Genomic DNA, 110,523 nt, shown 5'->3' on the forward strand with positions numbered 1-110,523 from the left:
GCCTGCTGCTCGACAACGACTGGGACGGCACGTTCCGGAAAGGTCTCGACATTCTGCTCGACGGTCTGTCGCGCCGCTGACGCTTATTGGTGTTCATCCGGGAAACACTGTGTTTCCCGGATGTGCATTTGCTGCTCCCGCGCGCGCCAACTATCTGTTGTGCAAACAGAAAAAGGACAGGCACATGGAACTCGGGCTTTACACATTCGCGGATGTCGATCCGAACGCCGATGACAAGGGCAGGGAAGGGCAGCGCCGCCTCAACAACCTTCTCGAAGAGATCGAGCTCGCCGATCAGGTCGGCCTCGACGTCTTCGGGCTCGGCGAACATCACCGCCCCGACTATGCGGCCTCGGCGCCGGCGGTCATCCTGGCAGCCGCAGCCGCGAGGACGAAGACCATCCGGCTGACGAGTGCCGTCACGGTGTTGAGCTCGGACGATCCCGTGCGCGTTTTCCAGCAGTTTTCGACGCTGGACCTGATCTCGGGCGGCCGTGCCGAAATCATGGCCGGCCGCGGGTCGTTCATCGAATCCTTCCCGCTCTTCGGCCAGTCGCTCGACGACTACGACCAGCTCTTTGCCGAGAAGCTCGATCTGCTGATGGCGCTGCGCGAGAGCGAGAAGGTCTCGTGGGCGGGTGAGATGCGACCGGCGATCCATGATCGCGGCGTCTATCCGCGGCCGCTGCAGCAGGAACTGCCGCTCTGGATCGCTGTCGGCGGCACGCCGCAATCGGTGGCGCGCGCCGGGGCGCTTGGCCTGCCGGTGGCGCTTGCCATCATCGGTGGCGAACCCCGCCGGTTTGCGCCGCTGTTCGATCTCTACCGCGAAGCGGCACGTCGCGCCGGCCAGGATGCGGGGAAGCTGAAGACCAGCATCAACGTGCACGGCTTCATCGCCGAAACGACCGATCTTGCTGCCGACCAGTTCTACGGGCCGCAGGCGGAGGTGATGAACCGCATCGGCCGTGAACGCGGCTGGGGGCCGACCAACCGGGCGCATTTCGACCAGGCGCGCAGCCCGAACGGCAACCTCTTCCTCGGCGACCCGGAAACGGTGGCCGAAAAGATCGTCGAGAACTGGAAGCTCTTCCGCAACGATCGCTTCTTGCTGCAGATGGCGATCGGTCCGATGCCGCACGATCAGATCATGCGCGGCATCGAGCTCTACGGCACGAAGGTGGCGCCGCTGGTGCGCAAGGCACTGGCCGAGGAAAAGGCGGCGGCGCCCGCCGCCGTCTGACCATTCGACGATGGGAACCGACGCTCGGCTCCCATCGTCTCGCCCGGTGCTGGCATAACGCGCGGCGACACGCTACATGTGAGCGCGAAAGCGAGATACGGATGACCCTCAACAACGAAGAAGATCTGCTGCGGCTGAAGGAAATCGGCCGCATCTGCGCCAACGCGCTGCAGGCGATGGGCGAGGCGCTCGAGCCCGGCATCACCACGGCGGAACTGGATGCGATCGGCCGCAAGGTGCTGGAAGAGGCCGGCGCACGCTCGGCGCCGGAGCTCTGCTACAATTTCCCCGGCGCCACCTGCATCAGCGTCAACGAGGAAATCGCCCACGGCATTCCCGGCGGCCGCGTCATCAAGGCGGGCGATCTCGTCAACATCGACGTATCAGCCGAAAAAGACGGCATCTTCGCAGACACCGGAGCCTCGTTCCCGGTACCGCCGGTCACCGCCGCGATCGACCGGCTGTGCCGCGACGGCAAGCGGGCGATGTGGGTCGGCCTCAAGCAGGTTCGCCCCGACCAGCCGCTCGCCGCCATCGGCAACGCCATCGGCGACTTCGCCCGCAAGAACCGCTATTCGCTCGTCACCAATCTCGCCAGCCACGGCATCGGTCGCTCGCTGCATGAAGAGCCGACCGAGATCGCCACATGGCCCGACCCGCGCGAGCGCCGCCGCATGACCGACGGCATGGTCTTCACCGTCGAGCCCTTCCTGTCGATGGGCGCACAATGGGCCGAAGGCGGCAACGACGACTGGACGCTCTACAGCGATCCGCGCGCGCCGACGGTGCAGTACGAGCACACGGTCGTGGTCACCCGCGGCGGGCCGTTGGTGGTGACGCTGCCGGGCTGAACCAGGGATACGGCGGCGGCCTGCAGCCTCCGTCGTCCTCCAGACGATTTTTGCTCCATCGCTGCAATGCATTATGTGTCGCCGTGACTTCGCGCATTTCACCTTTTCGGCGACTGGTCTAAGCCATTGAAATCGGCGATCGTTCGATTTCTTCAATAGGTCCTTCAATTATTGTCGTTTGTGGTCTGCCGTGTTGCGGCGCAATAAACTGATATGACCACGCTCGACAGACCGCTGCAGACCAACATCGCCGCCACGGCAGCCGCCGGCGCCATCGCCATGGCCGTCGCCATGGGGTTTGGGCGCTTCTCCTACACGCCGATCCTGCCGTCGATGATGGCGGATCTCGGCCTGTCGCCGGGCGATGCCGGTTTGATCGCTTCGGCCAATTTCGTCGGCTACCTCGCCGGCGCCATTCTAGCCGCCTATGGCTGGGCGCATGGGCACGAGCGGCGGATCGGGCTTTTGTCGCTCGTCGCCACGACAGCGCTGCTGGCGGCTATGGGGCTGTCGTCCTCCGTCGTCGTACTGGCGCTGATCCGCTTTCTGGCCGGTCTTGCCAGTGCCTTTGCGATGATCTTCATCTCCGGCATCGTCCTTGGCCACGGCCTGCTTGCGCGGTCGGAAAACGTGCCCGCCGTCCACTTTGGCGGCGTCGGCCTCGGCATCGCGTTTTCATCGCTTTGCGTCTGGGCGAACCCGCTTGCGGGGCACGCTGGCCTGACGACCTCCATGGGCGACTGGTTCACTGGTGCGCTCGTCGGGCTGGTCGGGACTGTCGTCGTCGCCGCACTTCTGCCCGGGGTTCCTTCTTCCGGTTCAGGTCCGGTGCGCGAAAAGCCGCTACGCTGGACGCGGCCGCTGACCGTTGTGACCTTCACCTACGCGCTCTTCGGCTTTGGCTATGTGATCACCGCCACCTTCCTCGTCACCATGGCGCGCGATCCGAGCGGCGGCCACAGCATCGAATTTTTCGCCTGGCTGCTGACGGGGCTTGCCGCAGCGCTCTCCGTCTATCTCTGGCGCTTTGCCGTGCCGCGCTTCGGGCTTGCCGGTGTCTACGCGATCGGGCTTCTGGTCGAGGCGGTCGGGCTGGTGCTGACGGTCAGCCTGCCTTTGCCCTATGCCCCGCTTGCCGGCGGCCTGATGCTTGGCGCAACCTTCATGATGATCACTGCCTATGGCCTGCAGATCGGCCGGAAGCTGGCGCCCGAAAGTCCGCGCAAGGCTCTGGCCCTGATGACGGCCGCCTTCGGCATCGGCCAGATCATTGGCCCTCTGGTGGCCGGCCGGCTTGCTGAGCGCACGGGCAGCTTCGCCGCGCCGACCCTGATTGCGGCCGCCGTGCTCTTCCTCTGCGGCGGCGTCATTGTCGCCGAGCTGACGCGGATTTCCGCGGCGTTGAAGTCCTGAGCGGCGGCGAAAAACGGTGCTCGGGCGCCGGCGCTCGCCTGGATGAAATAACAGTAACGTTTACATTACCCGATTGTTGGCGGCGGCGCTTTGCCCTAGTTTCGGCGCTTCGGGAGGCGAGTTGTTCGTCTCCGCCGAAACGAGAGTGCCGCACTTGTTCCTATCCTTCTTTCCGAAGCCGAAGCTCTTCTTCATTTCCTTTGTCGTCTGGTCGCTGATTGCCATCGCCTTCTGGTATGGGGAAGGTGAGCAGCTGGGCGCAGTCTTCGGCATGCCGCCCTTGCCGTCCGACGCGCCGCCGATCGTCGGCATTTCCGCCTTCTGGTCTCCGGCCTTCCTCTGGTTCTACATCTACTTCGCGCTGGTCACGGGGTTATTTGCGGCGTTCTGGTACGTCTACTCACCGCATCGCTGGCAGAACTGGTCGATCCTCGGATCGGCCCTCATACTTTTCGTCACCTATTTTCAGGTGCAGGTCAGCGTCGCCATCAACAACTGGTATGGGCCGTTCTGGGACCTGATCCAGGCGGCGGTTTCCAAGTCAAAGGTCGTCACGGCAGAAGAGTTCTACGGCGAGATCGCGGTCTTCCTCGCGATCGCGCTTGTTGCCGTCGCCGTGGCCGTCATGACCCGCTTCTTCGTCAGCCACTATATCTTCCGTTGGCGCACGGCGATGAACGAATACTACATGGCCCACTGGGGCAAGCTGCGCCACATCGAAGGCGCCTCGCAGCGTGTGCAGGAAGACACGATGCGCTTTTCCACGACCGTGGAAGGTCTCGGTGTCAGCCTCATCGACAGCGTCATGACCCTGATCGCCTTCACGCCCGTGCTGATCCGGTTGTCCGCCAACGTCACCGAACTGCCGATCGTTGGCGCCATTCCCTATCCGCTGGTGACCGCCGCGGTGCTTTGGTCGCTGTTCGGCACCGTGTTTCTTGCCGTCGTCGGTATCAAACTGCCGGGGCTCGAATTCCGCAATCAGCGCGTCGAGGCGGCCTACCGCAAAGAGCTGGTGTACGGCGAAGATCATGCCGACCGAGCCCAGCCGCCGACCGTTGCCGACCTTTTCGAGAACGTGCGCCGTAACTATTTCCGGCTCTACTTCCACTATCTCTATTTCAATATTGCCCGCATCTTCTACCTGCAGATCAACAACATCTTCTCGCTGCTTATCCTGGCGCCGTCGATTATCGCCGGCAAGATCACGCTCGGCGCGTTGAACCAGATCTCCGGCGCCTTCGGCCAGGTTACCTCGTCATTCCAGTACCTGGTTTCTTCCTGGCCGACGATCGTCGAGCTCCTGTCGATCTACAAGCGCCTGCGCGCGTTCGAGGCGACGATCGACGACGAGCCACTGCCCGAAATCGACAAGAAGTTCGTCGAGGTCGGTGGCGAAGAGGAACTGGCCTGAACCAGACCAAAAGCTACGAAAATCAGAAGGCGGAGCGACCCGCCTTCTTTTTTGCCTGCTCGATCAGGGGCAACGCCTGGGCGTAGCTGACGCAGGCGACGTCGGCCTTGCCGCAGACTTCGCTCAGCAGGCGGTCAAGCGCGCGCCAGTAGGCGCCGCCGTTCATTTCGACGAAATGGAAACCGAGCTGCAGCGGGATGCGGTCGCCGGTATATTCGCGGTCGAAGGCTTTCTTGTAGGCCTCGTAGGTGCGTTCCTCGAAGCGGGCGCTGTCCTTCTTGTTCTCGACGCCCATGGAGTGGCGGACGAAGAGATTGTAGTCCATGCCGATGACCGGGCGCTGCGACGGTCCCTCGGGGATCAGCGGCAGGCCGAAGCGCGGCAGACCGTCCTTCTCCGACGGCCAGCCCGGGCCCTTGGTCACCAGGCTCGCGTCATAGGTGAAGCCCCACTCCTTCAGCGCCGGCACCAGGCCATCGCTCAGCGAAAGATAGGGCGCGCGGAAGCCCTTGACGCCGGCCTTGGCGAAATCCGCCCAGCCCTGAGGCTCGGCCTCGGGCGTGCCAGTCTTCTTCCAGGCGTCTTTGAGCGCCGTGTCGAACGTCGAAAACTCGCTTTCCCAGTCGGCCTTGCTCCAGCCCTTGCCGTCGAAGTGGCCGCAGGCGTGGCTGGCGATATCGTGACCGTCGAGATGGGCCTGCCAGATGTGACCGGCGCGCGCCGCGATCTCCTCGCGGCTCTGGGCGAAGCCGACATTCGAGCGGCCCGCCTTCTGGCCCGGCGGCTTGTAAAGCGTCTTGCCGTCAGCCCGGGTCATCAGGAAGGTGCAGGAGAGGAAATAGGTGAAATGCGCACCGGTGCGCTTGGCCATCGCCAGGCTCTTTTCCCAAAGCGCGTTGTCATGTGCGCCGTCGAACGAGACGATCACCAGCTGCTTGTCGCCGGCGGGCGTAGTGGCCGGCGACGCCGGCTCGGCCCTGGCAAGAGCGGGAAGAAGGGCGAGCGAGAGGGCAAGCGGAATACGGATCATGATCAACTGCACTGTTTTGGTTTTGTCGCAAATGGTTCGAAAATGCGGCAATCCTTTGATCGGTCTGGAAAAAACGCGCCATCAAGGCTACTCCATAGCAACCTGGGCGGAATCGGTCCGGGAACCGAAGACACTGGAAATCAACAGGCTTCAGCGGCCGGCTCCCGTCTTTTCCGACGCGCGGCGCTGAGTTTGCCCGATACTCGAACAAAGCGGTGGCCCCATGGCGATACTCGTTCTCGGCATCATTCTTTTTCTCGGCCTGCATCTCATCCGCGTCGTCGCGCCCGGTTTCCGCGCCGGCGTCATCGAGAGCCGCGGCAAGGGCACCTGGATGGGGATCTATGCAATCCTCAGCCTCATCGGCCTCTGTCTGATCATCTATGGCTTCGGCCAGGCCCGCAGCGAAACGGGCATGCTCTACGATCCGCCCGTATTCATGCGCCACATCGCGCTGCTGCTGATGCTCTTTGCGTTCATCTTCCTTGCTGCCGGCTTCCTCCCGGCCGGGCGCATCGCGGTTGCGGTCAAGCATCCGCAGGTGCTGTCGATCAAGATCTGGGCGCTGGCGCATCTGCTCGCCAATGGCGAGACGTCCTCCGTCCTGCTGTTCGGCTCGTTTCTCGCCTGGGCGGTGATTCTGCGCATCTCGCTGAAACGCCGCGAGCGGGCAGGCGAACGCGTGCTGCCGGTGTTCAAGTCGGCCTCCAACGACGTGCTCGCCGTCATCATCGGGCTTGTCGCCTACGTGCTCTTCGTCTGGAAGCTGCACGAATGGTTGATCGGCGTTGCGCCGGTCGTCATGGGCTGACGCAATTTCCGGCAAAAATGCGCAGCGCTTTGCGCCGGGAACTGCAGTAACAGAAAATTTAGAGCGACAGAGGCGGCCTCGTGGCGGCCATCGGCGCTCTAAATCGCGTCGGCCCCCTTACAAGCGCCGCAAAATCGGGTAGAAGGCGCAAAATCCATGAGAGTGCGGCGGGTGCGGCAAAGGACCCGTCGTGCATGCTCGAACAGTTTGAGAGTGTCCGTTCCGCCGATCGTCATCAGACCGTTGGCGCGGCGGGCCAGTGTGCAGGCAAAGCCGGGGCAATAGATGGCGAACCAAGACGACAGCTTTATCCGCGAGGTCAATGAGGAACTGCGTTCCGACCAGATGAAGAGCATCTGGGCCCGCTTCGGCGGCGTCATCGTGGCGATCGCCGTGCTCATCGTTCTCGGCACCATCGGCAAGGTCGGCTTCGACTACTGGCAGGATGGCGCCTCCTCGAAGTCGGGGGATGCGTTCTTGCAGGCGCTCAACCTCGCCAAGGAAAACAAGACGGACGAGGCGCTCACCGCCTTGAACACGCTGGAGAAGGACGGCTACGGCGCCTATCCGGTGCTGGCGCGTCTGCGCGCCGCCACGCTGCAGGCGCAGAAGGGCGAGGCCGACGCGGCTGCCAAGGCGTTCTCCGCCATCGGCAAGGACGGCAGCGTTCCGACGGCTATTCAGGAGGCAGCGCGCCTGCGTGCAGCCTACCTTCTGGTCGACACCGGCAGCTACGACCAGGTTTCGGCCGAGGTCGAGCAGCTTGCAACGCCGCAGAACAACATGCGCCACTCGGCGCGTGAGGCTCTTGGCCTCGCTGCCTACAAGTCCGGCGACTACGCCAAGGCGAAGACCTGGTTCCAGCAGATCGTCGACGATGCGCAGAGCCCGCGCAACGTCACCGGTCGCGCGCAGATGCTGCTCGACGTGATCGCCGCCAGCGGCAAGGCCTAAGACAACAGCAGCCTATCCCCGCCGCGATGGGCACAGGGTGCAAGACCCCTTCGAATCAGCGCATGATCCCAATGTCGGTCTCGACCTTGGGATTGTGCGCTAAAGCGTTTAAAGCAGTTCCAGCAAAAGTGCTTAAGCGGTTTTGCGTCCGGAACTGCGAAAGACAAGGCAGTTCCAGCAAAAGTGCTTAAGCGGTTTTGCGTTCGGGATTGCCGAGTACAATCGGAACAGTTCCGGCTGGAACTGTCGCTGCCGGATGCGGCAGAGAACGAATTATGAGCGCAGACGCCTTGTTGGCAGCGGCGCTCCAAGCGGAAACGGATAGATCCATGAGCTTCACCGTCGCCATCGTCGGGCGTCCCAATGTCGGCAAGTCCACCTTGTTCAACCGTCTGGTCGGCAAGAAGCTGGCGCTCGTCGACGACACGCCGGGTGTCACTCGCGACCGTCGCCCGGGCGATGCCAAGCTGATCGATCTGCGCTTCCGCATCATCGATACGGCCGGTCTCGAGCAATCTGGACCCGACACGCTGCAGGGGCGCATGTGGGCGCAGACCGAGGCCGCGATCGACGAAGCCGATCTTTCGCTGTTCCTGGTGGACGCCAAGGGCGGCCTGACGCCGGCCGACGAGACGCTTGCCGAAATGCTCCGCCGCCGCGGCAAGCCGGTGGTGCTGGTCGCCAACAAATCGGAAGCGCGCGGCTCGGACGGCGGCTTCTACGATGCGTTCACGCTCGGCCTTGGCGAGCCTTGCCCGATTTCGGCCGAGCACGGCCAGGGCATGCTCGATCTGCGCGACGCGATCGTCGCTGCGATCGGCGAAGACCGGGCCTACCCGCCGGAAGACGACGTGGCCGAAACCGATATCGATCTGCGCCCGACGTTCAAGGACGAAGATGGTGAAGAGGAAGAGGCCGAGGCCTATGACGAGACCAAGCCGCTGCGCGTGGCGATCGTCGGTCGTCCGAACGCCGGCAAGTCGACGCTGATCAATCGCTTCCTCGGCGAAGACCGCCTGTTGACCGGCCCGGAAGCCGGCATCACCCGCGATTCCATCTCGGTCGAATGGGACTGGCGCGGTCGCACCATCAAGATGTTCGACACCGCCGGCATGCGCCGCAAGGCCAAGGTGCAGGAGAAGCTCGAAAAGCTCTCCGTCGCAGACGCGCTGCGCGCCATCCGCTTTGCCGAAACGGTCGTCATCGTCTTCGATGCGACCATTCCCTTCGAGAAGCAGGACCTGCAGATCGTCGACCTCGTCCTGCGCGAAGGCCGGGCGGCGGTGCTCGCTTTCAACAAATGGGACCTCGTCGAGGACTGGCAGACGGTGCTTGCCGATCTTCGCGAAAAGACTGAGCGGCTGCTGCCGCAGGCGCGCGGCATCCGCGCCGTGCCGATCTCCGGCCACACCGGCTACGGTCTCGACCGGCTGATGCAGGCGATCATCGATACCGACAAGACCTGGAACCGCCGCATCTCGACCGCGCGGCTTAACCGCTGGCTGGAATCGCAGACGATCCAGCATCCGCCACCGGCCGTGTCCGGTCGCCGCCTGAAGCTCAAGTACATGACCCAGGTGAAGGCCCGCCCGCCGGGCTTCATGATCTCCTGCACGCGCCCCGACGCGCTGCCGGAATCCTACATCCGCTACCTGATTAACGGCCTGCGCAACGATTTCGACCTGCCGGGCGTGCCGATCCGCATGCATTTCCGCTCGGGCGACAACCCGTACGAATCCAAGGCGAAGAAGCGCCGCTAAAGAGAAATCGACCATGCCGCTCAGGCGGCAGGAAGACTGCCTGCAAACCTTGAATAAGGCTAAGGTTCTCTAGCGGGAGGGTAACCTCGTTCTCCCTCATCCTCGCCCTTGTGGCGGGGATCCAGCAACCCGACGTCCGTCGGGTCAGAAAAGCCTTTCAGCCCAAGGACTTGGGCTGGCTAGATTCCTGTGACAGGCACAGGAATGACGGAGATTTTGGCGGGCGCAAAGCTCTTTTCGGAAAACGCGGCGTCACTTAAGCCGCAGGCAGCTTTTCCCTGGGGACCAGCGCACCGTGATGGCCGATGACGCCGGCAGCGACGCTTGCCGCAAAGGCAGCTGCCTGGGCTGGTTTGTCGCCCGCCACCAGGCGGGAGACGAAGGCGCCGTTGAAGCTGTCGCCGGCGCTGGTGGTATCGACGACGCGCTCGACCGGGGTTGCCGGTACATGCTGAACTGCGGCATCGCCGAAGGCGAGCGTCACACCCTTTTCCCCGTCCTTGACCACGACATTGGCCGCGCCGAGGCTCTTGTAACGGGTAATCGTGGCTTCGATCGAAGCATCGCCGAAATGGGTGATCTCGTCGTCGAAGCTCGGCATGACCAGGGTGGCGGCGCGGGCACCGTCGGTCAGCGTGCGGCGCATGCGCTCGGCATCGTCCCAGAGACGCGGGCGAATGTTCGGGTCGAAGACCACCGTTTTGCCCGAGGCCTTGGCGCGGCGCAGTTCCGACAGCAGCGTTTCCACCGCATCGGGTGCAAGGATCGCCAGCGTGATGCCGGAGAAGAGGATGAGGTCGGAGCTTTCGATCGCGCGTCTGAGGTGCTCGGCATCGTCGGCAAGCAGCTTGGCTGCCGAGTGCGAGCGCCAGTAGGAGAAGCTGCGCTCGCCGTCCTTCAGATGGATCATGTAGAGGCCAGCCGAGCGGTTCTCAATGCGGCGGACGGCAGACGTGTCGATCTGTTTCTCCGCCATGAAGGCCAGCATCTCGTCGGAGACCGTGTCGGTGCCAACGGCGGAGCAATAGGCGACGGTCCAATCCGAGGGCATGAAGAGCCGTGCATAATAGGCGGCGTTGAAGGTATCGCCGGCGTAACCTTTGCGCAGCAGCCCGCCTTCTGCCTGCATGAGCTCGACCATGCATTCCCCGATCGCAAGCATCTTTCCGGCCAACGATTTTCCTCCTCACAAGATTTCGCCTGAGACGGGATAAGGGTCTCGACCGTTCTCGGCAAGAGATAGTTTCTGGTCGATTTGGCGGCGACCGGCGCGTGGCGGCGAACAGCGTTTACTCCGACGCCGGGCAACGCTACACCTTTGCGCGACAGACCGTCTTCAGGGGGCTTACATGGCGTCTCGGCAGGTATCGGGTGACGATTGGTGGCGCGGTGCGGTGATCTATCAGGTCTATCCGCGCTCGTTCCAGGATACCGACGACGACGGCATCGGCGATCTCAAAGGCGTTACCCGCAGGCTGCCGCATATCGCCTCGCTGGGCGTCGATGCGATCTGGCTGTCGCCGTTCTTCACCTCGCCGCAGGCTGACATGGGCTACGACGTGTCTGATTACTGCGACGTCGATCCGATGTTCGGAACGCTCGCCGATTTCGACGAGATGCTTGGCGCGGCCCATCGTCTCGGCCTGAAGGTGATCATCGACCAGGTGATCTCGCACACGGCCGATCGCCATCCCTGGTTTATCGAAAGCCGCTCCAGCCGAACCAACGCGAAAGCGGACTGGTATGTCTGGGCCGATCCGAAGCCGGACGGCACGGCGCCCAACAACTGGCTGTCGATCTTCGGCGGGCCGGCCTGGGAGTGGGACGGCGTGCGCAAGCAGTATTACATGCACAACTTCCTGGGCTCGCAGCCGGACCTCAACTTCCACAATCCTGAAGTTCAGGACGCGGTGCTCGATGCCGCCCGCTTCTGGCTCGACCGCGGTGTCGACGGCTTCCGCCTCGATACGGTGAACTTCTACTTCCACGACAAGCATCTGCGGGACAACCCGCCGCTCATTCCCGATCCGGATGCAACCAGCAACGATGCACCTGACGTGAACCCCTATGGCATGCAGGATCATCTCTACGACAAGAGCCAGGCGGAAAACATCGCCTTCCTTGCGCGGTTCCGGGCTTTGCTCGATCGCTACGAGGGCCGTATGACCGTCGGTGAAGTGGGCGACGGCGCCCGTTCGCTGAAGACCGTGGCCGCCTATACCAGCGGCGGCGACAAGCTCAACATGTGCTACACCTTTGACCTCCTGGGCCCGGACTTCACCGCGGCCCATATCCGCCGCTGCGTCGAGAACTTCCAGAAGGCGGTGACCGACGGCTGGGTCTGCTGGGCCTTTTCCAACCACGACGTGACACGCCATGTCAGCCGCTTTGCCCGCAACGAAGCAGAGAGGGAGAGCGTGGCGCGGCTGGCGATCACGCTGCTTTCCGCCTTGCGCGGCTCGATCTGCCTTTATCAGGGCGAGGAACTGGGGTTGCCGGAGGCCGAGCTGGCCTTCGAGGACCTGCGCGACCCCTATGGCATTCGTTTCTGGCCCTCCTACAAGGGCCGCGACGGATGCCGCACACCGATGGTTTGGGAAGAGAACGCTGTGAATGCCGGTTTCACCGGCGGCAAGCCGTGGCTGCCGGTGCCCGAGGACCATCGGCGCCTGTCGGTCGACGCCCAGCAAGCCGGTGACACGGTGCTCGATCACTATAGGGCGACGCTCGCCTTCCGCCGATCGCAGCCAGCGCTCAGCGATGGTACGATGCGGTTCCTCGACACCAACAGCGACCTGCTCGCCTTTGTACGCGAGAAGGCCGGCGAACGGCTGCTCTTTGTCTTCAACCTCACCCGGGAACCCCTGGAGTTTCCGGCGCCCGCTGCGGTCGAGCCCCTGGAATTGCCCGGATATCCGGCGCGGCTGGAAGCCGGTAGCATCAGGGTTGCCGGACTGTCGGCCTTCGCAGGGAAATACTGATGCGCGTATTGTTGATGGATGACGAGGCCATCGGCCGCTGGGTCGAGATGCGTGTGGCGCTCTGGCCGGATACCCCCGCCGCGGATCATCGCGCCGAGGTCGAATCCTGTCTTGCGGAGGGCGACCGCTATGCTTCGTTCCTGTGCGAGGACGAAGCCGGCGTTGCTGCCGGTTTCGCCGAAGCGTCGATCCGCCACGATTATGTCAACGGCTGCGAGACCGCGCCCGTCGGCTTCCTCGAAGGCATTTACGTGTTGCCAGCCTACCGCCGCCGCGGGGTGGCGCGCGCCCTGATCACCGCGGTCGAACGCTGGGCAACGAGCCGGGGCTGCCAGGAGCTTGCCTCCGACACGGCGACCGACAATCTCAGAAGCCAGAGCCTGCACATGGCGCTCGGCTTCGAGGAGACGGAGCGCGTCGTCTATTTCCGCAAGGAACTCTCGCCCGCCGTGGCCGACAACTGAGCACTGCGGCCAATCACCCGATCAGCATGAACTTGTCGACATCGACCAGCCCGCGATCCGAGATCTTCAGATGCGGGATGACCGGCAGCGGCAGGAAGGCGAGCTGCAGGAACGGCTCGTCCAGCGTCGCGCCGAGCGCGAAGGCGGCCTGCCTCAGATGGTGCAGCGTGTCGCGCACGCTCTCGTAGGGTTCGAGGCTCATCAGGCCTGCCACCGGCAGCGCGATCTCGCCGGTCACCTTGCCATCCTCGACGACGACGAAGCCGCCCTTGATTTCACCGAGCCTGTTGGCGGCAATCGCCATGTCCTCGTCGTTGACGCCGACGACGCAGATGTTGTGGCTGTCATGGCCGACGGTCGAGGCAATCGCACCCTTCTTCAGCCCGAAGCCTTGAACGAAGCCATTGGCATGGTTGCCGTTGACGCCGTGGCGCTCGATGACTGCGACCTTGATGATGTCGCGGCCGAGATCGACTCCCGTCTGGTTGCCGACGGCGGGCAGGCGATAGCGGCGGTGCTCGGTAATGATCTTGCCCGGCAGAACGCCGATGACCGAGGTGTCGCCGTCAGCGACCGGAATGCCGAAGGCGCTGGCGTGCACGTGGCCCGCCCTGACGCTGTCGAGCCCGACCGGGGCGACCGGATTGCGGGTGGCAAAGAGCGCGTCGGTGACGCGCCGGCCACCGGAAAACACCGTCTCGGCCTTGCAGTTTTCCAGGCTGTCGATGACCACGAGATCGGCGCGCCAGCCGGGGGCGACGAGGCCGCGGTCGCGTAGGCCGAAGGCGCGGGCGGCCGAAATCGATGCGGCGCGATAGATCGCCAGCGGCTCGACGCCAGCGGATATGGCCGTGCGGATCATGTGGTCGAGGTGACCCTGCTCGGCGATGTCAAGCGGATTGCGATCATCGGTGCAGAGCGCGAGGTGCGGCGATAGCCGCTCGGTGATGATCGGCATCAGCGCATGCAGGTCCTTGGAGACCGAACCCTCGCGCACGAGGATGTGCATGCCCTTGCGGATCTTCTCCATCGCTTCTTCAGCGCTGGTGCATTCATGGTCGGTGCGGATGCCGGCTGCGAGATAGCCGTTCAGGTCCTTGCCCGACAGCAGCGGCGCGTGGCCGTCGATATGCGCGCCCTGGAAGGCCTCGAGCTTGGCAAGGCAGACCGGATCCTTGTGAACCACGCCGGGGAAGTTCATGAACTCGGCAAGGCCGATGACTTTCGGATGGTGGCGGAAGGGCAGGAGCCTTTCGATCGGCAGGTCGGCGCCCGACGTTTCCAGATGGGTCGCCGGTACGCAGGAGGAAAGCTGGACGCGGATATCCATGATCGTTTCGAGCGCCGAATCCAGGAAATACTCGATGCCCTCGGTGCCGAGTACGTTGGCGATCTCGTGCGGGTCGCAGACGACGGTGGTGATGCCGAGCGGCAGGACGCAACGGTCGAACTCGTGCGGCGTGACCAGCGAGGATTCGATGTGCAGATGGGTGTCGATGAAGCCCGGCACGACGATGCGGCCGGTGATGTCGATTTCCTCGCGCCCCTCGTAGCTGCCGAAGGTGCCGACGATGCGGTCGCCCGAGATCGCGATGTCGGAGGCGACGAGTTCGCCGGTGACGAGATCGAAGAACCGCCCGCCCTTCAGGACGATGTCTGCGGGCTCGCGTCCGACGCCCTGATCGATATAGCGTTCCAGCCCTTCGGACATGAGGCAACTCCATTTCTTATACGCGCCCCGGATGTTCTCTCGGTGGGACGACGCCTGGTTTCATTGTTGCAGATAAGAGTAACCCTTCCCCCGTTGCCGGGGAAAGGGTTCTGATGGTCTCGGTGAGGCCCGCTTAGATATTGCTGTTGAGAACCGCGCGCAGCTTACCGAAGAGCTCGTCGATCTCGGCCTTGGAAATAATTAGCGGCGGCGACAGCGCAATGATGTCGCCGGTGGTGCGGATCAACAGACCGCTCTCATAGGCCTTGAGGAAGGCGGAGAAGGCGCGCTTCGTCGGCTCGCCGGCGATCGGCTGCAGCTCGATCGCGCCGATCAGGCCGAGATTGCGGACGTCGATGACATGCGGGCAGTCCCTCAGCGAGTGCAGGCCTTCCTCCCAATAGGGCGCGAGTTCGGCAGCGCGGGTGAGCAGGCCTTCTTCCTTGTAGGTGTCGAGCGTGCCAAGGGCGGCTGCCGACGCGATGGGGTTGCCGGAATAGGTGTAGCCGTGGAAGAACTCGATCATGTGCTCCGGGCCATTCATGAAGGCATCATGGATCTCGGAGGTGACGAAGACCGCGCCCATCGGGATGACGCCGTTGGTCAGGCCCTTGGCGGTGGTGATGATGTCCGGCTTGACGTCGAAATACTGCGCGGCAAACGGCGTGCCGAGGCGGCCGAAACCGGTGATGACTTCATCGAAAATCAGCAGGATGCCGTGCTTGGTGCAGATCTCGCGGAGCTTCTGCAGGTAGCCCTTCGGCGGGATCAGCACGCCGGTGGAGCCGGCCACCGGCTCGACGATGACGGCGGCGATGGTGGAGGCGTCATGCAGCGTAACGATACGCTCCAGTTCGGTAGCGATATCGCCGCCATGCTCCGGCTCGCCGCGGGTAAAGCCATTCTGGGCCGGCAGATGCGTATGCGGCATGTGGTCGACGCCGGTCAGAAGCGTGCCGAACATCTTGCGGTTGGAGACGATGCCGCCGACCGAGATACCGCCGAAATTGACGCCATGATAGCCGCGCTCGCGGCCGATCAGGCGGAAGCGCGAGCCGTCACCCTTGGCGCGGTGATAGGCGAGTGCCACCTTCAGCGCCGTATCCACCGATTCCGAGCCGGAGTTGGTGTAGAGAACGTGGTTCATGCCCTCGGGCGCGATGTCGACGAGGCGGTTTGCCAGTTCGAAGGCCTTGGGGTGGCCGAGCTGGAAGGCCGGCGCATAGTCGAGTTCGCCCGCCTGCGCACGGATCGCCTCGGTGATCTTCGGGCGACAATGGCCGGCGTTCACGCACCACAGACCCGCCGTGCCGTCCAGTACCGTGCGGCCGTCATGGGTCGTGTAGTGCATGTCCTTGGCGCCGACGAACATCCGCGGCTCCTTCTTGAACTGCCGGTTCGCAGTGAACGGCATCCAGAAGGCGCGCAGGTCGTTCGGCGTGTTAAGGCGGTTCGACATTCCAGTTCTCCTCGGTCTCTCTTGTCGTCCGGGCGGTGTTGCCGCCCATATTTTTACCCTTTGGTCAAACTATCAGGGCACCGGGGCGCGTCAAGCCTCGCGCCGGTCCGGCCGACGGGTCTTGGACGGGGCTTGGCAACAGCGAAATTTCGCCGCGCCGCCGGATCTTTTCTCAAGCTTAACTTGTTTGCGGCAACGCTCTGCTGCCATGGCTTGTCGGCTCCGTGGCACCTTTTGGATGACCGGCGAGTTCGGAGTTGGAAACGTGTCGAGGTTCGGGATAGCACACGCGGCGATTGCCGTGCTCTTCCTGCCGGGCCTGGCAAGGGGCGCCGAACTGATTGCTGACGGCCACTTTGACAAGGGACAGGACACGTTCTGGGCAAGCGACGGGCTAACGCTTGCGCGCGAAAGGGGCCGGCTTTGCGTTGAGGTTGCGCGGGGTGGCGAAGCCTGGAGCCAACTCATCGGCACCAACGGCCTGAAGCTCGAGCCCGGTCGGATCTACCGCCTGTCGATGAAGGTGCTCGCCGAGCCTGCGCGCAGCGTCCAGGCGAGGGTGCAGCGCGCTGCCGATCCCTGGACCACGGTGGACGAATTCACGGTGGAAGGCACGCCGGAGGGCAGCCTTTTTTCGGCGGAATTCGCAGGCCAGGAACCGGAAGAAGCGCAGCTCGTGTTTCCGCTTGGCGGCGGCGAGGGCGGCCGCGTCTGCCTCGACGACATCTCGCTGGTGGCGACCGGGGCTGCTTCGCCGGCGGCGCGGCGGGCGGCGGAAGGGCCGGCTATTCGCGTCAACCAGCTCGGCTACCTGACCGATGGCCCGAAGCGCGCGACCTTCGTCGCCGATGCGAAGCGCCCCATCGATTTTCAACTGCTGGATTCCAAAGACAAGATCGTCGGCAAGGGCAAGACGCAGCCCCACGGTTACGATCCGACCGCGGGGGTCGAGACGCAGGTTGCGGACTTCTCGGCGTTCAAGACGCCGGGGGACGGCTATCGTCTCGTGTCCGGCGACTGGGCGAGCGATCGCTTCTCGATCGGCGAGGATCTCTATACGCGGCTCCGGGTCGATGCGCTGTCCTGGTTCTACCCGCAAAGAAGCGGGATCGAGATCAAGGGCGCGGTCGCCGGCAAGGCCTATGCCCGGCCGGCCGGTCACGTCGGCGTCGCGCCGAACCAGGGCGACAAGGCGGTTCCGTGTCTTGGCGGCGCGCAGGCCGACGCGCTCTATGGCGGCTGGTCCTGTTCCTACCAACTGGACGTTACCGGCGGCTGGTATGACGCCGGCGACCACGGCAAATATGCGGTGACCGGCGCGCTGGCTGCCGCCCAACTGCTTGCGACCTATGAACGCGGCCTGACCTTTGCGCCGAAATCGGCGGTGACCCGCGACGGGCTGGCGCGCATTCCGGAAAACGGCAATGGCCTCCCGGACATTCTGGATGAGGCGCGTTGGGAGCTGGAGTTCCTGCTGCGGATGATGGTCCCGGATGGGGAGCCACTCGCCGGCATGGTGCACCACAAGATCCATGATACGGCCTGGACCGCCGCACCGATGCTGCCGGGCGACGACCCGCAGCCGCGCGCGCTCTACCGTCCCTCGACGGCGGCGACGCTCGATGTCGCGGCGGTTGCGGCCCAGGGCGCGCGGCTCTTTGCCGAGCACAACCCGACATTTTCCGCCCGGCTGCTTTCGGCGGCGCGCAAGGCGTGGGTGGCGGCCAATGCCAATCCCGCACTCCTTGCGCCAAAGTCCGACGGGTTCGGCGGCGGTGGCGACTACGACGACGACAGCATTTCCGACGAGCTCTTCTGGGCGGCGACTGAACTCTATCTGACGACCGGCAACGGCGAATATCTCAAGACCCTGCGGACCTCGCCGCTCTGGGAGGCGGATGTGTTTTCGCCCGGCGGCGCCTTCAACTGGCGCGATGTTGCCGGCTTTGCGCGGCTACAACTCGCCCTTTATGGCAAAGCCTTGCCGGCGGCGGACCGCGAAGCGATCGGCAGTTCGGTGGTGTCGGCGGCGCAGCGCCTCTTGTCTGCGCAGCAGGCCGAGAGCTTCGGCATTGTCTACCGACCGGAAAACAGGCGCTACGACTGGGGATCGAACCAGCTGATGCTGCAGAACATCGTCGTACTGTCGGCCGCCTATGATCTCTCCGGCGACAGGGTCTTTCTCGACGGCGCGCGCGAGGGCATGGACTACATCTTCGGGCGCAACGCGATGGGGCTTTCCTACATAACCGGCTATGGCAGCCGCTCGCCGCAGAACCAGCACAGCCGCTGGTATGCCCGTCAGCGCGATCCGCAGTTGCCAAATCCGCCCGTCGGCTCGCTTGCCGGCGGCCCGAACTCGACCTTTGTCGACGACATCGCCAGGGAGCGGCTGCGCGGCTGCGCGCCGCAGACCTGTTATGTCGACGATATCGAAGCCTATGGGTCCAACGAAATCGCCATCAACTGGAATGCGCCGCTCGTTTATGTCGCGTCGTTCCTGGCCGACGCGCGATAGGAGACTGAAAGCGTGACCGGGATTGCTTTTGTCGGAACCGGCTTCGTCGCCGACTATTACATGACGACGCTTGCCAACCATCCGGAGCTGCGGCTCGCCGGCGTCTGGGACCGCGACGCCGAGCGTCTCGACGCGTTTGCGCGCTACTGGAAGGTTTCGCCCTATGACTCGCTCGACGCCGTGCTTTCCGATCCGGCGGTGTCGATCGTCGTCAATCTGACCACTCCGGAGAGCCACTATACCGTAAATTGCAGAGCGCTTTCGGCCGGAAAGCACGTCTATTGCGAGAAGCCGCTGGCGATGACGGTGGAGGAGGCGAGTGAACTCGTCGACCTGGCGAAGGCCAAGGGGCTGCTCCTTGCCGGCGCGCCGGCCAATGGCCTCAGCGACGCACAGGCGCTCTGCGCCCGTCTGCTTGCGGACGGCGCCATCGGCACGCCGCGGCTTGTCTATGCCGAGATGGAAGATGGCCCGGTGTTCAAGGCCAACTGGCGCGCCTGGCGCAGCCGCTCGGGCGCCCGCTGGCCCGGCGTCCATGAATTCGAGGTCGGATGCACGCTCGAGCATGCCGGCTATGCGGCAAGCTGGCTGGTCTCGCTGTTCGGCCCGGTCGCCGAAGTCAGCGCCGTCTCGGCGCTCACCTTTCCGGACAAGGGGCCGGGAACCGAGACGCTGGCGCTCGGGCCCGATTTTTCCGTGGGTTGCCTGACGTTCCGTTCCGGTGTGACGGCGCGGGTCACCTGTGGCCTGGCGGCGCCGCGCGACCGCTCGCTGACGGTAATCGGCGACAAGGGCATGATCTCCGTTCGCGATCTCTGGGACAATCGTTCGCCGATCCATCTGGAGACCTTCGGGACGAAACGCCCGCTTCTTCACCGCGGGCTCGACTGGCTGGAGTGGAAACTTGGCCGCAAGCTTCCGCTTCGGCTCTATCCCGGAACGAAGATGCGTTATCCAACGGAGCTATCGGCAAGGGCGCTTCCGGCCTTTCCGTCACAGATCGATTTCGTACGCGGCATCGCGGTGCAGGCGCAGGCGATCGAGCGCGGCGAGACACCGTTCTTCTCCGGCGCAACGGCACGACATCTGACGGAAGTGGTGTTGGCGCTCAACGGCGGCTGGCGGGACTACCGTCCGCTCGATCTCTAAGCGGCGCAGCGCCGGCACTGCTTCCGTTCCATTTCGGCGCAGGCTTATTCGGCGTCAGGCGTCTTTGCGCGGATCGTCTCGATGATTTCCAGCGCCTTTATGCTGGCCGATAGCGGCATCGACGGATGTTGGCCGCGACCCTCGAGAATGGCTGAACTTGCCGCCTCGATCTCGAACTGCAGGCCGCTTCCGGGGAAGTGATGGTCGTGGCGGGTGAGGCCGGGCAGGGGGAGGTGCCGGGCCAGCCGGTAGGCTGCTTTTCCGTTGAAAGCCAGCAGTTTGCGCGCCGGTCCGCCGGTGGAAACGAGGAGGCGGCTTGCCTTCAGAAACGGCGCGTCGATCACCAGCGTGCCGCGCTCGCCCTCGATGACGAAGCGATTGTGGCCGTTTCGATCGAAGCCGCAGCCGAGCGCAGCGCTGAAGCCGTCATAGGCCAGATTGACCTCGCCCGAAGTGTCGACGCCGGTCGGCGCGCGCTGCCACGTGCCGTCGACGAACCGGGGGTCGCCAAACAGATTGAGGCAAAGGGCGATCGGATAGATGCCGAGGTCGAGCAGCGACCCGCCGCCGAGCGCCGGATCGAAGAACCGGCTGCCGGCGTCGAACGGTTTCTCATAGGCGAGTTCCGCCCGGACATGGCGGATCGCGCCGAGCGTTCCGGCCGCAAGCAACTCGCGAACCCTCGAAATCGCCGGAAGAAAACAGGTCCAGAGCGCCTCCATGGCAAAGGTGCCGGCGGCGGCGGCGTTTGCGAGCGCACGCGCGTCGGCCGACGACGTCGTCAGCGGCTTTTCGACCAGCACGGCCTTGCCGGCGGCGAGCGCCAGGGTGGCCTGTTGAAGGTGCTCGGCATTGGGTGAGGCGATATAGATCGCGTCGATATCGGGAGCGGCCGCCAGTGCCTCGATACCGTGATAGCTGCGCAGGCCGCCGAAACGCGCAGCGAAGCTCTCGGCCTTCTGCGCGCTGCGGGATGAGACGGCGACAAGGCTCGCATGGGGTGCGAAGCGGAAGTCTGCGGCAAAACTGTTTGCGATCGTGCCGGTTCCGGCAATGCCCCAGCGGACCTTGTCACGCATATCCCGATGTCCGCTTTCCGGCTTTTTCTGTCGCGGCGCATCGTGCCCCGGAAGTCTCAAGGCTCGGTAAATGCCGGCGAGTGCCGGCACCTTTCACGTGCAAATCGGGAAGACTATCCGCCAAAGAATAAGCCCCGCGCGATTTCTCGTGTGGGGCTGTTCGAACGGGTCCGCAGATGCGGTCCGAGTATCAGGCCGATTTGCGGACCGGAGTCTTTTCTGCAGTGGCGATCTGGTCGTCACCGTAGATTTGATTGAGCGTGCCTAGAATCCGCATGACCGCGTCGGATGAGCTAGAATAGTAAATCGTCTGCGCATCGCGACGGGTGCTGACGAGATTCTGAGCACGGAGCTTAGAAAGATGCTGGGAGAGAGCCGATTGGCTCAGCCCAACCTTGTTGGCCAATGCGCCGACCGCCATCTCTTCCTTGACGAGGGAATCGAGGATGAGTAGGCGCTTAGGGTTTGCCATGGCCGAGAGGAAACCGGCTGCTACCTCGGCTTCATCGTGTTTTTCAGGCGAAAGTGGCTGCATTGCGTGCTCCATGCGAAAATTACATCACACGTAGTTATGGTTGACGAAGCACGATAATTAGTCGTGATGCATAAAAGGGCAACCACCCACTGCAAGAAATGGGGGTACTTCTCCCGCGATTAACCGTTAAGTTCACGCAAAATTGCCCGTAAATTGGAACTTTCTTCGATAGGTGTCGGGAACTCAAGGCGTTTTAGCTGATCGCCATCTGCAAGATCGAGCCCTGCGGCGTCGATACCCACCACTTTCCAGCTGCCTTCCGGTGCTTTGCAAAGCGTCACCGCATAGCGCTGAACTGCGTCAGAATGATCCGTATTCATATGATCGATCGCGTTCGCCTCCATCGCGGCGAGCGAAGCGACGGCGGGCGTGTCGATGAGCAAGTCCCCGGCGGTCAGAACATAGGCGCGGCCGAAGCCGCCGTTGAGGCTGGCACGCAGCGGCGTCAGCCGGAAGAAGCCGAAATCGGGAAAATCGACGTAAAGCTTCGACTTGGGGTGGCGGCGAACGAATCGCTCGCGGATTCGGACATGCGCCTCGCTGTCGCGCGCCACCTGTTCGGCCGTGCATTGTACGGTCAGGCGAGGATGGGCGAGCGGATCGCCCTTGCCGGGCTCGCCCGTCAGAAGCGAGGCCCTGGCGTCGGCCAGCAACGCCTGGGTGTGGGTCGACAGTTTCGAGATCAGGATGACCGGCACCCCGTCGACATCCATGCCGACGAGCACGCGGCTGACGAAGGGGAAGCCGCCGCTGTCCGGCTCGATCACCGCAAGCGATGCGCTGCGCGCGCCGCGCAGAAGTGTGCGGGCCAGCGTGCGGGCTTCGTCGTCGGTGTCGCGCAAAACGTTCGGCTTGTCGCTCATGGTCTTTCCCTTTTCCTGCCATGCGGTCGTCGCCGGGACGAAAAAGCCCGGAACGACGCTCCGGGCTTTATTGGCTTGTTGAGGGGCGCCGTCAACTTTTGTTGCGGTGGCGCGTCAGCCCTTGCACGATATCCTGGGCGTCGATGGTGCCGACCACCGAACCGTTGTCGACGACTCCGATGCTGCCCGGCTGGCGGGACATGGCGTCGAGAATGTCGACGAGCGGTGTCGTCGGCTTGGCTGTCGCTGTCACGCCGGCAACCGTCACTCCGCGCTGGACGCCGGTCTGCATCACGTCTTTCGCCGTCAGCATGGTGATCGGGTTCATGTGCTGGACGAAATCGGCGACGTACTGGTTCGCCGGATTCTTGACGATATCCTGCGGCGTGCCGCACTGGATGATGCGCCCGCCCTCCATGATGGCGATGCGGTTGCCGATGCGAAAGGCCTCGTCGAGATCGTGGCTGACGAAGATGATCGTTTTCTTCAGCCGCCGCTGGAACTCCAGCAACTCGTCCTGCAGGCGGGTGCGGATCAACGGATCGAGGGCCGAGAACGGCTCGTCCATCAGAAGGATCGGTGCGCCGGTCGCAAAGGCGCGGGCAAGGCCGACCCGCTGCTGCATGCCGCCTGAGAGCTCATTGACCTTTCGGCCTGCCCATTTCGAGAGGTTGACGAGTTCGAGCTGCTCGCCGACGCGCGCCTTGCGCTCGGCATCCGGCATGCCGGCAAGCTCGAGCCCGAAGCCGACATTGTCGGCGACCGTGCGCCAGGGCAGAAGCGCGAACTGCTGAAACACCATCGAGACCGTGTGCATGCGGAAGTCGCGCAGCGACTTCGCATTGGTTCGATAAGGGTTGAGCGGCCCGTTCGCAGTCTTGACCTCGACGTCACCGCGAACGACGGGTGCGAGGCCGTTGACGGCGCGAAGCAGCGTCGACTTGCCCGACCCCGAAAGGCCCATCAGCACCAGGATCTCGCCCTCGGTGATTTCGAGCGAGGCGCCGGCGACGCCGAGCACGAGGCCGGTCGCAGCGCCGATCTCGTCGCGGGTCTTGCCCTGGTCGACCATCTGCAGCGCCGTCTGTGGGTTGTTGCCGAAGATGATGTCGACGTTCTTGAATACGACGGCGTTGGTCATGCGCCTTCTCCTTCGTCGGACGAGCGGAAAAGGCGGTCGAGAATGATCGCCAGGATGACGATGCAAAGGCCGGCTTCAAAGCCCTTGGCGATGTTGACCGTGTTCAAGGCTCTCACGACCGGAACGCCGAGGCCGCTGGCGCCGACCAGCGCGGCGATGACCACCATCGATAGCGACAGCATGATGGTCTGGGTCAGGCCAGCCATGATCTGCGGCATGGCAAAGGGCAGCTCCACTTTGCGCAGCACCTGGCCGGGCGTCGCGCCAAAGGCCTGTGCGGCTTCCACCAGCGACGGCGGCGTCGATATGATGCCGAGGCGGGTGAGGCGGATGGGTGCGGGGATGGCGAAGATGACCGTGGCGATCAGGCCCGGAACCATGCCGAGACCAAACAGGATCAGCGCCGGGATGAGGTAGACGAAGGTCGGGATCGTCTGCATCAGGTCGAGGATCGGTCGCATGACGGCATAGACCCAGGGGCGACGGGCGGCGGCGATGCCGAGCGGCACCCCGACGGCCATGCTCACGGCGGTGGCGGCGAGCACAAGCGCCAGCGTTTCCGTCGTTTCCTTCCAGTAGCCCTGGTTGATGATCAGGAGCAGGCCAAGGCCGGTGAACAGCGTTATGCCGATCGAGCGGCGGAACCACCAGGCGAGCCCGGTGATGACGGCCACGACGATCAGCGGGTGGGGGGCGTAAAGGACCCAAAGCAGCGTATCGGCGACGGCCTGAAGGAAGCGGGCGAGCTGGTCGAAGAAGAAATCGAAATTCGTCGTCAGCCAGTCGACGAATGCCTTGGCCCAGCCCCCGATGGGGATGCGGTTCTCGGTCAGATATTCCACGAAGGTAAATCCGTCTCGTCAGGTCAAAAAGGGGCGCATGACGCGGTGAAAAAAGGCGGGGATTTCCCCCGCCTTGATGCCGATCAGAGGCCGAGTGCGGCCTTGACTGCGGCCAGGCCGTCGCCGCCATCCTTGGCGGTCACGCCGGCAAGCCACGGATCGACGGCGGTCGGGTTGGCCTTAAGCCATTCCGCAGCTGCCTTGTCTGGCTCCTGGCCGTCGTTCAGGATCTTGCCCATGATCTCGTTTTCCATCTGGAGCGAGAACTTGAGGTTCGTCAAAAGCTTGCCGACGTTCGGGCATTCGGTGGTGTAACCGGCGCGCACGTTGGTGAACACTTCCGCGCCGCCGAAGTTGGCGCCGAAGATGTCGTCGCCACCCGAGAGGTAGGTGAGCTTGAAGTTGGCGTTCATCGGATGCGGTTCCCAGCCGAGGAAGACGACCGGCGCTCCGTCCTTTTCGGCACGGGCGACCTGCGCCAGCATGCCCTGTTCGGAGGATTCGACAACCTCGAAGCCCTTGAGGCCGAAGGTGTCCTTGTCGACCATGTCGATGATCAGGCGGTTGCCGTCATTGCCTGGCTCGATGCCATAGATCTTGCTGTCGAGTTCGGTCTTCTTGGCGGCGATGTCCTTGAAGTCCTTGATGCCGAGTTCGGCGCCCTTGGCGTTGGTCGCGAGCGTATATTTGGCACCGACCAGGTTCGGCCCGAAGGATTCGACCGACTTGTCGTCGAGGAAGGGACGTACATCGTTTTCCTGGGTCGGCATCCAGTTGCCGAGGAAGACGTCGATGTCCTTGTTCTTGAGCGAGGTGTAGGTGACCGGAACCGAGAGAACCTTGATGTCCGTCTGGTAGCCGAGGCCCTTGAGAACGGTGGAAACAGTGGCTGTGGTCGCGGTGATATCCGTCCATCCGACGTCGGAGAAACGGACGGTGCCACAGCTTTCCGGCTCGGCAGCTGCAGCCTGCTGAGCGGTGATGGCGACGACCGAAACGGCGCCTGCCAGCATCAGTTTGAGAGAGAGTCGTTTTTTCATCGTTGTCGTTCCCCTGCCTCGATTATTGTTTTAGCCAAACACCATTGGATAGCGAATTCAAGCGCTTTGATGTCGAAGGAAGTGTATTGCGTCAATATGCTGGCGGGGTGCACGATGCGACGCTCGATGTCGCAATGTCCACGAAATGGTCTAGTCCGCCGAAAAACTGTGGGTGCTGCAAACGGGCTCTGGCCTTCCCGGCCAAGCCTCGTCATTACCCGGAAAACGGAAAAACCGGACGCGGTGACAATGGCCAAACTCTATTTCAGCTATGCGACGATGAATGCGGGCAAGAGCACGATGCTGCTGCAGGCCTCCTACAACTACCAGGAGCGCGGCATGCGCGTGGTGATGCTGATCGCCGCCCATGACGACCGGGGAGGGGTCGGCCGCATTTCCTCGCGCATCGGTCTCGGCGCGGACGCCATTCCCTTTCACGGCGACGATGATCTCTTCGGGCTGATCGACCGGCTGCACCGGGATGGTGAAGGCGAGATCGCCTGTGTCTTCGTCGACGAGGCGCAGTTCCTCAACGAAGGGCAGGTCTGGCAGCTTGCCCGCGTGGCCGACCGCATCGGCATTCCGGTCATGGCCTATGGCCTGCGCACGGACTTCCAGGGCAAGCTCTTTCCGGGCTCGATGGCGCTGCTGGCGATTGCCGACGAACTGCGCGAGGTGCGCACCATCTGCCATTGCGGCCGCAAGGCGACAATGGTCGTGCGCCTGGACGGGCAGGGCAAGGTCGTGCGCGAAGGCGCCCAGGTCGAAGTTGGCGGCAACGAGAAATACGTCTCCTATTGCCGGCGGCATTGGGACGACCTGATGCGCTGCGAGTGAGTGCGGCGTCGTGGCGGCTTGAAACCGCCACATGCGCGATGCCATTGTTCGCCCCTATCGCACGCCAGGGGTCTTCGATGTTGCGTCTCGTCACCAGCCTTTCCATCACACTCTGTCTTGGCACGTTCTCTCTCGGCGCAACGGTCGCCCATGCCGGTGGCGACGCCACGGCCGGCGCTGCCGTCTTTCGCAAATGCGCCGCCTGTCACACCGCAAGCGAACCGACGAACCGCGTCGGCCCGAGCCTGATGGGCGTCGTCGGACGCCCGGCCGCATCCGTTGCCGATTACAATTACTCCGACGCGATGAAGGCCTTCGGCGCCGAGGGGCATGTCTGGGATGAGGCGACGCTCAGCGAGTATCTGCTGAGCCCCAAGGCAATGGTCGGTGCCACCAAGATGACTTTTGTGGGTTTGAAAAAGCCGCAGGACATTGCCGACGTGATTGCCTACCTGAGGGCGCCGCCGGCTGCTAAATAGGGACGATGCAGGTTCCGGACGGAAAACCGTTTCCCGCTTTTCCTCGGCTTGCGCGTGGCAATGCCGTCGATATCTCAAGCACTTCGCTGTGGTGGCTGATCAAAAAGCTGCCGGGAAAGGCTTGTTCTCTTTCGGTAAACACCCTTTATATAACTGCAATCGAAGGCTGAATAATTCAGCCGGGCTGGCGGATATCGCCACGGTGGACCGAGGGGCAGGACATGGCGACTCTTCAGAATTTTGACGCGGAGATCGAAAAGACGAAGGGCGTTGTCGAACAGATGCGCGGCAAGCTCGAACAATCCGGCGTCGTGCTCGAACAGTTCGCCAAGGCCGAGACCAAGCTCGGCGACGTCAATTTCGACATCGAGAATGCCCGGATCCAGGACGTGATCAACCAACAAAAGGTGATGGAAGCCAACATCGCCGACCTGATCATCGGCCTTGAGGATGCGACCAATGTCTTCGGCTCCGAATTCGAGAGCATGAAGAACTATACGGGCTACGAGAAGTTCATCGGCATCTTCTCCAAGCAGAAGATGCAGCGCATGCGCACCGACCGCGTGCGCAACATGTCGCTTGCCGGCAACCTGCAGGAACTGTTGTCGAAGTCCGACATGATCGTCGGCATCCTCAAGGAACAGAAGTCGATCCTCGACCAGCGTTACAAGACTTCTGAGCAGAGCCTGATCCAGGTGATCGAGCGCCGCAAGGGCACGATGGCGAACCTTGAAGCGGTGCAGAAGCGCATCGAGGAGCTGAACCCGCTGCTGCTCGACATCGAAAACCGCATCGCCGCCTCGACCGAGCAGAAGGTGCGCACCGAGCTCGAGGGCGAGCGCTCGGCGCTTGCGACCGAATATAACGAGAAGCAGGCCAAGGAGCAGGAACTGCTTGCCGAGAGCCAGACGCTCGAACGCTACACCTCGATGTTCCAGACCTTCGTCGATTCGCTCAACAACCAGATCGCGGCGCAGAACACGCTGATCAACAAGCTGACGATCGACACCGAGCAGCGCATCGTGCTCTACAAGGCGCTGGAAGACTCGCTGAAGACGGCGGCCCAGCAGGACGTCGCCCACAAGATCAACACGCTCGGCAGCCAGGTCGACACCGCCGCCGAGGAAACGATGGCCGGCATCGGTGCCGCGGCCCAGCGCCACATCGGCGATCTCCTGGAAATGCATGAAAAGAACATGCTTTCGACGCAGGATATCCAGCGCCGCAAGAAGCTCGCCGACGATGCTTTCGCCCGCCGCTTCCAGGCTGTCATGGACAAGCACAACACTGCCAACTACGTGAAGCAGTGATCGGACGGCGCATGATCCGAACCGAGTTTGCCTTTCGGCGCGCGCCACGGGGATTTGCATGAAGGTCGCGGCTTCATCCGCTGTCGCACAGTATTTTGCGTCGATCCATGCGGCGCTCGCCGGGCTTGAGCTCTTTCTCGGCGATCGCAACTCGCCGCTCTATCGCAGCACTGTCGTCGGCGAAGTGATCGTTCCCTATCTTGGTCGGCTGAAGGCCTCGATCGACTGCTGGGAGAACCGGATCGGCTTCGTCGACCAGTTCCGGATTTCGCGCGCCGAAAGCGGCTTTCCCGTCTTTCAGAACGTGCTCGAACTGGAGAACGATCGCCAGACGGCGACGAAGCGCTTGGCCGATATCCCCTCGGCCGATGCGTTGCGCGACGAGATGGTCGATTTCATCCTGAGGCAGAAGGCCTTCCCCGAAGCGTTGCAGACGCGCATGGCCGAACGGCTCTATCTGGAGCAGATCGGCAAGGGCGAGATTTTTTCGCCGTTCATTCTGCCCGAGACCATCCGTGTTGCCGTCAATTCCAAGACGATGCGGCCCTATTATGTGGTGAGTTGGGGCGCCTTCGACGGGGCGAACACCCTGCCGATGGTCTATATGGCGACGATCGAGGATTCTTCCGAGAAGATCGTCGACATGCTGGTGACTGCCGATGGCAAGCTCAACCCGCAGGTGGAGATCCCGCTGCCGGTCGGAGGCCTGCTCAATCCGGATCTCGCCAGCCGTTTCGACGATTTTGCCTCGAAGAACAGCAGCTACTCACTGACGCCGGTGACGATCGCCACCAATCTCGACAAGGATTTCGAGGAACTACACCCGAAGCAGTTGCGCCGCATCGTGCTCGGGCCGTTCTATTCGGCCGGGATCACCGAGAACAATGCGCGCATCAACGATATCCTTTCCAAGGTACGCAAGACCGAGAATGCCTGGCTTTTGACCTGGACGGTGCAGGAGGTCTTCTCGAAATCGGAGCGACCGGCCAAGCGTGGCTTCTGGTCGTCGACCCCGGCGCAGGAGGAATTCCACATCGATACCGCCAATCTGGAAGCGGCGCGCATGGGGGTCTCCTCCTACGAGAAACACGCGCTGGTGCCGCATGACGCCTATCAGGCGCTCTATGCCGCCGGCGAGGCGGAACAGGTGTTCGGCGACTACAAGGTCCACGTCATTTCCGGCAACCAGGTCGTGAGCGAGGTTTGACGATGACACTCAATACAGGCCTGACGACGCTGCACGAGGACGACATCGCCAAGCACCAGGCGGTGGCGCAAGGGCTGGTGACCAAGCTCATCATCCTCGAGCGGGAGGATGTCTCTTCGGGCACCTCGCTTGCCGGCACCGGCCGTCGCTTCGTGTCGACGGTTTCGACCGGCGGGCAGCGGCGCACGCGCGAGGTGGAGCTGACGAAGACGATCCAGGCGGTGCGCCAGGGCGATCCGATGTTTTCGCCGGCCCAACACGCCGTGCTCTATCGCACGCGCCGCGGCATCCAGGTGGCGCTCGCCGTCGCGGACGTCTTTGCCCGCCAGACGAGCCTCGAGCAGCTGCAGGCGAAGAACGCCACTTCGCCGCTTGGCGGCGAGGAGGCCAATCAGTTCAAGGCGCTGCTGTCGGCCTCTGCCTACGTCGCGGCCTTCACGCTTGCCGCCTATCTCGGCGCGACATTGGCAGGCGAGGGCGAGCCGGTCGACGACGCGGTCGAGCCAGACTTCCTGTTCGACACGCCGCAGGATGCCTTGAAGAGCCTCGTCGCGGCGCTTGACGGCAGCCTTGCCGGCTCATCAGACGATCTGGCGCTGACAGCGCGGGCGCGCGCCTTTTCGCGCGTCGCAATCGAAGGGCTGATCGCGCGCAAGGGCCGTTTCACCGGTCTGCAGAGCTTCGAAAACGTGCATATCCGGCTCGACCAGGACGATTTCACGCTGAACGGCTTCGACGTCGCACCGGGCCAGAAGCGTAAACCTCTTGTCATGACCTTCAAGAAGCCGGAAGAGATCATCGGCAACCACATCGCCAAATACCAGGCGCTGAAGCTCGCCAAGATGCTGATGGCCTATGACTTCGACCGGCAGATGAATCCGTTCGTCGAGCTTGGCGGGTTCCTCTTCACCTTCATCGGCGACGGCATGCCGGGCACCGGCAAGACGATCCTGATCCAGATGCTCGCCGGCATGCTCAACGACTATTGCGAGATTGCCGGCTACGCCTTCCACTATGAGAATTTCGGCGTCGACCAGATCTCCTCCTACCAGGGCAAGTCCGGCCAGAACTGCAAGGAATTCGTCAACAACGTCATCAATCCGCGGGCGATCGGCTTCGGCACGATCGACGATGTCGACCAGGTGGCGGCGAAACGCTCCGACGATCGCGCCTCTGCCGGTCAGCACGAGGTGACGGCGGTGCTGATGGAGAGCTTTGCCGGCGCCTCGACGGTGGTGCGCGGCAATTGCACCTTCGGCATGTTCTCCAATTACCCGGAGAATGTCGACGATGCGCTGCGCCAGCGCGCCGGCGCCCGCTGGCTGGTCGATGGGCCGCAGACCGAAGACGACTATATCGACATCTTCGCGCTGCTGGTCGGCAAGAACCACAAGATCCCGCTCGGCGAGCATCAGCTGTTCGAGGGCCAGGAGATCAAGCGCGCTGTCGCCCAGTCCTATGCCGAGCATGCACGGCCGAAGGAAGAGGGCCTCGTCGCCGTCTGGGAGCGCTATGAGAAGGAAAAGGGCGCGATCGCCTCGCTTGCCGACGTCGGCGCCTATCTGCACATGATCAAGGAGGCCGAGCCGCGCTTCACCGGCCGGGCGATCAAGAACATCACCGACGCGATCAAGCTCAGAGCCATGGACGTGGAACTGCCGGACGACTGGTTCAAGGACGCCGGCTCCTTCATGCACAAGGGCTATGATGAAAAGAAAGCGATGATCGAGGCGCTGCGTGGCCCGATCACCATCGACATGGTGCTGCAGGAAATCAACCGCTACGCCGACAGCGAATTCCGCTACACCGACAAATCCGACGACGCCGCCGTCACCGACATCATCCGCCGCGAACGCCAGCGCGAAAAGGCGATCCGCGAGATCGAGGCAATGAAACGCGACGGCCGGTGGCAGGGGTGATGGTGTCTGGCGTCTGGGTCATGCCCGGTTCCGGAACTTGGCTTTCGGGCACGTCCCCTCTCCCCGCTCGCGGGGAGAGGGTTAGGGTGAGGGGCAGACCTTGAGAGGCGCGAATACGAAAGAGACCGAACGCGCCCGGCTCCTCAGGCGCTCAGACAACGAGGCCGAAGCCGTCTTGTGGTCGGAGCTGAGAGGACGTCGGCTCAACGATTACAAGTTCGTGCGGCAGTTTCCGATCGGCCGGTACTTTGCCGATTTCGCCTGCCGCGACCACCATCTCGTTGTCGAAGTCGACGGTAGCCAGCATGCAAACAGGAGTAGCGATTCAATTCGCGATATGTACATGGTGGCCAGTGGATGGAATGTCGCTCGCTTCTGGAACACGCACGTTTTGAAGGAACGTGGGACGGTTCTTGAGACGATCGTCGCTATCCTGGAAAAGCGGCTGACGGACGAAGTGAGAGCAACGGATTTGACGTTCATTCCAGCGGGCGGAAGACATGATTGAGCTATGGCGAGTTGCCCCTCACCCTAGCCCTCTCCCCGCAGGCGGGGAGAGGGGATGTGGCCTATGCGACACCTGCGCTAGAGGGGATGTCGTATGAACCGCCTGCTCGAAGCCGAATTGATCTATGGACGGTTGCTCGACATTTCCGAGCCGCATCTGATCGCGCGCTACAACAAGGCGCTCGAAGGCTTCGGCCTGCGGCCAACGGCGCTGACGCAGTTCAGCATCGACATGACCGGGTTTTCGCCCGAGATCGCCGAGGAGCTGGGGGATCGTGACTATCTCGATCCGAACCGGGTCAACCGTCGTTTCATCATCATGACGCCGGAACAGGCGGAGCTGCCGTGCGTGCATACGAGCTTCTCCAATACCGCCGCGCTGATGCACGAGTTCTTCAACGCCAACAGCCGTGCGATCAACGCCATCACCATCAAGGATGCGCTCTATGGCGAGATCGAGGATTCGGTCTCGGTCGTAAACGACATTGACGATCTCTTGTCGATCAACGAGGTGCGTTTCCGGGTGCTGTCGGCCGAGGACATGCTCGGCAAGGCGGCCGAACTGCGTGGCCTTGTCGACCGCTTGAAGAAGGTGCCGACGGCCTGGGCCGACGACGAGATGCTGACGCGCATGGTCGAGCTTGCCAAGCAGACCGGCGACATCCGACAGAACGCGCTGGTGCCGGATCAGCTCGTCTTCCGCCATGAGGCGTTCTGGGCCAACCATTTCGGCGGCGTCTACATCTTCCTCGACCACAAGACGACGACGGTCATCTGCGACCCTTCCGTGCCGGGCTTCCGCCGTTCGCGCCCTTGGCAGGTGAGCTACATCGCCATCAACGATCACGCCCGGATCTACGACTTCCTCGCCTCGACCAAGCGGCTGCAACTGCCGCAGGCGTCCTGGGTCGAGGATTCCGGACTTTATCAGCACCGCGCCGACATGGTGGTGCGTGGGCTGATCAACGAGAGCGACCCGACGGCCGATCTTGCCAACGCCGACCGGATCTGGCTGCAGACCTGGATGCACCGCAATGCTGCCGTCGTCGCCAAGGACGGCGCCTATCCGTTCCTGCAGGAGATGATCCGCACGGTTGCTGCGACCGGCACGATCAAGATGCAGGACGTGGCGCCGGTAAACCGCTTCATGCTGGTGCGCGCCGCACCGGCCCATCCGGACCAGTGGCTGGTCAACCGGCTGATCTCGCAGCTTGTTCCGCGCGATTTCGTCTCGCGCTTCGTTTTCGACAAGCAGGGCTTCTACGACGCCTACGAGCGTTATAGCGAAAGCTTCAAGGCCTATGTTGTGGCGACGCTGACCGGCACATATCTGAAAGACAAGGCGGCTTTCCGCCACAAGCTTTACGGCCTCAGAGAGGAATAGGACATGTTCGACCCGATCGTTGCGTTTTTCCAGCGTGTCTTTACCGCGATCGGCCGCGGCATCGGGCTCGCCGTCGCCTGGCTGCTCTGGCCATTTATCGCGGTGGGCAACTGGTATCGTCAGCGCAGCTGGATCATCAAGGGACCGATCGGCATCGTCCTGCTCGGCCTGGTCCTGTTCTACGGTTACTTCATCTGGCAGACCCAGGCCTGGACGAACTTCAACGAAGACTATGTCGATCGCTACAAGCTGGCCGAGCGCAAGGTCCCTGCCGGCTCGCCGATGAGCGGCCCCGGTACCACCTCGACAGGCCAGTCGACGAGCGGCGGCGCCAGCAATCTTGCGGGCGTGGCCACGCAGCCGATGGAATCGACGCCGGAGGCGCTCGCGGCCGTGCAGCTACCGGCAGGCACCGTCTGCCAGACCTCGGCCATCGTCGATGTCACGGCTGATTTGATCGACTTCAACGTCAACGAGAACGCCTGGATCTCGTCGATGCTGCTCTACAAGCTTGGCTTCTTCGGGCTCGACTGGGACGACACGCCCTGGCTCGACAACAAGGCGTCGTTCCAGCGCGGGGTCAACCAGGCGATCCGCCGGACCTCGGTGGAGCTGGTCGATTCGCTCGGTCGCATGCGCGGCACCTCGGGCATCAACAACGCGCTGCAGAGCGCGCGCGGCAACATGCAGTTCGACGAGGAGACCTGGTATTTCGGGATCAACCCGTTTGGCCCGAAGACGCCGACGCCGAGCTTCTACCGGGCGGCGATGAAGGATCTGAGGTCGTTCAACACGACGCTCAGCAAGTGCGAAGCAATCTTCGACGGTCGCTCGGACAACCTCGTCGAATTCCTCGACCGTGTCGCCAACGACCTCGGCAACACCTCGGCGATCCTGCGCGAGCGTTCGGAAAACCACAATGGCGGCTGGTTCGACACGCGCGCCGACGATCGCTTCTGGTTCGCCTATGGCCAGCTCTACGGCTATTACGGCATTCTCTCGGCAGCCGGCGCCGACTTCGACAACGTGGTTGCCCAGCGCGGCCTGCTGCCGATCTGGACGGAAACGATCAAGCAGCTGCGCGCGGCGCTGCGCATCCAGCCCTGGATCATTTCCAACGGCGAGGAAGCCGGGTGGATCATGCCGACGCATCTGGCGACCATGGGCTTCTATACGCTGCGGGTGCGCTCCAACATCGTCGAAATGCGCGACATTCTCGCCCGTTAAGGCAGACAACGAGGTGGCCGGCCGCCAAAGGGCGGCCGCCGCCGATCTTGAGTTAGCGGGATGTGGCGGAAGCCGCAGACACGTCTTCTCCTCCCGCTTACTGCATGTGTCCTTTGATCGTGTTCGATCAAAGGACAAAAACATGCAGCAAATCAAAGTGCTACAGCGACCTTTGAGCGTCTGATGAGACGCGCGGCGCTGTAGGCATTGCGAACCGCGCTTTGGAAGGCGTGGACGAAAACGAGACCCTGGGGAGGGGACATGTCATGACGGAGGTCAAGTCCGATATCGAGATTGCGCGCGCGGCGAAGAAGAAACCGATCCTGGAGATCGGCGCGGCGCTCGGCATACCGGCAGAGGATCTGCTGCCCTATGGCCATGACAAGGCGAAGATCGGCGCGGATTTCATCGCAAGGCAGCGCGAAAAGAAGAACGGCCATCTGATCCTGGTGACGGCGATCAACCCGACACCGGCCGGCGAGGGCAAGACGACGACGACCGTCGGCCTTGGCGACGGGCTCAACCGCATCGGCAAGAAGGCGATCGTCTGCATCCGCGAGGCCTCGCTCGGACCCTGCTTCGGCGTCAAAGGCGGCGCTGCCGGCGGCGGCTATGCGCAGGTGGTGCCGATGGAGGACATGAACCTCCACTTCACCGGCGACTTCCACGCGATCACCTCGGCGCACAATCTGCTGGCGGCGCTGATCGACAACCACATCTACTGGGGCAACGAGCAGAACATCGACATCCGCCGCATCGCCTGGCGGCGGGTGATGGACATGAACGACCGGGCGCTGCGCAGCATCGTCGGCTCGCTCGGCGGGGTTGCCAACGGCTATCCGCGCGAAACCGGTTTCGACATCACCGTCGCCTCCGAGGTCATGGCGATCCTGTGCCTGTCGCGGGATTTGAAGGATCTGGAACAGCGGCTCGGCAACATCATCATCGCATACCGCCGCGACAAGAGCCCGGTGTTTGCGCGCGACATCAAGGCCGATGGCGCAATGACCGTGCTGCTCAAGGATGCGATGCAGCCGAACCTGGTGCAGACGCTCGAAAACAATCCTGCCTTCGTGCATGGCGGTCCCTTCGCCAACATCGCTCATGGCTGCAACTCGGTGGTCGCGACGACGACGGCGCTGAAGCTAGCCGATTTCGTCGTGACCGAAGCGGGGTTCGGCGCCGATCTCGGGGCGGAAAAATTCTTCGACATCAAGTGCCGGAAGGCCGGGCTGAAGCCCGATGCGGCGGTGCTGGTCGCGACCGTTCGCGCGATCAAGATGAACGGCGGCGTCAAGAAAGACGACCTCGGCCGGGAAAACCTGGAGGCGCTGCGCAAAGGCTGCGCCAATCTCGGCCGGCATGTGCAGAACGTCAAGAAGTTCGGCGTTCCCGTCATCGTCGCGATCAACCACTTCACCTCCGATACCGAGGCCGAAGTGCAGGCGATCAAGGACTATGTAGCGACGCTCGGCGCCGAGGCCGTGCTCTGCCGCCATTGGGCCGAGGGCTCGGCCGGCATCGAGGAACTCGCGGTGAAGGTGGCGGCACTTGCCGAGGGCGGGCATTCGCAGTTCTCGCCGCTGTACCCGGACGAGATGTCGCTCTTCCACAAGATCGAGACGATCGCCAAGGACATCTATCATGCGAGCGAAGTGATCGCCGACAAGTCGGTGCGCGACCAGCTGCGCAGCTGGGAGGATCAGGGCTACGGCCATCTGCCGATCTGCATGGCCAAGACGCAATATTCCTTCTCGACCGACCCGAACCTGCGCGGCGCACCGACAGGCCATGCGGTGCCGATCCGCGAGGTGCGGCTGGCCGCCGGCGCCGGCTTCATCGTGGTGATCACCGGCGAGATCATGACGATGCCCGGCCTGCCAAAGGTGCCCTCGTCGGAAAAGATCTTCCTCAACGAGCAGGGCTACATCGAGGGGCTGTTCTAGAGCATGTCGCGTAAAAGTGCGCAGCGGTTTTGCGATTACGACATGCAACAAATCAATAACTTAAAACGCTTCCTGCCTGCCTGAAAAACAATGCCGCGCATCCGGGTGTATGCGCGGCATTTTTGTGTCCGGGGTATTCCGCGGCGGAAGCTAGGCGGTGAGGCTGAGGAAGTCCGCCTTGCCGACCGGGACGCCGTTGTGGCGCAGGATGTCGTAGGCGGTCGTCAGGTGGAAATAGAAGTTCGGCAGCACGAATTTCTGCAGGTATTCCTCACCCGTGAGCGTCACCTTCAGCGTCGGGAAGTTGAGCACGACCTCGCGGCTGTCGCTGTCTTCGAGATCATCAGGGCTGACCGTTTCGAGGAAGGCAACGGTCTTGGCGATGCGCTGGCGCAGTTCGTCCAGGGTCTTTTCCTCGTCGGCAAAGCGGGGCACTTCGATCGACGTCAGTCGGCCGACGAGACCCTTGCTCGTGTCGCTGACACGTTGCACCTGACCGGCAAGCGTCAGCATATCGGGCGCCAGCCGGGCGTTGACGAGATCATCCGTGGAGATGCCTTTTTCCCGGGCGAAAGCCTCTGCCTTGTCGAGCAGCCTGGTGAGGACACCAAGGCCGCGAACGAGTGCGGGAATGGAGAGCTGGTACATCGTCAATGCCATGACAGATTTCCTTGAGAAGGGGCGTAAAACGGGTGGATTTTCCTCGCGCCGTATTTGGGAGCAGGGGCGGGCTCCTGCAAGGCGCGCGGCCCGGTATCTTTTGGGCTATGGGATGCTTGCGGGAGACGTTAGGACGCAGGCGCCTGTCTCTCGCCAGGACACGTGGTCTCGTGCATTGATCCGGGCAGGAACGCATCAGGGATGCCACGATGACACCAGAGGAACTTCAGGCCTATCTTCATAACCACATCCCGCTGTCGGCGGCGATGCAGGTGCGGGTGGATGCGGCGACGGGCGATCACGTGCTGCTCTCGGCACCGCTTGCGCCCAACATCAACCACCGCGAAACGGTGTTCGGCGGCAGCGCCTCGGCGCTTGCGATCCTGTCGGCCTGGTCGCTGCTGCATGTGCGCTTGCGCCAAAGCGGGGTGGCGGCGCGGTTGGTGATCCAGAGCAACCGGATGGATTATCTGAAGCCGGTGGCCGGTGCCTTCTCCGCACGCTCGTCGCTGGCGGATGCCGGGCAATGGCCGGGCTTTCTGCGATTGCTCGAACGTCGGGGCAGGGCGCGCGCCGTGGTCGTTGCCGACCTCCTCGACGGCGACAGCGTGGCCGGTCGCTTCGAGGGCGAGTTCGTCGCCCTTGGCTACGGAAACGCCTGACCGCGTCAGCGCAAGGAGGCTCATTCCTAGCGGCAGTAGCGGTAGTCGTTGCGGCGTTCGATGACGTCGAGATGCAGGTGCGTCTCGTGGGCGGCGTCGCTGCCGGGGTCGAGCACGGTCTTGAAGTAGAGGCAGGCGGACGCGGTGACCGCGCGCTGGAACGCGCCGTCCATGGTGCCGTCCTCGTCGCGCGGCTGGATGGCGATCGTCGTGCCGTTGCTCAATGTGAAGGAGGCGATGTCGACGGCGTTGCCGTGCGCATGCTCGGAGATCTTGCCCGTTGTCGCATTGTTGCGCAGGCGGCAGATATAGGTCGATGCCTGGTTCAGCGCCTTGATCTTGATGGTTTTGTCGAAGGCGACTTCTGCGGCCGGCTGGGCGGTCTCCTTGGTCCAGCGCGCCAGCGCCAGCGCGGTTTCGCAGCGCATCAGCCCTTTGGGTGCGAGCGTGACGTCGGGCAGAATGCTGGTGACCTCCAGCGGCTTGTCGATGCCGCAGCCCTTGCCGTCGTCGATGCGCTTGGCTTCGCCGAAGGTCGCGCCGATTGCTTTCAGATCGGCGACGCATTTTGCATAGTCGGCGGCATTCTCCGCCTCTACCGGCGGATAGACGATCGGCGCGGGTTTTTCTTCTTTCTTCTCGTCGGCGGGCTGGCCCTTTCCGTCCGTGCCTGGCTTTTGATCCCCAGCCGCGCCATCACTGCCGTCCTTCGGCTTCGGCTCCGGCACAGCCTGTTTGTCGGTGGCCGGCGGCACCTTTGACGGATCGGCCTTGCCACCGACCGTGGGCGTCGCCGGTTTCTCTTCGGGTGTTGGAGCAGCCTCTTTTTCTCCCGCCTCGCTTGGCGGCTTTTTTAGCGGGATCGGTCCGGATTTCGGCAGGCTGGCGCCGGTGAGGATCAGGAGTGACAGCAGGATCAAGGGAAAAGAGCGACGCATCCGGTTCCTTTCTCGTGCCCCCGCAGCGGGGCCTGGAAGGAAAGGAACGCACGGAACCGGATCTGGTTTCATCCGGCCTTCGGCAAAAGCGTTGCACTTTAGCAACGCCTCGAATTGGCACGACCCCATAAATTGTGGGGAGGGGCTTTGTATGTTGACAAGAACACTCATGTTTTTTATGCGGCATAAATGAGGCGACGACATGTCGCGCCGCTCTAGAATCTACCGCCCAGCCAGCCCCTTGAGTTCGCCGCTCAACAGCAAGCCCGGCCTCCGAAAATCAAAGGATTGGTCCATGCTCACCCGGCATCGTCGCCTGGCTCTCTTGGCTTGCACGACAACATTTGCACTTTCCGCGGCAACCCTCGCATTCGCGCAGAGCGCGACAACCCAGGCCAAGCCGGAAGAGAAAAAGGCCGAGGAGACCAAGGCCGGCGAAACCTACCTCTCTCCGATCGTGGCGAAGGGCTCGCGCACGAGCGATCCTTATGCCAAGGCCGGCCCGGTTAGCGTCGTCACCTCGGACCAGATCGATCTGCAGTCGGGCCAGGAAACTGACGACCTTCTGCGCGGCGTTCCGGGAACGTCGACGGCGAACAATCCACAGAACCCGGGTGTTGCTGTCAACATTCGTGGCTTTGAAGGGTCCGGCCGCGTCAACATGATGATCGACGGCGTTCGTCAGAACTTCCGGTTCACCGGTCACGAAGCCCAGGGCTTTGCCTATTTCGATCCGGCGTTCCTGTCCGAAATTGACGTGACGCGCGGCGCCGTCACCGGGGTCGGCGGTGGCGCGCTCGCCGGTTCCGTCAATTTCAAGACCTATGACGTCGAGGACCTGATCCAGGACGGCAAGAACTATGGCGGTATCGCATCGGCAACCTATGGCACGAACGGCGCCGGATGGTCGGAGTCGCTGATCGGCGCCTATCGTTTCAACGATGTCTTCTCGGTGCTTGGCGGTATCAGCAAGGCCGATCCCGGCAACTACGACAACGGCAACGGCGTCGAGGTTCCCTTCACCGAGGAGGATCTTCTCTCGGGCCTCTTGAAGTTTGAAGTGACGCCGGACAAGGACCACACGTTCAAGCTTACCGGCGTCACCTACGACAACGACTTCTTCGCGAACTCCTATTTCCAGAACGTGAAGAACCAGACGGTTTCGGCCAGCTACGCCTACACGCCGGACAACGAACTCATCGACTTCCGTGCCAATGCCTATTGGAACCGGCTGAAGATGAAGTACGACACCGACATTCGCGGCGGCGGCACGGCGGCCGGTCGTCGCATCACTGACACCGGCAAGGGCTTTGACATCTCGAACACCTCGCTGTTCGATCTTGGCGACGTTGCCGTGAAGGCGAACTACGGCGTCGAGTACTTCCGCGACGATTACGATGTCATCAACAGCACGGCCCGGCCGGGCGCAGGCGTCAACGGTAGCGGCACCAATGCCACCACCGGCGTCTTCAGCAACACGACTTTCACCTATGGCATGTTGGATCTGACGGCTGGCCTCAGGTGGGATCACTTCAGCCTCGATGGCTCCGGCGCCGTCGTTGCCGGCAACCCGATCGGCCTTCCGGCCGGGCCCTACACGGTCGACAAGTCCGATGGCCGCCTCAACCCGAGCGTCACGGTCGCGCTCAATCCGACGGACTGGTTCCAGCCCTACGTGACCTACGCGGAAACCTCGCGTTCGCCGACGGTCAACGAGACCTTTGCCGGCGGCACCCATCCGGGTCCTTCGGGCCAGTCGTTCTTCCCCAATCCGTTCCTCGAGCCGGAAACGTCCAAGGGCTGGGAAATCGGTGCGAACTTCGCCTTCGACGGCCTGCTCGACTCGAGCGACAGCCTGCGGGTGAAGGCCAACTACTTCCATAACCGCATCGACAACTACATCACCGCCGTCCTGCTCAACGGTGGTCGCCAGATCTTCTTCGCCAACACCCCGGGCACGTCGACCGTCCAGGGCTTCGAACTACAGGCGGCCTACGATGCCGGCTACGTCTTCGGTGACCTTGCCTATACCTACACCGACAGCAAGCTGCCGAGCCAGGTCAACGGCTTCGGCGTCCAGAGCTACCTGCCTGAAAACATCATCAGCGCAACGCTCGGCGCCCGTTTCCTCGAGGACCAGCGCCTTTCGGTCGGTACGCGTCTCTATGCCGTTTCGAACGCCTATGTCGGCGAAATCAATCGCACGCCGCCGAACGTGCCTGGCTACGGTCTGGTGGACCTTTTCGCCAACTACAAGTTCGAAAACGGCTTCGAAGTCACGGCGCAGGTCACGAACCTGTTCGACAAGACCTACACGCCGTCGTCGAGCACGATCGCCGGCAGCACGATCGATACCGGCCGCGGCCGCACGTTCCTGGTGACGGCTAAGGCGAAGTTCTGATAGGGTCAGATCAATTCCAGTCAGGCGGCTCTTCGGAGCCGCCTCTTTTTTTGACGCAACCGTGACGATGCGCGCCGCTTTCCCGCTTGCGCATGGCGGCAACCCAAGCTAACACTTTCGCCCATGGAAAACGCACGCAACATTTCGATCTGGTGGTGGGCTCGCTGAAGCGGCCTTGACCAGTCATGCGTGATTGAGAGATGAAGCCGCCCGGAGATTTCGAGGCGGCTTTTTTGTATCCAGGCCGCTCAAGGACCGGGCTTTTACGGAGCGAGGCGAATGGCAACGGTAATTCTCGAGGACGGCTCGGAGAGCTATACCACCAAGGGCGGCATCACGGTGACGCGCCGCCGGCGGGAGGCGTCCTATGGCCAGGCGATCGCGAGCTATGTGGACAAGCTCGACGAACGCCGCGGCGCAGTGTTCTCCTCCAACTACGAATATCCCGGCCGTTACACCCGGTGGGACACGGCCGTCGTCGATCCGCCGCTCGGCATTTCCTCCTTCGGTCGTTCGCTCTGGATCGAGGCCTATAACGGCCGCGGCGAAGTGCTGCTTGCGATCATCGCTGAGCACCTGAAGACCGTCGCCGACATCACGCTCGGTGCTTCGACCAGCCGTCGCCTGGATCTGACGATCAACGCACCGGATCGCGTCTTCACCGAAGAAGAGCGCTCGAAGATGCCGACGGTGTTCAGCGTGCTGCGCGCCGTCACCAACCTCTTCCATTCGGCCGAGGATGCGAGCCTCGGGCTCTATGGCGCCTTCGGCTACGACCTTGCCTTCCAGTTCGATGCGATCGACCTGAAGCTCAAGCGTCCCGACGACCAGCGCGACATGGTGCTGTTCCTGCCGGACGAGATCCTTGTCGTCGACCACTATGCGGCGAAGGCCTGGATCGACCGCTACGATTTCGCCAAGGACGGCAAGACGACCGAGGGCAAGGCGGAAGAGATCGCCAGCGAGCCCTTCAAGACCGTCGATACCATCCCGCCGCATGGCGATCATCACCCCGGCGAATATGCCGAACTCGTCGTCAAGGCGAAGGAGAGCTTCCGCCGCGGCGACCTGTTCGAAGTCGTGCCCGGCCAGAAATTCTTCGAGCGCTGCGAGAGCAAGCCGTCGGAGATTTCCAACCGCTTGAAGGCGATCAATCCGTCGCCCTATTCCTTCTTCATCAATCTCGGCAACCAGGAATATCTCGTCGGCGCTTCGCCGGAAATGTTCGTGCGCGTTTCGGGCCGCCGCATCGAGACCTGCCCGATCTCCGGCACGATCAAACGCGGCGACGATCCGATCGCTGACAGCGAACAGATCCTGAAGCTCTTGAACTCCAAGAAGGACGAGTCCGAACTCACCATGTGCTCGGACGTCGACCGCAACGACAAGAGCCGTGTCTGCGTGCCGGGTTCCGTCAAGGTCATCGGCCGCCGCCAGATCGAGATGTATTCGCGCCTGATCCACACGGTGGACCACATCGAGGGACGCCTGCGCGACGACATGGACGCCTTCGACGGCTTCCTCAGCCACGCCTGGGCAGTGACCGTCACCGGCGCGCCGAAGCTCTGGGCCATGCGCTTCATCGAGAGCCATGAGAAGAGCCCGCGCGCATGGTATGGTGGCGCCATCGGCATGGTCGGCTTCAACGGCGACATGAACACGGGCCTGACGCTGCGCACGATCCGCATCAAGGATGGTATCGCCGAGGTCAGGGCAGGGGCGACGCTGCTCTATGATTCAAACCCGGAAGAAGAAGAAGCCGAAACCGAACTGAAGGCCTCCGCCATGATCGCTGCCATTCGCGATGCGAGATCCGCCAATGCCGGCAAGGCCGGTCGCGACGTTGCCGCCGTCGGCGCCGGCGTCAATATCCTGCTGGTGGATCACGAGGACAGCTTCGTCCACACGCTCGCCAACTACTTCCGCCAGACGGGGGCGATGGTCACGACGGTGCGCACGCCGGTGGCCGAAGAGATCTTCGATCGGGTGAAGCCGGATCTGGTCGTGCTTTCGCCCGGACCGGGCAATCCCAAGGATTTCGATTGCAAGGCGACGATCAAGAAGGCGCGGGCGCGCGACCTGCCGATCTTCGGCGTCTGCCTGGGGCTGCAGGCGCTGGCCGAAGCCTATGGCGGCGATCTGCGCCAACTGGCGATCCCGATGCACGGCAAGCCGTCGCGCATCCGGGTGCTGGAGCCCGGCATCGTCTTTTCCGGTCTCGGCAAGGAAGTGACCGTTGGTCGCTACCATTCGATCTTTGCCGATCCGGCCAGCCTGCCTGCCGACTTCATGATCACCGCCGAGAGCGAAGACGGTACGATCATGGGCATCGAGCACACCAAGGAGCCGGTGGCTGCCGTACAGTTCCATCCGGAATCGATCATGACGCTCGGCGGCGACGCCGGCATGCGGATGATCGAAAACGTCGTGGCGCATCTCGCCAAGCGCGCCAAGGTCAAGGCCGCCTGATATCCCAGACCACGGAAGCGGTGCGTCGGCGCTGCTTCCGGTCGCGCGGGCGTTTGCTGGAGGTCCCATGACGGGAAAGGACGGCATGGCAGACGATACGCCCTTGAGCGGAGGCGGCCGCACGGCCGTCAGCCGCAGGGGCTCGGTCGTGCTTCGGGAAACCGGGCCGTGGGCGCCTTCCGTGCACGCGCTTCTGCGGCACTTCGCGGCCGTCGGCTTCGATGGCGCGCCGCGCGTCGTCGGCTCCGGCTTCGATGATCGTGGCCGCGAAATGCTGACCTATGTCGAGGGCGACATCCTCAATCCCGCACCCTGGTCGGACGCGGCGATCTTCGCGCTCGGGCGGCTGACGCGGAAGATGCATGACGCCGCCGCATCCTTTCAGGTTCCGGCGCAGGCGAACTGGCGCCCTTGGTTCGGGCGCACGGTCGGCACTGCCGATATCGTCGGCCATTGCGATGCGGCCCCGTGGAACATCGTTTCGCGCGACGGTCTTCCGGCCGCGTTCATCGACTGGGAGGCGGCCGGGCCCGTCGATCGCCTGACCGAGCTTGCGATGGTCGCCTGGAACAATGCCCAGCTTTATGACGACGGCGTTGCCGAGATGAACGGCCTCGCCGATGCTGCCTCAAGGATGCGGCAGGTGCGTCTCTTTGCCGACGGCTACGGCCTTGATGCGGGCGAGCGCCGCCGCCTTGCGGATCGGATCATCGTCTTTGCCGCCGAGAGCGCGGCCAACGAGGCCTTCGAACTCGATATCCGCCCGGAAAGCGAACACGTGCCACGCGTTTGGGGCATCGCCTGGCAGGCCCGCAGCGTCGCGTGGATTTTGCGCAACCGCGCGATGCTCGACGCTGCCCTTTCCTGACCTACGGCGCCGTCTGTGTGGCCGGCATGCGCTCGCAGCGATCGGCAAACAGACGTTCGCTCAGGAAATCGACGAAGACGCGGACCTTCGGCGAGAGATGCCGGTTTGACGGCCAGAGCAGGTGGAACTGCCCGGGAGCGTCGAGGTAGGCGTCGAGCACGGTGCGCAGCCGGCCGTCGCTCAGCGGCTGGCGCGCGAGAAAATCGGGCAGGCAGCCGATGCCGAGTCCGCTGAGGACGGCACCGCTCAACGCCTCCATGTTGTTGCAGTTGAGGATGGTCCTGATCTGCGGTTCGGGTCCGCCCGGCGGCATGGCGATCGGCCATTCCTGCAGCTTGCGGCTGTTGGGAAAACGGAAGCGGATCGCGTGGTGGCCATCGAGATCGCGCGGGCATTCGGGCGTGCCGTGTCGGTCGAGATAGGCGGGTGCCGCGCAAAGCAGAAGCTGGAAGGGCCTGAGCGCCCGGGTCATCAGCCGGGAATCCGGCAGCACGCCGCTGCGAATGGCGACATCCACTTCCTCGTCGATCAGATCGACGATGCGGTCGTTGAAGTCGAGATCGAGTTCGACCTCGGGGTAGCGCCGCACGAAGTCCGGCAGGACCGGCAGCAATAGATGGTAGCTGACGATCGGCACGCTGACGCGCAGCCGTCCGCGCGGCACGGCCACCGCTTCGGCCAACGATGCCTCAGCGTCGTCGAGATCGTCGAGGATGCGGCGGCAGCGCTCATGAAAGAGCCGGCCTTCCTCGGTCAATCTTATGCTTCTGGTCGAGCGCTGCAGCAGGCGGACGCCGAGCTCTCGTTCGAGATTGGTGACGGCCTTGCCGACCGCTGAAGCGGACAGGCCAAGCACGCGCCCGGCGGCGACGAAGCTGCCGAGATCGGCGGTGCGGACGAAGGCGGTCAAGCCACTCAGGCGATCCATTGCTTCTCCATTCGAGCGCTTTATTCCGGTATAAGTGGCATGAGGGTGTGGTTTTCATCCGATTATGTCGAAACTATCCTGCATCCGTCAATCGATACCCGGCAACTGCCGACATCAAAACGGAGGTCCGGCGGGCCTGCGCGGGTATCCCCTTTGCTCGAACGGATGGAACGGGGAATGAGAACCGAAATTCGAGAATCACGCGGGCGCCGTCTCGTGCTCCTTGCGGTCTGTTGCGCCGCCGCGGCGATGCCGCTCACCTTTACCGGACCGGCGGTGGCGCTGCCGTCGATCAGCCGCAGCCTCGGTGCCGATCCGGTTGCCCTCAACTGGGTCACCAACGCGTTCATGCTGACCTTCGGCAGCTCGCTGATGACGGCAGGCGCACTTGCCGACAGCTTCGGCCGCAAGCGTGTTTTCCTCAGCGGTCTTGCGGCCTTCCTGCTTTTTTCGGTCGGGCTCGCCTTTGCTCGCAATATCCTTTGGTTCGATATTCTGCGCGCCCTTCAGGGCATAGGGGCAGCCGCCGCTTTTTCCGGCGGCATGGCTTCCCTTGCGCAGGATTTCGACGGGAGCGAGAGGCTCCGCGCTTTCAGCCTGGTCGGCGCCAGCTTCGGTGTCGGCCTTGCCTTCGGGCCGATCGCGTCGGGCCTGATGGTCGAGGCCTTCGGCTGGCCGGCGATCTTCGGTCTTGTGGTCGTTCTCGCCAGCCTGTCCCTGGCGCTCGGCGGGATCTTCCTGCGGGAGACGCGCGATCCGGATGCCGCCGGGCTCGACTGGAAGGGAGCGGCAAGCTTCACCGCGGCGCTCACAACGCTCACGTCAGGCATCCTGCAGGGCCCGGAAAGCGGCTGGAGCCATCCGCTGGTGATCACGATGCTTGCGGCATCGGCGCTCCTCTTTCTGGCCTTCTGGCGGATCGAGCGTTCTGTCGCGCGGCCGATGCTGGATCTGACGCTTTTTCGCTATCCGCGTTTCATCGGCGTGCAGTTGCTGGCGGCAGCCCCTGCCTATGGCTTCGTGGTGCTGCTCATCCTGCTTCCGGTGCGCTTCATCGGTATTGAAGGCATGAACGCCGTTGAAGGCGGACGGATGATGATCGCCATGTCCGCGCCGCTTTTGATCCTGCCGATCGTAGCCGGGCTTTTGACACGCTGGTTCACGCCGGCGGTCATTTGCGGCGTGGGCTTGCTGCTCTCGGCGGCCGGGCTCTTCTGGCTCAGCCTGTTTCCGGCGGGGGCCGGGCCGGCCGCGCTGCTTGCACCGCTGCTGCTGATCGGCCTTGGCATCAGCCTGCCCTGGGGCCTGATGGATGGACTTGCCGTCAGCGTCGTGCCGAAGGAGCGCGCCGGCATGGCGACAGGGATCTTCAGCACGACGCGCGTCGCCGGGGAGGGCATTGCGCTTGCGATCGTGACCGCCCTCCTTTCCGCGCTCACGGCCTGGAACCTCGCGCCGGAGGCCGGTGCCAATGCCGCTCCCATGGCGCAGCGCATCGTCACCGGCAATCTTGCGGCGGCGACGCGGCTTGCACCGGAGACATCGCCTGCCGCGCTGCTGCAGGCCTATGGCGATGCATTCAGCGTCCTGCTTCTGGTTTTGACCGGCATCACCGTCGCAACGGCGGCCGTCGTATTCTTCTTCATCGGCCGAGGCGACAGGGCTCTCGGCGACGCGGAGATCGAAGCCGGCGCGCTGCCTTTCGACGCGATTGCCTGCGGAGAAACAGGAGCCGGCCGATCCAATCTTTGACAAGCGCCGCTTAATCCAGCATATGCTTGTCCATCGACCGCCTGCGCGAAAATTCGCGCGGGCGGTTTTGCGTTTGAATGGGCTTGCGTTTGCAACTCGTTTGCATCTGCACGAGGAATGACAATGACATCTGGAACCGAAAACCGCACCGTGCTCCGCCTTGCTTTCTGGGGCATACCGCTCTCGCTCGCTGTGCTCGGCCTGAAGCTGCTTGCCTGGTGGCTGACAGGCTCGATCGCGCTTCTCTCCGACGGGCTGGAGTCGACCGTCAACGTGATCGCGGCGGTCATCGCCTATCTGATGATCGGCTACGCCTCCAAGCCGGCCGATGCCGGCCACCCCTTCGGTCACCACAAGGCGGAGTATTTCTCGGCCGTCATCGAAGGCGTCCTGATCGTCGTTGCGGCATTGCTCATTGTCTGGGAGGCGGTGCCGGCAATGATGGCGCCGGTGTTGATGGAAGCCCCGGCACTTGGACTTGCGATCAACTTCGTGGCCGGCGTTATCAACGCCATCTGGGCCTATGTGCTGATCACCGCCGGTCGCAAGCACCGCTCGCCGGCGCTGAGCGCCGACGGCCACCACATCCTGTCGGATGTCGTCACCTCGATCGGCGTTCTCATCGGTCTCGTTCTCGCGATTGCCACCGGCTATGCGATCCTCGATCCCTTGCTTGCCGTCATCGTCGCCTGCAACATCCTCTATCAGGGCTGGATGGTGATCTCGCGCTCGATCGACGGTCTGATGGACCGGGCTGTGCCGGCCGAGGAGGAGGAGGCGATCAAGCAGGCGATCGCCGCCAACGCCGCCGGCTCGCTGGGTGTGCACGATCTCAAGACCCGCCAGGCCGGACCGGCGATTTTCGTGGACTTCCACATGGTCGTGCCGGAGTTGATGCCGGTCGGCGAGGCGCATGACATCTGCGACCGTATCGAGGATGCCATCCGGTTGGTGCATCCGGGTGCAAAAATTGCGATCCATGTGGAGCCCGAAGGCGAGAAGGCGCACGGCGTGCGCGTCAAGACCACGGTCGGGCGCCATTGATGAAAGGTCGGAGGCGCTTCAACCGTGACAAGGTTTCCTTCTTGAGGCGGTTCTGATTTAAGGGCCGAAACTGAGCGTGGCCAGCGTATGAGCCATGGCGAGCGGACACGCGCAGATGCACCGACGGAGTATACGAAAATGAGCAAGACAGACGTATCCGGCCTTTCGCAGTTGGGCGCGAAGGTCGACCTGCCGCAAAACCCTGACGAGGCAGCGCTGGAGAAGGTGCCGAGCGGTAACAAGGGCAAGGACTATCTGGTACGGTTCACCGCGCCGGAATTCACATCGCTCTGCCCGATGACCGGCCAGCCGGATTTCGCCCATATCGTCATCGACTATGTGCCCGACGAATGGCTGGTGGAATCGAAGTCGCTGAAGCTGTTCCTACATTCCTTCCGCAACCACGGCGCTTTTCACGAGGATTGCACCATCGAGATCGCCAGCCGGCTGGTCACGCTGCTTTCGCCGCGCTGGCTGCGGATCGGCGCCTATTGGTATCCCCGAGGCGGCATCCCGATCGATGTCTTCTGGCAGACCGGCAAGCCGCCGGAGGGCCTGTGGCTGCCCGACCAGGGCGTGCCGACCTATCGTGGTCGCGGCTAAGGACCAAGTTCGGCGCTACGCCGTGAATGACTGGCGTTTGAGCCAGGCGTCGACGATGCGCGCAGCGACCTGATCGGTCGGGTCGCGCGTGTTCACGTCGAGGTCGTAGGCGCAGTAATCATGCGTCTTCAGGTGAAAGCGGGCTTCGCCGATGGTGCGGTCGCCACGCTCGCGCTCGCGCCGTTCGAGGTCCTCGATCGGCGCGTGCACGCCGACCCAGAAGACGTCGAGATGCGCGGTTCGCGTCCTCAGGTCCTCGGCCCAGCTCTTCTCCTCGACGATGTGCTCGACGATCAGATCGTTTCCGGCCTCGGCAAAGGCCGCGATCGACCGATGAAACCCGTCGAAGAACCGATTGCGTTCGCCGCGCATGCGATGATGCATGCCGCGTTTGAGGACGCGAAATCCGGCGTCTGCAAGCTGATCAGACGCGTAATAGCAGAAGGGCTCCGGGAGGGTTTCCCGGAGCGCCTTTGCCAGCGTGGATTTTCCGGCACTCGATGTGCCGTTCAAAAAGATAATTCGTCCGTGCTGCACGCGTGTTTGATCTCAGCTGAAGATGAGGGCTGCGCCGGCCAGAGCCGTCACACCGCCGAGGATCCGCGCCAGCAGCCCGCTGCCGGAGAGGCGCTGAAGGGCGATGCCGAGGCCGATGCCGGCCACATGAAGTGCTGCGGTGGCAAGGATGAAGCCGACCGAGAAGGCAAGTGCACCGGCGCTGCCGAGTTCGCCGCCATGGGCATGGCCGTGGAACAGCGCGAAGACGCCGACGATCGCAGCCGACGCTGCCGTGTCGAGCCGCACCGCCATGGCGACGAGGAGGCCGAGTGCGATGACAGAGGCGAGGATCGCCGGCTCGACGAAGGGCAGGCCGACACCGGCAACCGCCAGCGCGAAGCCCACCGCCATCATCGAGACAAAGGCCGTCGGCACGATCCACAGCGCCCGCCCACCGATCTGGGCGGCCCAGAGGCCGACGGCGATCATGACGAGGATATGGTCGATCCCGAACAGCGGATGCGAGAAGCCGGCGGCAAACGAGCCGTGCTCTGCCGGATTGAGATGGGCGAATGCGGGTGCGGCGGAGGCGATCAGCGCCGCAGCGGCGATCAGGATGCGTCTGTTCATGCGTGTCCCCATGGATCGGCGGGGCCTGGGAGGTCGGCCCCACTCTTGAGTGTTTGACGCTGACGATCTTATTGGGCGTTGCGGGCCTGTCTATACGGCATTTGGCGGTAGGTGTTTTTACCATAAGCGTAGTCGACCTTGCCGCTTTGTCGCCGCTTCGGTTTGTTGCATTGTCTTCGGGGTCGAGTCGCATTATCTGACTTTGACTGAAGACTTCATGAGACGCCGGAGAAAAACGGATGATGAACGACGACGAGGACGACAAGAAGACCGAATTGCCGCTCGGCAAGGAAACGGAGGCGAACCTTTTCAAGTCGCGTTCGATTTTCATCTACGGGTCGATCAATCAGGAACTGGCGCAGAAGGTCTGCTCGCAACTCGTGGCGCTTGCCGCCGCCAGCGACGAAGACATCCGCATCTTCGTCAATTCGCCGGGCGGCCATGTCGAGTCGGGTGACAGCATCCACGACATGATCAAGTTCGTGAAGCCGAAGGTCTGGACCATCGGTACCGGCTGGGTCGCTTCCGCCGGCGCGCTGATCTTTGTCGGCGCCCCCAAGGAGCGCCGCATTTGCCTGCCGAACACCCGCTTCCTGCTTCACCAACCGTCGGGCGGCACCCGCGGCATGGCTTCGGACATCGAGATCCAGGCGCGCGAAATCATCAAGATGAACGATCGCCTGAACAAGATCTTCGCTGACGCAACCGGCCAGCCGGTCGAGAAGATCGCCAAGGACACGGACCGCGACTACTGGCTTTCTGCCGAGGAAGCGAAGTCCTACGGTCTCGTTTCGCGGATCATCTCGTCCGCTGCGGACATCTGACTTCGCACGCAAGCCAAGGTTTTGGAGGGCATCGGCAGTTCGCCGGTGCCCTTTTCTTTTGCGCTGATCCTCGTCATCGCGCGGCTTGCTCCGCTCCGGCAAGCCGTGTATAGGCTTTGGTCATGACCAAGGCTGACGCATATCGGATCGCCTCGATCCCCGCCGGACACGATACCAATCGTGCGCCGTCGCGCGCCTTCGCCTCGCTTCTTCTTCTCGGCCTTACTCGCGGTTGCCGGGTTCGCTGAGGAGCGCCCGGCGGCCGAAAAGCCACGCCGGCGGATGCTCCTCGACCCCATCAAGTGTTCTAGAATAAAGGCGCGTTCGGCGCGGCATTAGCCATCGCAATCCGATCCCTGATCGGCTATGGCAAGGCGGCCAGGACGTCCAGTGATGAAGAGAAGCTGCAATGATCCAGAAATCCCATCCCGTTAAGATTGGCATGCCGGAAGCGGCGGTGAAGTACCAGGCCTATCCGCAGATTGCGCTCACCGACCGCACCTGGCCGTCGAAGACGATCACCAAGGCGCCGATCTGGTGCTCGGTCGACCTGCGCGACGGCAACCAGTCGCTGGTCGACCCGATGGGCCACGACCGCAAGGCCCGCATGTTCCAGCTGCTGCTCGACATGGGCTTCAAGGAAATCGAGATCGGCTTCCCCTCGGCCTCGCAGACCGACTTCGATTTTGCCCGCTGGTGCATCGAGGAAGGCAATGTCGCCAAGGACGTGTCGCTGCAGGTGCTGGTCCAGTGCCGGCCGGAGCTGATCACCCGCACCTTCGAGGCCTTGGAAGGCGCGCACCAGCCGATCGTGCATTTCTACAATTCCACCAGTGAGTTGCAGCGCCGCGTGGTGTTTGCCAAGGATGTGCGCGGCATCAAGCAGATCGCGACCGATGCCGCCAAGATGATCACCGACATGGCGGCCAAGGCCGGCGGCGGCTACCGCTTCGAATATTCGCCGGAGAGCTTTACCGGTACCGAGCTCGAAGTGGCCTTGGAGATCTGCAACGCGGTCACCGAGATCGTCAAGCCGACGCCGGACAACAAGCTGATCCTGAACCTGCCCTCGACCGTCGAGATGGCGACGCCGAACATCTATGCCGACCAGATCGAATGGATGTGTCGCAACCTCGACAACCGCGAGAGCCTGATCATTTCGCTGCACCCGCACAACGACCGCGGCACCGGTATTGCCGCCACCGAATTGGGCCTGATGGCAGGTGCGGACCGTGTCGAAGGCACGCTGTTCGGCAATGGCGAGCGCACCGGCAACGTCGATGTCGTGACGCTGGCACTGAACATGTTCACGCAGGGCGTCGACCCGCAGCTCGACTGCTCCGACATCGAGCGGATCAAGGAAGTCTACGAATACTCCAACCAGATGGTCATTCCCGAGCGTCATCCCTACGTCGGCGAACTGGTCTACACGGCCTTCTCCGGCTCGCATCAGGACGCGATCAACAAGGGCATGAAGGCGATCAAGACCGCCAACAAGCCGCTCTGGGAAGTGCCGTATCTGCCGATCGACCCGCGCGATGTCGGCCGCTCCTATGAGGCGATCATCCGCATCAATTCGCAGTCGGGCAAGGGCGGTATCGCCTACATCCTGCAGGAAGATTACGGTATCAACCTGCCGCGCAATCTGCAGGTCGAGTTCCGCGAGGACATCCAGCGCATCACCGACGAAGAGGGCAAGGAGCTTCCCTCGAAGAAGATCTACGAGCGCTTCATCGAGCGTTACGTCGAGCAGCCGGGCGCGCGCATCAAGTTCGTCGACCACCACACCTATCCGGTGGGCGAGCACAAGGGCGTGCGTGTGGTTGCCGCCGAGATCACCGACAATGGCGAGGTGAAGCGCATCGAGGGCAAGGGCACCGGCCCGATCGACGGCTTCATCAACGCGCTGTCGATCTATCTCGGCATCGACCTCTCGGTCGCCGACTATTCGGAGCATTCGCTGCAGCACGGCTCGAACGCGGCGGCGATCGCCTATGTCGAGATGGAGCATCCCGGCGGCAAGCTGTTCGGCGCCGGCATCAACACCAACATCGTTGCCGCTTCCCTTGAAGCCATTGTTTCGGCGGCGAACCGCGTGCTCGAGATGCAGCGCGGCTGATACGCTTCACCGTGACGAAATGCGGCCGCGTCGGGGAAACCTGGCGCGGCCTTTTCGTTTCGGGGGTAGGGTCGTTATAGGGGCAGGGGACTGCCGCCGATCTCAGATCGTCGCGGCGGCGGCTTCGGCGATGTCCTGCATGCCGACATGGGAAGACGGGCCGACGAGCACGAACGAGGCGCCGCCTCGCTGCCAGGAGACCATGCCGAGATCGTCGCGGATGCTTTCGTCGAACTGGTCCGCCTGCGGGCCGGTGGTGCTCTTGAGGAAACAGATCGCGAAGATCTCGCCTTCGGCGCTGCGGTAGACGAGCTGTGCCACGGGCTTGCCGTTGGCCACGAGCAGCCGGGCACCCTCGAAGGTCAGGCCCTTGCCGGAAAGCTGCGGGATCTTGAAGGGAACGCCGACGCTAGAGGCAAGCCAGGTCTCGATCTTCGGCGCTTCAGTCGCCGGGACCTCGACCAGATGCTCCTTCTGCCGCGAATAGATGCGGTGATAGTCGGCGATGTCGTCGAGCCAGCCACGGGCTGCGGCGAGCTTGGCCGGCTCGCTGCCGGTGTTTGCCGTTCCGACGATGAAGCCGGCGCCGGCGCCGAGCAGCAACAGGGCTACGGATGCGGCAACCATGCGTGGCCAGACCCGCGCGTGCCGGACAGTGGTCGTCGTTGCGGCAATCCGCTCGGTCTTCGGATTGCTCCCGGGACCCTGCTTGATTTGCCGGACGAGAGCGAGCGGCACGGGATCGTGCAGGAAATCCTCGAAGGCGGTATCGCCAAAGCTGCTGCCGGCCTTCAGCCTCTCGAACAATGCCTTGGCGTCCTCGTCACGGGCAAGAATCGCGTCGAGTTCGGTTCGTTCAGCTTCGCCGATCTCGCCGTCGATATAGGCGGAAAGGCGCACTTCGAGCGCTTGACCCCTTGTCTGTTGCAACGGTCAGGCCCTCCTTTCGGTATTCTCTGAGATCATCGCCGCGAGCCTGAGGCGCGCGGTCGACAGTCTGCTCATGACGGTGCCGATCGGAATGCCCAGGATATCGGCGGTCTCGCGATAGCTGTGGCCTTCGACATTGACCAGCAGGAACACGCTCGCCAGCCCCTCGGGCATCGACAGGATCATCTTCTGCAACTGATTGGCGTAGACGGCTTTTTCGGCCGACGGCTCGATGCTGAGCTCGTCATGTCCGAGCGCATCGACGGTGCCGCTGCCGGTGCGCACCTTGCGCTTGCGGATTTCGTCGACCCAGAGATTGCGCGTCATCGCGTAGACCCAGCTTTCCAGCCGGCCCTCTCCGTTCCAGAGGTGGCTGCGGGTGATCGCGCGCTCGCAGGCTTCCTGGACGAGGTCGTCGGCGTCATTGGCATTGCGCGTCAGCGTCATCGCGAAACGGCGCAATTTGGGCAGCAGGCTGACCAAGTCGCGTCTGAAGTCCTTCGTTTCTGCCGCTGGACGCATTTCTCTTCCAATGAAACGTGCCGGATCATGCATTTATTCGCCGTGCTGAGCACGAGCGGATGATATGAAACATTTGCTCCTTAGTCTGCAAGGGAAGTCCCGGAACGGAAAGCAAATTCTGCTGCTTCATGGCGCCTTTTCCCAAAAAGCTTTCGCTTGCCCGCGCCCGTTAATCACGCGCTTCGTTACCGTTAACTGCAACGACGGCCGGAGATCGCGTCAAAGTTCGGCCCGAATCTGACTGGACCTCATGCACAACTGCAGGTCGATGTCGGGGACACGCCAATGAACGCACAGCATCGCAATGGCATGAGTATTGTCAGGTTTGTCGGGAGACATTGTGGCGGACGCCGCATTCGGCGAGGTACGGCCGTCATTCGCACGGCTGCGCTGGTGCCGCTGTTTGCGGGGCTTGCCGCCTGCCAGAGCGCCCAGGTCATGGAAACGGGGTCGCTATCCTCCTACAAGGATTTCGTTGCCAGCGACGGGATGGTGACCAAGACGAAGTACCGGGTTGATTCCGCCGCCACCAAGAACGTCAAGACGGTGCATGTGATCCCGACGACCTTTGCCGCCACTGCGGATCTCGACAAGCTCGGGGATCCGCAAAAGAAGCTGGTGGCAACCGCGATCGACCGGTCGCTTTGCGAAGCTTTGAGCGCACAGTTTGACGTCGTGCCGATCTCCAAGCCCGCCGACATGGCGGTACGCTCCGTGATCAGCAAGGTCAAATCGACAAATGCCGTCGTCGCCGGCGTATCGACCGTCACCTCGGCCGTTTCTCCGATCCCGGTTCCGCGCATTCCGATCGGCCTTGGAAGCCTCGCGGTCGAGGCGGAGGCCTTCGACCCGCAGGGCAAGCAGATCGCCGGCCTTGCATGGGCGCGTGGCGCCAACATCCTCACCAACGGCTCCCGCGCCTCGACGGCGGCAGACGCCTTCGAGCTTGCAGGCGATTTCTCGAGCGACTTCAGCGCGCTGCTCGAAAAATCGGGCGACCCGATGAAGTCCGATTTCGAGCTGCCGTCGATGAAGAACGTCAAGAACAGCGTCGCCTATGCGGTCACCGGTAAACCGACCGATCCGGATTGCGCCGTGTTCGGCAAGGGATCCGGCCTTGGCGGTATCGCCGGCGGCGCGCTCGGCCTGCCGCCGGAATGGTCGGAGAAGAAGAACGAGGCAAAGTCGATTGCCGACGGCACGACGGGAAGCGGTGCCCCGGCAGGCACGACGCCGGGAAGTGCGGCGCAGGGAAGTACAGCCAAGGGAACCGAGCCCAAGAAGGGCGGGGCGACGGCAAGCGGGTCGAAGAAAACCTGACGTCCCGGCGCATGTCCGTGGCACGTCGGATCGAGGCGGCGCCTGGCGCCGCCCGTCCAGTTTATCGCCCGGTCAGTACTGACGGACGCCACCCAGCGACTGAAGCAGGGCGCGGTATGCCCAGGTGTTTTCGCCGCCGCGGTCGCGGATCTCGACCAGTTGCACCCGCGCTTCCTCGACGCGGCCCTGTTCGATCAGCGCCTGGCCCATGTAGGAGCGGGCGAGGATGTAGTTCTCGTCGGCCTGCAGCGCGCGCTTGTAGTACTGCATGCCGAGTTCCATGCGCCCGGCCTTGCGGTTGGCATAGCCGAGATAGTTGAGCACCCGGGCGCTCTGCTGGTCCTTGACGGCCCCGAGCACCCTGATCGAATTCTCATACTGGCCGGCATAGGCGAGTTCGCGGGCAGCCTGGAACAGGATGTCGTCGCCAAGCTCGCTCTTCTTGGCATCGACGCAGGCTTTCTTCTTGGCGTCCCAGACCTTGCCGTCGGTGCATTCGCTGGTGGTCTTGGTTTTCTTCGGCGGTTCGCTCGTATCCTCGCCGGCGGCCATCACCGCATGCGCCATGAAGCTGGTTGCCCCGGCGGCGAACAGGGCGAAAACGAGGTTCTTGTGGTTCATCATGCCATCTCCCATTGCTGGCGCATGACCGCGAAAGCCTCGCGCTGGTTCAAACGACTGCGTGTCCTGCATTCGCGCAGAGGCGGGCGCGCTGCCATGCGGCGGCGGACCGGGGTATGACGCAGCAGGGCCGGAGTTTATTCGCCAGGCGATGAATTTTCTGCGGAGGGAGCCGGCGTTTGGCTAGAAGCGCGTGGTTTCGGCGAGCGACACCGTGGTCGCATCGTCGTTCAGCGCGTAGCGCTCGCGCGTCAGGTGCCAGTTTCCCGCTTCACCGGCGACCGTGAACAGGTTGTAGGCAGCCGGTGGCTTGTGCCCGCCCGGTCCTTGCGAGGCGGATGCGATGCCGACGACCGGGACGGGGGCATGCTGGCCCTTCAGCCAATAAACGGTGTTGAGGTGGGTGTGGCCATGGATCACAAGCTCCGCCCCGCCCGACGAGATCGTCGCGGCAAAGCGGCGAATGCCGATCATGCGCTTGTGCATCGAGGTCGCGCCACGGATCGGCGGATGGTGGATCATGACGATGCGGAAGAGCCCGGCCTCGCCGGCTTGCCTCAGCAGGTTGACGGTGGCGCGCGCCTGGCGCTGGCCGAAATAGCCGCTGGCAGCAAAGGGCGGGGTGGCAACCGCGGTCGAGCAGCCGATCAGCGCCACCGGGCCGCGCACGCGCATGTAGGGAAAGCAATGGTGCCGGTCATGCCAATGCGCCGGCGCATCGTCGCCGCGCATGTAGGGATACCAGGCGCGGGTGGTCTTCTCGTAGGCGCCCGGCACATAAGCGTCGTGGTTGCCCGGAACGACGGAGATGTTTTCCGGCTTGCCCGCATCCTCCAGCCACTCGGTGACCGCCTTGATCTCGAGGGAGGAGGCGAGATTGACGAGATCGCCCGTCATCGCCAGATGGTCCGGATCCTTCTTCTCGATGTCGGCCAAAAGGGTGTCGAGCGTACCGGTAAAGAGATGGCGGCTGCGGTTGCGGTGCCAGTTGACGAAACCAGTGATGCGCTTGGAGGCGAGTTCCCTGAGGGATAGCTCGGGCAGCGGCCCGAGATGAACATCGGAGATATGGGCAAGTTTGAACATCGCCCCCGTCTAGCGCATATTCCGGCCGAGGGGAATCAGGTCGCCCGATGAATCGCGCGTGGCCGGGACGAGGAAGGAAAAAACGCCTGGAACAGGATCGGCCACCGGAGATGCGGCGCTGGTATCTTCGGCTCCTGATGTGGCTTGCACATGGCTACTACGCTGTGGCGCGCGGCATGACGATGGGTGTGCGGGCGGCCTGTTTCGATGGCGAGGGCCGCGTTTTCCTCGTCCGCCACTCCTACCTGCCGGGCTGGCACCTGCCGGGCGGGGGCCTCGACCGCGACGAAGCCTCGATCGACGGATTGTTGCGGGAGTTGCGCGAGGAGGGGAACCTTGAGGTTTCGGCGCCGCCGGTGCTCGTCCAGGTCTATTACAACAGGCGTACCAGCCGCCGCGACCATGTCGTCTTCTACCGCTGCGATGGCGTCAGCCAGACCGCGCCGAAAACGCCCGATCTCGAAATTGCCGAAAGCGGCTTCTTCGCCCTGGACGCGCTGCCGGACGACACCACGCCGGCAACACGCCGCCGGCTTGCGGAACTTGCCGGCGACGCCGCAATCGACCGCTATTGGTAGCGATCGATTGTCCGTTTCAGTGCGGGCTTACAGCGCCTCACGGCCGTGCGGGGCGGTGAGGTCGAGTACCGGGCCCACCGGCACGACGCCCGTCGGGTTGATGGTCGTGTGGCTGCGGTAGTAGTGCTCCTTGATGTGGCGCATGTCGACGGTCTCGGCCACGCCCGGCACCTGATAGAGTTCCCGCAGATACCCTTGCAGGTTCGGATAGTCGGCGATGCGGCGGACGTTGCACTTGAAGTGGCCGACATAGACGGGGTCGAAGCGCACCAGCGTCGTGAACAGCCGCCAGTCGGCCTCGGTGAGACGGCTGCCGGTGAGGTAACGGTGCGAGCCGAGGCGCTCTTCAATCTTGTCCAGGCGGGCAAAGAGTGCGCTCACACTTTCCTCGTAGGCGGCTTGCGTGGTGGCAAAGCCGGCCTTGTAGACGCCGTTGTTGACGTCGTTGTAGACGTCGGTGTTCATCGCATCGATCTCGCCGCGCAGCTCTTCCGGGTAGAAATCGAGCGTCGAGCCGGTCAGGCCATCGAAGGCGGAATTGAACATCCGGATGATCTCGGAGGATTCATTCGAGACGATCGTGTTCTGCTTCTTGTCCCAGAGGACGGGCACGGTCACGCGGCCGGAATAGTTGGCGTCGGCGCGGGTGTAGAGCTGCCACAGCGCCTTCGAACCGAAGAGATGGTCGCCGCTGCCGATGCCGCCGTCCTTGAACTCCCAGCCTTGAGCGAGCATCAGCGGATCGACCACCGAAACCGAGATCAGGTCCTCGAGCTTCTTCAGCTTGCGGAAGATCAGCGTGCGGTGCGCCCAGGGACAGGCGAGCGAAACATAGAGATGGTAGCGATCGGCCTCGGCCTTGAAGCCGGCGTCGCCGCTCGGGCCGGCCGATCCGTCCGCCGTCACCCAGTTGCGGAACTGCGAAGCGCTGCGCTTGAAGTGACCGTTCGTTGCCACCGTGTCGTACCAGACGTCCTGCCAGACGCCATCCACCAACCTGCCCATCGGACAAACTCCTTCGTGATCGTTGCCTCAATAGATAACGTTTCCAGCGCCATTCGATAGGTAGCGAAATCGGAACAGTGCGTTTTAGGCTTTGACAGAGGGCAAATTTCTGCTATCGGCGATTTCACAACTTTTTTCGTGTCTGGAAGAATCCACACAGATGATGTTCTCGGGAAACCTGCGACGACGCTGATGCTGCCAACGCCCTCATCGGGCGAAGCCTCCCTATGTCTGTTCGCATGCCTGGTTTCTCGATCTCATGAAAAAGCACGATCTCGTCTATCTGACCGAAGACGCGTCCCACGACGCAGCCATCGAAATCATCAATGAAGAAGCTTTCGGCCCGGGCCGGTTCGCACGCGCTGCTGCGCGCATTCGCGAGCAGGGGGCGCATGACCGGTCGCTTTCCTTCATCTGCGCCGACAACGGCGAGACGATCGCATCGGTCCGGATGACGCCCGTCATGGCAGGCTCGATCAAGGGCCATCTGCTCGGGCCGCTCGCCGTCCGGCCGTCGCACAAGAACCAGGGCATCGGCCGGGAACTGGTGCGCATCGCGGTCGAGGCGGCACGGCGGAAGGGCTCGCACGCGGTGATCCTCGTCGGCGATCCGCCCTATTATCAGCCGCTCGGTTTCGAGAAGGTGCGCTACGCGGCACTCGAGTTCCCGGGGCCGGTCGATCCGGCGCGGGTGCTTGTCGTGCCGATGGCCGAGGGCGTGCATGCCGGACTTTCCGGCGTCATTGCCTGGCGGGATGACAAGCTGGTTCAGGTGCAGCCGATCGCGTTGCCGCTGGCCGGCTGACGCTGACCTTATCGCGTCACGAGCGACTTCTTCAGAAACACCCGGGTTCGGCCAACAGGGAAATCCGGCAGTTCACCGAAGGCCTCATAGCCCTGACGTTCGTAGGCGCGCAGGGCCTGCGGGTTGAAGGTGTCGATCCAGGCGCTGTGGCAGCCGCGACTGCGCGCTTCGTCCTCGGCCGCCTGCAGCAACTTGCCGGCAAGCCCCTGGCCGCGAAGATCTTCCGGCAGCCACAGCCACTGCACGAACAGCCAACCCCAGCCGGTGTAACCGTTCAAGCCACCGCGTCGTCCCTTTGCTTCGGGACCACCGACAAGCACGGCGAGGGGGCGGCGCTCCGACGGGCCGATGTCGGCGGCGTTGAAGGCGGTCAGGCCGTTGCCGATGGCTTCGATCGCTTCGGGCGGTGCGGCGTCGGTGACGACGAACATCAGTCCTTACCTTTCGACACGGCGCATGCTGAAAACATCCAGACGGTCCTCGCCGACATCCGTCTCGTCGAGTTGCCAGCCGAGGCGCTCGTAGAAGGCGCGCTTGCCCGAGAGGGCGCAGAGATGCACGGCTTCGGCGCCCGTATCGAGCGCCGCCTGCGCTGCCTTCAGCACGATGTCGCCGCCGACGCCTGCGCCGCGGAACTGTGGATCGACCCAGACGGCAGCGACCCAGGGGGTGAGATCCGGCCGCTCCTCAAGATCGGAAGCGATGACCGAGGCGGTGCCGACGAAATCGTCGCCGGCATGGGCCACCAGACACAGCTGCTCGGTATCGGCGGCAAGGCTCTCCTGAAGCAGGCCGGTGATGTGCTCCAGCGGAAAGCCATGGGGCTCCCACCAGGCGCGCCAGATGCGGTCTGCCACGGCATCGAAGAAATGCGGCGCTTCGCGGAGGTCGCTGACGATCATGGTGCGCTCGCTCATCGTCCCTCGCGATACCAGGTGGCGGAAATCAGCAGCAGCAGCGCCGCAAGACCAAGGAAGCCGGTAAACAGCGGCACGGAATTGACGCCCTTCAGCACGGTTTCGTCGGTCATGCGGATCGAGAGCCGCTGGTCGTCTGCTGCACGCACCGAGCCCCTGACCGGCAGAACCGTGGGCAGGTCGAGCGGTCCATCGGCACTGGCAAGGCGCCGCACGAGGCCCTTGGTCTTTTCCGCCCAGGGACGCAGCTTATCCTCGGTCGAGATCGCCGCCTTGAATTCCGGGGCGTTGGGGTCGCCGACATGGGCAAGAGCCGTGAGCTCACCGTTCGACATCTCGAACAGCCCGGTTTCGGTGGTGGCGACTTCGGCCGAGTAGAGGCCCGGCTGGCGTTCGGTTAGCTTGACGTCCTGCTTCTCGCCGGACGGCGAGGTCAGTGTCACCGGACCCGGATCGCCATCGATCGTCTGGCGGGTGATTTCCAGCGTACGGCCGCGGGCGCGTGCCGTCAGCGCCTCTTCTTCGAGCGAAGGCTCTCGCATCAGCCAATGGGCGGTGCGTCGATAGAGCGACACGTGCGGGCCGCCGCCTTCGAAGCCGCGCGCCCAGAGCCAACCCTGGTCGGAGAGCAGCATGGCGACGCGGCCCTTGCCGACGCGGTTGAGCACCAGCAGCGGTTTGCCGTCAGCCGCTTCCATGACCGTATGGCCCTGCGGCCGGTTGACGTCGACGGTGCGGAACCAGCGGCCCCAGTGCGGCGGTTCGCTGTCGGAGCCTTCGAGACCGCGGGTCACCGGATGCTTCTTTCCTTCCTCCGAGAGGCGGGGGAAGAAGGCCTTTTCGTTCATCACGCCCGTGGGTGCTGCCGGCAGCACGGCCTCCAGCGGTGTTGCCGCAATCGAATCGTCGCCGGCATGTTCGGGGCCGGCCGCGATCAGCAGCGCGCCACCGTTCTCAACATATTGCGCGATGTTGTCGTAGTAGAGGATCGGCAGCAGGCCGCGGTGCTGGTAGCGGTCGAGAATGATCAGGTCGAACTCGTTGATCTTGTCGACGAAGAGTTCGCGCGTCGGGAAGGCGATCAGCGACAACTCGTTGATCGGCGTGCCGTCCTGCTTTTCCTGCGGCCGCAGAATGGTGAAATGCACGAGATCGACGGCCGCGTCGGATTTCAAGAGGTTGCGCCAGGCGCGCTCGCCGGCATGCGGCTCGCCGGAGACCAAGAGCACGCGCAGGTTCTCGCGGATGCCGTCGAGCACGTGGACCGCGCGGTTGTTGGCCGTCGTCACTTCGCCCGGAACAGCATCGACGGCAAATTCGAGCACGTTGTTGCCGCCGCGCGGAACGTTGAAGGCGAAGGGAACGTCGGTGCCGGGCTCGGCGCGCTCGCGGGCGATCTCGTTGCCGTTGAGGCGGATCGTGACTTCGGCGCTGCCGCCGGGGGCAGCGCCATCGTCGACCACCCGGAACGAGAGCTTCTGCTCCTCGCCGACGATGCCGAAACGCGGCGGGTTGATCAGTTCCACACGCCGGTCGAATTCATCGGGCTTGCCGGTGATCAGCCCGTGCACGGGCGCGTCGAAGCCGAGCGTGCGACCGACATCGGGAACGTCATGGATCTGGCCGTCGGTGACGAAAATCGCGCCGCCGATGCGCGCCGGCGGAACGTCAGACAGCGAGGAGGCGAGCGCGGAGAAGAGATTGGTCGACGGCGAGACATCTGCCGGATCGGTGTTTGCCTCGATGATCCGCGGCTCGATCAGCGGTATGGCCGCCAGCCGCTCTTTCAGGCCCTCGACGGCGCGATCGGTTTGCGCGGTGCGGTCGCCGTTCTGCTGGCTCTGGCTGCGGTCGACGACGACGGCGACGATGGTCGAGAGCGGATCGCGCAGTTCCACGAAAATGGAGGGGTTGGCGATCGCCAGCCCGAGCGCTGCGAGTGCGGCCAGGCGCAGCCAGGCGCCGCGCACCTTCTGCCAGAGGCCATAGGCGATGAACAGGGCCGCGATTGCGAGCAGCGGGACGAAGTAGATCCACGGGATCAGCGGGGCAAAGCCATAGGTCATCGATCGGCCCTCACTGTCCAAGCCTTTGCAGAAGGTCCGGCACGTGAACCTGATCGGCCTTGTAGTTGCCTGTCAGCATATACATCATGATGTTGACGCCGGCGCGGTAGGCATATTCGCGCTGCATTTCGTCCGGCGGCACTGTCGGCAGGAGCGGTGCGCCGTTGACATCAACGGCCCAGGCACCGGCAAAATCGTTGCCGGTGATCATGATCGGCGTGACGCCGTCGCCGCCGCGCACGGGGCGATTGCTGCGGTCTTCGTCACCATTGGGGGCGGCCTCGACCCAGAGCTGGCTTTCCGCATAGCGCCCGGGGAAGTTCGAAAGCAGATAGAAGGCCTTCGTCAGCACGTGATCGGAGGGCACCGGTTCCAGCGGCGGAATGTCGAGCCCGCTCAGCATCGCCTGCAGGCGCTGCACGTTGGGGCTGTCGCCGGCATCCGACGGTGTCAGCGAGGAAAACTGGTCGCGCGTGTCGAAGAGCACGGTGCCGCCGTTGCGCATATAGGCGTCGATCCGGCTCATCACCCGGCTGCTCGGCATCGGGGCGGTGGCCGAAACCGGCCAGTAGATGATCGGATAGAAGGCCAGTTCGTCCTGTTCGAGATCGACGCCGACGGGTGCGCCCGGTTCCAGCGCCGTGCGGTAGGTCAGATAGTTGCTGAGGCCGATGAGGCCCTGTTCGGAGAGGCGGTCGACCTCCTGCTCGCCGGTGATGACATAGGCGAGATGAGTCGTGTCCAGCCGCTGCAGCGTCTGCTCGTCGCTCGGCTGGCTGTCCTGCGCATGGGCGATCGCCGGGGCGAGAGCGACCGCAAGGCCGAGCGTTGCAAGGCCAAGCGTTGCGACCAGTGCCGCGGCCGCGGCGCCGCGGCCTGCGCGCCGGCGCAGCCCGGCGAGACCGCCGGCCATGTAGAGCACGATCAAAGTGTCGAGGACGAAAAGCGCCAGCGCCAGGCCGAAGAGATAGGGCCGGATCGAGAAAGGCCGGGCGCCCTCCAGTCCTTCGGCCCGTGCCCCGACGAGATTGCCGGCAATCGGGGTGAGCTTGCCGCCGTCAGGCAGCAGATTGTTGGCGACGAAACCTTCCTCCGAGCCGTAGAGCCCGGGGGGGGTGTCGGCGGAAACGGTGGGCGCGACGCCGGGTGCGATTTCGAGCGGGCGGGCGCTGCCGGTATCGCCGGTCAGTTCGCCGCGGGCGCTTACCAGGCGGTAGGGCGGCAATGTCTGGGCCTTGCTTGGCTGGTCGCCGGCAACGCCGCCAGCGCGCGACAGCTGGATCGACCGGCGCAGCATGTCGACGAACGAGCCTGAGATCGGCAGGTTCGACCAGTTCGGATCGGCGCTCACATGGAAGAGCACGATGCGGCCGCGACCGCGCTCTGCGGTCGTAACCAGCGGCGTGCCGTCGGCGAGGTTGGCCCAGGTCCGCTCCGTCAGATCGGGTGTCGGTTGCGCCAGCACCTGACGCTTCACCAGCACGTCACGCGGGCGCTCCAGTCCGGCAAAGGGGCTTGTGGGCGGGTAGTCGGCAAGCGGCTGTGGCTCCGACCAGGAAAGCGCGCCATCGAGCGTGCGCTCGCCTTGGCGAAGCACGACCGGAACGAGCGGGTCGTCGGCGGGAGCGCCGGCGAGCCTTGGGCCGGCGAAGCGCACCAGCATGCCGCCATTTTCCAGCCAGCGCGTGACCAGCGGGTAGCTTTCATCTGGCAGGCGGCCGACGTCGGCCATGACGAGGATCGACGGATTTTGCGCCAGGAGCTCGGCGATGGCCTTGCCGACCGCCTCCTCGCGGGGTTCGATCAGGTCGGCATGCGGCTCGAGCGCGCGCTTGATGTAATAGAGCGGCGAAAGCAGCGGCTGCGACTGATGGACCTCGCCGCTGAGAAGAGCGACCCGGCGGCGGCGGTTGCCGTCGTCCAGGAGGTGGATGGCGCCGGCCGTCGCCTGGCCTTCGATCGTCAGGCGCGTAAAGTCGTTGCGCAGCTCGAAGGGCGCTTTCAACAAGGTGTCCGCCGTGGTGGCGCCGGTCGCGAAGCGAAGCTCGCCCTCGGCGATCGCGGTGCCCCTGATGTCACGGGCGAGCACGTAATAGGCGCGTGGTTCGCCGAGCGGCAGGCGCGAGGCGGTAACCCGCATTCCGTCGTTTTCGTTTGTTGCGGCGGTCAGCGCGATGGCGCTTTCCGCATTGCCTTCGACCCGGCGGACATTCGCAGCACCGAGTTCCGCGATCTGCTCCATCGTTCCGCCATTCGACGCTTCGATGCCGTCGCTGAGGAAGGCGAGGGTTCCGGGCGGAGTGCCGGCAAATGCGGTCTTCATGGCGGCAAGCGCCCGGCCACGGTCGGCCGGCAGCGGCTGCGGCTGCGCGGCGGCCAGGCGGTCGCGCGCCGTGGCGGCGGAGGCCGGCGTCGCGTCGTGCTGGCGGTCGGTGGTAAAGACGATCGAAACCGGAAGCTCCTTGGCTTCGGCATCGTCGATCAGAGCACTGGCGGCTTCGACCCGCTGGTTCCAGTCGGAGACTGTCGCCCAGCTGTTGTCGACGACGAGCGCGAGCGGACCGGCTGCCGAAAGCGTGTTCTGCCGCGGGTTGATCACCGGATCGGCAATCGCAAGGATCAGGGCTGCGGCCATCAGCATGCGCAACAGCGTCAGCCACCACGGGCTTTGCGCCGGGGTCTCCTCGCGCTTCATCACCGAGGCGAGGATGCGCAGCGGCGGGAAGACTTCGGCCGACGGCCTTGGCGGCGTCATGCGCAGCAGCCACCAGATGACCGGCAGGGCAACCAGGGCGGCAAGGATGGCCGGATTGGTGAAGAGGAAGGCGAGGCCGCTCATAGCTGGCCTCCGTGGGTCGCGCGTCCCGGCATGCCGGAGAGATAGGTGTGCACGGCGACGAGTGCCTCGGAGGCGGGTCGGTCTGTCTTGTGCGGGGTGAAGGTCCAGCCGAGATGGCGAAGCGTCACGCCGAGCGTGTCGCGTCGGCCGATATAGGCGCGCTGATAGTCCTCACGCAGCACTTCGGCGCGGCCGGCGGTCAGCTTCTCGCCGGTCTCAGGGTCGGTGAATTCGGTCCGGCCGGAATAGGGAAACACTTCTTCGGCCGGGTCGGCGATCTCGACCACGTGGCCGCGCAGGCCGCGCCTGGCCAGCGGGCCGAGGCGGTCCATGATCTTTTCGGCAGGATCGAGGAAATCGCCGATCAGCACGAGGTCGCTGGCGCTGCGGATCATTCCGGTTTCGGGCAGGCCTTCGGCAAGCGGGCTGAGCATGATGGCAGTCGCCAGCCGTTCGGCGGCGTTGCGCGCCGAGACAGGCTCCATGATGCCCGGGCAGCCGATGCGTTCGCCCGAGCGCGCGAGGATCTCGGCGAGTGCCAGCATCAGGACCAGCGCACGGCTCTCCTTGGACACGGTGCCGAGCTTCGACTTGTACATCATCGACGGCGAGAGATCGGCCCACAGCCAGATGGTGTGGGCGGCTTCCCATTCGCGGTCGCGCACATAGGTATGGTCGTCGCGGGCAGAACGCCGCCAATCGATGCGCGACATGCTCTCGCCATCGGAATAGGGCCGGAACTGCCAGAAATTCTCGCCGATGCCGCGCTTGCGCCGGCCATGCCAGCCGGAGATCACGGTGTTGGCTATCCGTCGCGCCTCGACCAGGCAATCGGGTACGAGCATGGCGCGCTGCTGCGCGCGTGAAAGCACTTCACTGGCGGGAGTACGCGAGACTATGTGCCCGACGGTGGCCATGCGTCAGCCTCTGGCCTGCTTCACCAGATCGGCGACGACGTCGCGCACGGTCATGCCTTCGGCGCGGGCGGCGAAGGTCAGCGCCATGCGGTGCTGCAAGACGGGCTCGGCAAGCGCCAGGATATCGTCGATCGACGGCGCCAGGCGGCCGTCGTAGAGCGCGCGGGCGCGGGCGCAGAGCATCAGCGCCTGACCGGCGCGCGGGCCTGGGCCCCAGGCGACGTTCTTGTCGGTCGCGGCATTGCCGTTGCCCGGACGGGCGGAGCGCACCAGCGCCAGGATCGCGTCGACCACCTTCTCGCCGACCGGCATCTGGCGGATGAGGCTCTGGATCTGCAGCAGCCGGGCGGCATCGATGACCGGGTGGGCCGTCGCTTCGCCGACACCTGTCGTTTCGAGCAGGATCTGGCGCTCGGCGGCAAGGTCCGGATAGCCGACGTCGACCTGCATCAGGAAGCGGTCGAGCTGCGCTTCGGGCAGGGGATAGGTGCCTTCCTGCTCCAGGGGGTTCTGCGTTGCAAGCACATGGAAGGGCTGCGGCAGGTCCTTGCGGGCGCCGGCGACGGTGATGTGATACTCCTGCATGGCCTGCAGCAGCGCTGACTGGGTGCGTGGCGAGGCGCGGTTGATTTCGTCGGCCATCAGCAACTGCGTGAAGATCGGGCCGGGAATGAAGCGGAACGAGCGATGGCCGGCCGCATCCTGGTCCATCACTTCGGAGCCGAGGATATCCGACGGCATCAGGTCGGGCGTGAACTGCACGCGGCTGGAATCGAGCCCGAGCACGGTGCCGAGTGTGGCGACGAGTTTGGTCTTGGCAAGGCCGGGAACGCCGACGAGCAGCGCATGTCCGCCGGAGAGGACCGCAAGCAGGGTCTGCTCGACCACGCTTTCCTGGCCGAAGATGACCTTGCCGACTTCCGCACGCACCCGGGCGATTTCCCCCAGCGCACTTTCGGCCGCAGCGACAATCGCCTTCTCGTCGATCGCGTCAGCCGCGCCCTTCATCACACTCATGGTCATACTCCCCGGTCGCCCGTTGTTAAACCGAATCGCCCCTACAGCGCTGCGCGTCCTTATAGGGCGCGCCAGGTTCGCTGTAACATTCTGAGCCGCCGCATGACGCCTGTCCTTAGATCGATCCCGATTTCAGGAATCATGCGGTAGCCGGGATTTCAGTCGCCAAAATCCAATTTAGACCCTGCCGGACGGCTGACAAGTCGGCGCCGACGCACTATCTCGTGAGATATCAAAGGTCTCGATGCAAAATCGAGGTCAAACGGGACGGAACAATGGCAGAAGCCGAAATTCAGCAAACCGGCGACGCGGCCGGACTGGCGGCCCTGATTGCGCGCGCCGCCGGGCAGACCGGCGAAAAAGCGCGCGGCCTGCCACCGGTAGACCGCTGGAATCCGCCGTTCTGCGGCGATATCGACATGGAGATCCGCGCCGACGGTACCTGGTTCTATCTAGGCACGCCGATTGGCCGGCAGCCCCTGGTGCGGCTGTTTTCCACGGTTCTGCGCAAGGACGAGGACGGGCGGACCTATCTGGTCACGCCTGTGGAAAAGGTCGGCATTCGCATCGTCGACGCCCCGTTCGTCGCCGTCGAGATGAGTGTCACGAACGACGACAGGGGCCAGGTCCTGACCTTTCGCACCAATGTCGGCGATGTGGTCGAAGCCGGGCCGGAGCATCCGCTGCGCTTCGTCATCCATGGCGAGAACCGCGAGCTGAAGCCTTACCTGCATGTGCGTGGTCGGCTGGAAGCCCTGGTGTCGCGGCCGGTGATGTACGACATCGTCGAACTCGGCGAGACGCTCGCGATCGACGGCACGGAGATGTTCTGCGTGCGCTCGGGCGGCGCCGTCTTCCCGATCATGCCGGCAGCCGAGCTGGAAGCGCTCTCCCGATGAATGCGCATCCCTTCTCCGCCGACGAGTTTCGCCGCCGGGCGCTGACCCAGATGGGCGGGCCGATCGAGACCTCCTGGCGCGAGCACGGCGACTTCCTGCTCAATCCGGGCATGGTGCCCTATCTGGAGACGCTGAAGCTCAAGGATGCCGCAGTCCTGGTGCCTGTTGTCGACGACGGCGATGATGCGACGGTCATCCTCACCCAACGCACCACCAGCCTGCGCAAGCATTCCGGCCAGGTCGCCTTTCCCGGCGGTGCCGTCGACCCCGAAGACCGGTCGATCGAAGTCGCAGCGCTGCGCGAGGCGCAGGAAGAGATCGGCCTTGATCCGCGCTTCGTCGAAACCATCGGCCGGCTGCCGCACTACATGGCCATGTCCGGTTTCCGCATCACCCCGGTGCTGGCGGTGGTCAAGCCGGGTTTCGAGCTCGTGCCCAACCCGGAAGAGGTCGAAAGCGTCTTCGAGGTGCCGCTGTCGTTCCTGATGGACCCCGGCAATCACGACCGCGGCAGCGGCCACTGGCAGGGCGAGGAACGGCATTTCTACCGGATGCCCTATGGCGGCCGCAACATCTGGGGTATCACCGCCGGAATTCTGCGCATGCTCTATGAAAGGCTTTATGCATGACCTCGGTTGCTGGCGAAGGCTGGTTCTCGACGCCCTCCCTGCGTCGCGTTTTCGATGTGCTCAATGTCGACGGCGGCGAAGTCCGGGTCGTCGGCGGTGCGGTGCGCAACAGCCTGATGGGCTTGCCGGCCGGCGATATCGACATGGCGACCACCTGGCGCCCCGATGAGGTCGCCGAGCGGGCGAAGGCGGCGGGCATCAAGGTGGTGCCGACCGGCATCGACCATGGCACGGTGACGCTCGTCATCGACGGCACGCCCTATGAGGTCACGACGCTGCGCCGTGACGTTGCGACCGACGGCCGCCGTGCGGAAGTCGCCTTCGGCACCGACTGGAAGGCTGATGCCGAACGGCGGGACTTCACCATCAACGCACTCTATGCCAACGACCGCGGCGAGGTCTTCGACGATGTCGGCGGTCTCGCCGACATCGAAACGCGCACGCTGCGCTTCATCGGCGATGCCAGCGAACGGGTCGCCGAAGATTATCTGCGCATCCTGCGCTTCTTCCGCTTCTTCGCGCATTACGGCCGCGGTCGGCCGGATGCCGACGGCTTGCGTGCCTGTGCCCGTGCGCGCTCGAAGCTTGCAACGCTTTCGGCCGAGCGGGTCTGGGCGGAAACGAAGAAGCTGCTTTCGGCCGATGATCCCGGCCGCGCGCTGCTGTGGATGCGCCAGGCCGGCGTGCTCACCGAGATCCTGCCGGAAACCGAGAAATGGGGCATCGACGCGATCCCGGAACTCGTTGCCGCCGAGCGGGCCTTCGGCTGGAAGCCGGATCCGCTTCTGCGGCTTGCCGCGATCGTGCCGCCGGACGAGGAGCGTCTGGAGGCCATGGCCGAGCGTCTGCGTGTGTCGAAGGTGGAGGCTGCCTATTTCAGCCGCTGGGCCAAGGCGCCCGCGGTGCCGGCGACGACCGTCGACACGGCCTTCGATCGGCTGCTCTATCGTCATGGGGTGGAAGGCATTGTCGTGCGGCTGCGGCTGGCACTCTCAACGGCGCGGCGCAAGTCGGAAGGAGACCCGGCGTTCTTGTCCGAGACCGCGTCGCTGCGCCGTCTTCTGGCGCGGGCCGAGGCCTTCAAGCGGCCCAGCTTTCCGTTGAACGGCGGTGACGTGCTGAAGGCCGGTGTGCCGGCCGGCCCGCGGGTGGGCGAAATCCTCGGCGAACTCGAGAACCTCTGGATCGAGCGTAACTTCAATCTCGACCGGGCAAACCTCGTCGCCCGGCTCGAAGCCATGGTGCAGCCGTCCTGATCACGCCGCCTTGGCCGGACGGCTCAAGCCGCCTTGACGACGGCTTAAGCCGCCTTGGACTCGTCAGTGATCCGGGCCTTGATGTTGTCGATCATGTTTTCGCGGATGACGGTTTCGCCGTGCGTTTCGCGCATGTGATCGACGACGCGGCGCACGATTTCGGCATCGTTGTCGGCGCGGGTGTGCCATTCGCAGCCCGGGACGAGGGAACCGCATTCAAACAGGCGCATGGTTGCTTCCTTCCCTGTGTAAGTTTGATGCGAGAGCGCGGCGCGCCGGTCGGGCGACCGCACGGTCAGAGTAGCATCAACCCCTGGCACGGCCAATTGTTCCCGCCGAACGCGCGACAAGAAACCGTTATAGACAAGCGGGCCGTTGGTGTTATGGGTTTGCGGTAACAAGAGACGCAAAGGCCCTTTTGCCCATGACCTCCACCGTTCAATCGGAACTGATTGCCGCCATCCGGAACATTCCTGACTATCCGAAGCCGGGCGTGATGTTTCGCGATATCACCACCTTGCTCGGCAATCCGCGCGCCTTCCGTCGCGCGATCGACGAACTGGTGCATCCCTATGCCGGCACCAAGATCGACAAAATCGCCGGTATCGAGGCGCGTGGTTTCATCCTCGGTGGCGCGATCGCGCATCAGCTTTCCTCAGGCTTCGTGCCGATCCGCAAAAAGGGCAAGCTGCCGCACGACACCGTGCGCATCGCCTACAGCCTGGAATACGGCGTCGACGAGATGGAAATGCACAAGGATGCGATCCGTCCGGGCGAAAAGGTGATCCTGGTCGACGACCTGATCGCGACCGGCGGCACGGCGGAAGCGGCCACCAAGCTTCTGAAGCAGATGGGCGCCGAGATCGTCGCCGCCTGTTTCGTCATCGACCTGCCTGAACTCGGCGGGCGCAAGAAACTCGAAGCGCTCGGCGTCAATGTCCGCACGCTGATCGAGTTCGAGGGCCACTGATCGGTCCTTGCGGGATGGGGGCGGAGAACCGCGCCCTTCCTTTGGCCTACATGCGGTTGATCGTCCGCAGCATCAATTGCACTTCGCGCTGGGCTGCCGGCGACAATGTCTCCACTTCGGTGAGCCAGAATTTTTCGGCTTCCGGCGGCTCGTCTTCCCAGCTCCTGACCGATGTCTCGTTGTCGTCGATGACGACGCGTCGGTGACCGCCAAGACGCAGATATTCGTCCGCCAGTTCGCGGGCGTGGGTTCTTTCCATAACCGCTCCTCCGCTAGCAATGGTCGCTGCCCTGAAGCCGCTTCGGCGCGGCTGAGGGCGCGCAACCTGTAGCCCGGGAGTCTACACCCGGCGGAAGGCGATTTTAAGAAATGATGGTGCCTTGCCAGTCTGGTCCGGTCAGACGAACTCGATGACCTTGCTCTCGAAACGGATCACCGCCTCGCCGTGCTGGTTTTCGCCTTCGCACAGGATCGTGTTGATCCGCCAGCCGGGTTTGGAGGCAAGCGAACGGCTTTCGAGGAAGGTGACGAAGTAGGTGACCGTGTCGTCGGCATAGACGGGCTTCAACCATTTCAGCTCGCGAAATCCGGGCGAGGGGCCAAGGTTCGGCGCCTTCAGGCCTTCGGCCGCAAGCCGCCGCTGCTCGTTTCGCCAGAACTTGACGAAACATTGCATCCACCCGGCGCAGGTATGCCAACCCGAGGCACAAAGGCCGCCAAACAGCGAATGCCGCGCCGCTTCCGCATCGAGGTGGAAGGGTTGAGGGTCGAAGTCGGTGGCAAATCGGATGATGTCCTCGGCCGTAAAGGTCAGGCTGCCGATCACGGTCCGGCTCTTGGCCGCGTAGAATTCTTCCATCGTCATCATCAGGCTTTGCCCTTGTCGCGGCAGCGAAAGAGAACCGAGCATTCGGAAACCGCCACGGGTTCGCCGGCCTGGTTGTTGATTTCGTTGCGGAACTTGACGATGCCGAGATCCGGTTTCGACTTCGAACGGCGCGCCTCGATCACCAGGCTGAAGCCCGAGAGCACGTCGCCGGCAATGACCGGCTTCCTCCAGTCCATGAAATCGATGCCGGGCGAGCCCTGGGACGTGGAATTGCTCATGAAGGCGTCGAGCATCATGCGCATGCCGATGGCGCTGGTGTGCCAGCCGGAGGCGGCGAGACCGCCCAGGATGCTGCGTTTTCCCGCCTCTTCATCAAGATGCATCGGCTGCTGGTCGAATTCGCTGGCAAACGCGATCATCTCCGGCGGCTTCATCTCGACCGGCTTGTAGTCGAACCGCCGGCCTTCGGAAAAATCCTCGAAGTAGAGCATGCTTGCCTTGTCCCGTCTGATTTGTTGCCGCATTACCTACTGCATAATTTCCGCAAGCGGAATCGATTTGCGCGGACATAGGCAACATCGCAGGTCCTCCCGCGACGTTTCCCGGTTGCGCTTGGCCCTTGTCCATGCAACCAGCTGACAATCCGTCCCATCCGCTCGTGTCTTGACTGAGGAAAGCGCGTGACCGAACTGAACAGAGCGCTCGCGGGCGCAGCCGAAAAAGGCATCATATCCGCGCATCAGGTGCGCGATCTCGAAGTGTATCTCGCCGATCGCGGCTTCCGTTTCGGACCAGTGGCATCGGATGCCGCGGCCGACAGGGCCGACGCCGCGCTCGATGCGCGGGCGGCGGAAGACAGCGAACAGCCCCGCTTCATCAGAGGCTTCCACGATATCCTGATCACGATCGGCGTCGTGGTTGTCCTCATCGGCCTGTGGGGCCTGACCGGCCCGCTCGCAACGCTGCCCGTCATTCTCGTGCTTGCGGAAATTCTTGTGCGGCGCCAGCGTCTGGCGCTGCCTTCGGTGGTGCTGACGCTCGCGCTCGTTCATTGGGTCGCAATGACCTCGATGTGGTTCGTGGACGATCACGGGGATGCCTGGCACCCCCTGACCTTCGGCCTGACCTATGTTGCTGCCTTCCCGATCCCGCTGGCGCTGTTCTACTGGCGCTACCGCGTTCCGCTGGCGCTGGCCGGCCTGGTGCTGTCGATCGCGATGCTCTGCGTGGTGGCGGTGCTCATCGCCTTCCAGAACGTCTTCGGTATCGACGTTGCCAACCCCGACCACGTCCTGCTCTTTCCGCTGACCTTGTTCGTGGGGGCGATGGCCGTGTTCGCGATCGCCATGCGCTACGACTTTTCGGACCCTCAGCGGCTCACCACCCGTTCGGACATCGCCTTCTGGCTGCACCTGGCAGCCGCGCCGGCTCTGCTCTATTCGCTGATGGGCCTGGTGTTCCTGGCGAATGGCGGCGCAACATGGTGGGACGGGCAGGCAAGCTTCAATCAGGCCACTTCCGCAATCGTGATCGTCGCCGTGTTCATGCTGGTCGGGCTCGTCATCGACCGGCGCGCATTCGTCACATCGGGACTGTTGTCGCTTGGCGGTGCGATCTGGACTGTGTTGAGCAAGACCAATGCGTCGCTCGACAGCTACGTCTTCATCGCCCTTGCGGTCGTCGGGGTGACCGTCTTGTTCATCGGCATTTTCTGGCAGCGGCTGCGCCGCATGGTCATCGACCTCTTGCCGGAAACGATAACGGCGCGGTTGCATGCCGCGCCGTAGTATCAAGTTCTGATGCGCTCCGATCCCGCGCCTTGAGTGCGGGATCGGACCGGCAGGTCTTACGTGTTGAAGCGGAAGTGGATGACGTCGCCGTCCTGGACGACGTATTCCTTGCCTTCGTCGCGGGCCTTGCCGGCTTCCTTGGCGCCCACTTCGCCGCCGAGCGCGATGTAGTCTTCATAGGCGATGGTGTTGGCGCGAATGAAGCCACGCTCGAAGTCAGTGTGGATGACGCCGGCCGCCTGCGGCGCCTTGGTGCCGCGCTGGATTGTCCAGGCGCGCGTTTCCTTCGGACCGACGGTGAAATAGGTGATGAGGTCGAGCAGCTTGTAGCCGGCACGGATCAGGCGGTCGAGACCGGCTTCTTCGAGACCGAGTGCGCTCAGGAACTCCTTGGATTCTTCTTCCGGCAGCTGGGCCACTTCGGATTCGATCGCTGCCGAGATGACAACGCTCTCGGCGCCTTGCGCCTTTGCCATTTCGGCAACCGCGCGGGTGTGCTCGTTGCCGTCGACCGCATCGCTTTCCGCGACGTTGCAGACGTAGAGAACCGGGTGTGCGGTCAAAAGGTTCAGGCCCTGCAGAATGCGCAGTTCTTCGGCGTCGAGCTTGGCGAGCATCGTGCGAACCGGCTTGCCGTCCTGCAGAAGCTTCAGCGAAGCTTCCATGATCGGCAGCTGGGCGACGGAATCTTTGTCTTTGCCGCCGGCGCGCTTGCGGGTCTGCTCGGTGCGGCGCTCGAGGCTGTCGAGGTCGGCGAGCATCAGCTCGGTTTCGATCGTCTCGGCATCGGCGACCGGGTTGATGCGGCCTTCGACGTGCGTGATGTCGTCATCCTCGAAGCAGCGCAGCACGTGAACGACGGCGTCGACTTCGCGGATGTTGGCGAGGAACTGGTTGCCGAGGCCTTCACCCTTCGACGCGCCGCGCACCAGGCCGGCGATGTCGACGAAGGAGATGCGCGTCGGGATGATTTCCTTCGACTTGGCGATGTCGGCAAGCTTGCGCATGCGCGGATCCGGCACCGCAACTTCGCCGGTGTTCGGCTCGATGGTGCAGAAGGGATAGTTGGCCGCTTGCGCCGCTGCCGTCTTGGTGAGTGCGTTGAAGAGCGTGGACTTGCCGACGTTCGGCAGTCCGACAATACCGCATTTGAAGCCCATGGGGTCTCGTCCGTATCTTAAAATTCCGTTGGCGTGGCTATGCGGGAAGGGCGCTCCCCGGTCAAGGGCGCAGGCCCTGTTCACGGTAAATAAGGGGCCACGCCCGTTGAACCGGTGCTCTTCGGGCGGCATATGCGCTCAGATTTCCGTCGACCTGCGCGGCGGCCAGGACATTATTGAGGATTTCCATTGATCGACCAAAAGTTCTTGTTTCCGCGCGTGCCGGTTGCCGTCGTCGATATCGGCGATACGCTCGAGGCGCTGTTGGTCCGCGCGACGCTCGAAAGCATGGGCGCCGTCGTCACCCTGCATCTGCCGGGAACGCCCGGGGATTTCCTGACCTTGCTTGCCGGCGGCGAATTGGTGCACCAGCACCTGATCATTTCCGGCCACGGCGACGAGAACGGTTTCGTCTTTGGCGACTATATCGAGGAGATCGACACATCGATGCTGGTCGAGGGCAGCTTGCCGCCAGCCGTTATCGCCGAACACGCCAGGCTTGACGGCAAGATCGTGCTCAGCACCTGCTGCGAGACCGGCGGCAAGCGCTACGGCGATGCCTTTGTCGAAAAGGGAGGGGCCGCCCTCTACGTTGCGCCTGACGGCTCGCCCGAAGGAGCGGACGCGCCGCTTTTCGTGCATTGCTTCTTCCATGCGCTTCTGGCGCGCAAGCAAGAGGCAAAGGCGGCGCTGGAAAAAGCCCGCTCCTATGACGAAGCGTCATCGATGTTCGTCGGCTATTGGGGAAAGCGTTGATTTCCGCCTGCGTCCGTGCGCCTGCTTTTGCTTGATCGGCACCTGCGGCCGTAGGATAGTGCGCCGACGGGGCCGGTGCGCCGAGACGGCCTTGTCCGCAAGGCGAGCCGCGGCAGCGCCAGCCAATCTGTCATCAACGGGGTGGTTCCGATGAGTGACAACGAGGTTGCCAGAAAAGTCAAAGTGAAGGTGAAGCCGAAGCTCGAGCGGCCGAAGCTTTACAAGGTCATGCTGCTCAATGACGATTACACGCCGCGCGAGTTCGTCGTCGGCGTGCTCAAGGCCGTTTTCCATATGAGCGAGGAGGCGGGCTACCGGGTGATGATGACCGCCCACAAGATGGGAAGCTGCGTGGTGGTCGTCTGCGCCCGCGACATCGCCGAAACCAAGGCCAAGGAAGCAACCGATCTCGCCAAGGAAGCGGGCTTCCCGCTGCTTTTCACCACCGAGCCAGAGGAATAACAAGCCTCATGAATGGGCGTGGCGGCCGGAGAGATGCCCGGCGGCCGGCCCGTTTCACGCCTTCCGGTGCAAGCGAAGCGGCTTGCTCGCTTCGCGCTCGATCGTGCCCTTGGCCTCGAGATCGAGTTGAACCGCCTTCAGCCACCAGCCCGCCTTTGCGCCCTCGGGAAAAAGGTCCTGCGGCAGCAACGGCAGCAGCCGTTCCTTCGCTTCCGCCACGCTCAGGCCGGGTGCTGAGGGCGGTAGGACCGCGAGCAGGGCTTCACGCATCGCCTCGTATTTCACCCGGTCGACGCGATGTTTGTGGCCGGGCGAGACGATGTTTTCGATCTCGATCTTCTCAGCCGGGGATGCCATTGGCCTCGCCTTTCACATAATCGATCTTCGGCGCCTTGAATCCCATCGCCGCCCAGGCGGTCAATAGCCGCCACATGAAGCGGCCCGAATGCGTTTTGTAGCTCGGCAGCGTGTCGGCAAACTCGACGCCGGCCCTGCGGTCCTTCGTCATCGTGCGCATTTCCAGCGGTGGCTGTTCGTCCGGGGCAAAACGCTGATTGTAGACGCTCAGCCAATGACCGCCCTTGAATTCCAGGAACATGGCGGCGTTGCAGCAGCTGGCGATGACCCGGCGCGTCGGCGCCTCCGGCGTCAGCCGGTGTTCGCGCAGGAGATCGCTGCCCCTGATGCAGCGGATCCGGTCCTTGCGGTAGAGCGCAAAGCGCGTCGAGCCGTCGGCTTCCATGACCGGCGACGCCTCCGGCAAGGCTTCGAAGCGCTCGCCGGCGGTGCGGCAACTGGTGCAGTAGCAGGCGGCGCCGACGATCGGCTCGCCGACGGCTTCAAAAGCAACCAGCCCGCAGCGGCAGGCGGCAATGCGATGTCTTCCCTGTGGTTTGGCCATGGCCATCTCCTGATCTGGCTTCACTAACTAGACTGGACCGTCCAGTTTGATTTGTCAATCCGGCTGGCCTATTCTGCAAGCCGAGTGATTTGGTGAGATACGACAGGGGAGGGCAGGCTTGAGCAACGGCGCAAAGACGCGCATGGAGCGCACCCGCAAACTGATCGTGGCCGCAGCCAGCGATCTCTTCCTCAAGCACGGCTTCCTCGGCACCAACATGGACGAGATCGCCGCGACGGCGGAGGTGTCGAAGCAGACGGTCTATTCCCACTTCCACAACAAGGAGGCGCTGTTTCTCGAAGTCGTGCGCAGCATGACGGGGGGAGCCGGCGACGAGTTCCAGGAGCAGGTGGCCGACCCCGATGGCGACGAGCCGATCGAGGACTTCCTGCTCGACTATGCCACGCAGTTGCTGACGATCGTGATGACGCCGCGACTGATGCAGGTTCGCCGCCTTGTGATCGCCGAAGTGGAGCGCTTTCCGCAGCTTGGCGAGGCGCTGCACGAGCGCGGGCCCATGCGCTCGATCCGGCGGCTGGCGGTCGCGTTCAGGCGCTATGGCGAGAAGGGCGACATCCGGGTGAAGGATGCAGATGTCGCTGGCGGCTTTTTCAACTGGCTGGTCATGGGCGGGCCGGTCAATGACGCCATGCTGCTCGGCGACGGCGCCATTCCGACGCCGGAGGTGCTGCGGACCCATGCGGCGGAGGCGGTGCGGATCTTTCTGGCGGCCCATAAGCCGGGGTAATGGATGGCCGCGGGTTGCGCTCAGGCGCGGCCTTCACCGCGCGTGGGCGTCCCACCACTTGAGCACGCGCATAGCCTTCAGCGTCACCCACAGCGAAGGGGCGTCGACCCCGTCGTCGATGTCGAACCACACCCGTCCGGCGGGGCGCCAGTCGAGTGGCCATGCGCCGCTTTCGAGCTGCCTTGAACGCAGATGGTCGATCGCTTCGCTGAGTCGTGGATCGGGTGCCGCATCGCAAAAGAGCGCCGCGGCACGAAAGTAATCGAGCGCCCGCAGGATGTCGTATCGCCAGCGGCTTGGGTGGCAAAGGCACAGGAAGCGTTTGTCGGCGGCTTCGCCCGTGCTCAGGCGGCGGAAGAGATGGCGCTTGAGCAGGTAGTCCTCGCCGGCCCGGCGCGCCGCCTTGGACCGTGGCGTGCCACCGGTCGCCCGTTCGAACGCAAGCAAGCCTTCGAGCACGTTGATGGTGGTGGCAAAGGAGGACCGGAGCGAACCGTTTGCCCGTTCGCAGTTCCAGCCGCCATCGGCCTGGACCTCGCCGACGAGCCTGTCGACGATCGGCGAAACGTCGACGCCGAAATAGGCGCCGTCGGCAACGGTGCGGCCGTTGATGCACTCCTCGACTTCGCCTTGCCAATAGGGCTGGCCGCCTTCGTCCCAGCGGGAATTCGCGCCGATCAGGTCGACGGTTCGTCGGGCCCGCTCGGACGAAGGGTCGAGACCGAATTCCCGGAGCTGCGACAGCGAAAAGCAGGTTGCCGTCCAGGGTTGGCCCTGCGCGGTCCACTCGTGCTCGTCGAAACCGGCGGGGATGAAAGCGCCTCCCGCCCATTGGCCGTCATCGTCCTGATGCGAGAGAAGCCTGGCGCCCCAGCCTTCGGTCTCCACCTTGGCCCTTTCGGCTTTCCATAGAGGCTCTGGGGCATCCAGCAGGTCGCGCATCACCTGCCAGCGGATTGCGGGATCCGATGCGAGAAGCCAGTCAATCACCGCGTCGGCCACGGGCGTGCTCCAGACTTATGCCATCGGGTCGATCTGACCCGTTCCGACTGCACAAGCTAGGGCGCTTTGCGGATAGGGGAAGCTAGTCGTTCTTCGAGCCGAACATCTTCTTCAGCATGTCGGCCATCGGGCCGGTCGCCGGCAGCTTCTTCGGCTGGGCGGAATTGCGCGCCTGGTGGATATGCGATTGCGCGCCCTGCTTCTTCGGGCCTTCAGGCTTTTCCGCTTCCGGCTTGCCGCCGGTCGCGAGCGCGATCTTGTTCAGGAGCTGGCTGTCTTCGCCGCGCACCAGCATGTCGGCATTGTCGGCGATGGCGTCGAGCAGGGGCACCAGCCAGGCCTGGTCTGCCTTGGCGAAATCGCCGAGCACATGGGCATGCACCAGATCCTTGACGCCGGGATGGCCGATGCCGAGGCGCATGCGCCGGTAGTCCTTGCCGCAATGGGCATCGATCGACTTGATGCCGTTATGCCCGCCATGGCCGCCGCCGACCTTGATGCGCGCCTTGGCGGACGGCAGGTCGAGCTCGTCATAGATGACGGTGATGTCCTTCGGCTGCAGCTTGTAGAAGCGCATGGCCTCGCCGACCGCTTCGCCGGACAGGTTCATGTAGGTCTGCGGTTTCATCAACAGAACGCGCTCGCCGCCGATATCGCCCTCGGCGATCTCGGCCTTGAACTTCTTCGACCAGGAAGAAAAGCTGTGCCGGCGATGAATGACGTCAACCGCCATGAAGCCGATATTGTGCCGGTTGGCGGCGTATTTCGAACCTGGATTGCCAAGCCCTACGATGATCAACATGGTGCTGCGCATTCATGATTTCGGGGTGATGCCATCCAAAAACACCGCATCCCCCGGAAGTCAACGCCTATTTCTCCGCCTGCAGGCTGGCATTGGGCTTGAGCCCGTATTGCTTGAAGATCACATCCTGGGTGCCGTTGCCGATCAGCCGGTCGAGTTCGTATTGCATGGCGGCGACGATATCGCGGGGAAAGTCGCGGTGGCAGGCGATGCCGTAGAGCTTGCCTTCAAGCACCAGCGCCGCCTCCACCGGTTTGCCTTCGGTGCGCATGCTTTCGAAGGTCTTCTCGGACGTCATCAACAGATCGACCCGGCCGGCGAGCAGCTTTTTCAGGCTGGAATCGAGATTGGCGGCATAGTCGATCTTGGGGAAGCGGTGCTCCTTGAGATAGGACGCCGAGAAATCCTCGCGCTGCGTGCCGACGGTATATTGCTGCGCGTCCTCCAGCGACTTGGGCGCAATCGCGGATCCGGCCTGCCGGACCATGACCATGTGGTCGATCAGCAGCGGCTCGACCCACTGGAAGTTTCCGTCGCGCTCGGCGTCGTGGCCGGTGGTGAAAACACAATAGGCGGGATCGGTCTCGGCCAGCATGAAAGCCCGCGCCCAGGGCAGAACCTCGATCGTATAGGGTTGCTTCAGGCGCTCCATGATGAGCTTGATCTGGTCGACGGCCGCACCACTCGGGCCGGCCTCGGTCGAAAAGTTGTAAGGCGGATATTCCTCGGTGACGAACTTGATCGTCTGGGCCTCGGCCGTCGTTACAAGGCCGAGGAAAAATGCTGCGATCAGCGCCTTCACATCTTTTCCTCCTCTTCTGCGTCCGCCTTGCGACGGATCCTTCTTTCTATCCCCGGCTTGTGCTCGACCTTGGGCCCCCGAAGCCTCCCGCGCCCGAGGGAATCAGGTGGGTGAACTCATGCCCGCATGCTGGGTGCGGAAGCCGCCTTTGCCTCGGAATCGCTTTCGAGCATGGTCAGCATCCGGTCGACCGGCATCGGCCGGCTGAAGAGATAGCCCTGGCCGCAATCGACGCCGAGCTTGCGCAAGAGTTGCCACTGCTCCTTGGTCTCGATGCCTTCGGCAACGACGGTGCAGCCCATCTGGTGCGAGATCGTGCGGATGCCCTTGATCAGCATGCGGCTCTTGCGACGGATGTCGGCGGTTCCAGAGCTCAGTGACCGGGTGAAGGACTGGTCGACCTTGACGATATCGACCGGGAAACGGTTCAGGTAGCTCAGCGACGAGTAGCCGGTGCCGAAATCGTCGAGAGCGATGCGGCAGCCGAATTCGTTGAGCTGCTTCAGCACCGAGTGGACTTCGGGATTGTCGAGCATCAGCACCGCTTCGGTGATCTCGACGACGATCCGGCTCGGCGAGATATGGTGCTTCAGGAGCAGGGCCGCGAGCTTGTGCGGCAGCGTCAGCTCGAACTGCAGCGGCGAGAAGTTGACGGCGAGATAGGTGTTCTGGGTGCCGTCGAGCTCGGAGATCGCCGCCAGGTGGCGGATCGCCTTTTCGAGGATCTGATCGCCGATGCGGGCAATCATGCCGGTTTCTTCGGCGATGCCGATGATCTTGCCGGGCGGCATCAGGCCCTTTTCCGGGTGGTTGAGGCGCATCAGCGCCTCGAATCCGGCGATCTGGCCGTCAGCGAGGCTGACGATCGGTTGCAGCCACGCTTCGAAGTGGTCGTCCTTCAGGCCGGCTTCGATGCACTGCTCGATCTCATGGCGCTCGCGCGAGGCGTCGAGCATGCCGGCGTCGAACACCTGCAAGCCGTTCTTGCCGTCGTGCTTGCGGGCATACATCGCCATGTCCGCCTTCAGCAGCAGGTCGGAGGCATTTTCCGCATGGGTCGGGTAGACGGCGATGCCGACGCTGGCGCTGACGAAAAGCTCGTTGCCGGCGATCGCCATCGGTTCGTGCAAGGCCGTGACGATGCGCTCGGCGATTTCGGCCGCCAGCGTTGCGGCGTTCGGATCGGAAAGCAGGATGGCGAATTCGTCGCCGCCGAGCCGGGCCATGATGTCGCCATGCGGCAGGGCGGCCTGAATGAGCTCGACCGTCTGGCGCAGCACTTCGTCGCCGGCGGCATGGCCGAAATTGTCATTGATCCACTTGAAGCGGTCGAGGTCGATGAACAGGCAGCCGAGCTGCATGGCGCATAGGTCGGCCTGGATGATCGCCTCGTCGAGCGCGGCCTCGAAGCCCTGGCGGTTCAACAGGCCAGTCAGGTGATCGGTGATCGCCTGCGTGTGGTTTCGGCTTTCCGCCTGCTTCAGCGCGGTCACGTCGGTCATGACCGACAGCGACAGGCTGCTTTCGCCGGTGGCCTTCGTCTCCTGGATCAGCACCGTCATCGCTTCGCCGTCCGCCTTGCGGAAGGGAACGGTCACTTCGCGGATGGCGTGATCGGCAACGGCGATCGTCTTGGCATGGCTGCGATAGGTCTCGTGCCAGTGCGGATCGACGAAATCGACGAAGTCGCGTCCGACGACGTCGTCGCGGCTGTACCCGGTCGCCAGCAGCCAGTAGTCGCTGACGGCGAGCAGGCGCCCGTCGACATCCAGCGAAAACAGCATGGCCGGCGTCAGGTTGTAGATGTCGGTGACGCGCTCGTGGGCGTTCTTCAGCTCGGTCTCTTCGCGCTCGAGGCGGTCCTGCATCTCGTTGAAGTTGGCGGCAAGCGCGCCCATTTCGTCGTCGGAGGTCCAGTCGACGCGGTGGCGAGACCCGAGCCGGCGGGTGGCCTCGATCGCGGCGGTCAGGCGCATCAGCGGGCGCATCACCGTGAAGCGATTGCCGACGAGCGCTGCGGCGAAAACGATCGCGACCGCAAAGAGCAGGATGGCGAGAATCGCCAGCTCGTCCTTGCTGAACTGCGACAGCAGACCCGGCGTCGGAACCCTGACTTCGATGCGTCCGACCTCTTTCATGCCATCCACCGACTGGTAGGAAATGGGCAGGATGAGAACCCGGTCCTTGGTGCTCGGCTGCACGCCGCCCATCGGCAGCTGCGCGAGGATGGAGCCGGACTGGTCGCGAATGGTGACGGAGAGGATGTCGGTGCCGTTTATCAGCGAGCGGGCGATGTGCTTGATGCCGTCGCTGTCAAAGTCCCAGATCGGCTTGCCGAGCGCCTCGGCGCTTGCAGCCATCAACAGTTCGATGTTGTGCAGGCGCTCGCGTGCGATGCGATCGCTCGAGATGCTGAGAAAGAGTGCAAGCAGCGGGGCAATGAAGACGAGCATCGCGCCGCAGACAATCGCAATAAACCGGTTCTCCACGGAGTGCATCATCGCATGCACGCCCCAGAAGCAGCTGCCACCCATCTCATATCAGAATTCTCTTCAGACAAGCCCAATTTCCCCGTCAGAAGAACATCATCAAAACCTTAAATGTTGCTGAAATCGCTTCATGATAATTCGTGGGGCACGGCATAGAGGCATTCGGGCAGCGGAGGGCTATCGCCAATGCAAAAAGCCCGCCCCAAACGAATGGGACGGGCTCTTGAATGAAGTGCGGCGGGACCGGCTTTCGCCGGTCGCCCAGAGGCCAATCAGGCTTCTGCTTCGCCTTCAGCTTCTTCCTTCACGCCACCGGCCGGAGCAACGATCGTTGCAACGGTGAAGTCGCGGTCGGTGATAACCGGGGTCGCGCCCTTCGGCAGCTTGATGTTGGAGATGTGGATGGCGTCGCCGACCTTGAGACCGGAGAGGTCAACGGTCAGGAATTCCGGAATGTCGTTGGCCGAAACGTTGAGTTCGACGTCGTGGCGAACGATGTTGAGAACGCCGCCAGCCTTGAGGCCCGGGGACTTCTCTTCGTTTTCGAAGTGAACCGGAACTGCAACGGTAACCTGGCTGTCCTTGGAGACGCGCAGGAAGTCGACATGCATCGTGAAGTCACGGACCGGATCCAGCTGGTAGTCCTTCGGCAGGACGCGGATCTTTTCGCCGTTGACGTCGATCGTTGCAACGGTGGTCATGAAACCGCCGGCGTGGATCTTCATCGTCACTTCCTTGGTGGAGAGCGCGATGGAAAGGGGGGCCTGCTTGTCACCGTAGATGACAGCCGGGATAAGACCGTTGCGACGAAGTTCACGGGAGGACCCCTTACCAACCCGTTCGCGCGTCTCGGCCTTGAGCTCGTAGGATGCGTGGCTCATGGATAGACCTTTCTAATGTCTAATGCTGGAGAGTTCGACCGCCATGCGGAAGAACTGAAGCCGCAAGGACTTCATCCGCGTTGCCTCCAAGGGTGTCTACGCGGACGGGCGCTCCTTAGACGAGATCCCCTGCAAATGCAAGCTTTGCCGCGGTTTCAGCTCTTTTTAGCGGTGAAACGCGCAAGTGCCAGCATCAACCCGCCGGCAATCAGACCCCAGAAGGCGCCGGAAACACCGCCGAAGCTGACGCCGGAGGCGGTCACCAGGAAGGTGATCGCCGCGGCCTCGCGGGTCTTTGCGTCCGTGAAGGCGGCCATGGCGGAGCCGGCGAAGGCCCCGACGAGGGCAAGGCCCGCCACCGCCTCGATCAGGACCGACGGCGCAAGGCTGACGAAGGTGGTGACGACGCCGGCCAAGAGGCCGAAGAGAATGTAGAAGGCGCCGGCATTGATCGCCGACCAGTAGCGCCGGTTGCGATCAGGATGGCTATCGCCGCCGGCGCACATGGCGGCGGTGATTGCAGCCAGATTGACCGCATGGCCGCCGAAGGGGGCGCTCAACATCGAAAAGACGCCGGTCGTCGCAAACAGCGGCCCGGGTTCCGGATGATAGTCGTTGACCTTCAAAACGGCGATGCCGGGAATGTTCTGCGAGGCCATGGTGACGATGAAGAGCGGCAGGGCGATGCTGATCATGGCCGCGACATTGAACTGCGGCACCACGAATTCGACGGTCGGTACCAGCGCAGATGAGAGGGCGGAGAAGGCGCCGGCGGGGATTTCGACGCCGAAGGTGATGACGAGCACGAAGGCGATCAGCGCCGCCGGCACCGCATAGAGCTTGTTGATGCTGCCGACGAGGGCCCAGGCGAGCAGGATCGGCAGGCCGAAAAGCGGATTGAAGGCGATCGCCTTGACCGGCGCAAAGCAGAGGCTGAGCAGGACACCGGCCAGCATCGCATTGGCAAGCGGCGCCGGGATGGAGGAGACCAGCCGGCCGAGCGGCTTCCAGAGGCCGGCGATGACAACGAGCAGGCCGCAGACGAGAAAGGCGCCGACGGCCGCGTTGAAGCCGCCCTCGACGACGCCGGCGCTCGCAAGCAGCGCAGCACCGGGCGTCGACCAGGCGATGCTGACCGGCAGCCGCGTCACGGCGCTGATGACAATGGCGCAGAGGCCCATGGAAATCGACAGCGCCATCAGCCCGGAGGCGGCCTGAGCTTCGCTGGCGCCGACGCCGGTCAGGCCGTGTAGCACGACGGCAAAGGAACTGGCGAAGCCGACGAAGGCGATCAGCAGGCCCATGAACAGGCTCTGGAGCGAAAAGTCACGAAGCATGGCGGCAACCGGCTGTTGTGAGGTTGAGTCGCGGCAATTTGATCCTTTCGCGTAGCACATTCGGGCGCGCTGTCGATATCGGTGGCGTGATCGACCGATCAAACTCGTTGACGGGTACCGGCTCTCGAACCTTCGTCTGGCTGGACCTTCGCGGAAAACGACGGCTATAGTGGCGCCCGTGGATGCGGCCCGCTTGGGAGATCGGCCGTGTCGACATTCCGCCGGACGACGCTTTCAGGGAGGAAGCCGATGGCTGCCGTCAGGGAACATTCGGACTATGTCTACAAGGTTGCGCACCAGCCGTCAGCCGCCGCAAGCTCGCCGATCGCCGCTTCATGGCGCCGGTGCATGACGCTGCATGGGCTGGCACCCGAAGAGGGGCGCCAGCCGCTCCGACTGTCCGGCGCGGAGTTCGAGCTTGCCCGGCAGAGGTCGGCCGAATTGATCCTGGAGGCGGGCGGTGAACTCGACCGGCTGTTTGCGACCGTCGGCCGGGCCGGCTGCTGCCTGCTTCTGACCGACGACAAGGGTGTGGCGCTGGAACGCCGCGGCGCCGTCGGCGACGATGCCGATTTCCGCGATCTCGGGCTCTGGTCGGGAACGGTCTGGAGCGAGGCGAGCGTCGGTACCAACGGTATCGGCACGGCGATCGCCGACGAGCGTGCAGTCGTCATCCAGCGCGACCAGCATTTCCTCAGCAGTAATATCGGCCTCAGCTGCACCACGGCGCCGATCCGCGACCATCTCGGCCGGTTGGCCGCGGCCATCGATATCTCCACCTGCCGCGCGGACGCCTCCGAAATGACCATGTCGCTCCTGTCGCAGGCCGTGCGCGACGCGGCCGCGCGCATCGAGGCCGGACTTTTCCGTCGCGCCTTTGCCAGTGCCCGCATCGTGCTGGTGCCGGTCGACCGCGCCGGCCCCGCGCTGCTCGCCGTCGACCGCGACGACCTGGTGCTCGGCGCAACCCGCGCGGCCCGGCAATGGCTCGACCTCGACGACAAACGCATCGCTGCCGGCGTTCCGGCTTCCGATCTGCTGCGGGAAGATACGTCGGGTGATGCCGGCGAGCTTCCGGATGCGGAGCGTGCGGCGCTCCGTCGCGTGTTGTCGCGCGCCAACGGCAATGTCTCCATGGCAGCCGACCTGCTCGGCATCAGCCGCGCCACGCTTTACCGCAAGATGAAGCGGCTCCAGGTGAATTGATCCGTCAACGCGGAAGTTGCCCCTCACCCTAGCCCTCTCCCCGCACGCGGGGAGAGGGGACGTGGCCGGTGGCAGCCACACAACGTGCCGCCGGGTTGGTTTCATAAAGCCAGTGACGGCGTTTTCCCCCTGAGATGCCGGGCAGATGAATGCCAGGTAGCTGTTTGGCTCAGAGTGCGCGGCTTGCCCCCTTCTCCCCGTGATCACGGGGAGAAGGTCCCGGCAGGGGGATGAGGGGCGGCGCCGGCACTCCGTTCACGCCTTGCTGCATTGCAGCACGCTCGATCGAACCAAGCTGTCTCATATCTGAAACAGATTGCGGGGCAGCCGCTTGCGCCTCACTATCGAAGACGCACATTCGGTCGCACCTTCCTCCTCACAGCTCCGTTGCTGGGTCTCAGGGAGGAATGACCATGTTGCATCAGAAGATCATCGAAAGCCCGTTCAAGCAGAAATACGGCAACTTCATCGGTGGCCAGTGGCGTGAGCCGGTGGCCGGGCGCTACTTCGACAATACGACGCCGGTGACCGGTGGTGTGCTTTGCCAGGTGGCGCGCTCGGATGCCGCCGATATCGAGCTGGCGCTCGATGCCGCCCATGCCGTCCGCGAGAAATGGGGGCGCACGTCGGCCGCCGAGCGCTCCAACATCCTGATGAAGATTGCCGGGCGCATGGAGGACAATCTCGAACTGCTTGCGCGGGCCGAAACCTTCGACAACGGCAAGCCGATCCGCGAGACCATGGCCGCCGACATTCCGCTCGCCATCGACCATTTCCGCTACTTCGCGTCCTGCATTCGCGCCCAGGAAGGTTCGATCGGTGAGATCGACCACGACACCGTCGCCTATCACTTCCACGAGCCGCTCGGTGTCGTCGGCCAGATCATTCCCTGGAACTTCCCGATCCTGATGGCCGCCTGGAAGCTGGCGCCGGCGCTTGCCGCCGGCAACTGCGTCGTGCTGAAGCCGGCAGAGCAGACGCCGGCCTCGATCCTCGTCTGGGCGGAACTGATCGGCGATCTCTTGCCGGCGGGCGTGCTCAACATCGTCAACGGCTTCGGCCTTGAAGCCGGCAAGCCGCTCGCCACCAGCCCGCGCATCGCCAAGATCGCCTTTACCGGCGAGACGACGACCGGCCGGCTGATCATGCAATATGCCAGCCAGAACCTCATTCCGGTGACGCTGGAGCTCGGCGGCAAGTCGCCGAACATCTTCTTCGCCGACGTGCTTGCCGAAGACGACGACTACTTCGACAAGGCGCTCGAAGGCTTTGCCATGTTCGCGCTGAACCAGGGCGAGGTCTGCACCTGCCCGAGCCGGGCACTGGTTCAGGAGAGCATCTATGACCGCTTCATGGAGCGGGCGGTGAAACGCGTCGAGGCGATCCGCCAGGGCAATCCGCTCGACAGCGCCACGATGATCGGTGCACAGGCGTCGAGCGAACAGCTCGAAAAGATCCTCTCCTATATCGACATCGGCAAGCAGGAAGGCGCCGAAGTGCTGACCGGCGGCGGCCGCAACGTGCTTGAGGGCGAGCTGTCGGAAGGCTTCTACGTCAAGCCGACCGTCTTCCGCGGACACAACAAGATGCGCGTGTTCCAGGAGGAAATCTTCGGACCCGTCGTCTCCGTCACCACCTTCAAGACCGAGGCAGAAGCGCTGGAGATCGCCAACGACACGCTCTATGGCCTCGGCGCCGGTGTCTGGAGCCGCGACGCCAACCGATGCTACCGCTTCGGCCGCGAGATCCAGGCCGGGCGTGTCTGGACCAATTGCTACCACGCCTATCCTGCCCATGCGGCCTTCGGCGGCTACAAGCAGTCCGGCATCGGCCGCGAGACGCACAAGATGATGCTCGACCACTACCAGCAGACCAAGAACATGCTGGTGAGCTACAGCCCCAAGGCGCTCGGCTTCTTCTGATCGGATCCGCCTTCCCCGCCGCCTGGGGAAGGCGACAGGAGCCGGAGGGACGGTATTCTCCACCTTTCCCTCCGGCTTGATCGACGGCTGAGGCGTGCTCTCCACCCGCGCCTCAGCCGGCCCATTGACCGCAATCGACAGCGAGGCGCGCAAATGTCCACGGAACTGACGGGAGCCGACGGAGACGAGCCGCGCGTGCTGGCGACTGACGCAGCACTCGACTTCATCGCCGAAATCCAGCGAAATCACCCCGATATCCTGTTTCACCAGTCCGGTGGCTGCTGCGACGGCTCGTCGCCAATGTGTTATCCGGCCGATGACTACATCGTCGGCGACAACGACGTGAAGCTCGGCGAGATCGGCGGCGTACCGGTCTATATCAGCGCCAGCCAATTCGAGGTTTGGAAGCACACGCAACTGATCATCGACGTGGTGCCGGGCAGGGGCGGCATGTTCTCGCTCGACAATGGACGGGAGAGGCGCTTCCTGACGCGCTCGCGGCTCTTTGGCGGCGGCGAGGCTTGTGCCGTCGTCTTCCGCGGACGGTAGACCGTGGACCTATTTCCGTTCCCGCATGACTTTTGCCGCCAGGTCGAGGAAGGCCCGCAGCTTCGGCTGCGTCTGCGCCTTGGCCGGGAAATAGATGAAGAGACCCTGCGATGTCGGCAGATAGGCTTCTAGCACCCGCTCGAGGCGGCCGCTCGTGACGGCATCCCGCACCGAAAGATCCGGGAGATAGGCAAGCCCGGTGCCGGCCTCGGCCATCTCCATGAGCATCTGAAAATCATTGACGGTGAGGGCGCCTGGAGCATCGACGGAGACATCGCGTCCCTCCCGCTCAAACTCCCAGCGGTAGATCGTGCCAGATCCCGGATAGCGGTAGCGAATGGCTTCGTGGCGCGTCAGGTCCTCGGGTGTCGACGGACGCCCGTGCTTGACGAAATAGGAGGGCGAGCCGACGACGGCCCAGGTGATTTCGGGCGTCAACCGGACTGCAATCATGTCGCGCTCGACCGCTTCGCCAATGCGGATGCCGGCATCGAAGCCGTGTTCGGTGATGTCTACGGCCGCATCGTCGATGGAGACTTCGACGGAAACATCAGGATAGGCCTGGCGAAAGCGCGGCAGGAGCGGCGTCAGCACCAGCGGGATCGCCATGCGCGGCACGGTCAGCCGGAGATTGCCCATCGGCCGGTCGCGAAAGTCGCCGAGCAACTCGTAGGCGTCCGCGATCTCGGCGGCTGCCGGACGCACGCGCTTCAGGAAGGCAAGGCCTGCCTCGGTCAGCGCGACGCGCCGGGTGGTGCGCACGAAGAGCTGCAGGCCGAGGCGGGCTTCGAGCGCCCTGATCGTCTGGCTGACGGCGTTGGGCGTGACGCCGAGCGTCGCCGCCGCCGCGGTAAAGCTCTTTGCCTCCGCCACCGCCAGAAATTCTCTCAGTCCGTTGAAAGGGTCGTTCGCCATCTGCTGATTATGAAGCAGTTCTTCCAAGCCTATCAAGAGAGCGGTGGTTTTTCATAGCAATCCACTCCGGCATGATCTGTCCAACGGCAACTTGACTTTCAGAGGATGGAGATCGACATGCAATATACGACGCTTGGAAATACCGGTCTGGTGGTCTCGCGCCTCGCCTTCGGGGCGATGACGTTTACTGCCGGCGACCGCAGCCTCGGCGCGGTCTACAAGACCGATGCCGAGGCTGCCGACGCCCTTGTCGGGCAGGCGCTCGATGCCGGCATCAATTTCTTCGACACGGCCGACGCCTATGCCTCCGGCCAGTCGGAGCGGATCCTGGGTGCGGCGCTCAAGTCCCGCCGCGACGAGGTGGTGATCGCCACCAAGGTCGGCTTCCGCACGGGGACGCCGCTGACCCAGGCCGGTCTGTCGCGCCGCCATATCCTCTGGTCGGTCGACGAAAGCCTGAAGCGGCTCGGGACCGATTGGATCGACGCATACATCCTCCACAAGGAGGATCCGCACACGCCGCTCGAGGAAACGCTTGTCGCGCTCGATGCGGTCGTGCGCTCCGGCAAGGTACGCTACATAGGCTTTTCCAACTGGTCGGCCTGGAAGGTGGCGGCAGCAGCCGAGATCCAGAAGGCCAACGGGCTGGCACCTTTCACCCACGGCCAAATGCACTATTCGCTGCTCGGCCGCGACGTCGAGCGTGATGTCATTCCGATGATGCAGCGCTATGGGCTGGGGCTGACCGTCTGGAGCCCGCTCGCCTCGGGCTTCCTTTCGGGCAAGTACACCCGCGACAATCTGGGCGATCCGGACAACCGTTATTCCGGCTTCGACATTCTGCCCTTCGACAAGGAACAGGGCTTCAAACTGGTGGAGCGCATGCGCGGCATCGCCGGCGAACACGGAGCGAGCGTCGCCCAGGTGGCGATCGCCTGGCTGCTTTCGAAGAGGGCGGTGACCAGCGTGCTGCTCGGCGCCTCCAAGCCGCACCAGCTGAAGGACAATCTCGGCGCGGCGGATCTGGTGCTCACGGAAGCGGAGATCTCGGCGCTCGATGCAGCGACCGTGCCGGTGCCCGTCTATCCCAACTGGTTCATCGACAACCTCGTCGACCAGCCGCTGGCGCAGGCGCTGGAGAAGTAATCGCGTTCGGCAACGAAAAACGCCGGCGCGTGGGGCGCCGGCGTCTAGGAAATTCGGGTGCTCCGGACGAGCTCAGTCGAAGAGGCTCGATACCGATTCTTCCTGGCTCGTGCGGCTGATGGCTTCGCCGAGCAGGCCCGCGGTCGAGATGACGCGGATGTTGTGGGCGGACTGGACGGCGGTCGTCGGCTGGATCGAGTCGGTGATGACCAGTTCCTTGAGCATCGACGAGGTAACGCGGGCAACCGCGCCGCCCGAGAGAACGCCGTGGGTGATGTAGGCGGTAACGCTGGTCGCGCCGTTCTTCAGCAGCGCTTCGGCCGCGTTGCAGAGCGTGCCGCCGGAATCGACGATGTCGTCGATCAGCAGGCAGTCCTTGCCCTTCACGTCACCGATGACGTTCATGACTTCGGATTCACCCGGACGGTCGCGGCGCTTGTCGACGATCGCCAGCAGACAGTCGAGACGCTTGGCAAGCGCACGGGCGCGTACCACGCCGCCGACGTCCGGCGAAACGACCATGACGTTCTTCAGGTCGTAGTTTTCCTTGACGTCGCGCGCCAGGATCGGGATCGCATAGAGGTTGTCGGTCGGGATGTCGAAGAAGCCCTGGATCTGGCCGGCATGAAGATCGAGCGTCAGCACGCGGTCGGCACCGGCTTCGGTGATCAGGTTGGAGACCAGCTTGGCGGAGATCGGCGTGCGCGGACCGGGTTTGCGATCCTGGCGGGCATAGCCGAAATAGGGAAGCACGGCGGTGATGCGGCGAGCGGACGAGCGGCGCACCGCGTCGATCATGATGAGCAGTTCCATCAGGTGATCGTTGGTGGGAAACGAGGTCGACTGGATGATGAAGACATCCTCGCCGCGTACGTTTTCGCCGATCTCGACGAAGATTTCCTGATCGGCGAAACGGCGTACCGTCGCTTTGCCGAGAGGCAGGTTGAGATAGTTGCAGATCGCTTCGGCCAGGAGCCGGTTCGAATTACCTGCGAAAACCTTCATTGACGGACCGCCTTGAGCTGGCGCGGTCACCGTCCGGTACTTTTCCGGTAGCGGTGTTTTCCGCGCAGATTCCGAGAGCCATTCCAATCGCGGTCATTCTTTGCGGATGGCCGCCGTTCAGAGCTGATCGGCCGCTTTTTAGCGAGACTGAACTTGAATGCAAGGGGAATGCTGCGCCGCGAAGGCCAATATCCTAAAAACTTTGTGTCAACCGGCTTGAGATTGCCGCCATTCGAGATAGGCGTCGATAGTTTTCGTCGCAATTCCCTGCATGGTTGTAGCCGGAACGCCACTCCACAAATCCGTGCCACCGCCCGGAACAGAGTCCTGTCCCTGGATGCGATGCAGGCGGTTGCCGCTGCCATCGAGCACGTCCCAGACGTACACGACGGTCGTCTTGTCGCCATCCTTCAACGCCGAGAAATAGCCCTTGAGGATATGCTCGCTGCTTGAGTCTGCCGAGCCCTTGATCGTCAGGCCGCGGGCGCGGGCGTCGGCGCCGAGCTGTTTGGAAAGCGGTGTCACGGCCTGAACCGGCGCGCCGATGATCGGCAGGAAGCGGATCGTGCCGCTTGCGGCAGCACTTGCCTTCGGCAGCGCGGCGACGCTCGGCTGGCTCTGGATTTCTTCGGCTGCGGCCGCCGTCTGCTGAACGGGTGTGTGCTGGACTGGTGCCTGTTCCACCGGTGCCTGGCGGCTCTCGATCGAGTTCTGGACCGGCGCCGAGCCGGCGGCAAGCCGGTTTGCCTGTCCCTCGAAGGTACCGGCCGGATCCGTATAGGTCGCGTCGCCGCTGGCATAGGCCGTCGGCGTGTTCGAGGGTGCCGGCTGCGGCGAATAGGCGGTGGTCTGGCTGACGGGTTCGCGCTGCACCGGCGCCATAGCCGTCTGCGTGGACATGGCGTCGAGATCGGATTGTGTCACCGGCGGCGAGCGGAAGGTCCCTCCGCCGACGTCAACCTGTGGCGTCAGCATCTCGGTGCTGTTGCAGCCGGCGAGCGCAATGGCGAGGCCAAGAGCTACGATGGGCGTGGTGAGCTTTCGCATGTTCAAACCGTCCGTCCGTTTCTTCGCGGCAGTTTCCTGAAACGTCTCCTGTCGTCTGCCAGTACGAACGCAAGTCTAGGCGGATTTCCCTAAGCAGAAATGAAGTCCAGGCCGTAACGCGATAACGCGCGCGGCGTGTCCGTCGTGGTGAGGTAGGTCTGGCCGAGGGTCATGGCGGTGCCGCTGTCGGAATCCATGATGATCATGTGCACGAACAGCGACATGTTCGGCTCGATCTCCTGTGGATTGCCGAGGTGGAACATCTGCTGCTCCATCCAGGAGGGGGAGAAACGGGCACCGAGCGAATAGCCGCAGGCGTTCAGCCGGTGGCGGGCAAGGCCGCGCTCGTCCATGATCTTGGCATGCACGTCGAAGACGGTACCAAAGGTGTTGCCGGGGCGAAGCACCATCTCGATCGCCTGGATCGTTTCGCGGCAGGCGCTGTAGAGTTCTCGATGGCGGTTGGTCGGCTCGCCGATGACGACGGTGCGCATCATTGCCGCATGATAGTGGGCGCTGACGCCGGCCCATTCCAGCGTGAGCTGATCCTGGCTGTCGAGCAGGCGACGCCCGGACTTGTAGCGGCACAGCAGCGCATCGGCGCCGGAGCCGATGATGAACTCGTTGGCCGGATAGTCGCCGCCGCCGGCAAGGATCGTGCCCTGCATCGCGGCCAGAATGTCGGCCTCGTTGCCGCCGGGACGAATGAGCGGCAGGGCGGCATCGAGCGCGTCGTCGGCAAGGCTCGCGGCCTTTTCGACATGGGCGATTTCCGCATCGCTCTTGATCAGGCGCAGGCGGCCGACGAGGTGCGAGGCGTCGATCAGCTCGCCAAAGGTCTGCAGCTGCCGGTCGATCAGCCGCGCGGCGCGGCCGGTCATGCCGTGGGTATCGTATTCGATGCCGATGCGGCAGCCGAGCAGGTCGAGTTCGCTCAGGAGGTTCTTCAGGTCCATGGTCGGGTCGGCATTGGCCCGGTCGACCCAGATCTCGATGCGCTCGATGTTCGATGTGTGACGGGCCTGGCGCAGGTCGGCCGAGCGCGTCAAAAGCACCATCGAGCCGTCCTTCTTGACGACCAGCGTCTGGAAGAAGCAGTAGCCGAAGGTGTCGTAACCCGTCAGCCAGTACATGCTTTCCTGGGCGAAAAGCAGCACCGCGTCCAGTTTCTCCTCGCGCATCTTCTCCGTCAGCCGCTCGAGGCGGCTTGCATATTCTTCCTGGGCAAAATGAAGCGCCATGTCAGGTCCCTCGTATGCAAATGGCGGAAATCTGTCGGCCGTAGTCCGGTTCCTGCCTGTGGGTCGTGCGCCGATAGGAGAAGAAACGCTCCTCGTCGGCATAGGTGCAGATGTCGAGATTCTCGGCGGCAACGCCCGCCTCGACCAGGCGTTTGATCGTCAGCCCGGGCAGGTCGAACATGGCATGGCCGTCGCGCTCCGAAGGCCGGAAGAACGTGGCGTAGCTTTCGTTCGCCGCGACGAAGCGTTCTACGAACTCGGAGCCGACCTCATAGTTCCGACGGCTGATCGACGGGCCGAGGCAGGCGACGATGCGCTCGCGCTGGGCGCCGAGCGAAACCATCCTGTCGATCGTGCTTTCGAGCACGCCGCCGAGCGCGCCCTTCCAGCCGGCATGGGCCGCACCGATGACATTGGCTTCGGCATCGGCAAAGAGAATAGGGCCGCAATCGGCCGAGAGTACGCCGAGCACGATACCGGGCGTTGCCGTCACCAGCGCATCGGCCTCGGGGCGGGCGCCGTCATAGCTTTCGTCGACCACCACGGCGTCTGGGGAATGGACCTGGTGCACGGTTGCCAGGCGCTCGGGCACGGCGCCGAACCAGCGGGCGACGCGGGCGCGGTTCTCGTTGACATGGGCGCGCTCGTCCTTGGAGCCGAGCCCAACATTGAGGCCGCGATAGATCCCTTCGGAAACGCCGCCCGTTCGGGTGAAATAACCATGGGCGATTGCCGGTCCGGCCTTCTCGCTGAAGAGCGAGCTTTGCACAGGAGAGAGCGCGGCGTCATGCTGCATCGGTATATTCGCCTTTGCTTTATCAGGAAAATCAATGGGTTTGGGGGCGCGCTCCGGCCCGGCGACTGGCTCTTGATTTGCCGGCGCGATGTTGACCCGCGACGGCAGGGCTGTCAATTCCCGAACGGCAGGGGTGCCGTCCGGTGGCGGTTCAGGCCTTCGGTTTGCGGAACGGCGAGAGCGGAACCGGCGGGCTGCTGACGGCCAGGACCTTGAACAGTTCGCCCATCTTTCCCGCGCCTGCGCCGGCAAGCCTCTCGACGTCCTGGCGGATGGTTTCCTGTGTCAGCGCATCCTTGTCGCGGCCAAGGGATGCGGCGCGTTCCAGAAGACCGAGGCCGACAAGAAAATCACCCTGGTGGGCAAGGCCGTTGATCTGCACGTCGTCCGTCTTGGCGCGGCGGGCGAGCTGCTCGAAATCGACGTGGCTGGTGAGATCGGCGCGGCCGGGGCTGGCTAGCGGCGGATCGTATTCGTGGTCGCGCACGGCCTGCAGCGTGTCGCCGTAGCCGGTGGCCATATGGCCGTAGTCGATGATCACGGCGGTGCCGCCGCTGACCTTCAGCCGTTCGCATAGGGCCGACATGACTGCGTCGCGGGCCGGGGCGATCTCGAAGATCGTGCCTTCGGCGATACCTTGGGCCGGCGTCGGCAGGAGATCGGGATCGATGCCGGCAACGCCGACGGCAAAGGTCAGTTCGTCATCGGCATCGAGCCCGACCATGCGTTCTCGGAAACCTTGCGCGGTGCGCACGAATTGCCGGATCGGGATGGCGTCGAACAGCTCGTTGGCGGCCAGCAGCAGAAAGCCTTCCGGCAGGGTCTCGAAGCTCGTGTGCCATTCGACCTTGTGGCCATGGGCGGCGAGCGTTTCCGACTGGACCTTGCGCAGCCGCTCGCTGGTCTCGACGAGATGCACGCCGGCGGAGGCATAGAGATCGGGGGCAAGACGGCGCACGACGCGCAGCATGTCGGTCATCATCGTGCCGCGGCCCGGGCCAATTTCAGCAATCACGGCACCTTCCGGTTTGCCGTGCTGCTGCCAGGCATGGACAAGGAAGATGCCTATCATCTCGCCGAAGAGCTGGCTGATTTCCGGCGCCGTGGTGAAGTCGCCTTCCTTGCCGAAGGGCTCGTGCACGCGGTAGTAGCCGTGCTCCGGATCCGCCAGGCAAAGCGAGAAATAATCGGTGACGCTGATCGGCCCGTGGGCCTTGATCAGCGCCTTGATCTTGTCCGCAAGTGGTGTCGTCATGCCTTCGTCCAATTCGCGGGGCGGCGGCCGGAATAGCCGCGCGCCCTTGCCCCATCCGCTCTCAGGCGGCTGCGCGCCGCGCCCGGGCAATGGCCCAGATGCCAGCGAGCGCCATTGGCAGCGACAAAAGCATGCCCATGGTCAGCCAGCCACCGACAAGATAGCCGATCTGCGCGTCCGGTTCGCGGAAGAATTCGACGAAAATACGGCTCAGGCCATAGCCGAGCACGAAGATGCCGGTAACGAGCCCCGGCGACTTCAAAGCGTGGCGACGGTAGATGAACCAGGCAAGCACGGCGAGCAGGACGATGCCCTCGAGGGCGGCCTCGTAGAGCTGGCTCGGGTGGCGGGCGAACGGACCGCCGGTCGGGAAGACGATCGCCCAGGGCATCGACGACAGGCGGCCCCAGAGTTCGCCGTTGATGAAGTTGGCGATGCGGCCGAAGAACAGGCCGATCGGGACGACGGCGGCGACGATGTCGAACAGGCTCCAGATGGCGATCTTGTTCTTGCGGGCAAACAGGATCATCGCGAGCGTGGTGCCGAGGAAGCCGCCGTGGAACGACATGCCGCCGTTCCAGATTTCAAGCGCGCGGATCGGATTGGCGAGCACTGAGCCGAGATCGTAGAAGAGGATGTAGCCGATGCGGCCGCCGAGCACGATGCCGCCGGCTGCCCACAGCAGGAAATCGTCGAGTTGCTGCAGCGTGATCGCCGGCTTGTCGTCGCGCCAGAGCGCGGTGTTCATTGCCAGGCGCCGGGCGTAGAACCAGCCGAGGAGGATGCCCGCCACATAGGCGAGCCCGTACCAGTGGATGGCAAGCGGCCCGATCTGGACGATGACGGGATCGATTTCAGGGAAGGGGAGGATGGCGAGGCGGGTCGCTAATGTTTCCAATTTATTGTTCTCGTGCCGGGCCGGTTGTTTCGGCGGAACATGGCGAGCGATTGCACCCCGGTCAAGGGCGACGATTTGCGCCCCGGACACAGGGTCGTGAAGCGGGCCGTGAAGGCGCGCGTGATTTTTCTTGCATCGGGCGGCCGGTGACCCTACCTGAAACTCATGGACCGCATCGCTCTTTAAGAGGCGATGGCTGAAATGGAGATCGCGACGATGAGCACAGGCACCAACCGCATGCTGGATGACTTCGCCAAGCTGATGACCGATGCTGCAGGCGCCGCCCAGGGCGTGCGCCGCGAGGTTGAAACGGCCTTCCGGGCGCAGGCCGAGCGGGCGCTGAATTCGCTCGACGTCGTCAAGCGCGAAGAGTTCGAGATGGTCAAGGAAATGGCCATCAAGGCGCGTGAGGAAAACGATGCGCTTCTGGCCCGTATTGAGGCTCTTGAAGCGCGTCTCGTCGATACGGGCAAGTAACGCGATTCCCTTGAAATAACGGCATTTCAGCGTTTTTACTTCGCCCGCGGACCTCTTCCGCGGGCGTTTTGCTGTCGATCAGCCGCACAGGTCTGAAACGGCATGATGGGTGGTTAATAAAACCTGAAAAGTTTTCCACCTGTGGACACTGCCAAAAAACCCTTATGGCAGAGTCAGTTAAGCTCAACCGCTTCATTCACATGACAACGTGGACGCGATTGTTCACGGCTATTTTTGGACCGAGGGGCTGGCAGCCTGACTCCGCCATTATACACTGATTTTAAATGATGATTCGAAACGAACCACGTAAGCTCCGGGCAGGGTAAGTCAGCCAGGATGGATGTGAGTTCAGCAATCATAGTGTGTTTGTAATCGGTGTTGGGTTTGCAGCGTTGCGTCTTGTGAGCGTGATGATGCATGCCCGTGCCACACCTATGCAGGGTGATGCATGAGCCTTTTGGAAATGGAAGTCGAGCGCCAATCCAACCCGGTCGATATGATCGAGTTCGTGGCTGCCAATAACGACTGGTCGTTCGAGCGATCCGGCGAAGACGAAATCGCCATGACGGTCGAAGGCAAGTGGGCGGACTACCACGTTTCCTTCTCCTGGATGGAGGAATTCGAGGCGCTGCACCTGGCCTGTGCCTTCGACATCAAGGTGCCGGAAAGCCGGGTCAACGAAGTCATCCGTCTGCTCTCCCATATCAATGGGCAGGTGCTGATGGGCCACTTCGATCTGTGGCGCCAGGAGGAAGTGGTGATCTTCCGCCAGTCGCTGCTGCTCGCCGGCGGCGCCGAGCCCACCAACCAGCAGGTCGAAGTTCTGCTTTCGAGCGCACTCGACGCTTGCGAATCCTATTATCAGGCGTTTCAATTCGTCGTCTGGTCCGGCATGGACGCGCAGCGCGCCGTCGATGCCGTGCTGTTCGAGACGGTTGGAGAAGCCTGATCATGACGAACGCCGCTTCCGGTCCCATCGTGCTCGTCGGCGCCGGCAATATGGGCGGCGCCATGCTTTCCGGCTGGCTGAAGAGCGGTGTTAAAGGCGCGGACGTTCTCGTCGTCGATCCCGGTCCGCCACCGGCCATGGCGCAGCTGATCGCCGACAACGGCGTGACGCTTGCGACCTCCGCACCGTCGGGTGTTCAGGCGGGCGTGATCTTCCTTGCGGTCAAGCCGCAGGTGATGGATGCGGTGCTGCCGCCGCTGAAATCGCTCGTTGGCCCGGAGACGGTCATCGTATCGGTTGCCGCCGGCAAGACGCTGGCCTTCATCGAAACCCATCTTGGTGCCGCCGCCACGGTGCGCGCCATGCCGAACACGCCGGCCATGATCGGCCGCGGTGTCACCGGCGCCTTTGCCAATGCCCGCGTCAGCGATCAGCAGCGCGCTCAGGTGCATGATCTCCTGAAGGTCAGCGGCCCGGTCGAATGGGTCCGCACCGAAGCCGAGATCGATGCCGTCACCGCCGTTTCCGGCAGTGGCCCGGCCTATGTCTTCTACCTCGTCGAATGCATGGCGGAGGCGGGCCGCAAGGCCGGCCTTGAGGCGGACCTCGCCATGCGGCTCGCGCGGGAAACCGTCGCGGGGGCTGGCGAACTGTTGCACCAGTCGCCCGACGAGGCCGCGCGGCTGCGCCAGAACGTGACCTCGCCCGGCGGCACGACTGCCGCGGCACTGTCAGTGCTGATGGCCGACGACGGCATGCAGCCGCTGTTCGACAAGGCGATCGCTGCGGCGCGCAAGCGCGCGGAAGAACTCGCAGGCTGAACATCAAACGCGGCCGGCGCCATGTCGGGGCCGGCAAGCGCCTGGCCTATGGCGTTCGCGTCGGGTAAGCGCCAGTGCAAGCCCCATGATCGCGGCTTGGCTGGCGGTTGAAGAGACTTCTCCAAATTGCACTTATCGCGCGGCGGCCCATGTCGCCGATCGCAATGGCGCGTTGACGCCGCGCCAAGCAATGCAGCGCATAGCTCATCGGCAGACCGTCTCGCTGATTGCCCATTTCCGTCACTCCTCAAGCTTCGCTGTCTGAGTTCCGGCTCAAGCTACAGCCTGTCGCCTGCCGCGATAATCCATGTTAAATTCCGTTTATCTGTGACGAAATGGAATAGATAAGATGGATCGACAGGAAGCCATGGCGGTGTTTCTCGCCGTCGTCGAGGAGGGTGATTTCTCGGCGGCGGCGCGGCGGTTGCGCATGACGCCATCGGCGGTCAGCAAGATCGTCGGCCGGCTGGAGGCGCGCCTCGGCGTGCGCCTGCTGCAGCGATCGACCCGCAGCATCGGTTTGACGAGCGAAGGCAGCGCCTATGCGGAATCGAGTCGCCGCATCCTCGGCGACATGGAAGATGCGGAGGTTGCGATCCAGCCGGGGGCGGTGCCGCGCGGGCGGCTGCGGGTGAGCCTGCCCAGCGCTTTCGGTCATCGCCTGATCGTGCCCATGCTGCCCGATTTCATCGCGCGCTATCCCGAAATCGATCTGGAACTCGATTTCAGCGACGCGATCGCCGATCTCATGAACGGTGACGCCGATGTCGCGATACGGGTCGCGGAACAAAGCGACAGCACGCTGGTGACGCGGCGCCTTGCGCCAAACCGTCGCGTCATCTGCGCTGCACCCGCTTATCTCGAGCGGCACGGTGCACCGAAAACGCCTGACGACTTGCAACACCATGCCTGCCTTGCCATCACCGCCCGCGGCCGCCTCAATGTCTGGGAATTCCAGGATGGCAATGGTCGGCGCGCGATCCGTGTTCGCGGTTCGGTCGAGGCCAACAGCACCGAAGCGCTCCGACGGCTTGCGCTCGCGGGCATCGGCATCGTGCGCCTTTCCGAACTGCTCGTGGGCGGCGATATCAAGGCGGGATTGCTGGTGCCGTTGCTGACCGACAGCAACTATGCCGAGGCGGAGCCGATCACCATCGTCTATCCGCACCGGCGGTTCTTGCCGCCGCGCGTGCGTGTTTTCGTCGATTTCCTGGCCGAGCAGTTTGCGCGCCGCCCATGGGAGGAGGCCAGATTTCGCGGGGAGCCTGCCGGGGACGCCATGCTTCCGGAATCTCGCCCGATGCTTTAATCCACCTCGTCGGAGAAGATTTCACATAGGGAATGACGATGGCTGAGACTATTGAATTTGCTGATTTCGAGCGCGTAGACATTCGCGTGGGCACCATCGTCGAGGCCGAGCCCTTTCCCGAAGCCCGCAAGCCGGCCATCAAGCTGAAGATCGATTTCGGCCCGGAAATCGGCATAAAAAAGTCATCAGCGCAAATCACGGTGCATTATCGTCCGGAGGAACTCGTCGGGCGGCAGGTGCTGGGTGTGGTCAATTTTCCGCCACGCCAGATCGGGCCTGTGCGCTCTGAAGTACTGACGCTGGGCTTTGCAGACGAGGCCGGTGCGATCGTGCTGGCTGCCACCGAACGGCCGGTCCCCAACGGCAAGAAGTTGATGTGATCCCATGAACATTGCTTTCGAAGTGATCCCCGAGCGCGTCAAGGTGTCCTGCCTTTGGCGCGCCGCCGATGCCGCGCGCGACTGGCGCGCAAGTCATGTGCTGTCCCTGCTCGATCCGGAACTGCCGGATGCCAACGTGCCCGTGATTGCGGACGCCAGCCACCGGGTCGTGCGCATGCGCGACCAGGAAAACCTGAAAGCCACCCAGCATTTCCCGGATCTGGTGCTTGAGGTCTTCGAGGCGATGCGCCCGGCGGCCGAGCATGCTGAGAGCCGCATTCTCGTCCATTGCCATGCCGGCGTCAGCCGCTCGACAGCCTTTGCCTATGGTCTGATTGCGCACCAGCTTGGCGCGGGACGAGAGGACGAAGCTTTTCAGGCACTGCTGACCATCACGCGCAAGCCCTGGCCGAACCGCCGCATCATCGAGATCCTTGATGCCGCCCTTGGCCGCGACGGCCGGCTGCTGGCACCGCTCGATGTCATGCGCGCCCGTCATCCGCGCCGCATCGACGCCTGGCACCGCTTCAACGAACGACGCGGCCTGACCTCGATCTACCAGCGCTGACGGGCTCAGCTCTCCGGCATCAGCATTTCGGCGTAGCGCTTGAGTGAGCGATTGTAGCGGGGCAGGTGCCGCGACAGGCTGCCGAGAGCGAGTGCTGCCGCCTGTTGCGCCTGGCCGGTATCGACGAGGCAAAGCGCCAGGAAGGCGACGACCGCATCGTCGAGTTCGTCCGATGGCTTGTCGCGCTCGGCGGTGAGCAGGGCGACGCCTTCGTCGGCGCGGCCGAGATTGCGCAGGGTGCTGGCGAGCTGGATGGTGGCGCGCCGGCGGCGAATTCCCTGAAGGCCGTTTTCCAGCGCCTGCCGGTAGAGCGGCTCCGCTTTCGTCTCATGGCCGGTGGAATCCTGTGCCGAGGCTCTTTCGAACAGCCCGACGGCATGTCCCGCCGGCAGTTCGGCGGCGAGGGCATCAATGCGGGCGACAAAGCTTTCGCCATCCATCGTGTCGAAGGCGGCCCAGAGTTCGGCCACCCGTCGTTCCCAGTCAGCCCAATCGATGACGTCTACCATGCCCGCTCCCCTCAGCCCCCGTTCGCGGCCAGAAGTGGCCCGCCCGGGCAGGGACGTCAAGCCGGCACGCGCACCGTTGCCCTGAGGCCGCCGAGCGGGCTGTCGCCCAGCGTGACGTTGCCGCCGTGGCTGCGGGCGATATCGCGGGCGATCGCCAGACCAAGGCCGGTGCCGGAGCTGTCGAGATTGCGCGCTTCGTCGAGACGAAAGAACGGCTTGAAGACATCCTCACGCGAGCGTTCGGGAATGCCCGGGCCGTCGTCGTCGATGGTGATTGTCAGCCACTTGGCACTGTGGCGCGCATCGATCTTGACGGTGTTGGCGTAGCGATAGGCGTTCGAGGCGATGTTGGCGATGAGACGGGTGAAGGCGTTTGGCCGGACGCGGATATCGTCTTCCCCCTCGACGGAGGTGGTGAGCGTCTTGCCGAGCAGTTCGGCTTCCGCGGCGAGCCGGGTCATCAGGTCCGAAAGTTTCAGCTGGCCGACGTCTTCCTCCGCCTCGCTGCGGGCGAAGGCGAGGTATCCTTCCAGCATGTTCTGCATGTCCTCGACGTCCTGGTTCAGGCCCTCGAGATCCGGGTTGTTGCCGGCAAGCGCCAACTGCAGCTTGAAGCGGGTGAGAATGGTGCGCAGATCGTGACTGACGCCGGTCAGCATTGCGGTGCGCTGTTCGATCTGACGTTCGATGCGCTCGCGCATCTGGATGAAGGCGAGACCGGCGCGGCGAATTTCGTCGGCGCCGCGCGGCGCGAAGTCGTCGATCTTCTGGCCCTTGCCGAAGCTTTCGGCCGCCTTGGTCAAGGCCAGGATCGGACGGATCTGGCCGCGCAGGAAGAGGACCGCGATCGTCAGCAGCACCAGCGAGGCCGCCACCATCCAGACGAGGAAGATGTGGGTGTTGGAGGCATAGGCCTGGTTGCGCCGGGCGTAGACGCGCAGGATACGGCCGTCGTCGAGCTTGATGCGGATCTCGACGAGCTTGGAGTTGCCGACCGTATCGATCCAGAAGGGGCGGCGGACCTGGTTGGAAATCTCTTCGCCGAGGATCTGGTCGAGGATTTCGAAGAAGGGGCTGGGACGCGGCGGTGGCAGTTCGCCCGGCGGGTCCACGGAGATGCTAAGATCGAGCTGATCGCGGGCGATGCGGATGATCTCGGAGATGTCGCGGTCGGCCGGGAAGGTGTCGATGAGATCGACGATCGCGGCAATGTCGCCGGTGACGGCGGCCGACAGGCGCTGCGTCACCAGCTGCCAGTGGCGCTCCATGAAGATGAAGGCGACCACCGATTGCAGGAGAACCATCGGGATGATGACGATGAGCAGCGAGCGGGCGTAAAGCCCCATGGGCAGGCGACGGCGCAGCCAGCGGGTGAAACGCCTCCAGGCGTTGTCGTTCGCCCCGGATGCACCGTGCTCTATGCCGTCAAAGCTTGCCATGATCTGCCGCGCTCATCGGAAGGGCTGTCATTTCAGTCTACGCTCAGCCGGTAGCCGATGCCGCGCACCGTCTGCAGCCAGACGGGGTTGGACGGGTCGTCCTCGATCTTGCGGCGCAGGCGGTTGATCTGCACGTCGATCGTGCGCTCGCCGACTTCGGCATCGTCGCCGATCAGTTCGTGGCGCGGAATGGTTTCGCCGGCGCGCTGCGAAAACAGCGTCATGATCTCCTGCTCGCGGTCGGTCAGCCGGATATGGTCGGCGCCGCGCCGGAGTTCCTTGCGCACCACCGAGAAGGTGTAGGGGCCGAAGATCACCTGATCGACTTTGGGCGCCTGGGCCGGCTGGTTGCGGCGCAGGATGTTGTTGATCCGCAGCACAAGTTCGCGCGGGTCGAAGGGCTTCGACAGATAGTCGTCGGCGCCGGCCTCGAGACCCTCGATGCGGGAATTGGATTCCGCCAGCGCCGTCAGCATCAGGATGGGCACGGTCTTGATCTGCCGGAGGCTCTGTGTGAGCGAAATGCCGCTTTCGCCCGGCATCATCACGTCGACGATCAGGAGGTCGAAGTCGAGGCCGACGAGTTTGCGGCGGGCCTCGTCCGCATCGGACGCAGTCGTCACGCGAAAACCCTGTTCGACCAGGTAGCGGTTGAGCAGATCGCGGATGCGCCGGTCGTCGTCGACGACCAGAAGGTGAGCCGCATCGTCCGAGACAGTCGCTTTTGTCGTCATTCCACGCTTCCCAAATTGCAGGCCAGACCCGCGCTGCGGCGGGCGTCAGTCTGCGGCGTTGTTCTTCATACCGGCGAGGAAGCGCTTGACCGTTTCGCGCGCGCCCGGACCGGTTCTTGCCAATGCATCGGCTATGCGGCGGGACTGTGGCTCGGCGAGCGCACGCGCCAGCGCCTGGCCTTCCTCCGTCGTATAGAGCATGCGCTGGCGGCGGTCTTCAGGGCCGGTTTCCTGGCGGATATAGCCGGAATCGATCAGCTGCTTCAGCACCCGCGCAAGGCTCTGCTTGGTGATCTTCAGCGTGTCCAGGAGGTCGGCGACCGTCATGCCCGGCTCGCGGTCGACAAAGTGCACGACGCGGTGGTGCGCCCGTCCGAAGCCGCTCTTTTCCAGGATCGCGTCCGGGTCGGAGGTGAAGTCGCGATAGGCGAAGAAGAGCAGCTCGATGATCTCGAAATCGATCGTATCGTCATCGGCGGCGGCATCGTTCAGATACCGGGTGTTCTCTTTGGATTGGCCGGCCACGCGGTCATTTCCTTTCAGCCTGATTGCAACTTGCGAAACATTCGGAAAAATACGTCAGCTTTATTGACATATTTTTACCGTGTCGTTAGCGTCCATGCTCGGTAAGCGAGACATTTGGCGTTGGCAACATCTGAAAGGATATGCCGTGCCGTTCCGATCGCAAATCCAAAATCACGAAATTGAATTTTCCCTCAATCAGTTTGCCGATAAACTGAAAGCAGGACGATAATCAACTAAGAATGGCGCGCATGCGCCGGAGGATGACACCATGGCAGCGGTTCCTTTTGATCAGTTGGACGGACAGATCTGGTTCAACGGCGAGTTCGTCGCGTGGAAGGACGCCAAGGTACACGTGCTGACCCACGGCCTGCACTATGCCAGCGCGGTCTTTGAGGGCGAGCGCGCCTATGGCGGGCGCATCTTCAAGCTGACCGAGCACAACCAGCGCCTGCATCAGTCCGCCGAAATCCTCGGCTTCAAGATTCCCTATTCGGTCGAGGAACTGGACGCCGCCAGCGTCGAACTTCTGAAACGCCAGGGCTTCTCCGAGGCCTATGTGCGGCCGATCGCCTGGCGCGGCAGCGAGAGCATGGGCGTTTCGGCGCAGAACAATCGTATCAATGTTGCCATCGCCATCTGGCAATGGGGCAGCTACTTCAACCCGGCCGAAAAGCTCAAGGGCATCCGGCTCGATATCGCAGAATATCGCCGCCCGGATCCGCAGACAGCACCTTCGAAGTCGAAGGCCGCCGGTCTCTACATGATCTGCACCATCTCCAAGCATGCGGCCGAGGCCAAGGGCTATGCGGATGCGATGATGCTCGACTATCGCGGCCGCGTGGCCGAGGCGACCGGCGCCAACATCTTCTTCGTCAAGGACGGCGTCATCCACACGCCGGTGCCGGATTGCTTCCTCGACGGCATCACCCGCCGCACCGTGATCGAGCTTGCCAAGCGCCGCGGCTATGAAGTCGTCGAGCGGGCGATCATGCCGGAGGAACTGTCCGGTTTCAGCGAATGCTTCCTCACCGGCTCAGCCGCCGAGGTAACGCCGGTTTCCGAAATCGGCCCCTATCGCTTCACGCCGGCAACGATCTGCGAAACGCTGATGAACGACTACATGAAGGAAGTCTATCCGGTTGCCGCGGCAGCCGAGTAACAACGGCATCCGGAATACTCTTGAATGCAGAAAAGGCGGCCCCCGGGGCCGCCTTTTGTCTTGCTACGGATATGATCGCAGAGTTAGGCGGTCTTCCCCAAGAACTGCCCGACGATTCCGCTCAGCACGCCGCCGCCGACAAGGCCGCCGATGGCTTGCATGGCAAGACCGGTCGCGGCTGCTTCTCCGCCGAGCATTTGAATGAGGAACCCGCCGCCGAGGCCTCCGATCGCGCCGACGATGGTGCGTGCGACGATACCGAATGCCTGCTGCTTCAACACTGCGCTGGCCGCGTTGCCGCCGGCCGCCCCCGCGATCAATTGGGTAATGATAGGCATTAATGCTTCCATTGATCCCTCCGTGTCGTGGCTCGTCGTGGACGCGCCACTAAAAGCCGATGATCCGGCATCAATAGGTTGAAGCCTATTCTGGTTTATTGTCAATTTGAGTGAAATGACGTTCCCGCGACTGCTTCGTAGCCAATTGAAATGGCTCGATTTTAGGCAGAGGCAATATCATGCAGGCAAAGCGGGAAAATGAAGCCGGCGGCGGGGGCGGCTGGAGGCATTGGCCTTGCCGTGGATGATTCGTGCCGTCGGAAGGGCGAGGGAGCGTGATGCAGGCGCATGAGGGAACCTCCGGCAACCGAATGGCTGCCGGAGATCTAGGCTGTTAGCGGTAGACGTAGACGATGCGTCGCGTTGCCGGTTCGACCAGAACGGGCTGGCCGTTGATGCTGACATAGTCGTAGCTGTAGTCAGGCACGCGGTGAACGGCCACGGTCTGTGGCAGTTCGGCACCGACGACGACTTCGCCATCGAGATAGACGGTCTCGCCGGGGTTGGACGTGACGTAGGTCCGCACGTTGTCCGGCGGCACGATCGGGTCGATCTGTTCGACCGGGCCGATCAATTCGTCGCCGCTGCTGACGATCACGGGATCATTGGGCTGCGCTTCGTAGGTGACCGCGGGAATGGCGAGGTCGGCACGACGCTCCTGGACCACGACGGCCGAGCCGCCAAGATCCGTCGTCAGATACTGGGCATAGACCCAGCCGCGCACGCCGCCGACGTCGATGCGGCACCACTTGCTGCCTTCGACGCAGCCGTCGATGACCGCGGTGCTGCCGCGGGCCGCAAGGCCGACTGTCGGATATTGAGGGCCCGGACCCGTGCGGATATTCAGGTCCGTCACTGTGGTCGCGGTCATGGCTGCAAAGGCGGACGGGGTACCGATCGCCAACACCAAACCCGCGGCCGCAGCGGCTCGCAACAGGGGGCGGGTAAGCTTCACCATTGTGTTTCTCCTTATATTGACGAGGGCCAAACGCCGGCAAGCGCGCGGATGTTCCCCCGGGAACGTCACGAAATATGACGCTGTGACATTCTCCAGCCGTCGCCGAGGGCAGGACACGCCAGGAGAACAGGCGACGGGAGAGGGGACACAATGCAGAATGCTCAGCCGGATCAGACCAACGTCGCCGCGCGCAGCCTTAAGCCGGTGGTACGGATCGTCGTCGCTGCCGAGATCGCGATTTCGGCGCTGCTGATGACCACCGTGCAGTGGCCGGCGCCCCAGCTGTCCGCGCCGCAAATAGCCTCGCTTCGCTGATTGGCGCTGTCACCGCCGCCAATTGTCGCTATAGGAAGATGACAAGATCCCAAAGCGCGTTGCGATCTTCCAGATTCGCTTCCTACGCTTTAGGTTCCTGATTTATCGCATGTCGTTATCGCAATACCGCTCCCACACTTTTGCGCGACATGCTCTAGAGAGGCAGACGCGCATGTTACAGGCGGGCATCATCCCGGTTACCCATTTCGAGCAGAACTGCACGGTGCTGTTCGACAGCGAGACCAAGGAAGGCGTGATCGTCGATCCGGGCGGCGATGTCGACCTCATCCTGCAGACCGTCCGCGAAAACGGCATCACGCTGAAGGCGATCTGGATCACCCACGGCCATATCGACCATGCCGGCGGCGCCAAGGAACTGAAGGACGCGCTCGGGCTCGAGATCATCGGCCCACACAAGGACGACCTGCCGCTGCTCGAAAGGCTGGAAAGCCAGGCCGAGCGCTTCGGTCTGGCGATGAAGGTCCAGAACGTCATTCCCGATCGCTGGCTTGAAGAGGGCGACACCGTCTCCTTCGGCGACCATGTCTTCGAAGTCCTGCATTGCCCGGGCCATGCGCCGGGCCACGTGGTCTATTTCAACCGGGCGCAGAACTTCGCCCATGTCGGCGACGTGCTCTTCCACGGCTCGATCGGCCGCACCGATCTGCCCGGCGGCAATCACCAGCAATTGCTCGATTCGATCCGCGACAAGATCCTGCCGCTCGGCGATAGCGTCGGCTTCATCTGTGGCCATGGCCCGGGCGGCCAGATCGGCGACGAGCGCCGCACCAATCCCTATCTGCGTGGGCTCTGAGCCTCCGCACACGCGCATGAAAAAAGCCCATGTCTCGATCAAGACATGGGCTTTTCGATTCTTGCGCTGAGCCTGATCAGCCGGCGGTGCAGAAGTAGCTGCGACCGTCGTAGCCGCGGAAGGTGCCGCTATCCGGGTTGAACGAGCGGTAGCGCTGCGAGCAGTAACGGTACCAGGACGGGGTCCACGGCTCGAGCGACCGGTAACCGCCGCCGTAGCTGTCGACGACGACAGGGCGTGCCTGGTAGACCGGGCGAGGGCGATAGACCGGACGCGGCTCGTAGTAATCGTATTCCGGTTCCGGATCGATGTAGACGCGCTCGTTGTAGCCGCCGTTGTAACGCGGCTGCGAAGCGATCGCGCCGCCGATCAGAGCGCCGGCAACGAGACCTGCTGCACCGGCTGCCCATGCGTCGTCATTGTTGTGGTGATGCCGGCCGCCTGCCTCGGCGGCGCCAAAGGTCGGGATGACCATAGCGGCTGCGGCGATCGAGAGAACGGCGGCTTTGATGAACTTGTTCATTTGGCTTCAATCCTTCGCATGGACCGGATCAACCCGGTCTTCATGATGCAGGAAGGTTAACGCGGCCAAACTGAACCGAGCCTGAACAAAAAAACCCGGCAAGAATGCCGGGCTTCAACTTGGAATCTGTCAGCAGAAAACGGCGTTAGCCGGAGATCTGCAGGTTGACCGCCTTCGGGCCTTTGCCGCGGCGATCCGGTTCGGTGTCGAAGCTTACCTTCTGGTTTTCCGTCAGACCGGTCAGGCCGGAAGCCTGGACTGCGGAAATGTGTACGAAGATATCTGCACCACCGTTGTCAGGCTTGATGAAACCAAAGCCCTTGTCGGTGTTGAAGAATTTTACAGTGCCAGTTTCGGCCATGCGTCAGGTCCTTTTCTCTCCACCCGTTTGACGGACGGGCAGCATTGCAGTTTTGCCCGAATGGGCGTTGGCAGGCAGGTCTCGACGTTTGAGGAAAGGGTCCTGGTTACCGCAGCCAGCCATAGGAAAGGTCGCATTGCTGCTTCCCATCGGTCTGGCCGCCCGGAGTTTTTGCGTCTCCGGCCCGCTTTTATTTCAAGATCTTCCCGTGTTCGCAGATTGCCCGAACGGAAGTAAGATTGATGGGTTTATTTTGAATTGGCAAGCAAAACTTTTCGGGATTGGTATTGCGTCTTGTCATTGCTCAAAAATCGGTCATTTGCGGCTTTGCGGGGCGCTGCGCAAAATATATCGCAAGCTGTTGAAATCACAGCTTTTTGAAAACAATTGCTGCAAAATTGAGTGGTTTTCGCCGATTTCCCGTGCGGCGCTGGCAAAGCAGGCCAATCGCATATCAGGCATGCCGTCGGCAACTCCCTGATATGTTTGAGGCTTCTGATGTCGGCGGTTTCTTACGTAGATTTCTTGCAGAAAATCTACAACTACCGTTTCGGGGCGAAAACGCACGGCGAAGCCACGCCTTCGTCGCGAAGCAACGGGCCTGTTGCCCTGAGCAATAGCAAGTAAAGCCTCAGTCCAGCGTCTTGGCGGTGGGTGCTTATAGTTCCCTGAGGCGCCCTCAGGCGGCGGCTGCGGCGCGGCGCCCCTTCGTCAGTTCCGGCACGATCTCGACCGTCAGCATGGCGGCAAAGATGATGGCGCAGCCGGCATAGCCGATCGGGGTGATGACCTCGCCAAGCAGGAGAACGCCGAAGAGGGCGGCAAAGAGCGCCTCGCTCGACAGGAAGATCGCAGCCTGCGGCGCCGTGGTGTAGCGCTGCCCGACGACCTGAAGAATGAAGGCGAGGCCGCTCGAAAAGATGCCGGCATAGAGGATTTCGAAGAGCGCGCCCTCGATGGCGGCAAAGCTCAGCGGTTCGGTCGTGACGGCGAGGACGAAGCCGAGCACGGCACAGACGGCAAACTGCGTCATCGAAAGCAGCATCGGCCGGCCGCTGCTCGGGGCAAAGAGGCCGATCAGCAGCATCTGCACGGCCCAGAACAGGGCGCAAAGGATGGTCAGATAGTCGCCTCCGGTGAGCGCCGACAGCGTTCCCCCGCTCAGCAGGAAAATGCCAAACAGCGCCATCATCGCGCCCGGCCAGATGATCCAGTGCGGCTTGCGGCGCAGGAAGACAACCATCAGCACGGGCACGAAGACGACATAAAGACCGGTGAGGAAGCCGGAATTGGTGACGCTGGTGTCGAGCAAGCCGAATTGCTGCGTCACCGCGCCGGCAAAGAGCGCAAGGCCGATGAAGATGAAGTTGCGGATGGTCGAAAGCTTGATCGGTTCGGCGGCACGCTTCGTTTCGATGATGGCCAAGGGCATGGCGACCAGTGTCGCGATCGCAAAACGCAGCGCGATGAACCAGAGCGGGCTGATCGCATCCATGGCGGTCGACTGCGCGACGAAGCCGGCGCCCCAGATGGCGCCTGAAATCAAAAGCAGCAGATT

At 63.4% G+C, this 110,523-nt stretch carries 112 protein-coding genes (2 of these 112 only partly in view); 57 read left to right on the forward strand and 55 right to left on the reverse strand.

Annotated elements, in window-relative coordinates; all coding sequences use genetic code 11:
- The 5 genes from OKW20_RS16920 to sbmA form a co-directional block, all read left to right on the forward strand.
- Positions 1-80: the 3' portion of a TetR/AcrR family transcriptional regulator gene (locus OKW20_RS16920; RefSeq protein ID WP_429173725.1), read on the forward strand. 616 nt of this gene lie to the left of the window's left edge; 80 of the gene's 696 nt are visible here — the last part of the coding sequence; its start codon lies beyond the left edge, outside the window; it ends in the stop codon at positions 78-80.
- 104 nt (positions 81-184) lie between these two features.
- On the forward strand, positions 185-1,243 hold the full coding sequence (locus OKW20_RS16925; RefSeq protein ID WP_429173727.1) for an LLM class flavin-dependent oxidoreductase: 1,059 nt from the start codon (positions 185-187) through the stop codon (positions 1,241-1,243).
- Positions 1,244-1,344: 101 nt separating this feature from the next.
- Positions 1,345-2,094, forward strand: a complete 750-nt coding sequence (map, locus tag OKW20_RS16930; RefSeq protein ID WP_104667594.1) for a type I methionyl aminopeptidase — start codon at positions 1,345-1,347, stop codon at positions 2,092-2,094.
- A gap of 213 nt (positions 2,095-2,307) precedes the next feature.
- Positions 2,308-3,507, forward strand: coding sequence for an MFS transporter (locus tag OKW20_RS16935; RefSeq protein ID WP_429173728.1), 1,200 nt, complete (start codon positions 2,308-2,310; stop codon positions 3,505-3,507).
- A gap of 154 nt (positions 3,508-3,661) precedes the next feature.
- Entirely contained in the window at positions 3,662-4,921 is a 1,260-nt protein-coding gene (gene sbmA / locus OKW20_RS16940) for a peptide antibiotic transporter SbmA (protein WP_429173730.1), read from the forward strand.
- Between the two features lie 22 nt (positions 4,922-4,943).
- On the opposite strand, the gene OKW20_RS16945 is transcribed toward sbmA, so the two are convergent.
- Entirely contained in the window at positions 4,944-5,951 is a 1,008-nt protein-coding gene (locus tag OKW20_RS16945; RefSeq protein WP_429173732.1) for a polysaccharide deacetylase family protein, read from the reverse strand.
- Between OKW20_RS16945 and OKW20_RS16950 the strand changes: the two genes are divergently transcribed.
- From OKW20_RS16950 to der, 4 genes are all read left to right on the forward strand, one after another.
- The gene (locus OKW20_RS16950) at positions 5,950-6,141 is read left to right on the forward strand and encodes a hypothetical protein (protein ID WP_429173733.1); all 192 of its coding nucleotides are present in this window, start codon (positions 5,950-5,952) and stop codon (positions 6,139-6,141) included. The genes OKW20_RS16945 and OKW20_RS16950 overlap by 2 nt on opposite strands.
- Positions 6,142-6,174: 33 nt before the next feature.
- Positions 6,175-6,762 (forward strand): NnrU family protein, encoded by a 588-nt coding sequence (locus OKW20_RS16955; RefSeq protein ID WP_043623814.1) that lies wholly within the window; start codon positions 6,175-6,177, stop codon positions 6,760-6,762.
- Between the two features lie 285 nt (positions 6,763-7,047).
- The gene (locus tag OKW20_RS16960; protein ID WP_429116061.1) at positions 7,048-7,716 is read left to right on the forward strand and encodes a tetratricopeptide repeat protein; all 669 of its coding nucleotides are present in this window, start codon (positions 7,048-7,050) and stop codon (positions 7,714-7,716) included.
- Positions 7,717-8,045: 329 nt separating this feature from the next.
- On the forward strand, positions 8,046-9,476 hold the full coding sequence (der, locus tag OKW20_RS16965) for a ribosome biogenesis GTPase Der (RefSeq protein ID WP_429173735.1): 1,431 nt from the start codon (positions 8,046-8,048) through the stop codon (positions 9,474-9,476).
- 256 nt (positions 9,477-9,732) lie between these two features.
- On the opposite strand, the gene OKW20_RS16970 is transcribed toward der, so the two are convergent.
- Positions 9,733-10,650: a sugar kinase gene (locus OKW20_RS16970; RefSeq protein WP_429173736.1), complete on the reverse strand. Its 918-nt coding sequence runs from the start codon at positions 10,648-10,650 to the stop codon at positions 9,733-9,735.
- 175 nt (positions 10,651-10,825) lie between these two features.
- On the opposite strand from OKW20_RS16970, the gene OKW20_RS16975 reads away from it, so the two are divergent.
- Positions 10,826-12,457, forward strand: a complete 1,632-nt coding sequence (locus tag OKW20_RS16975) for an alpha-glucosidase family protein (protein WP_429173738.1) — start codon at positions 10,826-10,828, stop codon at positions 12,455-12,457.
- Positions 12,457-12,921, forward strand: coding sequence for an aminoglycoside 6'-N-acetyltransferase (gene aac(6') / locus OKW20_RS16980; RefSeq protein ID WP_429173740.1), 465 nt, complete (start codon positions 12,457-12,459; stop codon positions 12,919-12,921). The genes OKW20_RS16975 and aac(6') overlap by 1 nt, the downstream gene beginning before the upstream one ends.
- Before the next feature lie 13 nt (positions 12,922-12,934).
- Here aac(6') and ade read toward each other — a convergent pair whose 3' ends face one another.
- Positions 12,935-14,632: an adenine deaminase gene (ade, locus tag OKW20_RS16985; protein ID WP_429173741.1), complete on the reverse strand. Its 1,698-nt coding sequence runs from the start codon at positions 14,630-14,632 to the stop codon at positions 12,935-12,937.
- A 133-nt stretch (positions 14,633-14,765) separates the two neighbouring features.
- On the reverse strand, positions 14,766-16,091 hold the full coding sequence (locus OKW20_RS16990) for an aspartate aminotransferase family protein (RefSeq protein ID WP_429173743.1): 1,326 nt from the start codon (positions 16,089-16,091) through the stop codon (positions 14,766-14,768).
- Positions 16,092-16,356: 265 nt separating this feature from the next.
- Here OKW20_RS16990 and OKW20_RS16995 point away from each other — a divergent pair, with 265 nt between their 5' ends.
- Positions 16,357-18,609, forward strand: a complete 2,253-nt coding sequence (locus OKW20_RS16995) for a glycoside hydrolase family 9 protein (protein WP_429173745.1) — start codon at positions 16,357-16,359, stop codon at positions 18,607-18,609.
- 60 nt (positions 18,610-18,669) lie between these two features.
- Positions 18,670-19,758 (forward strand): Gfo/Idh/MocA family protein, encoded by a 1,089-nt coding sequence (locus OKW20_RS17000; protein ID WP_429174505.1) that lies wholly within the window; start codon positions 18,670-18,672, stop codon positions 19,756-19,758.
- Positions 19,759-19,802: 44 nt separating this feature from the next.
- Here OKW20_RS17000 and OKW20_RS17005 read toward each other — a convergent pair whose 3' ends face one another.
- The 6 genes from OKW20_RS17005 to OKW20_RS17030 form a co-directional block, all read right to left on the reverse strand.
- On the reverse strand, positions 19,803-20,837 hold the full coding sequence (locus tag OKW20_RS17005; protein WP_429173747.1) for a Gfo/Idh/MocA family protein: 1,035 nt from the start codon (positions 20,835-20,837) through the stop codon (positions 19,803-19,805).
- 190 nt (positions 20,838-21,027) lie between these two features.
- Positions 21,028-21,372, reverse strand: coding sequence for an ArsR/SmtB family transcription factor (locus OKW20_RS17010; protein ID WP_043621113.1), 345 nt, complete (start codon positions 21,370-21,372; stop codon positions 21,028-21,030).
- A gap of 119 nt (positions 21,373-21,491) precedes the next feature.
- Positions 21,492-22,235, reverse strand: a complete 744-nt coding sequence (locus OKW20_RS17015; RefSeq protein WP_429173749.1) for a HugZ family protein — start codon at positions 22,233-22,235, stop codon at positions 21,492-21,494.
- Between the two features lie 91 nt (positions 22,236-22,326).
- Entirely contained in the window at positions 22,327-23,376 is a 1,050-nt protein-coding gene (gene choV / locus OKW20_RS17020; RefSeq protein WP_043621108.1) for a choline ABC transporter ATP-binding protein, read from the reverse strand.
- Positions 23,373-24,218 carry a choline ABC transporter permease subunit gene (gene choW / locus OKW20_RS17025; protein ID WP_043621105.1) on the reverse strand — a complete coding sequence of 282 codons (846 nt, stop codon included), beginning with the start codon at positions 24,216-24,218 and terminating at the stop codon, positions 23,373-23,375. Before choW ends, choV begins: the two co-directional genes overlap by 4 nt.
- A gap of 83 nt (positions 24,219-24,301) precedes the next feature.
- Positions 24,302-25,258 carry a choline ABC transporter substrate-binding protein gene (locus OKW20_RS17030; RefSeq protein ID WP_429116043.1) on the reverse strand — a complete coding sequence of 319 codons (957 nt, stop codon included), beginning with the start codon at positions 25,256-25,258 and terminating at the stop codon, positions 24,302-24,304.
- Positions 25,259-25,507: 249 nt separating this feature from the next.
- On the opposite strand from OKW20_RS17030, the gene OKW20_RS17035 reads away from it, so the two are divergent.
- The 9 genes from OKW20_RS17035 to OKW20_RS17075 all read left to right on the forward strand — a co-directional run bounded on the left by OKW20_RS17035 (position 25,508) and on the right by OKW20_RS17075 (position 36,074).
- Positions 25,508-26,095, forward strand: coding sequence for a thymidine kinase (locus tag OKW20_RS17035; protein ID WP_192446941.1), 588 nt, complete (start codon positions 25,508-25,510; stop codon positions 26,093-26,095).
- A gap of 77 nt (positions 26,096-26,172) precedes the next feature.
- Positions 26,173-26,574, forward strand: coding sequence for a c-type cytochrome (locus OKW20_RS17040; protein ID WP_429173751.1), 402 nt, complete (start codon positions 26,173-26,175; stop codon positions 26,572-26,574).
- A 221-nt stretch (positions 26,575-26,795) separates the two neighbouring features.
- Positions 26,796-27,884: a hypothetical protein gene (locus OKW20_RS17045; protein WP_060606673.1), complete on the forward strand. Its 1,089-nt coding sequence runs from the start codon at positions 26,796-26,798 to the stop codon at positions 27,882-27,884.
- A 58-nt stretch (positions 27,885-27,942) separates the two neighbouring features.
- Positions 27,943-29,091: a hypothetical protein gene (locus OKW20_RS17050; RefSeq protein WP_429173753.1), complete on the forward strand. Its 1,149-nt coding sequence runs from the start codon at positions 27,943-27,945 to the stop codon at positions 29,089-29,091.
- 2 nt (positions 29,092-29,093) lie between these two features.
- Positions 29,094-31,010 carry an AAA family ATPase gene (locus OKW20_RS17055; RefSeq protein WP_429173755.1) on the forward strand — a complete coding sequence of 639 codons (1,917 nt, stop codon included), beginning with the start codon at positions 29,094-29,096 and terminating at the stop codon, positions 31,008-31,010.
- Between the two features lie 100 nt (positions 31,011-31,110).
- On the forward strand, positions 31,111-31,518 hold the full coding sequence (locus OKW20_RS17060) for an endonuclease domain-containing protein (protein ID WP_429173757.1): 408 nt from the start codon (positions 31,111-31,113) through the stop codon (positions 31,516-31,518).
- Positions 31,519-31,611: 93 nt separating this feature from the next.
- Positions 31,612-32,901, forward strand: a complete 1,290-nt coding sequence (locus OKW20_RS17065) for a DUF6638 family protein (RefSeq protein WP_429173758.1) — start codon at positions 31,612-31,614, stop codon at positions 32,899-32,901.
- 3 nt (positions 32,902-32,904) lie between these two features.
- Entirely contained in the window at positions 32,905-34,128 is a 1,224-nt protein-coding gene (locus OKW20_RS17070; RefSeq protein WP_429173760.1) for a DUF2333 family protein, read from the forward strand.
- A gap of 266 nt (positions 34,129-34,394) precedes the next feature.
- Positions 34,395-36,074 carry a formate--tetrahydrofolate ligase gene (locus OKW20_RS17075; protein WP_429173761.1) on the forward strand — a complete coding sequence of 560 codons (1,680 nt, stop codon included), beginning with the start codon at positions 34,395-34,397 and terminating at the stop codon, positions 36,072-36,074.
- A 150-nt stretch (positions 36,075-36,224) separates the two neighbouring features.
- On the opposite strand, the gene OKW20_RS17080 is transcribed toward OKW20_RS17075, so the two are convergent.
- A complete protein-coding gene (locus tag OKW20_RS17080; protein ID WP_429173763.1) occupies positions 36,225-36,734 on the reverse strand; it encodes a DUF1993 domain-containing protein in 510 nt (169 codons plus the stop codon).
- A 209-nt stretch (positions 36,735-36,943) separates the two neighbouring features.
- On the opposite strand from OKW20_RS17080, the gene OKW20_RS17085 reads away from it, so the two are divergent.
- Positions 36,944-37,396 (forward strand): thioesterase domain-containing protein, encoded by a 453-nt coding sequence (locus tag OKW20_RS17085; RefSeq protein WP_429173765.1) that lies wholly within the window; start codon positions 36,944-36,946, stop codon positions 37,394-37,396.
- A gap of 26 nt (positions 37,397-37,422) precedes the next feature.
- Here OKW20_RS17085 and OKW20_RS17090 read toward each other — a convergent pair whose 3' ends face one another.
- Entirely contained in the window at positions 37,423-38,334 is a 912-nt protein-coding gene (locus OKW20_RS17090) for an extensin family protein (RefSeq protein WP_429174510.1), read from the reverse strand.
- Between the two features lie 295 nt (positions 38,335-38,629).
- Here OKW20_RS17090 and OKW20_RS17095 point away from each other — a divergent pair, with 295 nt between their 5' ends.
- The 4 genes from OKW20_RS17095 (at position 38,630) to OKW20_RS17110 (ending at position 44,072) form a co-directional block, all read left to right on the forward strand.
- Positions 38,630-40,735, forward strand: coding sequence for a TonB-dependent receptor domain-containing protein (locus tag OKW20_RS17095; protein WP_043621067.1), 2,106 nt, complete (start codon positions 38,630-38,632; stop codon positions 40,733-40,735).
- 123 nt (positions 40,736-40,858) lie between these two features.
- A complete protein-coding gene (gene trpLE, locus OKW20_RS17100) occupies positions 40,859-40,903 on the forward strand; it encodes a trpE operon leader peptide TrpLE (protein ID WP_178385070.1) in 45 nt (14 codons plus the stop codon).
- Between the two features lie 111 nt (positions 40,904-41,014).
- The gene (locus tag OKW20_RS17105; protein WP_429173767.1) at positions 41,015-43,204 is read left to right on the forward strand and encodes an anthranilate synthase; all 2,190 of its coding nucleotides are present in this window, start codon (positions 41,015-41,017) and stop codon (positions 43,202-43,204) included.
- Between the two features lie 67 nt (positions 43,205-43,271).
- Entirely contained in the window at positions 43,272-44,072 is an 801-nt protein-coding gene (locus OKW20_RS17110; protein ID WP_429173768.1) for a phosphotransferase, read from the forward strand.
- 1 nt (position 44,073) lies between these two features.
- On the opposite strand, the gene OKW20_RS17115 is transcribed toward OKW20_RS17110, so the two are convergent.
- Positions 44,074-45,000, reverse strand: coding sequence for a LysR substrate-binding domain-containing protein (locus OKW20_RS17115; RefSeq protein WP_429173770.1), 927 nt, complete (start codon positions 44,998-45,000; stop codon positions 44,074-44,076).
- 177 nt (positions 45,001-45,177) lie between these two features.
- Between OKW20_RS17115 and OKW20_RS17120 the strand changes: the two genes are divergently transcribed.
- The 3 genes from OKW20_RS17120 (at position 45,178) to queF (ending at position 48,399) form a co-directional block, all read left to right on the forward strand.
- Positions 45,178-46,752, forward strand: coding sequence for an MFS transporter (locus OKW20_RS17120; RefSeq protein ID WP_429173772.1), 1,575 nt, complete (start codon positions 45,178-45,180; stop codon positions 46,750-46,752).
- A gap of 117 nt (positions 46,753-46,869) precedes the next feature.
- A complete protein-coding gene (locus OKW20_RS17125; protein WP_429116018.1) occupies positions 46,870-47,796 on the forward strand; it encodes a cation diffusion facilitator family transporter in 927 nt (308 codons plus the stop codon).
- Between the two features lie 138 nt (positions 47,797-47,934).
- Positions 47,935-48,399 (forward strand): preQ(1) synthase, encoded by a 465-nt coding sequence (gene queF / locus OKW20_RS17130; protein ID WP_429173774.1) that lies wholly within the window; start codon positions 47,935-47,937, stop codon positions 48,397-48,399.
- 15 nt (positions 48,400-48,414) lie between these two features.
- Here the strand turns inward: queF and OKW20_RS17135 are convergent, their stop codons facing one another.
- On the reverse strand, positions 48,415-48,936 hold the full coding sequence (locus OKW20_RS17135) for a chloramphenicol phosphotransferase CPT family protein (protein WP_429173776.1): 522 nt from the start codon (positions 48,934-48,936) through the stop codon (positions 48,415-48,417).
- A 12-nt stretch (positions 48,937-48,948) separates the two neighbouring features.
- Complete coding sequence (locus OKW20_RS17140) at positions 48,949-49,527, reverse strand: HupE/UreJ family protein (protein ID WP_429173778.1); 579 nt, start codon at positions 49,525-49,527, stop codon at positions 48,949-48,951.
- A 239-nt stretch (positions 49,528-49,766) separates the two neighbouring features.
- Between OKW20_RS17140 and OKW20_RS17145 the strand changes: the two genes are divergently transcribed.
- Together OKW20_RS17145 and leuA are read left to right on the forward strand one after the other, a co-directional pair.
- Positions 49,767-50,351, forward strand: coding sequence for an ATP-dependent Clp protease proteolytic subunit (locus tag OKW20_RS17145; RefSeq protein ID WP_034788862.1), 585 nt, complete (start codon positions 49,767-49,769; stop codon positions 50,349-50,351).
- Positions 50,352-50,760: 409 nt separating this feature from the next.
- Positions 50,761-52,470, forward strand: a complete 1,710-nt coding sequence (leuA, locus tag OKW20_RS17150; RefSeq protein ID WP_043621053.1) for a 2-isopropylmalate synthase — start codon at positions 50,761-50,763, stop codon at positions 52,468-52,470.
- Positions 52,471-52,572: 102 nt separating this feature from the next.
- Here leuA and OKW20_RS17155 read toward each other — a convergent pair whose 3' ends face one another.
- Together OKW20_RS17155 and OKW20_RS17160 are read right to left on the reverse strand one after the other, a co-directional pair.
- On the reverse strand, positions 52,573-53,400 hold the full coding sequence (locus tag OKW20_RS17155; protein ID WP_429173780.1) for an anti-sigma factor family protein: 828 nt from the start codon (positions 53,398-53,400) through the stop codon (positions 52,573-52,575).
- A gap of 3 nt (positions 53,401-53,403) precedes the next feature.
- Entirely contained in the window at positions 53,404-53,922 is a 519-nt protein-coding gene (locus OKW20_RS17160; RefSeq protein ID WP_034788854.1) for an RNA polymerase sigma factor, read from the reverse strand.
- Between the two features lie 285 nt (positions 53,923-54,207).
- Here OKW20_RS17160 and OKW20_RS17165 point away from each other — a divergent pair, with 285 nt between their 5' ends.
- Positions 54,208-55,242, forward strand: coding sequence for a DUF3313 domain-containing protein (locus tag OKW20_RS17165; RefSeq protein WP_429173782.1), 1,035 nt, complete (start codon positions 54,208-54,210; stop codon positions 55,240-55,242).
- 72 nt (positions 55,243-55,314) lie between these two features.
- On the opposite strand, the gene OKW20_RS17170 is transcribed toward OKW20_RS17165, so the two are convergent.
- Together OKW20_RS17170 and OKW20_RS17175 are read right to left on the reverse strand one after the other, a co-directional pair.
- Positions 55,315-55,863: a tetratricopeptide repeat protein gene (locus OKW20_RS17170; RefSeq protein ID WP_402319868.1), complete on the reverse strand. Its 549-nt coding sequence runs from the start codon at positions 55,861-55,863 to the stop codon at positions 55,315-55,317.
- A 183-nt stretch (positions 55,864-56,046) separates the two neighbouring features.
- A complete protein-coding gene (locus tag OKW20_RS17175; RefSeq protein WP_043621043.1) occupies positions 56,047-56,949 on the reverse strand; it encodes a metallophosphoesterase family protein in 903 nt (300 codons plus the stop codon).
- A 110-nt stretch (positions 56,950-57,059) separates the two neighbouring features.
- Here OKW20_RS17175 and OKW20_RS17180 point away from each other — a divergent pair, with 110 nt between their 5' ends.
- Entirely contained in the window at positions 57,060-57,527 is a 468-nt protein-coding gene (locus OKW20_RS17180; RefSeq protein ID WP_043621040.1) for an NUDIX domain-containing protein, read from the forward strand.
- Positions 57,528-57,554: 27 nt separating this feature from the next.
- On the opposite strand, the gene OKW20_RS17185 is transcribed toward OKW20_RS17180, so the two are convergent.
- Positions 57,555-58,532, reverse strand: coding sequence for a glutathione S-transferase family protein (locus OKW20_RS17185; RefSeq protein ID WP_429173784.1), 978 nt, complete (start codon positions 58,530-58,532; stop codon positions 57,555-57,557).
- 259 nt (positions 58,533-58,791) lie between these two features.
- Between OKW20_RS17185 and OKW20_RS17190 the strand changes: the two genes are divergently transcribed.
- Positions 58,792-59,337, forward strand: a complete 546-nt coding sequence (locus tag OKW20_RS17190) for a GNAT family N-acetyltransferase (RefSeq protein WP_043621035.1) — start codon at positions 58,792-58,794, stop codon at positions 59,335-59,337.
- 8 nt (positions 59,338-59,345) lie between these two features.
- Here OKW20_RS17190 and OKW20_RS17195 read toward each other — a convergent pair whose 3' ends face one another.
- Genes OKW20_RS17195 through OKW20_RS17220 form a run of 6 tightly spaced genes read right to left on the reverse strand, consistent with a single transcriptional unit; the run spans position 59,346 to position 67,093 of the window.
- On the reverse strand, positions 59,346-59,768 hold the full coding sequence (locus OKW20_RS17195) for a GNAT family N-acetyltransferase (protein ID WP_043621031.1): 423 nt from the start codon (positions 59,766-59,768) through the stop codon (positions 59,346-59,348).
- A gap of 6 nt (positions 59,769-59,774) precedes the next feature.
- Positions 59,775-60,254 (reverse strand): GNAT family N-acetyltransferase, encoded by a 480-nt coding sequence (locus OKW20_RS17200; protein WP_043621028.1) that lies wholly within the window; start codon positions 60,252-60,254, stop codon positions 59,775-59,777.
- The gene (locus OKW20_RS17205; RefSeq protein ID WP_429173786.1) at positions 60,251-62,320 is read right to left on the reverse strand and encodes a hypothetical protein; all 2,070 of its coding nucleotides are present in this window, start codon (positions 62,318-62,320) and stop codon (positions 60,251-60,253) included. The genes OKW20_RS17200 and OKW20_RS17205 overlap by 4 nt, the downstream gene beginning before the upstream one ends.
- A gap of 10 nt (positions 62,321-62,330) precedes the next feature.
- Positions 62,331-65,159, reverse strand: a complete 2,829-nt coding sequence (locus tag OKW20_RS17210) for a DUF4159 domain-containing protein (protein WP_429173787.1) — start codon at positions 65,157-65,159, stop codon at positions 62,331-62,333.
- Positions 65,156-66,076: a DUF58 domain-containing protein gene (locus OKW20_RS17215; RefSeq protein WP_034788827.1), complete on the reverse strand. Its 921-nt coding sequence runs from the start codon at positions 66,074-66,076 to the stop codon at positions 65,156-65,158. The genes OKW20_RS17210 and OKW20_RS17215 overlap by 4 nt, the downstream gene beginning before the upstream one ends.
- 3 nt (positions 66,077-66,079) lie before the next feature.
- Positions 66,080-67,093, reverse strand: coding sequence for an AAA family ATPase (locus OKW20_RS17220; RefSeq protein ID WP_429173788.1), 1,014 nt, complete (start codon positions 67,091-67,093; stop codon positions 66,080-66,082).
- Between the two features lie 275 nt (positions 67,094-67,368).
- Here OKW20_RS17220 and OKW20_RS17225 point away from each other — a divergent pair, with 275 nt between their 5' ends.
- From OKW20_RS17225 to OKW20_RS17235, 3 genes are read left to right on the forward strand one after another with little or no spacing between them, the layout of a single operon-like run.
- A complete protein-coding gene (locus OKW20_RS17225; protein WP_429173789.1) occupies positions 67,369-67,992 on the forward strand; it encodes a DUF1285 domain-containing protein in 624 nt (207 codons plus the stop codon).
- Positions 67,989-68,621 carry a CoA pyrophosphatase gene (locus tag OKW20_RS17230; protein ID WP_043618142.1) on the forward strand — a complete coding sequence of 211 codons (633 nt, stop codon included), beginning with the start codon at positions 67,989-67,991 and terminating at the stop codon, positions 68,619-68,621. Before OKW20_RS17225 ends, OKW20_RS17230 begins: the two co-directional genes overlap by 4 nt.
- Complete coding sequence (locus OKW20_RS17235; RefSeq protein ID WP_429173791.1) at positions 68,618-69,877, forward strand: CCA tRNA nucleotidyltransferase; 1,260 nt, start codon at positions 68,618-68,620, stop codon at positions 69,875-69,877. Before OKW20_RS17230 ends, OKW20_RS17235 begins: the two co-directional genes overlap by 4 nt.
- Positions 69,878-69,921: 44 nt before the next feature.
- Here OKW20_RS17235 and OKW20_RS17240 read toward each other — a convergent pair whose 3' ends face one another.
- Positions 69,922-70,107 carry a DUF1059 domain-containing protein gene (locus OKW20_RS17240; RefSeq protein WP_034788815.1) on the reverse strand — a complete coding sequence of 62 codons (186 nt, stop codon included), beginning with the start codon at positions 70,105-70,107 and terminating at the stop codon, positions 69,922-69,924.
- Positions 70,108-70,301: 194 nt separating this feature from the next.
- Between OKW20_RS17240 and OKW20_RS17245 the strand changes: the two genes are divergently transcribed.
- On the forward strand, positions 70,302-70,847 hold the full coding sequence (locus tag OKW20_RS17245; protein WP_043618138.1) for an adenine phosphoribosyltransferase: 546 nt from the start codon (positions 70,302-70,304) through the stop codon (positions 70,845-70,847).
- Positions 70,848-70,893: 46 nt separating this feature from the next.
- Here the strand turns inward: OKW20_RS17245 and OKW20_RS17250 are convergent, their stop codons facing one another.
- The 3 genes from OKW20_RS17250 to OKW20_RS17260 all read right to left on the reverse strand — a co-directional run bounded on the left by OKW20_RS17250 (position 70,894) and on the right by OKW20_RS17260 (position 72,167).
- The gene (locus OKW20_RS17250; protein WP_043618136.1) at positions 70,894-71,106 is read right to left on the reverse strand and encodes a hypothetical protein; all 213 of its coding nucleotides are present in this window, start codon (positions 71,104-71,106) and stop codon (positions 70,894-70,896) included.
- 138 nt (positions 71,107-71,244) lie between these two features.
- A complete protein-coding gene (locus tag OKW20_RS17255; RefSeq protein WP_429174513.1) occupies positions 71,245-71,715 on the reverse strand; it encodes a MaoC family dehydratase in 471 nt (156 codons plus the stop codon).
- Complete coding sequence (locus OKW20_RS17260; protein ID WP_192446913.1) at positions 71,715-72,167, reverse strand: MaoC family dehydratase; 453 nt, start codon at positions 72,165-72,167, stop codon at positions 71,715-71,717. The genes OKW20_RS17255 and OKW20_RS17260 overlap by 1 nt, the downstream gene beginning before the upstream one ends.
- A 189-nt stretch (positions 72,168-72,356) precedes the next feature.
- Here OKW20_RS17260 and OKW20_RS17265 point away from each other — a divergent pair, with 189 nt between their 5' ends.
- Complete coding sequence (locus OKW20_RS17265; RefSeq protein ID WP_429173794.1) at positions 72,357-73,463, forward strand: hypothetical protein; 1,107 nt, start codon at positions 72,357-72,359, stop codon at positions 73,461-73,463.
- 59 nt (positions 73,464-73,522) lie between these two features.
- On the opposite strand, the gene ychF is transcribed toward OKW20_RS17265, so the two are convergent.
- A complete protein-coding gene (ychF, locus tag OKW20_RS17270; protein WP_192446912.1) occupies positions 73,523-74,626 on the reverse strand; it encodes a redox-regulated ATPase YchF in 1,104 nt (367 codons plus the stop codon).
- Positions 74,627-74,815: 189 nt separating this feature from the next.
- On the opposite strand from ychF, the gene OKW20_RS17275 reads away from it, so the two are divergent.
- Both OKW20_RS17275 and clpS read left to right on the forward strand, forming a co-directional pair.
- The gene (locus OKW20_RS17275; protein WP_429173796.1) at positions 74,816-75,382 is read left to right on the forward strand and encodes a hypothetical protein; all 567 of its coding nucleotides are present in this window, start codon (positions 74,816-74,818) and stop codon (positions 75,380-75,382) included.
- Positions 75,383-75,532: 150 nt separating this feature from the next.
- A complete protein-coding gene (clpS, locus tag OKW20_RS17280; protein ID WP_043618175.1) occupies positions 75,533-75,844 on the forward strand; it encodes an ATP-dependent Clp protease adapter ClpS in 312 nt (103 codons plus the stop codon).
- A gap of 54 nt (positions 75,845-75,898) precedes the next feature.
- Here clpS and OKW20_RS17285 read toward each other — a convergent pair whose 3' ends face one another.
- Complete coding sequence (locus OKW20_RS17285; protein WP_043618126.1) at positions 75,899-76,201, reverse strand: DUF6958 family protein; 303 nt, start codon at positions 76,199-76,201, stop codon at positions 75,899-75,901.
- Positions 76,185-76,745 (reverse strand): GFA family protein, encoded by a 561-nt coding sequence (locus OKW20_RS17290; protein ID WP_429115987.1) that lies wholly within the window; start codon positions 76,743-76,745, stop codon positions 76,185-76,187. Before OKW20_RS17290 ends, OKW20_RS17285 begins: the two co-directional genes overlap by 17 nt.
- Before the next feature lie 118 nt (positions 76,746-76,863).
- On the opposite strand from OKW20_RS17290, the gene OKW20_RS17295 reads away from it, so the two are divergent.
- Complete coding sequence (locus OKW20_RS17295) at positions 76,864-77,493, forward strand: TetR/AcrR family transcriptional regulator (RefSeq protein ID WP_429173798.1); 630 nt, start codon at positions 76,864-76,866, stop codon at positions 77,491-77,493.
- A 33-nt stretch (positions 77,494-77,526) separates the two neighbouring features.
- Here the strand turns inward: OKW20_RS17295 and OKW20_RS17300 are convergent, their stop codons facing one another.
- The 6 genes from OKW20_RS17300 to OKW20_RS17325 all read right to left on the reverse strand — a co-directional run bounded on the left by OKW20_RS17300 (position 77,527) and on the right by OKW20_RS17325 (position 84,806).
- A complete protein-coding gene (locus OKW20_RS17300) occupies positions 77,527-78,435 on the reverse strand; it encodes a squalene cyclase (protein WP_429174515.1) in 909 nt (302 codons plus the stop codon).
- A 142-nt stretch (positions 78,436-78,577) separates the two neighbouring features.
- A complete protein-coding gene (gene pth, locus OKW20_RS17305) occupies positions 78,578-79,297 on the reverse strand; it encodes an aminoacyl-tRNA hydrolase (protein ID WP_043618172.1) in 720 nt (239 codons plus the stop codon).
- Between the two features lie 67 nt (positions 79,298-79,364).
- Positions 79,365-80,099, reverse strand: coding sequence for a substrate-binding periplasmic protein (locus OKW20_RS17310; protein WP_043618119.1), 735 nt, complete (start codon positions 80,097-80,099; stop codon positions 79,365-79,367).
- Between the two features lie 116 nt (positions 80,100-80,215).
- The gene (locus OKW20_RS17315) at positions 80,216-82,600 is read right to left on the reverse strand and encodes a putative bifunctional diguanylate cyclase/phosphodiesterase (RefSeq protein WP_429174519.1); all 2,385 of its coding nucleotides are present in this window, start codon (positions 82,598-82,600) and stop codon (positions 80,216-80,218) included.
- A 260-nt stretch (positions 82,601-82,860) separates the two neighbouring features.
- Complete coding sequence (locus tag OKW20_RS17320) at positions 82,861-83,469, reverse strand: 50S ribosomal protein L25/general stress protein Ctc (RefSeq protein ID WP_043618116.1); 609 nt, start codon at positions 83,467-83,469, stop codon at positions 82,861-82,863.
- Between the two features lie 155 nt (positions 83,470-83,624).
- Positions 83,625-84,806: a benzoate/H(+) symporter BenE family transporter gene (locus OKW20_RS17325; RefSeq protein ID WP_402319804.1), complete on the reverse strand. Its 1,182-nt coding sequence runs from the start codon at positions 84,804-84,806 to the stop codon at positions 83,625-83,627.
- Between the two features lie 249 nt (positions 84,807-85,055).
- Between OKW20_RS17325 and OKW20_RS17330 the strand changes: the two genes are divergently transcribed.
- From OKW20_RS17330 to OKW20_RS17340, 3 genes are all read left to right on the forward strand, one after another.
- A complete protein-coding gene (locus tag OKW20_RS17330) occupies positions 85,056-86,012 on the forward strand; it encodes a helix-turn-helix domain-containing protein (RefSeq protein WP_043618110.1) in 957 nt (318 codons plus the stop codon).
- Between the two features lie 413 nt (positions 86,013-86,425).
- Positions 86,426-87,934, forward strand: coding sequence for an aldehyde dehydrogenase (adh, locus tag OKW20_RS17335; protein WP_429173801.1), 1,509 nt, complete (start codon positions 86,426-86,428; stop codon positions 87,932-87,934).
- Between the two features lie 153 nt (positions 87,935-88,087).
- On the forward strand, positions 88,088-88,483 hold the full coding sequence (locus tag OKW20_RS17340; RefSeq protein WP_429173803.1) for a DUF779 domain-containing protein: 396 nt from the start codon (positions 88,088-88,090) through the stop codon (positions 88,481-88,483).
- A gap of 9 nt (positions 88,484-88,492) precedes the next feature.
- On the opposite strand, the gene OKW20_RS17345 is transcribed toward OKW20_RS17340, so the two are convergent.
- Positions 88,493-89,398, reverse strand: coding sequence for a LysR family transcriptional regulator (locus tag OKW20_RS17345; RefSeq protein ID WP_429173804.1), 906 nt, complete (start codon positions 89,396-89,398; stop codon positions 88,493-88,495).
- A 117-nt stretch (positions 89,399-89,515) separates the two neighbouring features.
- Between OKW20_RS17345 and OKW20_RS17350 the strand changes: the two genes are divergently transcribed.
- On the forward strand, positions 89,516-90,544 hold the full coding sequence (locus OKW20_RS17350) for an aldo/keto reductase (RefSeq protein ID WP_429173806.1): 1,029 nt from the start codon (positions 89,516-89,518) through the stop codon (positions 90,542-90,544).
- 72 nt (positions 90,545-90,616) lie between these two features.
- On the opposite strand, the gene OKW20_RS17355 is transcribed toward OKW20_RS17350, so the two are convergent.
- The 6 genes from OKW20_RS17355 to lgt form a co-directional block, all read right to left on the reverse strand.
- Positions 90,617-91,549 (reverse strand): ribose-phosphate pyrophosphokinase, encoded by a 933-nt coding sequence (locus OKW20_RS17355; RefSeq protein WP_034788749.1) that lies wholly within the window; start codon positions 91,547-91,549, stop codon positions 90,617-90,619.
- Between the two features lie 207 nt (positions 91,550-91,756).
- On the reverse strand, positions 91,757-92,596 hold the full coding sequence (locus OKW20_RS17360; protein ID WP_429173808.1) for a hypothetical protein: 840 nt from the start codon (positions 92,594-92,596) through the stop codon (positions 91,757-91,759).
- A gap of 89 nt (positions 92,597-92,685) precedes the next feature.
- Positions 92,686-93,837, reverse strand: coding sequence for a M24 family metallopeptidase (locus tag OKW20_RS17365; RefSeq protein ID WP_043618095.1), 1,152 nt, complete (start codon positions 93,835-93,837; stop codon positions 92,686-92,688).
- 1 nt (position 93,838) lies between these two features.
- Entirely contained in the window at positions 93,839-94,633 is a 795-nt protein-coding gene (gene pgeF / locus OKW20_RS17370) for a peptidoglycan editing factor PgeF (RefSeq protein WP_429173809.1), read from the reverse strand.
- Positions 94,634-94,784: 151 nt separating this feature from the next.
- Complete coding sequence (locus tag OKW20_RS17375; protein ID WP_429173811.1) at positions 94,785-95,888, reverse strand: class I SAM-dependent methyltransferase; 1,104 nt, start codon at positions 95,886-95,888, stop codon at positions 94,785-94,787.
- A gap of 61 nt (positions 95,889-95,949) precedes the next feature.
- Positions 95,950-96,786 carry a prolipoprotein diacylglyceryl transferase gene (gene lgt / locus OKW20_RS17380; protein ID WP_205238166.1) on the reverse strand — a complete coding sequence of 279 codons (837 nt, stop codon included), beginning with the start codon at positions 96,784-96,786 and terminating at the stop codon, positions 95,950-95,952.
- A gap of 216 nt (positions 96,787-97,002) precedes the next feature.
- On the opposite strand from lgt, the gene OKW20_RS17385 reads away from it, so the two are divergent.
- The 6 genes from OKW20_RS17385 (at position 97,003) to OKW20_RS17410 (ending at position 101,290) form a co-directional block, all read left to right on the forward strand.
- Entirely contained in the window at positions 97,003-97,263 is a 261-nt protein-coding gene (locus tag OKW20_RS17385; RefSeq protein ID WP_043618160.1) for an accessory factor UbiK family protein, read from the forward strand.
- A 448-nt stretch (positions 97,264-97,711) separates the two neighbouring features.
- Complete coding sequence (locus tag OKW20_RS17390) at positions 97,712-98,212, forward strand: YbjN domain-containing protein (protein WP_043618087.1); 501 nt, start codon at positions 97,712-97,714, stop codon at positions 98,210-98,212.
- Between the two features lie 2 nt (positions 98,213-98,214).
- Complete coding sequence (gene proC, locus OKW20_RS17395; protein WP_429173813.1) at positions 98,215-99,033, forward strand: pyrroline-5-carboxylate reductase; 819 nt, start codon at positions 98,215-98,217, stop codon at positions 99,031-99,033.
- 367 nt (positions 99,034-99,400) lie between these two features.
- Complete coding sequence (locus OKW20_RS17400) at positions 99,401-100,342, forward strand: LysR family transcriptional regulator (RefSeq protein ID WP_429173815.1); 942 nt, start codon at positions 99,401-99,403, stop codon at positions 100,340-100,342.
- Positions 100,343-100,380: 38 nt separating this feature from the next.
- Positions 100,381-100,722 (forward strand): tRNA-binding protein, encoded by a 342-nt coding sequence (locus OKW20_RS17405; RefSeq protein WP_043618157.1) that lies wholly within the window; start codon positions 100,381-100,383, stop codon positions 100,720-100,722.
- Between the two features lie 4 nt (positions 100,723-100,726).
- Positions 100,727-101,290, forward strand: a complete 564-nt coding sequence (locus OKW20_RS17410; RefSeq protein WP_043618079.1) for a protein-tyrosine phosphatase family protein — start codon at positions 100,727-100,729, stop codon at positions 101,288-101,290.
- Between the two features lie 5 nt (positions 101,291-101,295).
- On the opposite strand, the gene OKW20_RS17415 is transcribed toward OKW20_RS17410, so the two are convergent.
- The 4 genes from OKW20_RS17415 to OKW20_RS17430 are packed head-to-tail and all read right to left on the reverse strand — an operon-like array spanning position 101,296 to position 104,497.
- Entirely contained in the window at positions 101,296-101,799 is a 504-nt protein-coding gene (locus tag OKW20_RS17415) for a tetratricopeptide repeat protein (protein WP_043618076.1), read from the reverse strand.
- 56 nt (positions 101,800-101,855) lie between these two features.
- The gene (locus OKW20_RS17420; protein WP_043618073.1) at positions 101,856-103,238 is read right to left on the reverse strand and encodes an ATP-binding protein; all 1,383 of its coding nucleotides are present in this window, start codon (positions 103,236-103,238) and stop codon (positions 101,856-101,858) included.
- Positions 103,239-103,270: 32 nt separating this feature from the next.
- A complete protein-coding gene (locus OKW20_RS17425) occupies positions 103,271-103,972 on the reverse strand; it encodes a response regulator (RefSeq protein ID WP_043618070.1) in 702 nt (233 codons plus the stop codon).
- Between the two features lie 45 nt (positions 103,973-104,017).
- Positions 104,018-104,497 (reverse strand): MarR family winged helix-turn-helix transcriptional regulator, encoded by a 480-nt coding sequence (locus OKW20_RS17430; protein WP_034788710.1) that lies wholly within the window; start codon positions 104,495-104,497, stop codon positions 104,018-104,020.
- Between the two features lie 268 nt (positions 104,498-104,765).
- On the opposite strand from OKW20_RS17430, the gene OKW20_RS17435 reads away from it, so the two are divergent.
- Complete coding sequence (locus OKW20_RS17435) at positions 104,766-105,656, forward strand: branched-chain amino acid aminotransferase (RefSeq protein ID WP_043618066.1); 891 nt, start codon at positions 104,766-104,768, stop codon at positions 105,654-105,656.
- Between the two features lie 83 nt (positions 105,657-105,739).
- Here the strand turns inward: OKW20_RS17435 and OKW20_RS17440 are convergent, their stop codons facing one another.
- Together OKW20_RS17440 and OKW20_RS17445 are read right to left on the reverse strand one after the other, a co-directional pair.
- Positions 105,740-106,006, reverse strand: coding sequence for a hypothetical protein (locus OKW20_RS17440; RefSeq protein WP_043618063.1), 267 nt, complete (start codon positions 106,004-106,006; stop codon positions 105,740-105,742).
- A gap of 322 nt (positions 106,007-106,328) precedes the next feature.
- A complete protein-coding gene (locus OKW20_RS17445; protein ID WP_043618060.1) occupies positions 106,329-106,952 on the reverse strand; it encodes a DUF1236 domain-containing protein in 624 nt (207 codons plus the stop codon).
- A 150-nt stretch (positions 106,953-107,102) separates the two neighbouring features.
- On the opposite strand from OKW20_RS17445, the gene OKW20_RS17450 reads away from it, so the two are divergent.
- Positions 107,103-107,267 (forward strand): hypothetical protein, encoded by a 165-nt coding sequence (locus tag OKW20_RS17450; RefSeq protein WP_197067150.1) that lies wholly within the window; start codon positions 107,103-107,105, stop codon positions 107,265-107,267.
- Between the two features lie 172 nt (positions 107,268-107,439).
- The gene (locus OKW20_RS17455; protein ID WP_429173818.1) at positions 107,440-108,081 is read left to right on the forward strand and encodes an MBL fold metallo-hydrolase; all 642 of its coding nucleotides are present in this window, start codon (positions 107,440-107,442) and stop codon (positions 108,079-108,081) included.
- A gap of 76 nt (positions 108,082-108,157) precedes the next feature.
- Here OKW20_RS17455 and OKW20_RS17460 read toward each other — a convergent pair whose 3' ends face one another.
- Positions 108,158-108,604 carry a BA14K family protein gene (locus OKW20_RS17460; protein WP_077960236.1) on the reverse strand — a complete coding sequence of 149 codons (447 nt, stop codon included), beginning with the start codon at positions 108,602-108,604 and terminating at the stop codon, positions 108,158-108,160.
- A 145-nt stretch (positions 108,605-108,749) separates the two neighbouring features.
- Positions 108,750-108,965 (reverse strand): cold-shock protein, encoded by a 216-nt coding sequence (locus OKW20_RS17465; RefSeq protein WP_043618050.1) that lies wholly within the window; start codon positions 108,963-108,965, stop codon positions 108,750-108,752.
- A gap of 136 nt (positions 108,966-109,101) precedes the next feature.
- Here OKW20_RS17465 and OKW20_RS17470 point away from each other — a divergent pair, with 136 nt between their 5' ends.
- Complete coding sequence (locus OKW20_RS17470) at positions 109,102-109,446, forward strand: hypothetical protein (RefSeq protein ID WP_402319744.1); 345 nt, start codon at positions 109,102-109,104, stop codon at positions 109,444-109,446.
- 198 nt (positions 109,447-109,644) lie between these two features.
- On the opposite strand, the gene OKW20_RS17475 is transcribed toward OKW20_RS17470, so the two are convergent.
- Positions 109,645-110,523 carry the 3' portion of a DMT family transporter gene (locus OKW20_RS17475; protein ID WP_429173821.1) on the reverse strand. Its footprint extends 18 nt past the window's final position, so 879 of the gene's 897 nt are visible here — the last part of the coding sequence; its start codon lies beyond the right edge, outside the window; its stop codon occupies positions 109,645-109,647.

This window comes from Ensifer sp. LBL (assembly GCF_050435225.1).
Classification (GTDB): Bacteria; Pseudomonadota; Alphaproteobacteria; order Rhizobiales; family Rhizobiaceae; genus Ensifer.

What these genes read in the sequence shown, in the direction of transcription:
- OKW20_RS17260 (WP_192446913.1), bottom strand. Translation starts at nt 72,167, where the DNA reads ATGCTCTACTTCGAGGATTTTTCCGAAGGCCGGCGGTTCGACTACAAG.
- OKW20_RS17405 (WP_043618157.1), top strand. Translation starts at nt 100,381, where the DNA reads ATGGCTGAGACTATTGAATTTGCTGATTTCGAGCGCGTAGACATTCGC.
- OKW20_RS17315 (WP_429174519.1), bottom strand. Translation starts at nt 82,600, where the DNA reads ATGATGCACTCCGTGGAGAACCGGTTTATTGCGATTGTCTGCGGCGCG.
- OKW20_RS16945 (WP_429173732.1), bottom strand. Translation starts at nt 5,951, where the DNA reads ATGATCCGTATTCCGCTTGCCCTCTCGCTCGCCCTTCTTCCCGCTCTT.
- OKW20_RS17285 (WP_043618126.1), bottom strand. Translation starts at nt 76,201, where the DNA reads ATGGCATCCCCGGCTGAGAAGATCGAGATCGAAAACATCGTCTCGCCC.
- OKW20_RS17410 (WP_043618079.1), top strand. Translation starts at nt 100,727, where the DNA reads ATGAACATTGCTTTCGAAGTGATCCCCGAGCGCGTCAAGGTGTCCTGC.
- OKW20_RS17210 (WP_429173787.1), bottom strand. Translation starts at nt 65,159, where the DNA reads ATGAGCGGCCTCGCCTTCCTCTTCACCAATCCGGCCATCCTTGCCGCC.
- OKW20_RS17320 (WP_043618116.1), bottom strand. Translation starts at nt 83,469, where the DNA reads ATGAGCCACGCATCCTACGAGCTCAAGGCCGAGACGCGCGAACGGGTT.
- OKW20_RS17290 (WP_429115987.1), bottom strand. Translation starts at nt 76,745, where the DNA reads ATGGCCAAACCACAGGGAAGACATCGCATTGCCGCCTGCCGCTGCGGG.
- OKW20_RS17185 (WP_429173784.1), bottom strand. Translation starts at nt 58,532, where the DNA reads ATGGGCAGGTTGGTGGATGGCGTCTGGCAGGACGTCTGGTACGACACG.
- OKW20_RS17440 (WP_043618063.1), bottom strand. Translation starts at nt 106,006, where the DNA reads ATGGAAGCATTAATGCCTATCATTACCCAATTGATCGCGGGGGCGGCC.
- OKW20_RS17180 (WP_043621040.1), top strand. Translation starts at nt 57,060, where the DNA reads ATGCGGCGCTGGTATCTTCGGCTCCTGATGTGGCTTGCACATGGCTAC.
- OKW20_RS17075 (WP_429173761.1), top strand. Translation starts at nt 34,395, where the DNA reads ATGACGGAGGTCAAGTCCGATATCGAGATTGCGCGCGCGGCGAAGAAG.
- OKW20_RS17355 (WP_034788749.1), bottom strand. Translation starts at nt 91,549, where the DNA reads ATGAAGGTTTTCGCAGGTAATTCGAACCGGCTCCTGGCCGAAGCGATC.
- OKW20_RS17325 (WP_402319804.1), bottom strand. Translation starts at nt 84,806, where the DNA reads ATGCTTCGTGACTTTTCGCTCCAGAGCCTGTTCATGGGCCTGCTGATC.
- OKW20_RS16955 (WP_043623814.1), top strand. Translation starts at nt 6,175, where the DNA reads ATGGCGATACTCGTTCTCGGCATCATTCTTTTTCTCGGCCTGCATCTC.
- proC (WP_429173813.1), top strand. Translation starts at nt 98,215, where the DNA reads ATGACGAACGCCGCTTCCGGTCCCATCGTGCTCGTCGGCGCCGGCAAT.
- OKW20_RS16990 (WP_429173743.1), bottom strand. Translation starts at nt 16,091, where the DNA reads ATGTCGAACCGCCTTAACACGCCGAACGACCTGCGCGCCTTCTGGATG.
- OKW20_RS17425 (WP_043618070.1), bottom strand. Translation starts at nt 103,972, where the DNA reads ATGACGACAAAAGCGACTGTCTCGGACGATGCGGCTCACCTTCTGGTC.
- OKW20_RS17035 (WP_192446941.1), top strand. Translation starts at nt 25,508, where the DNA reads ATGGCCAAACTCTATTTCAGCTATGCGACGATGAATGCGGGCAAGAGC.
- OKW20_RS17385 (WP_043618160.1), top strand. Translation starts at nt 97,003, where the DNA reads ATGAGCACAGGCACCAACCGCATGCTGGATGACTTCGCCAAGCTGATG.
- OKW20_RS17175 (WP_043621043.1), bottom strand. Translation starts at nt 56,949, where the DNA reads ATGTTCAAACTTGCCCATATCTCCGATGTTCATCTCGGGCCGCTGCCC.
- OKW20_RS17045 (WP_060606673.1), top strand. Translation starts at nt 26,796, where the DNA reads ATGGCGACTCTTCAGAATTTTGACGCGGAGATCGAAAAGACGAAGGGC.
- OKW20_RS17065 (WP_429173758.1), top strand. Translation starts at nt 31,612, where the DNA reads ATGAACCGCCTGCTCGAAGCCGAATTGATCTATGGACGGTTGCTCGAC.
- OKW20_RS17230 (WP_043618142.1), top strand. Translation starts at nt 67,989, where the DNA reads ATGAATGCGCATCCCTTCTCCGCCGACGAGTTTCGCCGCCGGGCGCTG.
- OKW20_RS17110 (WP_429173768.1), top strand. Translation starts at nt 43,272, where the DNA reads ATGACGGGAAAGGACGGCATGGCAGACGATACGCCCTTGAGCGGAGGC.
- OKW20_RS17140 (WP_429173778.1), bottom strand. Translation starts at nt 49,527, where the DNA reads ATGAACAGACGCATCCTGATCGCCGCTGCGGCGCTGATCGCCTCCGCC.
- OKW20_RS16925 (WP_429173727.1), top strand. Translation starts at nt 185, where the DNA reads ATGGAACTCGGGCTTTACACATTCGCGGATGTCGATCCGAACGCCGAT.
- OKW20_RS17435 (WP_043618066.1), top strand. Translation starts at nt 104,766, where the DNA reads ATGGCAGCGGTTCCTTTTGATCAGTTGGACGGACAGATCTGGTTCAAC.
- OKW20_RS17390 (WP_043618087.1), top strand. Translation starts at nt 97,712, where the DNA reads ATGAGCCTTTTGGAAATGGAAGTCGAGCGCCAATCCAACCCGGTCGAT.
- OKW20_RS17145 (WP_034788862.1), top strand. Translation starts at nt 49,767, where the DNA reads ATGATGAACGACGACGAGGACGACAAGAAGACCGAATTGCCGCTCGGC.
- OKW20_RS17200 (WP_043621028.1), bottom strand. Translation starts at nt 60,254, where the DNA reads ATGAGCGAGCGCACCATGATCGTCAGCGACCTCCGCGAAGCGCCGCAT.
- OKW20_RS17455 (WP_429173818.1), top strand. Translation starts at nt 107,440, where the DNA reads ATGTTACAGGCGGGCATCATCCCGGTTACCCATTTCGAGCAGAACTGC.
- OKW20_RS17330 (WP_043618110.1), top strand. Translation starts at nt 85,056, where the DNA reads ATGGCTGCCGTCAGGGAACATTCGGACTATGTCTACAAGGTTGCGCAC.
- adh (WP_429173801.1), top strand. Translation starts at nt 86,426, where the DNA reads ATGTTGCATCAGAAGATCATCGAAAGCCCGTTCAAGCAGAAATACGGC.
- OKW20_RS17105 (WP_429173767.1), top strand. Translation starts at nt 41,015, where the DNA reads ATGGCAACGGTAATTCTCGAGGACGGCTCGGAGAGCTATACCACCAAG.
- OKW20_RS17350 (WP_429173806.1), top strand. Translation starts at nt 89,516, where the DNA reads ATGCAATATACGACGCTTGGAAATACCGGTCTGGTGGTCTCGCGCCTC.
- OKW20_RS17365 (WP_043618095.1), bottom strand. Translation starts at nt 93,837, where the DNA reads ATGGCGCTTCATTTTGCCCAGGAAGAATATGCAAGCCGCCTCGAGCGG.
- OKW20_RS17090 (WP_429174510.1), bottom strand. Translation starts at nt 38,334, where the DNA reads ATGCGTCGCTCTTTTCCCTTGATCCTGCTGTCACTCCTGATCCTCACC.
- OKW20_RS17420 (WP_043618073.1), bottom strand. Translation starts at nt 103,238, where the DNA reads ATGGCAAGCTTTGACGGCATAGAGCACGGTGCATCCGGGGCGAACGAC.
- ychF (WP_192446912.1), bottom strand. Translation starts at nt 74,626, where the DNA reads ATGGGCTTCAAATGCGGTATTGTCGGACTGCCGAACGTCGGCAAGTCC.
- OKW20_RS16975 (WP_429173738.1), top strand. Translation starts at nt 10,826, where the DNA reads ATGGCGTCTCGGCAGGTATCGGGTGACGATTGGTGGCGCGGTGCGGTG.
- OKW20_RS17215 (WP_034788827.1), bottom strand. Translation starts at nt 66,076, where the DNA reads ATGGCCACCGTCGGGCACATAGTCTCGCGTACTCCCGCCAGTGAAGTG.
- OKW20_RS17300 (WP_429174515.1), bottom strand. Translation starts at nt 78,435, where the DNA reads ATGCGCGACCTGCTGGATGCCCCAGAGCCTCTATGGAAAGCCGAAAGG.
- OKW20_RS17080 (WP_429173763.1), bottom strand. Translation starts at nt 36,734, where the DNA reads ATGGCATTGACGATGTACCAGCTCTCCATTCCCGCACTCGTTCGCGGC.
- OKW20_RS17055 (WP_429173755.1), top strand. Translation starts at nt 29,094, where the DNA reads ATGACACTCAATACAGGCCTGACGACGCTGCACGAGGACGACATCGCC.
- OKW20_RS17415 (WP_043618076.1), bottom strand. Translation starts at nt 101,799, where the DNA reads ATGGTAGACGTCATCGATTGGGCTGACTGGGAACGACGGGTGGCCGAA.
- OKW20_RS17450 (WP_197067150.1), top strand. Translation starts at nt 107,103, where the DNA reads ATGCAGAATGCTCAGCCGGATCAGACCAACGTCGCCGCGCGCAGCCTT.
- OKW20_RS17050 (WP_429173753.1), top strand. Translation starts at nt 27,943, where the DNA reads ATGAAGGTCGCGGCTTCATCCGCTGTCGCACAGTATTTTGCGTCGATC.
- OKW20_RS17085 (WP_429173765.1), top strand. Translation starts at nt 36,944, where the DNA reads ATGACACCAGAGGAACTTCAGGCCTATCTTCATAACCACATCCCGCTG.
- OKW20_RS17460 (WP_077960236.1), bottom strand. Translation starts at nt 108,604, where the DNA reads ATGAACAAGTTCATCAAAGCCGCCGTTCTCTCGATCGCCGCAGCCGCT.
- OKW20_RS17235 (WP_429173791.1), top strand. Translation starts at nt 68,618, where the DNA reads ATGACCTCGGTTGCTGGCGAAGGCTGGTTCTCGACGCCCTCCCTGCGT.
- OKW20_RS16960 (WP_429116061.1), top strand. Translation starts at nt 7,048, where the DNA reads ATGGCGAACCAAGACGACAGCTTTATCCGCGAGGTCAATGAGGAACTG.
- OKW20_RS17220 (WP_429173788.1), bottom strand. Translation starts at nt 67,093, where the DNA reads ATGAGTGTGATGAAGGGCGCGGCTGACGCGATCGACGAGAAGGCGATT.
- OKW20_RS16950 (WP_429173733.1), top strand. Translation starts at nt 5,950, where the DNA reads ATGATCAACTGCACTGTTTTGGTTTTGTCGCAAATGGTTCGAAAATGC.
- OKW20_RS16935 (WP_429173728.1), top strand. Translation starts at nt 2,308, where the DNA reads ATGACCACGCTCGACAGACCGCTGCAGACCAACATCGCCGCCACGGCA.
- OKW20_RS17070 (WP_429173760.1), top strand. Translation starts at nt 32,905, where the DNA reads ATGTTCGACCCGATCGTTGCGTTTTTCCAGCGTGTCTTTACCGCGATC.
- OKW20_RS17005 (WP_429173747.1), bottom strand. Translation starts at nt 20,837, where the DNA reads ATGCGTGACAAGGTCCGCTGGGGCATTGCCGGAACCGGCACGATCGCA.
- OKW20_RS17340 (WP_429173803.1), top strand. Translation starts at nt 88,088, where the DNA reads ATGTCCACGGAACTGACGGGAGCCGACGGAGACGAGCCGCGCGTGCTG.
- OKW20_RS17120 (WP_429173772.1), top strand. Translation starts at nt 45,178, where the DNA reads ATGAGAACCGAAATTCGAGAATCACGCGGGCGCCGTCTCGTGCTCCTT.
- OKW20_RS17250 (WP_043618136.1), bottom strand. Translation starts at nt 71,106, where the DNA reads ATGGAAAGAACCCACGCCCGCGAACTGGCGGACGAATATCTGCGTCTT.
- leuA (WP_043621053.1), top strand. Translation starts at nt 50,761, where the DNA reads ATGATCCAGAAATCCCATCCCGTTAAGATTGGCATGCCGGAAGCGGCG.
- OKW20_RS17375 (WP_429173811.1), bottom strand. Translation starts at nt 95,888, where the DNA reads ATGACGACACCACTTGCGGACAAGATCAAGGCGCTGATCAAGGCCCAC.
- choV (WP_043621108.1), bottom strand. Translation starts at nt 23,376, where the DNA reads ATGACCAACGCCGTCGTATTCAAGAACGTCGACATCATCTTCGGCAAC.
- OKW20_RS17195 (WP_043621031.1), bottom strand. Translation starts at nt 59,768, where the DNA reads ATGTTCGTCGTCACCGACGCCGCACCGCCCGAAGCGATCGAAGCCATC.
- der (WP_429173735.1), top strand. Translation starts at nt 8,046, where the DNA reads ATGAGCTTCACCGTCGCCATCGTCGGGCGTCCCAATGTCGGCAAGTCC.
- OKW20_RS17040 (WP_429173751.1), top strand. Translation starts at nt 26,173, where the DNA reads ATGTTGCGTCTCGTCACCAGCCTTTCCATCACACTCTGTCTTGGCACG.
- clpS (WP_043618175.1), top strand. Translation starts at nt 75,533, where the DNA reads ATGAGTGACAACGAGGTTGCCAGAAAAGTCAAAGTGAAGGTGAAGCCG.
- map (WP_104667594.1), top strand. Translation starts at nt 1,345, where the DNA reads ATGACCCTCAACAACGAAGAAGATCTGCTGCGGCTGAAGGAAATCGGC.
- OKW20_RS17255 (WP_429174513.1), bottom strand. Translation starts at nt 71,715, where the DNA reads ATGATGACGATGGAAGAATTCTACGCGGCCAAGAGCCGGACCGTGATC.
- OKW20_RS17095 (WP_043621067.1), top strand. Translation starts at nt 38,630, where the DNA reads ATGCTCACCCGGCATCGTCGCCTGGCTCTCTTGGCTTGCACGACAACA.
- OKW20_RS17240 (WP_034788815.1), bottom strand. Translation starts at nt 70,107, where the DNA reads ATGCGCCTGTTTGAATGCGGTTCCCTCGTCCCGGGCTGCGAATGGCAC.
- OKW20_RS17170 (WP_402319868.1), bottom strand. Translation starts at nt 55,863, where the DNA reads ATGAACCACAAGAACCTCGTTTTCGCCCTGTTCGCCGCCGGGGCAACC.
- queF (WP_429173774.1), top strand. Translation starts at nt 47,935, where the DNA reads ATGAGCAAGACAGACGTATCCGGCCTTTCGCAGTTGGGCGCGAAGGTC.
- OKW20_RS17465 (WP_043618050.1), bottom strand. Translation starts at nt 108,965, where the DNA reads ATGGCCGAAACTGGCACTGTAAAATTCTTCAACACCGACAAGGGCTTT.
- OKW20_RS17015 (WP_429173749.1), bottom strand. Translation starts at nt 22,235, where the DNA reads ATGAGCGACAAGCCGAACGTTTTGCGCGACACCGACGACGAAGCCCGC.
- ade (WP_429173741.1), bottom strand. Translation starts at nt 14,632, where the DNA reads ATGTCCGAAGGGCTGGAACGCTATATCGATCAGGGCGTCGGACGCGAG.
- OKW20_RS17345 (WP_429173804.1), bottom strand. Translation starts at nt 89,398, where the DNA reads ATGGCGAACGACCCTTTCAACGGACTGAGAGAATTTCTGGCGGTGGCG.
- OKW20_RS17010 (WP_043621113.1), bottom strand. Translation starts at nt 21,372, where the DNA reads ATGCAGCCACTTTCGCCTGAAAAACACGATGAAGCCGAGGTAGCAGCC.
- OKW20_RS17030 (WP_429116043.1), bottom strand. Translation starts at nt 25,258, where the DNA reads ATGAAAAAACGACTCTCTCTCAAACTGATGCTGGCAGGCGCCGTTTCG.
- OKW20_RS17160 (WP_034788854.1), bottom strand. Translation starts at nt 53,922, where the DNA reads ATGCGTCCAGCGGCAGAAACGAAGGACTTCAGACGCGACTTGGTCAGC.
- OKW20_RS17400 (WP_429173815.1), top strand. Translation starts at nt 99,401, where the DNA reads ATGGCGGTGTTTCTCGCCGTCGTCGAGGAGGGTGATTTCTCGGCGGCG.
- OKW20_RS17115 (WP_429173770.1), bottom strand. Translation starts at nt 45,000, where the DNA reads ATGGATCGCCTGAGTGGCTTGACCGCCTTCGTCCGCACCGCCGATCTC.
- OKW20_RS17445 (WP_043618060.1), bottom strand. Translation starts at nt 106,952, where the DNA reads ATGGTGAAGCTTACCCGCCCCCTGTTGCGAGCCGCTGCGGCCGCGGGT.
- OKW20_RS17205 (WP_429173786.1), bottom strand. Translation starts at nt 62,320, where the DNA reads ATGACCTATGGCTTTGCCCCGCTGATCCCGTGGATCTACTTCGTCCCG.
- pth (WP_043618172.1), bottom strand. Translation starts at nt 79,297, where the DNA reads ATGTTGATCATCGTAGGGCTTGGCAATCCAGGTTCGAAATACGCCGCC.
- OKW20_RS17000 (WP_429174505.1), top strand. Translation starts at nt 18,670, where the DNA reads ATGACGACGCTTGCCAACCATCCGGAGCTGCGGCTCGCCGGCGTCTGG.
- OKW20_RS17245 (WP_043618138.1), top strand. Translation starts at nt 70,302, where the DNA reads ATGACCTCCACCGTTCAATCGGAACTGATTGCCGCCATCCGGAACATT.
- OKW20_RS17190 (WP_043621035.1), top strand. Translation starts at nt 58,792, where the DNA reads ATGAAAAAGCACGATCTCGTCTATCTGACCGAAGACGCGTCCCACGAC.
- pgeF (WP_429173809.1), bottom strand. Translation starts at nt 94,633, where the DNA reads ATGCAGCATGACGCCGCGCTCTCTCCTGTGCAAAGCTCGCTCTTCAGC.
- OKW20_RS17125 (WP_429116018.1), top strand. Translation starts at nt 46,870, where the DNA reads ATGACAATGACATCTGGAACCGAAAACCGCACCGTGCTCCGCCTTGCT.
- OKW20_RS17225 (WP_429173789.1), top strand. Translation starts at nt 67,369, where the DNA reads ATGGCAGAAGCCGAAATTCAGCAAACCGGCGACGCGGCCGGACTGGCG.
- OKW20_RS17360 (WP_429173808.1), bottom strand. Translation starts at nt 92,596, where the DNA reads ATGCGAAAGCTCACCACGCCCATCGTAGCTCTTGGCCTCGCCATTGCG.
- OKW20_RS17165 (WP_429173782.1), top strand. Translation starts at nt 54,208, where the DNA reads ATGAACGCACAGCATCGCAATGGCATGAGTATTGTCAGGTTTGTCGGG.